The 114,886-nt window shown below is 70.1% G+C and carries 99 protein-coding genes and 5 pseudogenes (1 of these 104 running past the window's edge); 41 read left to right on the top strand and 63 right to left on the bottom strand.

Annotated features, from left to right (window positions below):
• Window positions 1-61: 61 nt before the first annotated feature.
• Window positions 62-496 carry a hypothetical protein gene (locus NUT86_RS36875; RefSeq protein WP_274739738.1) on the top strand — a complete coding sequence of 145 codons (435 nt, stop codon included), beginning with the start codon at window positions 62-64 and terminating at the stop codon, window positions 494-496.
• A 37-nt stretch (window positions 497-533) separates the two neighbouring features.
• On the opposite strand, the gene ligD is transcribed toward NUT86_RS36875, so the two are convergent.
• The gene (ligD, locus tag NUT86_RS36870; RefSeq protein WP_274739736.1) at window positions 534-1,481 is read right to left on the bottom strand and encodes a non-homologous end-joining DNA ligase; all 948 of its coding nucleotides are present in this window, start codon (window positions 1,479-1,481) and stop codon (window positions 534-536) included.
• A 30-nt stretch (window positions 1,482-1,511) separates the two neighbouring features.
• On the opposite strand from ligD, the gene ku reads away from it, so the two are divergent.
• Window positions 1,512-2,642, top strand: a complete 1,131-nt coding sequence (gene ku, locus NUT86_RS36865; protein ID WP_274739734.1) for a non-homologous end joining protein Ku — start codon at window positions 1,512-1,514, stop codon at window positions 2,640-2,642.
• Window positions 2,643-2,689: 47 nt separating this feature from the next.
• Window positions 2,690-3,064 carry an RNA-binding S4 domain-containing protein gene (locus NUT86_RS36860; protein ID WP_018092436.1) on the top strand — a complete coding sequence of 125 codons (375 nt, stop codon included), beginning with the start codon at window positions 2,690-2,692 and terminating at the stop codon, window positions 3,062-3,064.
• Window positions 3,065-3,125: 61 nt separating this feature from the next.
• Here NUT86_RS36860 and NUT86_RS36855 read toward each other — a convergent pair whose 3' ends face one another.
• A complete protein-coding gene (locus NUT86_RS36855; RefSeq protein WP_018092435.1) occupies window positions 3,126-3,554 on the bottom strand; it encodes a YchJ family protein in 429 nt (142 codons plus the stop codon).
• 196 nt (window positions 3,555-3,750) lie between these two features.
• Here NUT86_RS36855 and NUT86_RS36850 point away from each other — a divergent pair, with 196 nt between their 5' ends.
• Entirely contained in the window at window positions 3,751-3,945 is a 195-nt protein-coding gene (locus NUT86_RS36850) for a hypothetical protein (protein WP_018092434.1), read from the top strand.
• Window positions 3,946-4,100: 155 nt separating this feature from the next.
• Window positions 4,101-5,948, top strand: a complete 1,848-nt coding sequence (locus NUT86_RS36845) for a hypothetical protein (RefSeq protein WP_274739730.1) — start codon at window positions 4,101-4,103, stop codon at window positions 5,946-5,948.
• Window positions 5,949-6,026: 78 nt separating this feature from the next.
• Here the strand turns inward: NUT86_RS36845 and NUT86_RS36840 are convergent, their stop codons facing one another.
• Entirely contained in the window at window positions 6,027-7,532 is a 1,506-nt protein-coding gene (locus NUT86_RS36840) for an SCO1417 family MocR-like transcription factor (protein ID WP_018092432.1), read from the bottom strand.
• A 107-nt stretch (window positions 7,533-7,639) separates the two neighbouring features.
• On the opposite strand from NUT86_RS36840, the gene yczE reads away from it, so the two are divergent.
• The 3 genes from yczE to NUT86_RS36825 all read left to right on the top strand — a co-directional run bounded on the left by yczE (window position 7,640) and on the right by NUT86_RS36825 (window position 9,945).
• A complete protein-coding gene (yczE, locus tag NUT86_RS36835; RefSeq protein ID WP_078518785.1) occupies window positions 7,640-8,317 on the top strand; it encodes a membrane protein YczE in 678 nt (225 codons plus the stop codon).
• Window positions 8,314-9,114: a glycerophosphodiester phosphodiesterase family protein gene (locus NUT86_RS36830; protein WP_274739727.1), complete on the top strand. Its 801-nt coding sequence runs from the start codon at window positions 8,314-8,316 to the stop codon at window positions 9,112-9,114. Before yczE ends, NUT86_RS36830 begins: the two co-directional genes overlap by 4 nt.
• 453 nt (window positions 9,115-9,567) lie before the next feature.
• Complete coding sequence (locus NUT86_RS36825) at window positions 9,568-9,945, top strand: RNA polymerase-binding protein RbpA (RefSeq protein WP_026170122.1); 378 nt, start codon at window positions 9,568-9,570, stop codon at window positions 9,943-9,945.
• Between the two features lie 106 nt (window positions 9,946-10,051).
• On the opposite strand, the gene fxsA is transcribed toward NUT86_RS36825, so the two are convergent.
• From fxsA to NUT86_RS36800, 5 genes are all read right to left on the bottom strand, one after another.
• Window positions 10,052-10,666 (bottom strand): FxsA family membrane protein, encoded by a 615-nt coding sequence (fxsA, locus tag NUT86_RS36820; protein ID WP_274739719.1) that lies wholly within the window; start codon window positions 10,664-10,666, stop codon window positions 10,052-10,054.
• An 87-nt stretch (window positions 10,667-10,753) separates the two neighbouring features.
• Window positions 10,754-11,509: a polyprenol monophosphomannose synthase gene (locus NUT86_RS36815; protein ID WP_018092427.1), complete on the bottom strand. Its 756-nt coding sequence runs from the start codon at window positions 11,507-11,509 to the stop codon at window positions 10,754-10,756.
• Window positions 11,506-13,227, bottom strand: coding sequence for an apolipoprotein N-acyltransferase (gene lnt, locus NUT86_RS36810; RefSeq protein ID WP_202466395.1), 1,722 nt, complete (start codon window positions 13,225-13,227; stop codon window positions 11,506-11,508). Before lnt ends, NUT86_RS36815 begins: the two co-directional genes overlap by 4 nt.
• 485 nt (window positions 13,228-13,712) lie before the next feature.
• Window positions 13,713-15,377, bottom strand: a complete 1,665-nt coding sequence (locus NUT86_RS36805; protein WP_266450769.1) for an amidohydrolase — start codon at window positions 15,375-15,377, stop codon at window positions 13,713-13,715.
• A 56-nt stretch (window positions 15,378-15,433) separates the two neighbouring features.
• Window positions 15,434-15,874: an Lrp/AsnC family transcriptional regulator gene (locus tag NUT86_RS36800; protein ID WP_026170119.1), complete on the bottom strand. Its 441-nt coding sequence runs from the start codon at window positions 15,872-15,874 to the stop codon at window positions 15,434-15,436.
• 209 nt (window positions 15,875-16,083) lie between these two features.
• Here NUT86_RS36800 and NUT86_RS36795 point away from each other — a divergent pair, with 209 nt between their 5' ends.
• Entirely contained in the window at window positions 16,084-16,509 is a 426-nt protein-coding gene (locus NUT86_RS36795; protein WP_266450764.1) for a hypothetical protein, read from the top strand.
• 48 nt (window positions 16,510-16,557) lie between these two features.
• Here NUT86_RS36795 and NUT86_RS36790 read toward each other — a convergent pair whose 3' ends face one another.
• Window positions 16,558-17,703: a phosphotransferase family protein gene (locus NUT86_RS36790; protein ID WP_274739709.1), complete on the bottom strand. Its 1,146-nt coding sequence runs from the start codon at window positions 17,701-17,703 to the stop codon at window positions 16,558-16,560.
• Window positions 17,700-18,833, bottom strand: a complete 1,134-nt coding sequence (locus NUT86_RS36785; protein WP_274739708.1) for a hypothetical protein — start codon at window positions 18,831-18,833, stop codon at window positions 17,700-17,702. The genes NUT86_RS36790 and NUT86_RS36785 overlap by 4 nt, the downstream gene beginning before the upstream one ends.
• 335 nt (window positions 18,834-19,168) lie before the next feature.
• On the opposite strand from NUT86_RS36785, the gene NUT86_RS36780 reads away from it, so the two are divergent.
• On the top strand, window positions 19,169-19,915 hold the full coding sequence (locus NUT86_RS36780) for a pyridoxal-phosphate dependent enzyme (RefSeq protein ID WP_274739706.1): 747 nt from the start codon (window positions 19,169-19,171) through the stop codon (window positions 19,913-19,915).
• Window positions 19,916-19,980: 65 nt separating this feature from the next.
• On the opposite strand, the gene NUT86_RS36775 is transcribed toward NUT86_RS36780, so the two are convergent.
• A complete protein-coding gene (locus NUT86_RS36775) occupies window positions 19,981-21,153 on the bottom strand; it encodes an acyl-CoA dehydrogenase family protein (protein ID WP_159484559.1) in 1,173 nt (390 codons plus the stop codon).
• 409 nt (window positions 21,154-21,562) lie between these two features.
• Between NUT86_RS36775 and NUT86_RS36770 the strand changes: the two genes are divergently transcribed.
• The 4 genes and pseudogenes from NUT86_RS36770 to NUT86_RS36755 all read left to right on the top strand — a co-directional run.
• Window positions 21,563-22,831 carry a glycoside hydrolase family 18 protein gene (locus NUT86_RS36770; protein ID WP_274739704.1) on the top strand — a complete coding sequence of 423 codons (1,269 nt, stop codon included), beginning with the start codon at window positions 21,563-21,565 and terminating at the stop codon, window positions 22,829-22,831.
• A 227-nt stretch (window positions 22,832-23,058) separates the two neighbouring features.
• Window positions 23,059-24,381, top strand: coding sequence for a GAF domain-containing protein (locus NUT86_RS36765; protein WP_159484563.1), 1,323 nt, complete (start codon window positions 23,059-23,061; stop codon window positions 24,379-24,381).
• A gap of 66 nt (window positions 24,382-24,447) precedes the next feature.
• Window positions 24,448-25,971 (top strand): aldehyde dehydrogenase, encoded by a 1,524-nt coding sequence (adh, locus tag NUT86_RS36760; RefSeq protein ID WP_159484565.1) that lies wholly within the window; start codon window positions 24,448-24,450, stop codon window positions 25,969-25,971.
• Window positions 25,972-26,194: 223 nt separating this feature from the next.
• A pseudogene (locus NUT86_RS36755) lies at window positions 26,195-27,081 on the top strand (IS701 family transposase); the annotation flags it as partial.
• A gap of 155 nt (window positions 27,082-27,236) precedes the next feature.
• On the opposite strand, the gene NUT86_RS36750 reads toward NUT86_RS36755, so the two are convergent.
• A complete protein-coding gene (locus NUT86_RS36750) occupies window positions 27,237-28,826 on the bottom strand; it encodes an IPT/TIG domain-containing protein (RefSeq protein WP_274739702.1) in 1,590 nt (529 codons plus the stop codon).
• A gap of 380 nt (window positions 28,827-29,206) precedes the next feature.
• On the opposite strand from NUT86_RS36750, the pseudogene NUT86_RS36745 reads away from it, so the two are divergent.
• Window positions 29,207-29,764 (top strand): annotated as a pseudogene (locus tag NUT86_RS36745) (acetyl-CoA acetyltransferase); the annotation flags it as partial.
• Between the two features lie 124 nt (window positions 29,765-29,888).
• Here NUT86_RS36745 and NUT86_RS36740 read toward each other — a convergent pair.
• Window positions 29,889-30,413 carry a 2'-5' RNA ligase family protein gene (locus NUT86_RS36740; protein WP_018088770.1) on the bottom strand — a complete coding sequence of 175 codons (525 nt, stop codon included), beginning with the start codon at window positions 30,411-30,413 and terminating at the stop codon, window positions 29,889-29,891.
• A 268-nt stretch (window positions 30,414-30,681) separates the two neighbouring features.
• Between NUT86_RS36740 and NUT86_RS36735 the strand changes: the two are divergent.
• Window positions 30,682-31,009 (top strand): annotated as a pseudogene (locus tag NUT86_RS36735) (DUF1062 domain-containing protein); the annotation flags it as partial.
• Between the two features lie 138 nt (window positions 31,010-31,147).
• Complete coding sequence (locus NUT86_RS36730; protein ID WP_274732567.1) at window positions 31,148-32,101, top strand: IS481 family transposase; 954 nt, start codon at window positions 31,148-31,150, stop codon at window positions 32,099-32,101.
• On the opposite strand, the gene NUT86_RS36725 is transcribed toward NUT86_RS36730, so the two are convergent.
• On the bottom strand, window positions 32,073-32,807 hold the full coding sequence (locus tag NUT86_RS36725) for a recombinase family protein (protein ID WP_274739700.1): 735 nt from the start codon (window positions 32,805-32,807) through the stop codon (window positions 32,073-32,075). The two genes, NUT86_RS36730 and NUT86_RS36725, sit on opposite strands and share 29 nt — an antisense overlap.
• A 42-nt stretch (window positions 32,808-32,849) precedes the next feature.
• On the opposite strand from NUT86_RS36725, the gene NUT86_RS36720 reads away from it, so the two are divergent.
• Entirely contained in the window at window positions 32,850-33,059 is a 210-nt protein-coding gene (locus NUT86_RS36720; RefSeq protein WP_067378516.1) for a DUF6243 family protein, read from the top strand.
• Between the two features lie 96 nt (window positions 33,060-33,155).
• Here NUT86_RS36720 and NUT86_RS36715 read toward each other — a convergent pair whose 3' ends face one another.
• Window positions 33,156-33,332, bottom strand: coding sequence for a hypothetical protein (locus NUT86_RS36715; protein WP_274739696.1), 177 nt, complete (start codon window positions 33,330-33,332; stop codon window positions 33,156-33,158).
• 443 nt (window positions 33,333-33,775) lie between these two features.
• Between NUT86_RS36715 and NUT86_RS36710 the strand changes: the two genes are divergently transcribed.
• Window positions 33,776-34,090: a hypothetical protein gene (locus NUT86_RS36710; RefSeq protein ID WP_274739694.1), complete on the top strand. Its 315-nt coding sequence runs from the start codon at window positions 33,776-33,778 to the stop codon at window positions 34,088-34,090.
• A 922-nt stretch (window positions 34,091-35,012) separates the two neighbouring features.
• On the opposite strand, the gene leuE is transcribed toward NUT86_RS36710, so the two are convergent.
• Both leuE and NUT86_RS36700 read right to left on the bottom strand, forming a co-directional pair.
• A complete protein-coding gene (gene leuE, locus NUT86_RS36705) occupies window positions 35,013-35,669 on the bottom strand; it encodes a leucine efflux protein LeuE (protein WP_018088765.1) in 657 nt (218 codons plus the stop codon).
• 60 nt (window positions 35,670-35,729) lie between these two features.
• A complete protein-coding gene (locus NUT86_RS36700; protein ID WP_159484575.1) occupies window positions 35,730-37,223 on the bottom strand; it encodes a B12-binding domain-containing radical SAM protein in 1,494 nt (497 codons plus the stop codon).
• Between the two features lie 272 nt (window positions 37,224-37,495).
• On the opposite strand from NUT86_RS36700, the pseudogene NUT86_RS36690 reads away from it, so the two are divergent.
• Window positions 37,496-38,025, top strand: a pseudogene (locus NUT86_RS36690) (IS5 family transposase); the annotation flags it as partial.
• Window positions 38,026-38,258: 233 nt separating this feature from the next.
• Here NUT86_RS36690 and NUT86_RS36685 read toward each other — a convergent pair.
• The 14 genes from NUT86_RS36685 to NUT86_RS36620 all read right to left on the bottom strand — a co-directional run bounded on the left by NUT86_RS36685 (window position 38,259) and on the right by NUT86_RS36620 (window position 49,227).
• The gene (locus NUT86_RS36685; RefSeq protein WP_274739692.1) at window positions 38,259-38,690 is read right to left on the bottom strand and encodes a cytidine deaminase; all 432 of its coding nucleotides are present in this window, start codon (window positions 38,688-38,690) and stop codon (window positions 38,259-38,261) included.
• Window positions 38,687-38,893, bottom strand: a complete 207-nt coding sequence (locus NUT86_RS36680; protein WP_274739690.1) for a Trm112 family protein — start codon at window positions 38,891-38,893, stop codon at window positions 38,687-38,689. Before NUT86_RS36680 ends, NUT86_RS36685 begins: the two co-directional genes overlap by 4 nt.
• Before the next feature lie 49 nt (window positions 38,894-38,942).
• Window positions 38,943-39,866, bottom strand: a complete 924-nt coding sequence (locus NUT86_RS36675; RefSeq protein WP_274739689.1) for an LLM class flavin-dependent oxidoreductase — start codon at window positions 39,864-39,866, stop codon at window positions 38,943-38,945.
• Window positions 39,859-40,908 carry a carbohydrate kinase family protein gene (locus NUT86_RS36670; protein ID WP_274739688.1) on the bottom strand — a complete coding sequence of 350 codons (1,050 nt, stop codon included), beginning with the start codon at window positions 40,906-40,908 and terminating at the stop codon, window positions 39,859-39,861. The genes NUT86_RS36675 and NUT86_RS36670 overlap by 8 nt, the downstream gene beginning before the upstream one ends.
• A complete protein-coding gene (locus tag NUT86_RS36665) occupies window positions 40,899-41,486 on the bottom strand; it encodes a Maf family protein (protein WP_274739686.1) in 588 nt (195 codons plus the stop codon). The genes NUT86_RS36670 and NUT86_RS36665 overlap by 10 nt, the downstream gene beginning before the upstream one ends.
• A gap of 27 nt (window positions 41,487-41,513) precedes the next feature.
• Window positions 41,514-42,188, bottom strand: a complete 675-nt coding sequence (locus NUT86_RS36660) for a class I SAM-dependent methyltransferase (RefSeq protein WP_274739684.1) — start codon at window positions 42,186-42,188, stop codon at window positions 41,514-41,516.
• A gap of 25 nt (window positions 42,189-42,213) precedes the next feature.
• Window positions 42,214-44,070, bottom strand: coding sequence for an adenosylcobalamin-dependent ribonucleoside-diphosphate reductase (locus NUT86_RS36655; protein WP_274739682.1), 1,857 nt, complete (start codon window positions 44,068-44,070; stop codon window positions 42,214-42,216).
• Window positions 44,071-44,147: 77 nt separating this feature from the next.
• Window positions 44,148-44,693, bottom strand: coding sequence for a GTP cyclohydrolase I (gene folE / locus NUT86_RS36650; RefSeq protein ID WP_274739680.1), 546 nt, complete (start codon window positions 44,691-44,693; stop codon window positions 44,148-44,150).
• 46 nt (window positions 44,694-44,739) lie between these two features.
• A complete protein-coding gene (locus tag NUT86_RS36645; RefSeq protein ID WP_274739678.1) occupies window positions 44,740-45,132 on the bottom strand; it encodes an NUDIX hydrolase in 393 nt (130 codons plus the stop codon).
• Window positions 45,129-46,205, bottom strand: coding sequence for a hypothetical protein (locus NUT86_RS36640; RefSeq protein WP_274739676.1), 1,077 nt, complete (start codon window positions 46,203-46,205; stop codon window positions 45,129-45,131). Before NUT86_RS36640 ends, NUT86_RS36645 begins: the two co-directional genes overlap by 4 nt.
• A gap of 10 nt (window positions 46,206-46,215) precedes the next feature.
• A complete protein-coding gene (locus tag NUT86_RS36635; RefSeq protein WP_274739674.1) occupies window positions 46,216-46,800 on the bottom strand; it encodes a thiamine pyrophosphate-dependent enzyme in 585 nt (194 codons plus the stop codon).
• Entirely contained in the window at window positions 46,797-47,306 is a 510-nt protein-coding gene (locus tag NUT86_RS36630) for a thiamine pyrophosphate-binding protein (protein WP_274739672.1), read from the bottom strand. The genes NUT86_RS36635 and NUT86_RS36630 overlap by 4 nt, the downstream gene beginning before the upstream one ends.
• Before the next feature lie 5 nt (window positions 47,307-47,311).
• Window positions 47,312-47,617, bottom strand: a complete 306-nt coding sequence (locus NUT86_RS36625) for a hypothetical protein (protein ID WP_274739670.1) — start codon at window positions 47,615-47,617, stop codon at window positions 47,312-47,314.
• Window positions 47,618-48,381: 764 nt separating this feature from the next.
• Window positions 48,382-49,227: an HAD family hydrolase gene (locus NUT86_RS36620; RefSeq protein WP_274739668.1), complete on the bottom strand. Its 846-nt coding sequence runs from the start codon at window positions 49,225-49,227 to the stop codon at window positions 48,382-48,384.
• Between the two features lie 316 nt (window positions 49,228-49,543).
• Between NUT86_RS36620 and NUT86_RS36615 the strand changes: the two are divergent.
• Window positions 49,544-49,845 (top strand): annotated as a pseudogene (locus NUT86_RS36615) (P-type ATPase); the annotation flags it as partial.
• Between the two features lie 759 nt (window positions 49,846-50,604).
• Here the strand turns inward: NUT86_RS36615 and NUT86_RS36610 are convergent.
• Window positions 50,605-53,883: a DEAD/DEAH box helicase gene (locus tag NUT86_RS36610; RefSeq protein ID WP_274739666.1), complete on the bottom strand. Its 3,279-nt coding sequence runs from the start codon at window positions 53,881-53,883 to the stop codon at window positions 50,605-50,607.
• A gap of 163 nt (window positions 53,884-54,046) precedes the next feature.
• On the opposite strand from NUT86_RS36610, the gene NUT86_RS36605 reads away from it, so the two are divergent.
• Both NUT86_RS36605 and NUT86_RS36600 read left to right on the top strand, forming a co-directional pair.
• Window positions 54,047-54,535 (top strand): hypothetical protein, encoded by a 489-nt coding sequence (locus tag NUT86_RS36605; protein ID WP_159484579.1) that lies wholly within the window; start codon window positions 54,047-54,049, stop codon window positions 54,533-54,535.
• Window positions 54,532-57,663: an ATP-binding protein gene (locus NUT86_RS36600; protein ID WP_274739663.1), complete on the top strand. Its 3,132-nt coding sequence runs from the start codon at window positions 54,532-54,534 to the stop codon at window positions 57,661-57,663. The genes NUT86_RS36605 and NUT86_RS36600 overlap by 4 nt, the downstream gene beginning before the upstream one ends.
• Window positions 57,664-57,908: 245 nt before the next feature.
• On the opposite strand, the gene NUT86_RS36595 is transcribed toward NUT86_RS36600, so the two are convergent.
• From NUT86_RS36595 to NUT86_RS36585, 3 genes are all read right to left on the bottom strand, one after another.
• Window positions 57,909-58,613, bottom strand: coding sequence for a DUF4232 domain-containing protein (locus NUT86_RS36595; RefSeq protein ID WP_159484583.1), 705 nt, complete (start codon window positions 58,611-58,613; stop codon window positions 57,909-57,911).
• Between the two features lie 308 nt (window positions 58,614-58,921).
• Complete coding sequence (locus NUT86_RS36590) at window positions 58,922-59,743, bottom strand: S1 family peptidase (protein WP_274739661.1); 822 nt, start codon at window positions 59,741-59,743, stop codon at window positions 58,922-58,924.
• A gap of 427 nt (window positions 59,744-60,170) precedes the next feature.
• A complete protein-coding gene (locus NUT86_RS36585; RefSeq protein ID WP_266450250.1) occupies window positions 60,171-60,821 on the bottom strand; it encodes a TMEM175 family protein in 651 nt (216 codons plus the stop codon).
• 576 nt (window positions 60,822-61,397) lie between these two features.
• On the opposite strand from NUT86_RS36585, the gene folE (NUT86_RS36580) reads away from it, so the two are divergent.
• The 3 genes from folE (NUT86_RS36580) (at window position 61,398) to NUT86_RS36570 (ending at window position 64,208) form a co-directional block, all read left to right on the top strand.
• Window positions 61,398-61,931 (top strand): GTP cyclohydrolase I, encoded by a 534-nt coding sequence (gene folE, locus NUT86_RS36580; RefSeq protein WP_018088757.1) that lies wholly within the window; start codon window positions 61,398-61,400, stop codon window positions 61,929-61,931.
• 128 nt (window positions 61,932-62,059) lie between these two features.
• Window positions 62,060-63,364, top strand: a complete 1,305-nt coding sequence (locus NUT86_RS36575; RefSeq protein ID WP_274739659.1) for an MFS transporter — start codon at window positions 62,060-62,062, stop codon at window positions 63,362-63,364.
• A gap of 73 nt (window positions 63,365-63,437) precedes the next feature.
• Complete coding sequence (locus NUT86_RS36570) at window positions 63,438-64,208, top strand: NUDIX hydrolase (protein WP_274739657.1); 771 nt, start codon at window positions 63,438-63,440, stop codon at window positions 64,206-64,208.
• Window positions 64,209-64,319: 111 nt separating this feature from the next.
• Here the strand turns inward: NUT86_RS36570 and NUT86_RS36565 are convergent, their stop codons facing one another.
• Window positions 64,320-65,777, bottom strand: coding sequence for an amidase (locus NUT86_RS36565; RefSeq protein ID WP_274739655.1), 1,458 nt, complete (start codon window positions 65,775-65,777; stop codon window positions 64,320-64,322).
• Window positions 65,778-65,907: 130 nt separating this feature from the next.
• On the opposite strand from NUT86_RS36565, the gene NUT86_RS36560 reads away from it, so the two are divergent.
• A complete protein-coding gene (locus NUT86_RS36560) occupies window positions 65,908-66,510 on the top strand; it encodes a TetR/AcrR family transcriptional regulator (RefSeq protein WP_159484593.1) in 603 nt (200 codons plus the stop codon).
• Window positions 66,511-66,768: 258 nt separating this feature from the next.
• Complete coding sequence (locus NUT86_RS36555) at window positions 66,769-67,527, top strand: DUF2470 domain-containing protein (protein ID WP_274739652.1); 759 nt, start codon at window positions 66,769-66,771, stop codon at window positions 67,525-67,527.
• Window positions 67,528-67,556: 29 nt separating this feature from the next.
• Here NUT86_RS36555 and NUT86_RS36550 read toward each other — a convergent pair whose 3' ends face one another.
• Window positions 67,557-68,687 (bottom strand): hypothetical protein, encoded by a 1,131-nt coding sequence (locus NUT86_RS36550; RefSeq protein WP_274739650.1) that lies wholly within the window; start codon window positions 68,685-68,687, stop codon window positions 67,557-67,559.
• Between the two features lie 498 nt (window positions 68,688-69,185).
• Complete coding sequence (locus NUT86_RS36545) at window positions 69,186-70,139, bottom strand: helix-turn-helix domain-containing protein (protein ID WP_274739648.1); 954 nt, start codon at window positions 70,137-70,139, stop codon at window positions 69,186-69,188.
• A gap of 71 nt (window positions 70,140-70,210) precedes the next feature.
• On the opposite strand from NUT86_RS36545, the gene NUT86_RS36540 reads away from it, so the two are divergent.
• Window positions 70,211-70,543 carry a cupin domain-containing protein gene (locus NUT86_RS36540; protein WP_266450266.1) on the top strand — a complete coding sequence of 111 codons (333 nt, stop codon included), beginning with the start codon at window positions 70,211-70,213 and terminating at the stop codon, window positions 70,541-70,543.
• A gap of 7 nt (window positions 70,544-70,550) precedes the next feature.
• Here NUT86_RS36540 and NUT86_RS36535 read toward each other — a convergent pair whose 3' ends face one another.
• Entirely contained in the window at window positions 70,551-71,267 is a 717-nt protein-coding gene (locus NUT86_RS36535) for an SDR family NAD(P)-dependent oxidoreductase (RefSeq protein WP_274739645.1), read from the bottom strand.
• A gap of 149 nt (window positions 71,268-71,416) precedes the next feature.
• Between NUT86_RS36535 and NUT86_RS36530 the strand changes: the two genes are divergently transcribed.
• The 3 genes from NUT86_RS36530 to NUT86_RS36520 all read left to right on the top strand — a co-directional run bounded on the left by NUT86_RS36530 (window position 71,417) and on the right by NUT86_RS36520 (window position 74,291).
• Window positions 71,417-71,857: a winged helix-turn-helix transcriptional regulator gene (locus NUT86_RS36530; protein ID WP_381281979.1), complete on the top strand. Its 441-nt coding sequence runs from the start codon at window positions 71,417-71,419 to the stop codon at window positions 71,855-71,857.
• Window positions 71,858-72,120: 263 nt separating this feature from the next.
• Entirely contained in the window at window positions 72,121-73,068 is a 948-nt protein-coding gene (locus NUT86_RS36525) for a DMT family transporter (protein WP_159484601.1), read from the top strand.
• Between the two features lie 164 nt (window positions 73,069-73,232).
• Window positions 73,233-74,291: an RICIN domain-containing protein gene (locus NUT86_RS36520; protein WP_159484602.1), complete on the top strand. Its 1,059-nt coding sequence runs from the start codon at window positions 73,233-73,235 to the stop codon at window positions 74,289-74,291.
• Between the two features lie 74 nt (window positions 74,292-74,365).
• On the opposite strand, the gene NUT86_RS36515 is transcribed toward NUT86_RS36520, so the two are convergent.
• The 10 genes from NUT86_RS36515 to NUT86_RS36470 form a co-directional block, all read right to left on the bottom strand.
• The gene (locus tag NUT86_RS36515; protein ID WP_274739642.1) at window positions 74,366-75,040 is read right to left on the bottom strand and encodes a DUF5825 family protein; all 675 of its coding nucleotides are present in this window, start codon (window positions 75,038-75,040) and stop codon (window positions 74,366-74,368) included.
• A 49-nt stretch (window positions 75,041-75,089) separates the two neighbouring features.
• Window positions 75,090-77,024 (bottom strand): RiPP maturation radical SAM C-methyltransferase, encoded by a 1,935-nt coding sequence (locus tag NUT86_RS36510; protein ID WP_274739640.1) that lies wholly within the window; start codon window positions 77,022-77,024, stop codon window positions 75,090-75,092.
• A gap of 262 nt (window positions 77,025-77,286) precedes the next feature.
• On the bottom strand, window positions 77,287-79,137 hold the full coding sequence (locus tag NUT86_RS36505) for a S9 family peptidase (protein ID WP_274739638.1): 1,851 nt from the start codon (window positions 79,135-79,137) through the stop codon (window positions 77,287-77,289).
• Window positions 79,134-80,405 (bottom strand): MFS transporter, encoded by a 1,272-nt coding sequence (locus NUT86_RS36500; RefSeq protein ID WP_274739637.1) that lies wholly within the window; start codon window positions 80,403-80,405, stop codon window positions 79,134-79,136. Before NUT86_RS36500 ends, NUT86_RS36505 begins: the two co-directional genes overlap by 4 nt.
• A gap of 469 nt (window positions 80,406-80,874) precedes the next feature.
• A complete protein-coding gene (locus NUT86_RS36495; RefSeq protein ID WP_018088738.1) occupies window positions 80,875-81,252 on the bottom strand; it encodes a DUF2267 domain-containing protein in 378 nt (125 codons plus the stop codon).
• A 248-nt stretch (window positions 81,253-81,500) separates the two neighbouring features.
• Entirely contained in the window at window positions 81,501-82,706 is a 1,206-nt protein-coding gene (locus NUT86_RS36490; protein ID WP_401849889.1) for a Rieske 2Fe-2S domain-containing protein, read from the bottom strand.
• A 334-nt stretch (window positions 82,707-83,040) separates the two neighbouring features.
• Window positions 83,041-84,246 (bottom strand): cytochrome P450 family protein, encoded by a 1,206-nt coding sequence (locus tag NUT86_RS36485; RefSeq protein ID WP_026169476.1) that lies wholly within the window; start codon window positions 84,244-84,246, stop codon window positions 83,041-83,043.
• 210 nt (window positions 84,247-84,456) lie between these two features.
• A complete protein-coding gene (locus NUT86_RS36480) occupies window positions 84,457-84,618 on the bottom strand; it encodes a hypothetical protein (RefSeq protein WP_018088735.1) in 162 nt (53 codons plus the stop codon).
• Window positions 84,619-84,723: 105 nt separating this feature from the next.
• Window positions 84,724-85,416, bottom strand: a complete 693-nt coding sequence (locus tag NUT86_RS36475; protein ID WP_109894909.1) for a hypothetical protein — start codon at window positions 85,414-85,416, stop codon at window positions 84,724-84,726.
• Complete coding sequence (locus NUT86_RS36470) at window positions 85,413-85,991, bottom strand: RNA polymerase sigma factor (RefSeq protein ID WP_266450276.1); 579 nt, start codon at window positions 85,989-85,991, stop codon at window positions 85,413-85,415. Before NUT86_RS36470 ends, NUT86_RS36475 begins: the two co-directional genes overlap by 4 nt.
• Window positions 85,992-86,102: 111 nt before the next feature.
• On the opposite strand from NUT86_RS36470, the gene NUT86_RS36465 reads away from it, so the two are divergent.
• Window positions 86,103-86,231, top strand: coding sequence for a hypothetical protein (locus NUT86_RS36465; RefSeq protein WP_274739634.1), 129 nt, complete (start codon window positions 86,103-86,105; stop codon window positions 86,229-86,231).
• A 609-nt stretch (window positions 86,232-86,840) separates the two neighbouring features.
• Here NUT86_RS36465 and NUT86_RS36460 read toward each other — a convergent pair.
• Entirely contained in the window at window positions 86,841-87,956 is a 1,116-nt protein-coding gene (locus tag NUT86_RS36460) for an IPT/TIG domain-containing protein (RefSeq protein ID WP_274739633.1), read from the bottom strand.
• Window positions 87,957-88,358: 402 nt separating this feature from the next.
• A complete protein-coding gene (locus tag NUT86_RS36455; protein WP_018088730.1) occupies window positions 88,359-88,841 on the bottom strand; it encodes a hypothetical protein in 483 nt (160 codons plus the stop codon).
• A gap of 592 nt (window positions 88,842-89,433) precedes the next feature.
• Here NUT86_RS36455 and NUT86_RS36450 point away from each other — a divergent pair.
• The 5 genes from NUT86_RS36450 to NUT86_RS36430 all read left to right on the top strand — a co-directional run bounded on the left by NUT86_RS36450 (window position 89,434) and on the right by NUT86_RS36430 (window position 97,812).
• The gene (locus NUT86_RS36450; protein ID WP_274739632.1) at window positions 89,434-90,906 is read left to right on the top strand and encodes a Dyp-type peroxidase; all 1,473 of its coding nucleotides are present in this window, start codon (window positions 89,434-89,436) and stop codon (window positions 90,904-90,906) included.
• Between the two features lie 6 nt (window positions 90,907-90,912).
• Window positions 90,913-93,042 carry a flavin monoamine oxidase family protein gene (locus NUT86_RS36445; RefSeq protein WP_274739631.1) on the top strand — a complete coding sequence of 710 codons (2,130 nt, stop codon included), beginning with the start codon at window positions 90,913-90,915 and terminating at the stop codon, window positions 93,040-93,042.
• Complete coding sequence (locus NUT86_RS36440) at window positions 93,039-94,925, top strand: alpha-keto acid decarboxylase family protein (RefSeq protein ID WP_148590221.1); 1,887 nt, start codon at window positions 93,039-93,041, stop codon at window positions 94,923-94,925. Before NUT86_RS36445 ends, NUT86_RS36440 begins: the two co-directional genes overlap by 4 nt.
• On the top strand, window positions 94,922-96,583 hold the full coding sequence (locus NUT86_RS36435; protein WP_159484612.1) for a flavin monoamine oxidase family protein: 1,662 nt from the start codon (window positions 94,922-94,924) through the stop codon (window positions 96,581-96,583). The genes NUT86_RS36440 and NUT86_RS36435 overlap by 4 nt, the downstream gene beginning before the upstream one ends.
• 212 nt (window positions 96,584-96,795) lie before the next feature.
• Window positions 96,796-97,812, top strand: a complete 1,017-nt coding sequence (locus NUT86_RS36430) for a DUF5954 family protein (RefSeq protein WP_274739629.1) — start codon at window positions 96,796-96,798, stop codon at window positions 97,810-97,812.
• A gap of 111 nt (window positions 97,813-97,923) precedes the next feature.
• Here NUT86_RS36430 and NUT86_RS36425 read toward each other — a convergent pair whose 3' ends face one another.
• A complete protein-coding gene (locus NUT86_RS36425; protein WP_274739627.1) occupies window positions 97,924-98,079 on the bottom strand; it encodes a hypothetical protein in 156 nt (51 codons plus the stop codon).
• A 39-nt stretch (window positions 98,080-98,118) separates the two neighbouring features.
• Here NUT86_RS36425 and NUT86_RS36420 point away from each other — a divergent pair, with 39 nt between their 5' ends.
• Window positions 98,119-98,253, top strand: a complete 135-nt coding sequence (locus tag NUT86_RS36420; RefSeq protein ID WP_381281997.1) for a hypothetical protein — start codon at window positions 98,119-98,121, stop codon at window positions 98,251-98,253.
• 68 nt (window positions 98,254-98,321) lie between these two features.
• Here the strand turns inward: NUT86_RS36420 and NUT86_RS36415 are convergent, their stop codons facing one another.
• The 8 genes from NUT86_RS36415 to NUT86_RS36380 all read right to left on the bottom strand — a co-directional run bounded on the left by NUT86_RS36415 (window position 98,322) and on the right by NUT86_RS36380 (window position 110,351).
• Complete coding sequence (locus NUT86_RS36415) at window positions 98,322-99,635, bottom strand: sensor histidine kinase (protein ID WP_266450287.1); 1,314 nt, start codon at window positions 99,633-99,635, stop codon at window positions 98,322-98,324.
• The gene (locus NUT86_RS36410; RefSeq protein WP_093639324.1) at window positions 99,632-100,273 is read right to left on the bottom strand and encodes a hypothetical protein; all 642 of its coding nucleotides are present in this window, start codon (window positions 100,271-100,273) and stop codon (window positions 99,632-99,634) included. The genes NUT86_RS36415 and NUT86_RS36410 overlap by 4 nt, the downstream gene beginning before the upstream one ends.
• A 212-nt stretch (window positions 100,274-100,485) precedes the next feature.
• The gene (locus NUT86_RS36405; RefSeq protein ID WP_274739624.1) at window positions 100,486-103,191 is read right to left on the bottom strand and encodes a caspase, EACC1-associated type; all 2,706 of its coding nucleotides are present in this window, start codon (window positions 103,189-103,191) and stop codon (window positions 100,486-100,488) included.
• Between the two features lie 444 nt (window positions 103,192-103,635).
• Window positions 103,636-105,357 (bottom strand): acyl-CoA dehydrogenase family protein, encoded by a 1,722-nt coding sequence (locus NUT86_RS36400; RefSeq protein WP_274739622.1) that lies wholly within the window; start codon window positions 105,355-105,357, stop codon window positions 103,636-103,638.
• Between the two features lie 106 nt (window positions 105,358-105,463).
• The gene (locus NUT86_RS36395) at window positions 105,464-106,021 is read right to left on the bottom strand and encodes a PadR family transcriptional regulator (protein ID WP_018088718.1); all 558 of its coding nucleotides are present in this window, start codon (window positions 106,019-106,021) and stop codon (window positions 105,464-105,466) included.
• 125 nt (window positions 106,022-106,146) lie between these two features.
• Window positions 106,147-106,677 carry a DinB family protein gene (locus NUT86_RS36390; RefSeq protein ID WP_018088717.1) on the bottom strand — a complete coding sequence of 177 codons (531 nt, stop codon included), beginning with the start codon at window positions 106,675-106,677 and terminating at the stop codon, window positions 106,147-106,149.
• A 175-nt stretch (window positions 106,678-106,852) separates the two neighbouring features.
• Window positions 106,853-107,305 (bottom strand): SRPBCC domain-containing protein, encoded by a 453-nt coding sequence (locus NUT86_RS36385; RefSeq protein WP_274739619.1) that lies wholly within the window; start codon window positions 107,303-107,305, stop codon window positions 106,853-106,855.
• 124 nt (window positions 107,306-107,429) lie between these two features.
• Window positions 107,430-110,351 (bottom strand): helix-turn-helix transcriptional regulator, encoded by a 2,922-nt coding sequence (locus tag NUT86_RS36380; protein WP_274739617.1) that lies wholly within the window; start codon window positions 110,349-110,351, stop codon window positions 107,430-107,432.
• 391 nt (window positions 110,352-110,742) lie between these two features.
• Between NUT86_RS36380 and NUT86_RS36375 the strand changes: the two genes are divergently transcribed.
• Window positions 110,743-111,171: a DUF779 domain-containing protein gene (locus tag NUT86_RS36375; protein WP_018088714.1), complete on the top strand. Its 429-nt coding sequence runs from the start codon at window positions 110,743-110,745 to the stop codon at window positions 111,169-111,171.
• Between the two features lie 208 nt (window positions 111,172-111,379).
• Here NUT86_RS36375 and NUT86_RS36370 read toward each other — a convergent pair whose 3' ends face one another.
• From NUT86_RS36370 to NUT86_RS36360, 3 genes are all read right to left on the bottom strand, one after another.
• Window positions 111,380-112,327 carry a hypothetical protein gene (locus NUT86_RS36370; RefSeq protein ID WP_018088713.1) on the bottom strand — a complete coding sequence of 316 codons (948 nt, stop codon included), beginning with the start codon at window positions 112,325-112,327 and terminating at the stop codon, window positions 111,380-111,382.
• 183 nt (window positions 112,328-112,510) lie between these two features.
• Window positions 112,511-113,029, bottom strand: a complete 519-nt coding sequence (locus NUT86_RS36365; protein ID WP_274739615.1) for a lytic polysaccharide monooxygenase auxiliary activity family 9 protein — start codon at window positions 113,027-113,029, stop codon at window positions 112,511-112,513.
• A 370-nt stretch (window positions 113,030-113,399) separates the two neighbouring features.
• The gene (locus tag NUT86_RS36360) at window positions 113,400-114,422 is read right to left on the bottom strand and encodes a LacI family DNA-binding transcriptional regulator (RefSeq protein WP_274739613.1); all 1,023 of its coding nucleotides are present in this window, start codon (window positions 114,420-114,422) and stop codon (window positions 113,400-113,402) included.
• A 346-nt stretch (window positions 114,423-114,768) separates the two neighbouring features.
• Between NUT86_RS36360 and uriH the strand changes: the two genes are divergently transcribed.
• Window positions 114,769-114,886 carry the 5' portion of a uridine-preferring nucleoside hydrolase UriH gene (gene uriH / locus NUT86_RS36355; protein ID WP_274739611.1) on the top strand. 830 nt of this gene lie beyond the right edge of the window, so 118 of the gene's 948 nt are visible here — the first part of the coding sequence; it begins with the start codon at window positions 114,769-114,771; its stop codon lies off the right edge, out of view.

Here is a 114,886-nt window from a genome sequence, read left to right as displayed (position 1 = left end):
ATTGACAACCTCATTCACCGAACCCCTTGGACCCTTCGGACCGTGAGTTGTGGAGGCCCCCATGTCGCACTACCGCCCCACTCCCCCGCCCTACGGCGTGACGCCGGAGTATGTGCTCGCTCCCCCGCGCCCCGAGGAACGCCTCGGCGCGCCCAGGGAACCTCAGGCGCCGCCGCCCACGCCCGCGTACCGCACGGACCATGTGCTGCCTCCGCCGCGCCCGGAGGACCGGCTGCACTTCGGCCCGCCGCATCCGCAGGACCGGCCGTTCATGCCCCCGCGCCCCGAGGAGCAGCGGCAGGGGCCGGTGGCCATGCCCGATCGCCGGCGGCTGGATCTCCAGGCCGCGCTGACCGCGGCCGGGGTCGCCCCGACGGACGGGGATCTCGCCGCCCTGGCGGAGATCACGGCCCTGGGCGACACCACGGTCGGTGCCGTCATCAACTGGCTCGGGACCGCCGCACGCGCGTCATGGCCGCGGCCGCACGCGGTGTGACACGCGGTATGACACGCGGTGTGAGTGGCCCGCCGGCCTAAGCCGGACCCCGGGCGGACCCCGGCCGAGGGGGTGCCGCCGATGCGCGGGAGGGCGACGCGGCGGGCAGCGGGCGAGCCCGCTCCGGGTCGAGGAGCGGGGCCAGCAGGTCCCCGTGGAGTTCGCAGCGCGGTGCGATCTCGTCGAAGAGAAAGGTGAGTTGCTGCGGGTCGGTGCAGTCGGCGATCTCGTCCCAGGTGACCGGGGCCGAGACGGTGGGGGCGGCACGGGCCCGCAGGGTGTAGGCGACCGCGGTGGTCTTGGCGGCGGCGTTCTGCGAGAAGTCGATGAAGACCTTGCCGGGCCGCAGCGCCTTGGTCATCTTGTGCACGACCAGGTCCGGGAGGGCCGCCGCGGCCTCGACGGCGAGGCTCCTGGCGTAGGCGGTGGTCCGCTCGGACGGGGTGGGCTCGACGGGCACGATGAGGTGCAGGCCCTTGGAGCCGCTGGTCTTGGCATAGGCATCGAGGCCGTCGGCCGCCAGCCGGCCGTGCAGCCACTGTGCCGCGGCGCAGCACTCCACGATGGTGGCCGGGGCGCCGGGATCGAGGTCGAAGACGAGCCGGTCGGCGACGCCCGGCGCCTGCCGTGTCCACTGCGGGGTGTGCAGCTCGACGACCAGGTTCGCGGCCCAGACGAGCGAGGGCAGGTCCTGCAGCAGGACCTGCCGGGTGGGCCCCGACGTCGAATGGGGGACCTCGCAGGTCTTCACCCAAGAGGGCGTGCCGGGCGGCACGTTCTTGGTGAAGAAGCGCTGGCCGTCCGGCCCGTCGGGGTAGCGCAGGAAGGAGAGCGGCCGGTCGTGGAGGTGGGCCAGCAGCGGGCCTGCGGTGGTGGTGCAGTAGTGCAGCACCTCGCCCTTGGTGGTGCCGGTCTCGGGATAGAGGACCTTGTCCAGGTTGGTCAGCGAGAGGTGCCGCCCCTCCACGACGGTCATCGGCGACATACGATGAGAATCCCACACAAGGGATGAAATATGCGTTCTATATGGAATGGGTCCATATCGTTCGGTCTGGTCACCATCCCCGTGAAGACCTACAGCGCCACCGACCGCACCTCGTCGGTGTCTTTCGTGCGCATCCACGAGAAGGACGGCGCACAGATCCAGTACCGGAAGATCTGTGAACTGGACGGCGAGGAAGTCCCGAACGAGGAAGTCGGCAAGGGCTATCAGGCGCCGGGCGACGACGCCATCGTGCCGATCACCGACGAGGACCTGTCCCGGCTGCCGATGCCGACCGCCAAGACGCTGTCGATCCTGTCGTTCGTCGACCCCGACCAGATCGACCCGCTCCAGATGGACAATGCCTACTACCTGGGGCCCAACGGGGCGGCCGCCACCAAGCCGTACGCGCTGCTGCGGGAGGCCCTGGAGGACCACCGGAAGGTCGCGCTCGGCAAGGTGGCGATGCGGGGGCGGGAGTCACTGGCGATGCTGCGGGCGCACAACGGGGCGATCGTGATGCATACGCTGCTGTGGCCCGATCAGCTCCGGCCCGTCACCGGTGTGGCCCCCGACGAGGTCGAGCTCCGCGAGAACGAGCTGACGCTGGCCGAGACCCTGATGGACTCCCTGGGCGAGCTGGATCCCGCGGAGCTCCACGACGACTACCGCGAGGCCGTCGAGGAACTGGTCGCCGCCAAGCTGGAGGGCGAGCCGGTCGCCCCCGCGGCGTCGGGCACCTCCGGCGCCCAGGTCATCGATCTCACGGCGGCGCTGGAGAAGAGTGTGCGCGCGGCCCGGGGCGGCCGGGAGGCCGGTACGGAGGCGGAGCCGGCGTCCGTGACGCCCATACGGGGGCGGAAGGCGGCGAAGAAGGGCGAGGCGGAGCAGGGCGCCGCCAAGAAGAGCGGTGCGGCCGGCAAGAAGGCAACGGCGAAGAAGACCGCCCCGGCCACCGCGAAGAAGGCGCCCGCGAAGAAGACGGCGGCCGCCCCGAAGACCGCCGGCGGTCGGGCGAAGGGCACATCGACGGCCAAGAAGACCGCGGCCGCCGGCACTTCCAAGAAGACCGCGTCGAAGAGCACCGCCAAGACGAGCACTGCCAAGAAGAGCACCGCCAAGAAGACCGCGGCCAGGAAAACGAGCAAGAGGTCGTCCGCGTAGGGCCGTCGGGCCCCCTCGGCGGCGGGCGTCCGTTCTAGAGTCTTGGTATGGCTTCAGACGAGGGGACCACCCGCATCGACAGCTGGATCTGGTCCGTACGGCTCACCAAGACCCGTTCGCTGGCCGCGGCGGCCTGCCGCGCGGGGCACGTACGGGTCAACGGTGAGCGGGTGAAGCCGGCCCATGGCGTGCGCAACGGTGACGAGGTGCGGCTGCGGCATGCGGGCCGGGAGCGGATCGTGGTCGTCTCACGGCTGGTGCGCAAGCGGGTGGGCGCGGCCGTCGCCGCGGAGTGCTTCATCGACAACAGCCCGCCGGCCCCGCCGCGCGAGGAAATCCCGGTGATCGGGCATCGCGACCGCGGCACCGGGCGCCCCACCAAGCGCGATCGCCGCGAGATCGACCAGCTGCGCGGACTGTGAACCGGACCGGCCCCGCGCACCACGGGGGCCGGTCCCGGGGCGGGCCCGCGACAGATGAGTCCTATGCCGACGGCAGCGCGTCGAGGTAGAGCCACTGGCCGCCTTCGCGGACGAAGCGGCTGTGCTCGTACTGGCTGTCCGCATGGCCGTGCAGGCTGTAGTGGGCGCGGAATTCCACGGTTCCTTCGGTGTGGAAGGCACTGCCGCCGGTCGTGCCGAGGATGTCCAGGCCGGTCCACCGCTGTGCCGCTTCGAGGTCGAGGCCGGCCGGGCGGGTCGTCGGGTGCCAGGTGCGCAGCAGATATCCGGTGTCACCGACGGCGAAGGCGCTGTAGCGCGAGCGCATCAGGCGCTCCGCGGTCGGGGCCGTGGCGCGCCCCTCATGGAAGGCGGCACAGCAGTCGCGGTAGGTCTCGGCGCGTCCGCAGGGGCACGGCGAGGCGGGGGTGACAGCGGCGGGGCGGCGGGACTTGTTCTTCTGCTTCGACACCCCACGATTGTGCCGGGTCGGCGGGAGCGGGACGCGACACGCCGAGCACACCCGGACCCGGCACGCCCTGGAGCTGCACCCATTTGGGGAATTTCACTGACAAATCACCCATTTGCAGCTTTTGGTGGCTTGATACGTGCTGTGAGGCTGGAAGAACTCATGGTGTCCGTCCCCACCACCCAGGAGAGAACCCCCCATGATTCTGTCCATTTCCGGCGTCGTCCTTCTCGGTGTCATCGTCTTCCTCTTCTTCCGGAAAGACGGCCTGAAGTTGTCCCACGCTCTGGTCTCCGCGCTCTTCGGGTTCTACCTCGCCAGCTCCGCCATCGCGCCCAGCATCAAGGCCGGCGGGGCGAGCCTGGCCAGCCTCCTCGGGGGGATCAAGATCTAGGGGCCGGCCGCAGTCCGCTTCCGGCGCACCACCACGGGTCCCGCCCGAACGGGCCGCACCGGCTCCCGTCCGGGCGCGGCTCCGTGTGCGGCGCGCTCCCCGGCCCGTAGCGCAGGCCGATCCCCTCGCCCACCGCACGAGCAACAGGAGAAGACGTGGCCCGGCGCCCCCTGCCCCGCATCCTGACCCACAGCGCACCGCTCGCCCGTATGGCACACAGCGCCCCGCTCACCCGTAGCCGCGAATTCGCGCGCAGCGCCGCCGACAGCGCCTCCGATGTGTTCCATCCGCTGATCACCATCGGCCGGGGGCTGCGCCGGCTGGGCGCGGCCGGCCGGGGACGCTGGGCCGGGACGCCCAAGGAGCAGCGCGGTCCGCTGGCCTTCTTCGTGGGCGCGTGTCTGCTGGTGGTGTGGCTGGTGCCGTACGGGCCGCTGCTCGCCCTGATCGGGGTCATGGGCGCGGGGGCCTGGGCGGGGCGGGAGCGTACGCCCGTGGTGACCGGCCCCAGCGAGGCCGAGACCGAGCGGCTGCGGGCGCTCTACGAGGCGCTGGTCCCCTACCTCTCCGCCGAGGGCGACCCCAGCCCGCTGTATGCGCACGGCGGTGACTGGGAGCGGGCCTTCGTCGAGTACGCCTTCGACGACAGCGGGCGGCTGGAGCGACTGCAGCTGAAGTACCCGGCGTACTTCACCGACGGTGAGGACCGGTCCCGGGTCCGCATCGAGCAGGTGCTGTACGCCAAGGCGGGCCGCGGCCGGGAGTACCACTTCGCCTGGGACGAGCTGGCCAATCAGCTCACCCTGACCGTGCTGGACGCGCTGCCGACGGATATCGCCGCCCAGCGCTTCGTCACCTCGCCCGGCGAGACGGTGCTCGGGTTCACCGACCCGGACTCCGTGCAGCGGACCCTGCCGGTCACCGGCGAGGAGGAGACCCGGGACGCCCCGCCGGTGGTCTGGCGTACCGGGCAGCGCTCCACCGAACCGCATCTGCTCGTCCTGGGGCAGCCGGGGACCGGCGCCACGACGCTGCTGCGCTCGATCGCGCTGCAGGCGCTGCAGCACGGCGATGTGCTGGTCATCGACGGCAGTGGGACCGGTGAGTACGGATGTCTGGCCGGGCGCCGCGGTGTGCTGGGGGTGGAGAGCGGGCTGGCGGGGGCGCTGGCGAGGCTGGAGTGGGCGTCGCACGAGACCGAGCGGCGGCTGATCGAGGGGAACCGGGCGCGGCAGGAAGGCGGGGCGGCGCCGGACGACACCCGGCGGCCGCTGTGGGTCATCGCGGACCGTCCGACGGCGCTGTCCCATATCGCGGTCGCGGAGGGCCTGGACGATCCGCAGCGGTGGCTGCAGGTGCCGCTGCGGCACGGCCGGGCCGCTCATGTCACGGTCGTCGTGGCCGACCAGTTCGAGACCGCCGAGTTGCTGAGCGATCCGGTACGGGCGCACACCAAGGCGCGGGTGGTGCTCGGCCCCGCCACGGCGGAAGAGGTACGGGCGGTGCTCGGAGCGCCGCCGCACACCACACCGCCGGCGATGGTGCCGCCGGGGCGCGGCTATGCGCGGCTGGGGAGCGCACCCGTACTGCGGCTCCAGGTGCCGGCCACGCCCGACCCGCTCGACGACGCCACCGGACAGGCACACCGGGAGGCCGTCACGGCGCTGCTGCCGGAGCGTACGGTCCCGGCCGACGGGGCGGGGCCCGCCGAGCCGGTGACCGGCGACAAGCCGCTGGATACCGGCAAGCCGGTGCCCCGCGGCACATCGGTGGACGTGGGCAAGTCGGTGGACGTCGGCAAACCGGTGGACGTCGGCACGTCCGCGCGCGCCGCCGGGGCGGAGCCGGAGGACGGGCCCGCGGCGGCCGGTGCGGCACCGAATGCCGAGGAGACCGGGTCCGCCGCCGAACCGGTGGGCGCGAGCGCGCGGGTGCGGACCGACAAGGGCGGCGAACCCCGGGTGGTCAAGGGGTCGGTGGAGGCCGTTCGCGCGGAGGGATGAGGCGCATCCGCCCGCTGAACGCCGACCGGTCCCCGATGTCCGCTCCGCCCGGCCCGCGAAACGCGTCCTGACGGCCGGTCAGGCCACGAAGGTGTGCCGCAGCTCCGCCTCCACCGGCGCGCCCGTCGCCACCAGTCGCGCGGCACCGGCCAGCCGGACCGCGGCCTCGTCGGCGACGGCACCGTTGACCGTGAACGGCAGCCGTACGAAGCCCTCGAAGGCGCCGTCGACACCGAATCGCGGACCGGAGGGCACCCGCACCCCGAGCCGCTCCCCCGCCTCGGCGATCCGGGAGCCGGAGAGTCCGCCCGTCCGTGCCCAGAGGGTGAGCCCGCCGCGGGGCACGCTGAACTCCCAGTCGGGAAGGTGCCGGTGCAGCGCCCCGACGATCGCGTCGCGATTCTCGCGGGCCTGCTCGCGGCGGATGCCGATGGCCTTCTCCCAGCCGCCGCTCTCCAGGAGCGAGGCGATGGCGAGCTGTTCCAGGACCGGTGAGCCCAGGTCGGAGTAGGCGCGGGCGGCGACCAGGCTGCGGATGATGTCGGGGGCGGCACGCACCCAGCCGATCCGCATCCCGGCCCAGAACGCCTTGCTCGCCGAGCCGACGGTGATCACCGCGCTGCCGGCCGGGTCGAACGCGCAGACCGGGCGGGGCGGTTCGGCGTCCTCGTCCAGCCGGAGCTCGGTCATGGTCTCGTCGACGACGAGCAGGGTGCCGGCCGAACGGGCCGCGTCGACGAGGCGGCGGCGCTGGTCCTCGGTGGCGAGGGTGCCGGTGGGGTTGTGGAAGTCGGCAACGACATAGGCCATACGGGGGGCGGCATCGCGCATCACCTGGCGCCAGGCGGGAATGTCCCAGCCGGCCAGCTTGTCCCCGAGGGCGACCGGGACGAGCCGGGCACCGGCGTCCCGCATCAGCTGCAGGATGTTGGCGTACGAGGGCGAATCGACGGCCACACGCTCGCCGGGGCCGGTACAGAGCCGGCAGATCGCGGCGACGGCACCCATCGCGCCGGTGGTCACCATGATCTGTTCGGGCATGGTGGGGATACCGCGGGCGGTGTAGCGGTCCGCGAGGGCCTGCCGCAGGACGGGCAGGCCGGCCGGGTAGTCGCCGTGGGTGTGGGAGTAGAGCGGAAGGTCGGCCATGGCACCCTGGACGGCGCGGGTGAGCCAGGGTTCGGGGGCCGGGAGGGCGGCGCAGCCGAGGTCGATCATGGAGCCGGCGGCTTCCGGGGGCAGCGGTTCCAGACCGCGGGTGGGAAGCGGATTGCCGGCCGGGACGGCGGTCCAACTGCCCGAGCCGCGCCGGGACTCCAGGAATCCTTCGGCGCGCAGCGCTTCGTAGGCGGCGGCGACGGTGGTGCGGCTGACGCCGAAGGCCGCGGCCAGTTCGCGCTCGGCCGGCAGGCGGGCGGCGACGGGTATCCGGCCTTCCAGCACGAGGAGGCGCACACCGTCGGCGAGGCTGCGATAGGCGGGCAACCGGCGGCCGCCGACCGCGAGTTGGGCGTCGCGCGGGTCCTGCGACCGGAGCAGCCGGGCGAGTTGGGGCGCACCGACCGCTGAAGTCCACTGAGCCATGAAGATCAGTCCACCTTCCCCGAATTGGCTCTACTTCCCGAGCCCGGACACGCCACATGGTGTCACGCATCGGTCCAATCCTGCCAGGAGGGGGAATAGTCGTGTCCATGACCAGTGAATCCGGCCCACGGAGGCGTCTGCCGGTGCGCCGGCTGGTTCAGCTCTACACGGGGCTGACGCTCTACGGCGTCAGTATGGGGCTGATGCTGCGGGCCGAGCTGGGGCTGGAGCCATGGAGCGTGCTCAACCAGGGCATATCCCGCCATACGGGGCTGTCGATCGGCACGGTCACCATCGTGTCCGGCGCGCTGATCCTGCTGCTGTGGATCCCGCTGCGCCAGCGCCCCGGCCTGGGCACGGTGTCCAATGTGGTGGTCCTCGGGCTGGTGATGGACGCGACCCTGGCCTGGATGCCGGAGCTGGACTCACTGGGCGCCCGTATTCCGCTGCTCGCGGGCGCCGTCCTCCTGAACGGCGCCGCGACCGGTCTGTACATAGCCGCCGATTTCGGTCCGGGGCCACGCGACGGGCTGATGACCGGGCTGCACCGGCGGACCGGGCGCCCGGTGCGGCTGGTGCGGACCTGCATCGAGGTGACGGTGCTCGCGGCGGGCTTTGCGCTCGGCGGGTCCGTCGGCGTCGGCACGGTGGTCTATGCGCTGGCCATCGGCCCCCTGGCGCAGTTCTTCCTCCGCCGCTTCGCGATCAAGGACGCCCCCGCGAAACCGTCCCCGGTGGTGGCCCGCGGAGGGGCTTCACCTGAGCGCGCAATACTGCCGGAGTGACCTCAGCGATACGCATCCGCCACGCCTATCTCGACCACCCCGGGCCGCTCCCCTTCGCCCACCGGGGCGGGGACGCGGAGGGCCTGGAGAACACCGCCGCCGCCTTCCGCCGAGCCGTCGGCCTCGGCTACCGCTATCTGGAGACCGATGTGCACGCCACATCGGACGGGCAGCTCGTCGCCTTCCACGACGCGACGCTCGACCGCGTCACCGACACCCGCGGCGCGATCGGGCAGCTCCCCTGGCGGGCGGTGCGCCGGGCCCGGGTCGGCGGCCGGGAGCCGCTGCCGCTGTTCGAGGAGCTGCTGGAGGAGTTCCCCGAGGCGCGCTGGAACGTCGACCTCAAGGCCGACGCCGCACTGCCGCCCCTACTGGACCTGCTGCGCCGCACACGCGCCTGGGACCGGGTGTGCGTCGGTTCGTTCTCGGAGGCCCGGGTGGCGCGGGCCCAGCGGCTGGCCGGCCGGCGGATGGCGAGCTCGCTCGGCACCCGTGGCGTGGCCGGGCTGCGGCTGCGTTCGTACGGCCGCGGAGTGCTGCCGCTCGACCGGCTGCTGGGTGCGGCGGTGCGGCGCAGCGCGGTCTGCGTCCAGGTCCCCGAGCGGCAGTCCGGCCTCCCGGTCGTCGATCCGCTGTTCCTGCGCGCCGCGCATGCGCTGGGCATGCAGGTCCATGTCTGGACGGTCAATGACGCGGAGCGGATGACCGCCCTCTTGGATCTCGGCGTGGACGGCATCATGACCGACGACATCGAGACGCTGCGGGCGGTGCTGACCGAGCGGGGGTGCTGGGCCTGAGCTACCTGTGGACCGTGGCCCGTCCGCCGCTGTGAACGGGGATCGTGTCCCTGGTGGCGTTCTTCGCGGTCGGTTTCGTCCTGCCGGCGAGGGTCCGGTGGGGCGGGCGATCGCGGCGGCCGGAAATCCTGGACCTGACCGGATTTAGTCTCCGGGGGCGCGGGGCGGTAGTGTACGCCTTTGGCTCACCAGGCGGACCGTTACTGCGCGCTCAAGCATGGAAGGCGCTGGGTGACATCTGCTGCCAGATGTGACAAACCGGGCGCCGGTGGGTACAACAAGGGGCGGCACGAAGGAAGGCAGCGGCGCACAGCGCCTCCGTCAAGGGCGGTGGTGGGCGACGGGTGGGCTCATGTCCCGAATTCGGGAATCTTCACCGCCGACCGGACGTTGACCGGATGACGACGACAGCGACACCTGTCCTGTGGGCGACAAGCCCGGGAGGCACGATTCATGAGTGAGCGAGCTCTCCGCGGCACGCGACTCGTGGTGACCAGCTACGAGACCGACCGCGGCATCGACCTGGCCCCGCGCCAGGCGGTGGAGTACGCATGCCAGAACGGACATCGATTCGAGATGCCGTTCTCGGTTGAGGCCGAGATTCCGCCGGAGTGGGAGTGCAAGGTATGCGGTGCACCCTCTCTTCTGGTGGATGGCGACGGCCCCGAGGAGAAGAAGGGTAAGCCCGCGCGTACGCACTGGGACATGCTCATGGAGCGGCGCACCCGCGAGGAGCTCGAGGAGGTGCTGGCCGAACGGCTGGCCGTCCTGCGCTCCGGCACCATGAACATTGCCGTGCATCCGCGCGACAGCAACCGCAAGTCCGCCTGACAACGGACCTGCGACAAGCAGCACGCAAGGGCCGGGGCCACTGCATTGCGCAGTGGCCCCGGCCCTTGCCGCATCCGCGGCCCCTCCGCCCGGCCGCCGGGCGCGCTCAGCCGGTGAGCGGCGGATCCTGGCGGCGCGGGGACGGGGGCTCGTCGTCGCGGATGACCTGGCCCTGGACGACCTTGCCGTCCGGCCGGTGCATCCGGGCCTGCTGGAACGCGTCACCGAACGAGCCCGGCGCGTAGCCCGACCGCCGGGACAGCAGCTTCTCGGCGCGGCGCCGGATCAGCTTTCCGGTCGGCGGGAAGAGGCAGAGCAGCCCCAGTGCGTCGGACACCAGCCCCGGCAGCATCAGCAGCAGCCCGCCGGCCATCGGGAGCGTATTGCCGCTGCCCGACGTCCCACTGCCCGACGTCCCGTTGCCGGATCTTCCGTTGCCGGACGGGGAGTTGCCGGGCGCCGCCGGGCCGCCGGCGGTCTGAAGGCTCTCGGTGAGGTTCCGCCAGGCGCGACGGCCGGCCCGCTTGGTCACATAACCGCCGACGATCACTCCGCCGACCAGCAGAAGCAGGACCGTCAGACCGTTGGTGGCACCGGCCACGACGGTCAGCAGCCAGATCTCCAGCACCATCCAGGCGGCGATGCCCAAGGGCACGAACCTACGGGCGCGCGAGCGCTGGGGCGGGCGGGGACTCGGCGATGGCGTGGCTCCGAACGACATGCCTCAAGTGTGCCTGGCCCGTCGGGCCGCCTTTCCCAAGGGTCGCCGGATTGATCAACTCCCGGCCACCGGGCCCCCGGGCCGGGGTCAGCGGCCGCGGATCTTGTCCACCCGTGAGCCGACACCCCAGGCCGTGACGCGCCACAGCGCCTCCACGACGATGTCCCGGCTCATCTTGCTGTCGCCGTACTCGCGCTCGACGAAGGTGATCGGGACCTCGACGACGTGATAGCCGGCCTGCACGGCGCGGCGGGCGAGGTCGACCTGGAAGCAGTAGCCCTGGGAGGCGACGTCGTCCAGGCCCAGCCCCTTGAGTGCCTCCGCGCGAAAGGCCCGGTAGCCGCCGGTGAGGTCGCGCAGCGGCAGATCCAGCGCCAGCCGGGAGTAGGTGCTGCCGCCGCGGGAGATGAGCTGGCGGTACTTGGGCCAGTTGACGGTACGGCCGCCGGGCACCCAGCGCGATCCGAGGACGAGATCGGCGCCCTTGAGGGCGGTGAGCAGCCGGGGCAGCTCCTCGGGCTGGTGCGAGCCGTCGGCGTCCATCTCGACCAGCACGCCGTAGCCGTTGTCGATGCCCCACCGGAAGCCGGCGAGATAGGCGGCGCCGAGGCCTTCCTTGCCCTTGCGGTGCAGGACATGGACCTGCTCGTCGTCGGCGGCCAGTTCGTCGGCCAGCTTGCCGGTGCCGTCAGGACTGTTGTCGTCCGCGACCAGGACATGTGCCTCCGGGACGGCGGACCGCACCCGCGAGACGATCGGCTTGATGTTCTCCGCCTCGTTGTACGTCGGAATGATCACCAACGTGGTGCCGAGCGGACCGTACTGCCGCTGACCGTCTGTCACTGCTGCCCCTTCTCGTCCTTCGTACGCCCACGCCGGCCGATGACTGCCGCGGCGGCGCAGGACAGAAGGCCCACGATAGCGAGCGCCCACTCAGGAGCGGCACCGACGCGGTCGGCGAGCGTCGTTTCGTCCCGCAGCGGAATCCGCGCGGAGACCACGCCCTGCGTGAACTCGGGGATCCGGTGGGTGACCGTGCCGTCGGGGGCGACCACCGCGCTGATTCCGCTGGTGGCGGCGGTGACCACGGCGCGGCCGTGTTCGACGGCGCGCAGCTTCGACATCGCCAGCTGCTGCTCGGGCTGGCCGGTGCGGCCGTAGGTGGCGTTGTTGGTCTGGATGACCAGGGCGCGGGCACCGGCGTCGACGGTGTCGTGGACGATCTCGTCGTAGGCGACCTCGAAGCAGATGACGTCGCCGAGCCGGGCGGGGCCGACCTTGAGCACGCCGGTGTGGTCACCGGGGTAGAAGTTGCGGGGCACCCGCTCGAAGCGCGTGATGATCTTGCTGAGCTGCTCCCGGAACGGCACGTACTCGCCGAACGGCACCGGGTGCTGCTTGGTGTAGGAGGCTCCCGGCCCCTTCTTCGGATCCCAGACGATGCCCTCGTTGAAGACATAGCCCTTCTTGGTGGGGTGGTCGACCAGGGCCCCGACGAGGACGGGCACGTTGATGGCCTTCACGGCCTCGTCGATCCGGTCGTACGCCTCCCGGTACTTGTACGGATCGAGGTCGGAGGAGTTCTCCGGCCAGATCACCAGGTCCGGCTTCTTGGCCCGGCCGGCCTTGACGTCCGCGGCGAGCTTCTCGGTGGCGGTGGCGTGGTTGTCGGTGATCATCATGGGGCGGCCCAGGAAGTCCATGCCGGGTGACTGGACGTTGCCCTGGACGACAGCGATGTCGACGGTGTCGTCGGCCTTCGTGGGAACGGGCACCAGCGCGCCGGCCAGGGTGACCGCGGCGGCGAGCCCGAACGTCTCCAGCGCCGGGACGGCCCGGCGCAGCGACCCGTTCTTGCGCAGCCCCCAGAGGGTGGCGGCGCAAGCGGCGAGCAGCGCCCCGGCCAGCGCGACGGCGAAGGTCACCAACGGGGCGCCGCCGAGCGCGGCGAGCGGGGTGAGCGGCGATCCGGTGTTCGCGAACGCCAGCCGGCCCCACGGGAAGCCGCCGAGCGGCAGCCGGTCGCGGGCCCACTCCTCGGCGACCCACAGACAGGCCGTCCACACCGGCCAGGCCGGCAGCCGGGAGGTGACGGCGAGCGCAGCGCCCAGCAGCGCCAGGAAGAACGCCTCGGCGATCGAGAGGCCCACCACCGCGTCCCAGCCGACGACATGCAGCCACTTCAGCAGGATCAGGAAGAACGGCAACCCGAACACGAAGCCCGTCCAGGCTCCCTGGCGGGCGGTCCGGCCACGGGTCAGCAGCGACAGCGCGGCGACGGACACCAGGGACAGCGGCCACAGGTCGTACGGCGGGAAGGCGAGTCCGAGCGCGAGGCCGGCGACGACCGCGAGGCCGCTGCGCGGCGCCTCACGGCGGGCCAGTGCGGCCAGACGCCGGGCGCGTCCGGGGCGGGCGGGCGCGGCGGCGGAGGCCGTCCCGGCGGGTGGCACCGGGCCGTCGGGCGTGGTGCCGCTGACGGCTTCTTCGGTGGTGTCGGAGCCCGATGGCACGGTCACGAGCCTTCCTGCAGGTCGAGCGGTAGTGAGCTGACCGTACATCGGGAGGCCGGGATTGCGGATGCGGGGTGCACAAAAGGTAAAGAGGCAGCGCCGGGAGCGTGCGCGCGGGATCATGTGCGGTGCGGATAGGGGCCCGGCGCCCTTCGGGCCGACCTGGGACCCGCTGGCTGCGGGTCGACCGAAAGCCGTTGTCTACTGAGCGTCCGGGCCCCACCCGGGTCGCACCCGCCGACCAGCCGAAACCTTCCGTCGCCCCGTGCCGCGGGTCCTGGACCTGGCTCCCAGTGGCGGTGTGCCCCAGTGGCGCACCGCCCCATGGCCCAGCTGCGTTCGACGACTGCGCGGAGATCTACCGGTCGGACGTCCTGTGGTGGACTCGGCCGAACCTACCGGCCGCCGACCGCCTGCTGTCAACAGGTGCTCCGCCTGCGTCGTTTTCGCGTCGCCCCAGGTCAGCCGCGAGCGCCCGCAGGTGGGCCAAGGAGCAGCAAGCACGGTCCGCGCCGGCACGTGCCCGCGTGATGTCACTCGTTCGGCGGCCCGAAGACCGTTCGCCCGCCGACGACCGTACGCAGGCATACCGGGAGGTCGTTGCCGGGGGTGAGATCGGGCAGGCCGGGGGTGCCGGAGCGGGGGTCGGTGGACCAGCGCTCCACCCTCTCGTCGGGCGCCTGGACGAGCAGCTCGCCGGTGCGCCAGACCGCGTAATCGGCGGGGGCGCCGGGCACCAGGACGCCCGCGTCGTCCCGGCCGATGGCGCGCCAGCCGCCGCGGGTGTGGGCGGTGAACGCGGCGCGGGCCGAGATGCCGTGGGCGCGGGTGCGGTGGAAGACGGCGGCCCGCACGGTGCCCCAGGGGTCGAGCGGGGTGACCGGGCTGTCGGAGCCGAGGGCGAGCGGGACCCCGGCCTTGAGCAGCGCGGCGTACGGGTTGAGGGTGCGGGCCCGGTCGACGCCGAGACGGGCGGCGTACATGCCGTCCTCGCCGCCCCACGCCGCGTCGAAGGCGGGCTGGACGGAGGCGGTCAGGGCCAGGTCGGCGAAGCCGGCGATGGTGTGGTCGGTGAGCATCTCGGCATGCTCGACGCGGTGGCGGGCGGCCCGGATACGGGCGAGGCCGAGGCGCTCGGCGGCGGCCCGTACCCCGTCGACGACGCCGGTCAGGGCCGCGTCGCCGATGGCGTGGAAGCCGGCCTGGAGTCCGGCCTCGGTGCAGGCGGCGACATGGGCGGCGACGGCCTCGGCGTCGAGGTGCGCGGTGCCGGTGTGGCCGGCGTCCACGTAGGGGGCGTGCAGATGGGCGGTGTGCGATCCGAGCGAGCCGTCGACGAAGAGATCGCCCGCGGCGCCGATGGCCCCGAGTTCGCGGATCCGCTGCGCGTCCTTTGCGGACGCGACCAGTTCGGCCCAGTAGCCGACGACGCGCGGGCCGTTCCCCTCCCGGGCCAGCGCGAGCAGCGCCGTGAAGTCGTCCTCACCGGAGATGTCCGGGCCCGCGCACTCGTGGACGCTGCCGATGCCGAGCGAGGCGGCGCGGGCGAGCGCGGCGGACTGGGCCTCGGCGCGCTGGGCGGGGGTGACGGTGGCGTACGCGGCCTGGCGCACCGCATGGTGGGCGTCACCGGTCAGCGGCGCGTCCGCCCGGAACCCGGCCAGCTCGCGCACCCCGGGGACCAGATCGAGCAGCGCCGTCGTCACGACCGCGGAGTGCACATCGACGCGGGTGAGGTAGAGCGGGCGGCCGCCGGTGGCCGCGTCCAGTTCCGCGCGGGACGGCGGGCGGCCCTCCGGCCAGGCGCTGGCGTCCCAGCCGTGTCCGAGCAGAATCCGGTCCGCCTCCCGCGCGGCCGCATAGCCTCGGATCCGGGCGAGGGCATCGGACAGGGTGGCCGCACCGGACAGATCGAGTCCGGTGAGCGCGAGCCCCGTCGCGGTGGTGTGCACATGTGCGTCCGTGAACGCCGGGGTGACGAGCGCACCGTCCAGCGGGACGACCTCGTCCACACCTTCGGCGAAGGAGTCGGCCGCGCCCTCCTCCCCGACCCAGGCGATGCGGTCGCCCTCGACGACCATGGCGGTGGCGAAGGGGTCCGCGGGGCTGTGCACCTCACCGCCGCGCAGCAGGACCGTACGGGGACGGGCCGGGCCGGAGGGGTGCTGTCGGACCGGATCGGGGGTGCGCTCGCTCATACCGGACAGTTTGACCCCTGTGCGCGGACGGGCCGCGCGCGGGGGGCGATCACCGGTCAGATGCGTGGCGGACGGGCCTCGTAGGGGGTGGAGAGCACGACCGTGGTGCGGGTCGAGACACCGGCGAGGGTTCTTATGCGGGTGAGCAGATGCTCCAGCTCCAAGGGGGTGGCGACCCGGACCTTGAGGATGTAGTTCTCGTCGCCCGCGACGCTGTGGCAGGCCTCCAGCTCGGGGACCTCGGCCAGGCGGTCGGCGATGTCGTCCGGTGCGCTGGGGTCGAAGGGTTTGACCGAGATGAAGGCGGTGAGCGGCAGGCCCACCGCTTCGGGGTCCACGATGGCGGCATAGCCCCGGATGACACCGCGCTGCTCCAGACGGCGCACCCGCTGGTGCACCGCCGAGGTGGACAGGCCGGTGGCCTTGCCCAGGTCGGTGTAGCTCATCCGCCCGTCCTTGACGAGCAGATCCACGATTTGTCGGTCCAACTCCTCCACGCTCTCAACCTACTGTGCGCGGGCGCGTATGCGCACCGCGCGCCGGATCGTGGACCCCCTTGCGCCGGGCCATGTGACCAATGCCACACGCGTGATCCGGTGTCGGTGGGGTGCCGGCGATTATGCGTGCGGCATGAAGGGAATTGCTGCTGGTGGCCGGGACCGCCCGTCACAGGAAGTCAGCGGTACGACTGGCCCACCCGAGGGGGATGGACATCATGCGACGCCTTGAGCAGGACTCCGCTGCCGCGAACATCGACGCCCAGGAGGGCGACAGTTCCGGCCTCTCCGGCGACGACGGTGCGTACGACTCTTTCGACACCTATGAGATCTACCGAGTGACCTGCCCCGACTGCCTGCAGCCGATCGCGCTGCTGGCGGACGAGGACACGCTCCCGGAGCACGCCCTGTGCGCCTCGCCGTGGAACCCGTTCGGGCTGACGGTGTGCCAGGGCTCCGGCCGGGCGGCGGCCGAGGCACCGGAGACCGAGGACACACTGGACGCCCAGGAGCAGGACGCCGCGGTGCTGCTGACGCTTCCGGAGAGCCTGGACTGGCGCCGTCAGCCGTTCTCGCACATCGGCGGACCCGGCACCCAGCCGGTCCGGGTGCCGAGGATGCGTCCGGGCGTCTGAGAGCCCGTAGGGCCTTTCCGGCCCGCAGAGCCTTCCGGGGGGCCGCGCTCACCAGTAGCGGCCCTCGATCATCGCCTCCAGCGCGTCCCGGTGGAGGATCAGCGCATCGGCGTCGGCCGGGACCGGTATCTCGCCGAAGTGGACCTGGCGGTAGGCCACTCGCAGCATCACGATGGCGTGCCGCAGGGCCGCGTAGAGGGTGTGGAAGTCCATGTCGCGGGGCGGGTGCCCGGTGAGCGCGGCATAGCGGCTCTCGACGCGGTCGCGGCTCAGGAAGTCGGGCAGTCCCGGTTTGCCGCCGGACTCGGTGAGGTCCTGGAAGAAGCGGTGGAGAAAGACCATCCAGCCCAGGTCGAGTTCGCGGGGGCCGAGGGCGGCCATCTCCCAGTCGAGGACGGCGGCAGGTTCGAACCCGTCGTAGACGATATTGCCGATCCGGGCGTCACCCCAGGTCAGAACGGTCTCGCCGGGGTCCGACGGCCAGCGGTCGGCCAGCCGGGCGAAGCCACGCTCGATGAGCGGGGAGCGCGGACGGCCGTCAATGACCCAGGAGTAGTAGGCACGTTGGGCCTCGACATGACGGTGCAGCGCGCCACCGGTGCCGGGAGTGGCCAGGAAGTCGGCCGCGGCGGGCGGGACTTGGCCGTGCAGCCGGGCGAGGACCGAGACGCTGGCGGCTTCCAGGTGGTCGCGCTGGGCGTCGGTGGCGTCGTGCAGCCAATTCCCCTCGTACGTATAGGGCATGACGTCCGGTGGGACGCGGCCGTCGGCGCGGGCCATGACGAAGAACGGCGCGCCGAGGTGTGCCGGGTCCTCCTCCAGCCAGAGGGTGCGGGGCACCGGGAGGTCGGTGTGGTCGGCGACCAGGCGCATGGTGCGGTACTGCCGGGCCATGTCGTAGCGCGGGAAGACGGTGTACGCGGCGGGGTCGGCGGCGAGGCGTAGTGCGCAGGACGGCACCGGCGGTTCGGGGTGTTCGATGTCGAAGAGCAGCGTCTCGCTGGACATGCCGTTGGAGTCCGGGACGGTCGCGGCGACGGCGCGGGCGCCGGGCAGCCGGGTGCCGAGCCAGGCGGTGAGCCGGCGGGTGAGGGCTTCGGGGTCGCGGGTGGTGGTGCGGGGGCGCCGCCCTGCGGGCGCTCCCCCGGGGTGGTTTCCGTCGGGGCCCGCGGCGGGCGGCGGATGCGGTGTCATCGGCCGGCCTCCCGCGCGACGGAGTCATACCCGGTGAAGCCGCTGGGGTCGTGCCGGCCGAAGCTTCCGTGCTCGAAGATGCCGTAGCCGGTGCGGCCTTCGAGGGTGAAGCGGGCGGCGTGGTCGGTGACCCCGTATGCGGCGAGCGGATGTGCCGCCGGGTCGGTGAGGTCGTAACTGCGGCGGTCGGTCCAGCCTCGGCCCCGCCAGGTGCCGTGCTGCCAGTCGTCGGCGGGAGGGTAGCCGGCCCCGAGGGCGAGGGGCGAGGAGGTGAGGATCTCCGCGGTGAGTTCCAGGGGCTCGCGGCCGGGGCCGGTGAGGTGGATGACGGCGCGTTCGGGGTGGCGGGTGCCGGGGCGGTAGCCGATGTCCGTGTGCGGCCAGCCGAGTTGGACCTCGCGGGCGTCGTCGTGGACCACGAGGGCCTCGTTGAGGGTGCGATGGCCGTCGGCGTCCTCCTGGACGATGACCATCACAAAGCGGTCGTCGAAGCGCACCGGGCACCAGACCCAGTGGAAGCCCTCGGGCCGCAGCTCCTCCGCGGCCCGTCCGCCGTCCTCACCGGGTATCGGGCGGACGCCCCAGCTGCGGTCGCGGGTGCCGGTCCACTCCCCCGCCGTGACGGCGAGCTCCTGGCCGGCGACGCGGATGCTGCCGGTGCAGGTGCCCGCCTGGACGAACCGCCGGCCTTCCAGCATCAGCCGGTCGCCGCGGTACTGGGTGTGGTGCGGCTCCCAGGTGGCGGGAAACGCCGCGTGCCAGGTCAGGTCGTAGGCCAGGCCGTCCGGGTCGGCGGGGTCCGCGGCACAGGTCAGCCGCAGCCGGGCGAGCGGCTCCTCGACGGTGATGGTGAGCGGGCCGACGGTGAGCGCGAGGCGGTCGTCGGTGAGCGCGTCGGAGGCCCGTACGGCATACAGCCGTTCGCCGAGGCGGAGGGTGGCATAGGCGTCGATGACGCCGGTGTTGGGGTAGACACCGAGGCCGGCGATCAGCAGGGCGCGGCCGGAGTGGTCCATGACGTGGAAGATGCACCGGTCGTAGGCGTTGCGGTCGCCGGTGGCGACATACCGCAGGGACAGCGGGACCTGGTGGATCGGGTACTCGTCGAGCGCGATCGGGCGGTCGGGCACGGTCTCCTCCTGGGCGCGCGGACGGCAGGGCGTCACCTCGGACACGACGCCCGCGAACGGGAGTTGACGGTACGTCAGCTCTGAACGGACGGCCAGACCCGGAATGGGAAGTAGGGGACAGCAGCGCACTTCGCCTATTACCGTCACCTGGTCGACTCGCCACTGATCCCTGGAGCCACGGTGACCTCACGATCTCTGCGCTGTCTGCGCTGCGCCCGCCCCTCGGAGGGTCTCGACGGCTGCCGGACCTGCGCCGCGGAGAGCATCGGCGCCATTGCGATGCCGCCGCTCGCGGATCTGGCCGGCGTGGACCTCAGCAGCTATCCCGGCGGTCCGTGGGGCTGCCGGCGGCCCTGCCGGTGTCCGGTCCGCCGGTCACGCTGGGCGAGGGCAACACCCCGGTCGTCCGGCTGCGGAACGGCCCGGACCGAGCAGGGGCGAACGCGGCGATGGCGCGGGCGGTCGAGCAGCCCGGCCGGTACCCGCTGACCAGCTACTCCTCCCCCTCGCCGGGCGGGAATCCTCCCCCGAGCTCTCAACCCCGTTCGAGCAGGGGGGATCCCCATGCCAACGAGGGGTACAAGCCGGTCGCCTACGAGCTGGCGCGGGACTTTTCCAGGCGGCAGCTCGACATGGTGGTGGTGCCCACCAGCCGGGCGGATCTGCTGGCCGGAATCGGCCGCGGCTTCCGGGAGTTGGCGGCCGCCGGGCTGATCGGCCGGGAGCCCCGGCTGGTGGCCGCGGAAACGGCCGCCGCGGCACCGTTCACCGCCGCGCTGCGCCACCCGGACCGCGCGGACCAGGAGCGTACGCGGGTGACGGGCGGGCCGACGGTGGCCTTCTCCCTCGGCGAGGAGCGGCCGTGCCGGCAGGGGCTCGACGCGCTGTGGCGCGGCAGAGGCACGGCGGTCGCGGTGGACGACGAGGCGATCATGGCCGGACACCGGAGGCCGGCGGCGGGCCTGCTCCTGGAGCCGTCGTCCGCCGTCGCGTCCGCCGTGGTGCGGGCACAGGCCCGTACCTCCGGCGGGCTGGTGGTCGCGATCGGGACGGCGACGGGGCTCAAGGGGCTGGTGGGCTGACACCGGGCCCCGGCCGGGCGGGAAGCCGCGGGGTGGGCGGGGGCGTCCCGCCCACCCCGACGCGCTCAGCGCTGCTCGGGGCCCGCGAGATGGCGGGCGATGACCATCCGCTGGATCTGGTTGGTGCCCTCGACGATCTGCAGGACCTTGGCCTCGCGCATGAAGCGTTCGGCCGGGAAGTCGAGGGTGTAGCCGTAGCCGCCGAGGAGCTGGACGGCGTCGGTGGTCACCCGCATCGCGGTGTCGGTGCAGAACAGCTTGGCCATCGCCGCTTCCTTGGAGAACGGCAGACCGGCGTCGCGCAGCCGGGCGGCGGTGAGGTAGAGCGCGCGGCCCGCCTCGATCTGGGTCGCCATGTCGGCGAGCATGAAGCGCAGGCCCTGGAAGTCGGCGATGGGGCGGCCGAATTGCTGTCGTTCGGCGGTGTACGCGAGCGCCTCGTCCAGCGCCGCCTGGGCGACGCCGATGGCACAGGCCGCGATGCCCAGACGCCCGGAGTCCAGCGCGGACAGGGCGATGGCGAAGCCCTGCCCCTCGTCCCCGAGGCGGCGCGAGTCGGGGATACGGACGGCGTCGAAGTGCAGCTGGGCGGTCGGGGAGCCCTTCATGCCCATCTTGCGCTCGGGCGCCGCGGCACTCAGCCCCTCGGCGTCACCGGGCACCAGGAAGGCGGTGATGCCATGGGCGCCGCTGCCGCCGGTGCGGGCCAGCACGGTATAGAAATCGGCCACGCCACCGTGGGTGGTCCAGGCCTTGGTGCCCTCCAGCGTCCAGACGTCGCCCTCCCGGGTGGCCCGGGTGGTCAGGGAGGCGGCGTCGGAGCCCGAGGAGGGCTCGGAGAGGCAGTACGCACCCAGCAGTCCGCCGCCGAGCATGTCCGGAAGGTGTTCGGCGCGCTGCTCCTTGCTGCCGTATCCGGCGAGCGCATGACAGGCGAGGGTGTGCACGCTGACGCCGAGGCCGACGGTGAGCCGGGCGGCGGCGAGCTCCTCCAGGACCTGGAGGTACACCTCGTACGGCTGGCCGCCACCGCCGAATTCCTCGTCATAGGGCAGCGACAGCAGTCCGGCTTCCGACAGCAGGGTGAAGGTCGCGCGCGGGAAGTGCCCGGCGTCCTCCTCCTCGGCGGCCGTTGGCCGGATCTCGCGCTCGGCGAGCTCGCGTACGAGCGTCAACAGGTCACGGGCTTCTTCGGTGGGCAGCCTGCGGTCCACCGGCCGGGGGCCGTACTCGGTCATGGCGGCGCTCTCCTCCCTGTCGGGCGCTGCGGCGACACGCGCGGGGTGGGCGGCGGCGCCGGTTTCCGTAGTGCCAGGCCGATGATCGCGTTCCGGGTCTCGGAAGGCGATGACCTGCGACTGTGGCGCTAGGAGTATGCCCGATCGGAGGCTCCGCGTCACGGGTTGATCATCACGGGCTGCGGAGATCCGGCCCGCGCGTACCGACCGGCCGGGAAATTGGTCCGAACCATTGACTCACTGGTCTAGTCCTTCTACCTTCTCCTTCAACGTTCAACGCGTTCATGCCAATTCGGAACGCAGGTCAGGATCTCCCCCCAGGGGGTGTCCGCGGCGCCCCCGTCATCCGCCCGGAGAACGGGCCGTCCGGGAGTGTGCGGGCACCCCCACCCCCCTCCGAGGAGACGACATGCTCAGACCGCACCGGATGCGCTCACCGCGCAGAGTGCTCGCCGCCGTCACCGCGCTGTGTACGGCGGCGCTGGCCGGCACCCTGCTCGCCGGACCGGCCTCCGCCGGCCCCGCGAACGCCCCCACCGCACCGCGCGCCGCGGCCCCGGCAGCCACCGCCGCGGGCGGCAAGGTCGTCGGATACTTCACCAACTGGGGCGTCTACGACCGCAATTACCACGTCAAGAACATCGAGACGTCGGGCTCGGCGGCCAAGCTGACGCACATCAACTACGCCTTCGGCAACGTCCAGGGGGGCAAGTGCGCCATCGGCGACTCCTACGCCGACTACGACAAGGCGTACACCGCCGACCAGAGCGTCGACGGCACGGCGGACACCTGGGACAACGGCGCGCTGCGCGGCAACTTCAACCAGCTCAGAAAGCTCAAGAAGCTGCATCCGAACCTCAAGGTGATCTGGTCGTTCGGCGGCTGGACCTGGTCGGGCGGCTTCGGCGAGGCCGCCAAGAACCCGGCCGCCTTCGCGCAGTCCTGCTACGACCTGGTCGAGGACAAGCGCTGGGCGGATGTCTTCGACGGAATCGACATCGACTGGGAGTACCCCAACGCCTGCGGTCTGACCTGCGACACCAGCGGCAGGGACGCCTTCACCGACGTGCTGAAGGCGCTGCGGTCGAAGTTCGGCCAGAGCAATCTGGTGACCGCGGCGATCACCGCGGACGCCTCGGCCGGCGGCAAGATCGACGCTGCCGACTACGCGGGCGCGGCCCAGTACGTCGACTGGTACAACCCGATGACCTACGACTACTTCGGCGCCTGGGACGCCAAGGGCCCGACGGCCCCGCACTCCCCGCTGACGTCGTACAGCGGCATCCCGAAGGCCGGCTTCAACAGCACCGACACCCTCGCCAAGCTCAAGGGTCTCGGCGTTCCGGCGAGCAAACTGCTGCTGGGCATCGGCTTCTACGGCCGCGGCTGGTCGGGCGTCACCCAGGACGCACCGGGCGGTACGGCGACCGGCGCGGCACCGGGCAAGTACGAGGCCGGGATCGACGACTACAAGGTGCTCAAGAGCCGTTGCCCGGCCACCGGCAAGGTGGGCGGCACCGCCTACGCCAAGTGCGGCGACCAGTGGTGGAGCTATGACACCCCGGAGACCATCGGCACGAAGATGGCCTTCAAGGACGCACAGGGGCTGGGCGGCACGTTCTTCTGGGAGCTGAGCGGCGACACCACCAACGGTGAGCTGATCAAGGCGATCAAGTAGCGGCAGCGGGCTCGGAGCCGGGCGGGCGGGAGGCAGCGGCCTCCCGCCCGCTCTCCGTCCAGCGGCACCGCGTGATGCCTCCCCCACGGGCGGCCGGGGCGGCGCCGGAGCGCGGCGGCGCGCGCTCCTCCACCGCGCCCCCGAACGCCCCCGCGGGGTTTACGGCCCCGCCCCGTACGAGCACCATCGGCCGTACGGGAGCAGGAGCCGCACCGGAGAGGTGACACGTGGTCAACCCTTGGCTGGCGATGGAGACCGGAGCCGATCCGGTGGAGCGCACCCGCACGGTGCGCAGGGCGCATGCGGCGTTCCTGGCCGACGGGACCGTCGCGCCGCCGGTGCGTCAGGTCGTCGCCGATTCCTGGCGCCGTTCCGCCGAGGCCCACGCGGCGGCGGACGGCGCCGCGCCCATCGAGCTGGACGAGGCCACGCTGAGCGCCTACCGGGACGGGCATCCGCTGGCCCGCGCCATGCCGGTCTTCCGGGAGCTGCTGGGCAGCTTCGCGCAGGACGGCGCGCATCTGCTGGCCGTCTGCGATCCGCAGGGCAGGCTGCTGTGGGTGGAGGGGCACCGCGGGGTGCGGCGCAGTGCCGAGCGGATGAACTTCGTCGTCGGTGCCCGCTGGGACGAACGGCACGCCGGCACCAATGCCCCGGGCACCGCCCTCGCCGCCGACCACGCCGTACAGATCTTCGCCACCGAGCACTACAACCGGCAGGTGCAGCGCTGGAGCTGTGCCGCCGCCCCGCTGCACGATCCACGGACCGGCCGGCTGCTGGGCGCGGTGGACCTCACCGGCGGGGACCATGTGGCGAGTCCGCACAGCCTGGCCCTGGTGCAGGCCACCGCCCGTGCCGCGCAGGCCCATCTCGCATCGGGCGTACCGGAGTTGGGCGTCTGCCTGTCGGCGCTCGGCCGGGACGAGGCGCTGCTGGTCATGGACGGGGAGCGGCTGCGGCTCGGGCGCCGGCACAGCGAGATCATGATGCTGCTGGCCCGGCACCCCGAGGGACTGACGGGCGATCAGCTCTCGGTGCTGCTGTACGGCGAGCGCGAGATGCGCCCGGTGACGCTGCGGGCCGAGCTGTCCCGGCTGCGGCAGCTGGTGGGCGCGCTGCTGCATTCCCGTCCGTACCGGCTGAGCAGGCCCGTCGAGACCGATCTGGACGCGGTCGAGGAGGCCCTGGCGGCCGGCGAGGTGCGCTCCGCGCTGAACGCCTACCGGGGTCCGCTGCTGCCGTTGTCGGAGGCGCCCGGTGTGCAGCGGCTGCGCGGCGCGCTGGCGGACGCGATGCGGTCCGCGCTGCTCGGCGCCCGCGATCCAGGCCTGCTGCGCGAGTGGTCACGCACCTCCTGGGGCGAGGACGACCTGGAGATCTGGGAGGCGCTGGTGGACGCCCTGCCGGAGCGCTCCCCGGCCCGCAGCGCACCGATGGCCACCGCGCACCGGCTGCGCGCGGCGTACGGCCTGACCAGCGGTGACCTTGGTGCGGTGGGCGCACCGGCCGCCGCGCGCGTCGCAACGTTCGCGCAACCTCCCCGGCTCTAGCCTGCGCTCAACGCCCGTCACACGGGGTGGCGGGCACCGCGCCGAGAGCGATTGGGAGGCCGCACCATGGCCCGTTACGCCAGCCCGGGTTCCGCCGATGCCGTGATGAGCTATCTGCCCCGCTACGACCACTGGATCGGCGGCGAGTACGTGGCGCCCGCGTTGGGCCGGTACTTCGAGAACCCGACCCCGGTCAACGGAGCGCCGTTCACCGAGGTCGCCCGCGGCACCGCCGAGGACGTCGAGCGCGCCCTGGACGCGGCCCACGCTGCCGCCCCCGGCTGGGCCCGCACCTCCGCCGCCGAACGCGCCGGCGTCCTCAACAAGATCGCCGACCGGATGGAGCAGAATCTGGAGGCGCTGGCGGTCGCGGAGAGCTGGGAGAACGGCAAGCCCGTACGGGAGACGCTGGCGGCCGACATCCCGCTCGCCATCGACCACTTCCGCTACTTCGCGGGCGCCATCCGCGCCCAGGAGGGCTCGCTGTCGGAGATCGACGAGGACACCGTCGCGTACCACTTCCACGAGCCGCTCGGCGTGGTCGCCCAGATCATCCCCTGGAACTTCCCCATCCTGATGGCGACCTGGAAGCTCGCCCCGGCCCTGGCCGCCGGCAACGCGGTGGTCCTGAAGCCGGCCGAACAGACCCCCGCCTCGGTGCACTTCTGGATGAGCCTGATCGCTGACCTGCTGCCGCCCGGCGTGGTCAACATCGTCAACGGCTTCGGCGCCGAGGCCGGCAAGCCGCTGGCGTCCAGCCCCCGGGTCGCCAAGGTCGCCTTCACCGGCGAGACCACCACCGGCCGCCTGATCATGCAGTACGCGTCCGAGCACCTGCGCCCGGTGACCCTGGAACTGGGCGGCAAAAGCCCCAACATCTTCTTCGACGATGTCTCGTCCGCCGCGGACGACTTCCACGACAAGGCGCTGGAAGGCTTCACCATGTTCGCCCTCAACCAGGGCGAGGTGTGCACCTGTCCGTCCCGGGCGCTGATCCAGCGCGGGCACTACCAGGACTTCCTGGAGGCCGGTGTGGCACGCACGGAGAAGATCGTCCAGGGGCACCCGCTGGACACCGACACCATGATCGGCGCCCAGGCCTCCAACGACCAGCTGGAGAAGATCCTCTCCTACCTGGACATCGGCCAGAAGGAAGGCGCCCGCATCCTGACCGGCGGCTCACGCGCCGAACTGGGCGGCGAGTTGGAGGGCGGCTACTACGTCCGCCCGACGATCTTCGAGGGCAACAACGACATGCGCGTCTTCCAGGAGGAGATCTTCGGCCCCGTGGTGGCCGTGGCACCGTTCAGCGACTTCGACGACGCCATCGGCATCGCCAATGACACGCTCTACGGCCTGGGCGCGGGCGTCTGGACCAGGGACGGCTCCACCGCCTACCGCGCAGGCCGCGCCATCCAGGCCGGACGCGTATGGACCAACTGCTACCACGCCTACCCGGCCCACGCGGCCTTCGGCGGCTACAAGCAGTCCGGAATCGGCAGGGAGACCCACAAGATGATGCTGGATCACTACCAGCAGACGAAGAACCTGCTGGTGTCGTACTCCCCGAAGAAGCTCGGGTTCTTCTAGACGCCAAAATGGGGCGCCTGACCAGGGCAGATGCCCGGCAGGCGCCCTTGTCGGGATACGCCTGGGCCACGAGACGAAATTCGGCCTTACTCCCGATTCCTCCCACCGCTACCCCACGCCTGACCAGTTGTTTCCGGGGCATTTCCGGGCCAGGTGCGCCCTCAGGCAGCCGCCCGCGCATCCTCGCACTCGTCCCACCGCTGCATGGAGTCCTCGATCAGAACTGGACGCTGTGCACGAGCGGTTCGTGCATCGGTCTTCCAGGACGGAGCCGCGGGAGTCGGCGCTTGCCTACACGCGGGGATCGATCTCTCCGCTGGAGCGCAACGACTGGACACTGGCCGAACAGGCCGGTCACTCCGCTCCGGACCCTATCCATCGACTGCTGAACCGGATCGAGTGGGAAGCCGATGAGGTCCGCGACGATGTGCGCGACCTTGTCGTCGAGAACCTCGGCGACCCCGAGGCCCTCTCATCGTGGACGACACCGGCTTCCTGAAGAAGGGGAGCCGTTCGGCAGGGATGCAGCGGCAGTACTCCGGGACCGCGGGACGCACGGAGAACTGCCAGGTCGGCGTCTTCCTCGCCTGTGCAGCCGGCGGCGGCTGGACACTGATCGACCGCCGTTGTATCTGCCCACCTCCTGGACGGACGACCGAGAGAGGTGCCGCCAGGCCGGTATCGACGACACGGTCGGCTTCGAGACCAAGGTCGTCATCGCCAAGAAGATGCGCCGTGCGATCGCGGACAAGATCCCGTTCCGGCGACCTGCCACGGCAGAAGTGGGAACGCCACTCGTGCGGGAACGGCGCCCATGGGCTGCGGGTCTTCGACTGGGCGCGTGTCGAAGTCCGTCCCTGGCACCGCAGGACCGCCGACACCGGGTTGTTGCCCGTCGCAGTGTCAGCCGGCCCGAGGAGATCTCTTACTACATCGCCTACTGCCCAGCCGGTGCCACCTTGGATGAGTTGATCCATATCGCCGGCAGCCAGCTGGCCGTCGAAGCATGCTTCCAGACGGCGAAGCAGGAGTGCGGCCTGGACGACTACCAAGTCCGCCGCTACCCAGGCTGGCACCCTGGCCATGACTGCCCACCCTTGTCTGACCGTCAGTCAGAGAGTTCTCATGTCCGGGCCGGCATCGCGAGGTCGGCACGGCTCGGGCGCTCAGGGCCCGATGCCGGGCAACCGAGCGCCCGGCCGACCGGGATCTCGCTGCTCCGGCCCGGCTGCGGCGCCCGCCCGGACGCGGCGGGCGCGGGTGGGTCAGACGCCGGGTGGGGAGACGTAGGTGAACGATCCCGATGAACTGCCGCCGGGGGTGGTGACGGTGACGTCGAAGGTGCCCTCGGTGGCGCTGGGCGGCGACACGGCGGTCACGGTGGTGTCGGAGATGACCGCGAAGGGCGCCGGCGTGCCGTTGAAGGTGACCTGTTCGGTGTAATTCAGGCCGGTGCCGGTGATCGTCACCCCGGTGCCGCCGGTGGTCGGTCCCGCGCTGGGGCTGACGTCCGTGATGGTGGCCTGGTCGACGTAGGTGTAGAACGGGCCGTCGGCGCTCCCGCCGCTGGTGATCACGGTGACGACGACGGCGCCCGGGGCCGGGGCATGGGCGGCTCTGACGGTGACCTGGGTGTTGGAGACACTCTGGATGACGGCTCGGGTGGTGCCGAAGTACACGTCGATCGCTCCGGCGAGGTTGCGGCCGGTGATGACGATCTCCTGGTCGCTGCCCGAGACGGGGCCGGCGTCGGGGCTGATGCCGGTGAGGGCGGGCGCCGGCATGTAGTAGAAGGACCCGAGGGTGCCGGTGCCGCCCGCGGTGGTGACCGTCACGGGGACGACACCGGCGCCGGCGGGGGAGGTGACGGTCACCGATGTCGCCGTATTGGCGGTGATCACGGCCTGGGCGGTGCCGAAGTGCACGGCGGTGGCGTTGGCCAGGTGGTGACCGGTCAGTGTCACAGTGGTTCCGCCTGCCATGAGCCCCTGGTCGGGGATCACGGTCGTCGCCATGACTTCGACGGTGCCGGCATCGACGTTGCCCACATAGGCGCGTGTCCCATCGGGGAAGACGGCGATGCCGGTGGGGCCGTCTCCCGCGCTGATGTTCTCGACGACGGTGCGGGTGGCGGTGTCGATCACACTCACCGTGTCCGGTCCGGAATTCGGCACGTACAGATGCGCGCCGTCGGGGCTCAGCGCCGGGAAGCGAGGCTGGGCGCTGACGCCGATGTTGTCGATGGTGGTGTTCGTGGCGGTGTCGATCACGCTCACCGTGGAGCTGCCGGCGTTCGTGACGTAGACGCGGGCCCCGTCGGAGCTGACCGCCAGCAGGATGGGGACGTCGCCGGCGAGGATCGTGGCGACGACGGTGTCGGTGGCGGTGTCGATCGCGCTGACGGAACCCGAGAAACTCGCCACATAGGCGCGGGTCCCGTCAGGGGTGACAATCACGCCGGTCGGCCCGGTCCCGACGGTCACGGTGCCGGTGACGGTGTTGGTGGCGGTGTCGATCACACTCACCGAATCGGTGGTCTGCCGCGTCACATAGACGCGCGTCCCGTCCGGGGTGACCGCCGCCATCGTCGCCCCGGCCCCTACGGGGATGTCCGTGACGAGGGTATTCGAGGCGAGGTCGAACACGCTGACCAGACCGTCGTCGAAGACGGCCACATAGGCGCGGGTCCCGTCGGGACTGATCGCCACGTCGGTGGGACCGGCCCCCGTAGCGATGGTGTCGATCACAGTGTTCGTGGCGGTGTCGATCACGCTCACCGTGTTCGAGCCCCGGTTGGCCACATAGACGCGGGCCCCGTCCGGGGTGAGGGTAATCCCCTCCGGGGTGTCCCCCACGGGAATAACAGCGCCTGCGGCAAACGCGGCATTCAATGCGGCGTAGGGTGCCCGGGCATGCCGCGAAGATGGTGACGCTAAGGCGAACATGACACTCCCCAAAGAAGGCGGGACGATCTTTGTCCCGCGCATGGAAATGTCTGCTCCGCCGCATGGGCAAACAGCGAGCAGTCAACCGGCCGCGAATCCGGCCAGCGAAATACACACGCAAACGGAGAATAACCTCCCGGGGAAAGTATTTAAAGGTCGCACGATATCTCGGATAATCACTTTAAGACGCAGGGCGGGCAGGCCCGGCCGCGACCCATCGGGCGGACGGGGCTGCCGCCTGGCACTTCGCGTCCTGCCCGCCGCATCAAACCTGATGCGCCGTCAGATTCATGATCTCAGGGACCACTTACGGGAATCGCAAGGTCGCCGTCGCCGGAGTCGCCCTGTCCGATTGCGGACGCGTGGACCAGGCCACCCCGTACGCCCTGCACGCCCAGGCCGCCCGCCGGGCACTCGCCGACAGCGGGCTGGACCGGTCGGTGATCGACGGCTTCGCCTCGGCCGGTCTGGGCACCCTCGCACCCGTCGAGGTCGCCGAATATCTGGGCCTGCACCCCACCTGGGTCGACTCGACCGCGGTCGGCGGCGCCACCTGGGAAGTGCTCGCCGCGCACGCCGCCGACGCGATCGCCGCCGGCCATGCCAACGCCGTACTCCTCGTCTACGGCTCCACCGCCCGCGCCGACATCAAGGCCAAGCGCCGCACCTCGAACCTCTCCTTCGGCACCCGTGGCCCACTCCAGTTCGAGGTCCCCTACGGGCACACCCTGATCGCCAAATACGCCATGGCCGCCCGCCGCCATATGCACCAATACGGCACCACCCTGGAACAGTTGGCCCAGGTCGCGGTCCAGGCACGCGCCAACGCGGCGGGCCGGCCGCCTGCCACCCGGGGATGCGGGGCTGTTCCTGCTGGTCGAGGCGGTACGCCAGCCCCGCGGCGAGGCCGGCCCCGGACCGCCAGGTCCGGAAGACCGACGGCGCGCTGCCCCGGCAAACACCGTTGCAGTACTAGCACTCCTGCGGTCGGCGGACCTCACCCGTGCCCAGTGTGATCACGGCCCGCGGCCGCATGGGCCCCTCGCCGCGTCGGGAGAGCAGGACCACCTCCTCGACCACCGCCGACAGCGCGCCGAGCCGGACGGCACACTCAGCGGCCAGGCGCATCGGGTCCTGGGTGCGGCCGAGGGACAGATGCGGGGTGAAGCGGCCGGCGCGCCCGTGGCAGAGCGGGAACCGCAGTCCCAGCTCCCGGTGGAGACGTGCCCACGGCGCCGGGTCCGCCGCAGCCGGATCGAGCCACAACGTCGCGTGGTGCCGGTGCCGGAAGTACCGCACTCCGGCCAGGCGCGCCGTGAACGCCGTGCTCTGCGCCACCCCGGCGGAGAGCAGCGGCACGGCCCGCGCAAACGCTTCCTCCGGCACGAAGCCGAACAGCAGGTTCACGTGCGGCGGCCACCGCCGTACCTGCGGATCGTGCTCCCAGCGGATGTCCTGAATCACCGGCCAGAGCTTCCGCGGCGGCAGCCACGCCACTGCCGTCCGGGCCGTTGGTGCCACTTCGAGCGCATCTGCCGGCTCGGCCCCGCCGAAATCCGGATTCCCGTTCACATGGCCATGGTCCCAAAACGGGCTCGGAAAACCGCCCAGAGCTTCTCCGAAGGGCCACGCGCCGAGGTATGGCCTGATACTCGGCACCGCCCACCTGTCGTCTCCGCCCCGTCCTGAGGGTCACGGCACACTCTGCCGACCGCTTTCTCACCCGACCCATCGGACACGCCCTAACTGCCGCCCCCGCTGAAACCACGCACACCACAAGCTCCTCGACGCCTGGCTCCTCGTGCTCTGCACCGCTTGCGGAGACACGGCAAAGCTCACGGTCCTGGAGCGGATGAATGTGCGCTCCGTACGACCTGAGCTGCTGGACCGGATGCATGACAACACCTGGCCTGGCAGCCGAGTTGCTCCAGGATCCGGTCGTGCGGCGCCGTCATCGCATCGCCCCCGACTGGGACAACGCCTGGCGCCTCGACACCGGCGGATCGGATCACCTGGACCGCGAGGTGATCGACGTCTCGGTCCGCTTCGCGGCGCGGATCCCTGTCCGGCCGGTGCGACTGATCGCTGAAGGAGATCCGCCGGACAGGCCCTAGCTGTGCTGTCCCGGCACGTTGGTGACGGGCGACATTCCTTCACGGTGCTTGAACGAGGTGAGGGCCTTCTGGCTCGGTGGGGATTGCGACATCTACCGCCGAGTGCAGGAGGCCCTCATGTCCCACCGTAACGCCCCGCTGACGCCGACCGGCAGGCTGCGTCTGGCCCGGTGCGTCGTGGATGACGGCTGGCCGTTGCGCCGTGCCGCGGAACGGTTCCAGGTCAGCCACACGACAGCTGCACGCTGGGCCGGCCGCTACCAACTGCATGGTCACGCGGGGATGGAGGACCGCTCCAGCAGTCCTCACCATCAGCCTCGCCGCGCGTCTGCAGCGGTGGAGGAGAAGGTCGTCAGGTTGCGCCGCGAGCACCGGATCGGCCCGCTGCGACTGGCCGCTCGCGCAGGCGTCGCCGCTTCCACCGCCCACCGGATTCTCAAACGCCACGGCCTGCCGCCCCTGGCCGCGCTGGACCGGGCCACCGGCCAGCCCGTGCGCCGCTACGAGCGGTCCCGGCCAGGCGAATTGATCCACGTCGACGTCAAAAAACTCGGCCGCATTCCCGACGGCGGCGGCCACAAAGTCCTCGGCCGGGCAGCCGGACGCAAGAACCGCAACGGAGCCGGGCTCGCCTACCTGCACACCGCCCTGGACGACCACTCCCGTCTCGCCTACACCGAAGACCTGCCCGACGAGAAGGCGGCCACCTGCGCGGGCTTCCTCACCCGCGCGGCGGCCTGGTTCGCCGCCCGCGGCGTCACCGTCGAACGCGTGCTCACCGACAACGCCTGGGCCTACACCAAGAACACCTGGCGCCGGACCTGCCGCGACCTGGGCATCCAACCGCGCTGGACGCGTCCCTGGCGGCCCCAGACCAACGGCAAGGTCGAGCGCTTCCACCGCACCCTGCTCGACGAATGGGCCTACCACCGGCCCTACACCTCACACGCCGAACGGCAGGCAGCGTTTCCCGACTGGCTGGACTGGTACAACTACCACCGACCCCACACCGGAATCAGCGGCCACACCCCAGCCAGCCGCGTCACCAACCTCCCCGGACAACACACCTAGCGCGCTCCCCGGGGAAATCCTCGTGGCCGCTGCCCCACAGGCCCCGAACCCAGTGCACCGCGTGGCTCTTCAATAACGATCGGCCCGTGCTGACCGGGCCTCGAAGACGTTGAGCGGCCAGGTCGAAGACAGTGTCCTTGACCTGGCCGCCCAGGTCACAGCCCTGCTTGATCGGCGAGCTTGAGATAACCGCCAGCGCGGCGAAGACGTGGAAGACCAGGCGCCCGCCGGGGGTGGTGGTGTCGAGGGCTTCGTGCAGGCTCTGAAAGCCGATCTCTCGTCTCCAAAGCCCGCCGACGATGGAGATCAGGTCCTGGATCGTGCGACCGAGCCTGTCCAGGGCCGGGACGACGAGGGTGTCCCCGGGGCGCAGGTGGTCCAGCGCGGCCCACAGCTCCTCGCGCTCCGCGTTCTTGCCGGACTTCTTGCCGGACTTCTTGCCGGCGAAGGTCCGCGCACATCCGGCAGCCTCCAGGGCAGCGATCATCTGATCGAGCAGCTGGCCCTTGGTGGATACCCGGGCGTATCCGATCCGGGCGCCGGCTGCGGACGCGAGGAGTGCCGCCAGGGGCGGCGAAAAACTTGGTGTGCGGGGCCGGCGGAACCGGGTAATGTCTTTGTCATGTTCTTCCAGACGCCGATTTACGAGTGAGAGCGTGATGGGCCCCTGCTGACGTCCTTCGACGTCGCCGCGCCCGTCCCCCACCGATGAATCCGTAGATCACTTCACACCATTCCGGGAGAACCCGTGAGCAAGAACATCAACAACCCCGTGGGCATGGGCGGCGGCCAGCGCAAGAAGCTGTCCCGCGCCGAACGGCAGAACAACGGTCCGCACCGCAACCTCGACCGCCAGGGTGCAGCCGCCCAGAAGGCGGAGCTGGTGCGCAAGATGCGCGAGAAGGCAGGCGCAGCTGAGGGCGCCGGGCAGGCGGGCGACGACACCGCACAGAGCTGACGCACCGCCGCAGCAGGGCGGCACCGCACGGGGCAGGGCCCGGACCGCGACGCGCGGTCCGGGCTCTGCTGCTGTACCGGGCGCGGCCGGTCCCGCTCAGCTCTCGGCCGAGCCGAAGGAACGGCCGCGGTGGTTCTCCATCACCTCGCGACCCATCACGGCCAACCCGAACTGCAGCACCAGCAGGCCATGCCGACCGCCCTCGGACAATGCCCTGGCTATCGCCCGGAACGACGCGCAACTCCACCTCTGGCACATCACCACCGGACGCATGGTGTCGCTCCCCCTCCTCACTTCCTGCCGCTCCGTGTCGCTCCTCCACGGATACAGACTCATCACCACTCACCCTGAGGGGCCCTACGCCCTGAAGCTGGACGTCAACAGTCTTTGGGAATGACGGTCTCGCGAGCCCCTCTCGAAGCCAGATCGTTTGAGACGAGTCAGAGGTCTTTCTGAATTCGGCGCCGGCGCCGGATAGGGCGTTGTACAGCGATGGGCGGTCGGAGCATCAGTGGGTCCGATGCTCGGACCGCCCATCGCCATGTGGTTGGCGTCCGGGGTGTGGTTTCGCTCCCAGTGGCGGGCGCGGATCCAGCCTGTTCGGGAGGCGAGCCAGTCAGCGAGGACGTTCAGGCCGGTCGCCAGGACGCACGCACCACCCGGCCCGAACTCGGCCGGAGGTGCCGGTTTCCGCACAGGGCGTGCAGAGTGTGGAGGTGCGCGGCCCGTTGCTCGACCCACCCAGGGGTGTGGCCGACTCGCGGTTCCTGACGCTCGGGCTCGGTGAGGGCATGAGCGGTAAGGGCCTGGCTGTAGGTGCCGTGGTGGCCGCCGAGGATCTGTCCGACCTGGTGGGCGATCGACCGGAGCGGACGCCCATGTGCGGGGTAGCCGAGCTGGACCAGGAGCGCCGGGGTGGTGAGGTGCGAGACCCTCTCGTCGCCCCACCCGGCGGCGATGACGCGTCGCTGACCGGCGGTGAGGTAGGAGTCCCACAGGCGACCAGCGACACCGCCGTGTCGATCAGGTGACACACCACCGGATAAGGGGCGCCCGTGTCCTCCAAGCCACTTCATTTACCCCAAGTCGATAATCAACAGGTGGACGCATCACTGTAGTTCTCCGATCAGATGTGGGGTGAATGTGCACCATCTCCGCGAACGCGGAGCGGACTGGGACGGCTCCTGGCTCACCCCCGGAACCCGCGGGACACCTCCGCGCAGGAAGAGGTCGTGGGGGTCCTCTCCACGCAAGCGGAGGTGGACCGTCGATCATCTCGCCCGGCGGGGCGCCGGGGCCATGCTCTCCGCGCGAGCGAGGGTGAGTTCTGTGCCGGTGGTGTGCCGGACGGAGGCGCTGCTGTAGATGCGGGCGGGGACTGGTGCGTCTTCGGGGCCAGGGCGTGCAGGGTCACCCTGCGGCGGCCAGTTACCTCGAGCTCGGGCTGTCAGCGCGTCACGGTCCAATACGATCCGGAAGCCCCCGACCGGTTCGCAATCGAAGGTGGGACACGAATGTGCCCCACCTGCTGCTCACCACGCTCGGGGCTGCGTTCACAGTGGGCACGGTGACAGCACTTATCGTGCGGTTACTCGCCTTCTGACTCTGATCACCTGGCGCAGGTGCACACCGCGCGGGGCCGAGTGGTGGAGACGGACGTTGAAGCGGTTGATACTGATCTTCGAAACCGCGCTTTGGAAGGCAGAGAAGTTCGGTAGGCACTCATACGCCGGGAAGCTACCCACCCCACCACTGCGACGGGGGGCGGAACGGGCCATCCGACTCCGGGCCCGGCTGACGGGCACGGGGCCCGCCGGCCGGGGCTCCACTGTCACCGTGGCGCCCCGAGCTGGGCAGGCGGGCCACTTCATAAGTTGGCCCGCGCCACGCCGCTGACGAGCTGACCCAGGACGTCCAGGATCCCCTCCCCCACCGGGATATAGGGCGTCACGCTCAGTTGCTCGTTGTGGCCAGCTTCGCCGCGAATCCGAGGAACAGCGCTCCCGCCCCCGTCGTGAGGCCCGCTGACAGCTTCCGGCGGCGGCGGAACTGCGTGGCGAGGTAGGTACCGCCGAATATCAACATGGTCACGTACGCGATGCTGATGACTTGGTAGACGAGTGCGAGCAGCGCAAAGGACAGCGCCGGGTGTGCGTACTGGGGATCGACGAACTGCACGAAGAACGAGATGAAGAACAAGATCGCCTTCGGGTTCAGAACGGTGATCACCAATGAGCGCCGGAACAACCTTCCGCCTGTCGACGGGTCAGGGGCGGCAGCGGCCTCCTCCGCGGACTTCTCGTTGTGACGTCGCCACATCGTCCACGCCGCCCGGATCATGCCCACCGCGATCCAGGTCAGGTAGCCAGCGCCGGCGTATTTCACGATGGCGAACAGTAGTTCGTTGGTCTGCAGCAGCGAGGCGAGACCGCCAGCCGTCGCCACCATGAGCAGGCTTTCGCCCAGGAACACCCCCGTCGCGGCGCGATAGCCGGCTCTGACACCCAGCCGTGCGGCGACTGACAGTGTGAACAGGGAGCTCGGCCCCGGCAGCACAATGATCAGCAGCGCGCCCAGGGCATAGGTCAGCAGATTCTCCACTCCCAGCATTCCGACACCCTCCTCTATGCCGTTGAGGACCGGCGGCCCGCCGGCCCCCAGGCAACACGGCTATCCGACGTTGTTTCCCGTGCGCACGTTGTGCGCGCTCACCATCTCATCGACCTCGCCGATGCGTTCCAGGGCGCACTGCTCACTGATGTGGGTGAAGTTGTCCGCCCAGAAAGCGCCCAACTCGTCGATGTCGAGCAAGTCCTGATCACCGAACCTGGCGAACATCTCCTCCCGGTCGTCCCGTGTCACGGTGATCCCTAGAGCTGCCAGGTAGCTCTCGATCTCTGAGCTGCTTTTGAAGAAGTTTGGCCGCTCATAGTCGACCAGCAGATCCCATGCCGGACTGTTCGGCAACGGAATGAACCGCGAGAATTCAACCGAGGAGAGCTCCACCTCGCCCAGCATCTGCCGGATCCCGGCGATGGTGCGGTCCAACGTCTCCGGCCGCTCTCCCGGAGCGCCGGCGATGTACGAGGCGTGAACCGATATGCCCGCCTTGTTCAGCATGCGGATGGCTTCGAGATTGGTTTCGCCGGTGGTCTTGTTTTTCCGCTGCGCCTCAAGCATTTCGGGGTCGGCGGCGTCCAGCCCAATGTTGGCACGCGTGACGCCGAGCCGACGGAGCTTGTCGACGTTGTTGCGCTTGGTCAGCCCGAGGGCGCGCGCATAGACCATGACCTGCAATTCGCCGTCGTCGATACGGCGCTTCAGGTGCGGCGGGGTGGCGTCGATGAGGGCGTCCACATAGCGGGGACTGGCGGTGAAGCTGTCGTAGACCTCGAAGAACAGGTTGATTCCATGCTCGCGGTTGTACTGGTCGATCGCCTTCCAGAACCCGCGGGGGTCACCCGTGTTGACGGTCAGGTCCGCGATGGAGCAGTAGGTGCAGCGCTTGTAGCCGTTCTCGCAGCCGCGGGCGTTGTTCACCGTCACCGGTCGCACCTGGTGGCCGTGGAGATGCCCGAACTGCGTGCGGTAATTGTCTGCGTAGGTGTCCAGCACGTCCTCGATGAAGGACAGGTCCGGAATCGTGTTGCGTAGCGAGAGTGCGTACTTCGGTGCTGGATTGATGTGGAGTCGGCCGTTGTGCCGGTAGGCGAGCGAGGACACGTCCGACATGCTTGTGCCGTCGAGTAGAGCACGGACCAGCTCCACGAACGGGATCTCGCCGCCGTCGTTGGCTATCACGTAGTCGATCTGGGGCCTGTTGCGAAGGATCATCTCGGGAAAGAAGATTGCATGGTCGTCGCCGAGAACCACCTTGGCCCCGCAAGCCTTGGCCGTCTCGGCTATGTTCAGGGCCTCGGAGTAGGTCGGTGTCAGCGCGCTGATACCGACGAGGTCGGGGGCGAAGGCCCGAACGGCCTGCTGCACGGTCTGGGTGTTGCTGATACCGCCGTCGACGACCCGGATGTCGACACGGTCACCCAGTGCTTCTCGCGTCGCCGTCGCGAGCTGGATGATCCCTATGTGCGGGTAGCAGGCATAGTTCGAGGCGTTCCTGTTTTCGGTGGGGTTGGGGGCGTTCGCGAGCAGCACCTTCAACGTCATTCCATCACCTGGCACAGGGAGAGCGAAGCGGACGGCTGACAGCAGCGCGCCCGTACGGACGGATCATGAACGCTCGCACGCGGAATATACGTGTACCAGGCATTAATCAGCCAGGTGGGGGCTGAAAGCGGATCCCTCGATTCCATTCAGCCAAATGAAAACGATCAAGACGCTTGAGCGAGGGACCTGCACGCCCGGCACTGAACCATCGAAGGCCGGGCCCGTGGACTGCTCCACACGGCCCTCACGCCCTGACGCCCCCGGTCCGCTCCGCACAAGCGGAGGTGGACTGGCTGGTCGCGATCGGCTCGACGATGGTGCGGGCCCACCAGCACACGGCCGCCAAAGGGGGCTCGAAGACCGCGGACTCGGACGCTCCCGCGGCGGGCTGACCAGCAAGATCCACCTCGCCTGCGATGGACACGGCAGGCCCCTGGCCTTCCTGGTCACCGCCGGCACCCGCAACGACCGCACCCAGTCCGAAGCCGTCATCCGCATCCCACGGCCGGGACCGGGCAGACCTCGGACCCGGCCCGAACACGTCGTCGCGGACAAGGGCTACTCCGCCCGCACCTTCCGCGCCTACCTCCGCAGGCGTGGGATCAGAGCAACCATCCCCGAACGCTCCGACCAGCTCGCCGGCCGCAGACGGCGTCGTGAACAGCCCTGCGGTTTCGACAAGGCCGCCTACCGGCGCCGCAACGTCGTCGAACGCTGCTTCAGAGCACGCAGCTCGGAACCTGGCAGGCCGGTCCGGATATCAAACAGCTCACCGTCGCGAGCCGCTGTCATCAACTTGGCGCGCCGGCTGATTGGCGTTAGGGGATCCTCGGCAAAACCATGTCGGTTGATCACGGTGCCGACCGTGCCCGCCTCGGCAGCGATGCCGGACGCCGTGCTACTCGCTCCGCTCCCTCTGCTCACTCGAGAAACGCTGGAGCTTCCGTACCGCATGCGGCCGACGCAGGGCGGGGAAGGCTCCCGCTACTTGGGCAACGCGCGCCTCTGCGTCAGCCTGTGCCCCAGAGGGTGGCGTCAGTTGTCGGCCTGCAGGTGGGCCGGGCCAAATGCCTCGGGCAGCAGTTGGCTCATCGCGCGGATGCCTTCGGGGGTGTGGACGAGCAGCTCCGGGCCGCCGAATTCGTAGAGCAGTTGCCGGCATCGTCCGCACGGGACCAGGACATTCCCGTCGCCGTCGACACAGGTGAAGTGGGTCAGGACGCCGCCTACCAGTCTGAGGCTGGATACCAGCCCGCACTCTGCGCAGAGCCCTAGTCCGTAGGAGGCATTCTCCACGTTGCACCCTGTGACGATGTGGCCGCGGTCGGTCCGTGCCGCGGCACCTACTGGGTAGTTGGAGTAGGGGGCATAGGCATGTGCCATTGCAGACCGGGCTGCGCTTCGCAGTTCTTCCCAGACTCGCGTGTCATCGGTAGATCGTGCCGCGGCGTCGGGGGCGGCCGTCATGCGTGGTCCTTGTGCCGGCGGTCCAGGCGGACGGCTTCCCTTGGCTGCCGGGCCATCTCGGGAATGAGGACGGGGATTTGATCGCGTACCTCGAAGATACGGGCGCATTGGTCGCAGGTGAGCTGTTGTGAGTGCGCTGTGTAGTTCAGCGCTGCGTGGTCGAAGGGGCAGGCCATGATTGACAGGAGGTCGGGGTCCAGCATGTGTACCTCTTTGCGGTGGGCGGACAGGGGTGCGTGAAGAAGGCTGACTTCATGGGCTGAGTCGAGGTGGACCGAGGCGGATGCGTTCTCGCGTCTGGTCGAGGGAGCCGCGGAAACCGTGCAGGTTTTCGAACCACCAGGTCACGCCGAGGTCTGCGTAGGCGGCGACTCGTTCTTGGTCGGCGTCTCCGCCGTCTCCGTTGGTGTAGCCCCCCAGGGCGAAGTCGTAGGGGGTGGTAGCGGTGCGGTGTTCTTGCACGTACGAGACGATGTCGCCGTAGGTCTGTGGGGGGATCATGGTCGGTGTCCACCTCTTGCGGCGTTCGAGAGACAGACGTCCTGGCAGGACTCCGTCCCAGCGGGCCGCGCGGCGGAAGGGGCGGCGGTTGGGCCAGTATCCGGCCACCCAGATGGGAATTCGGGGGCGTTGTACCGGCTCCGGCAGGAAGGTGCACTCTGCGATCTGGAAGTGCTGCCCTTTGTAACGGAATGGCCGACCGGACCAGAGACCGACAATGATGTCCAGCGCCTCGTCGAGTTTGTCAGCTCGGACGCGTTCATCGCCGTCTTCGCCGAAGTCTTCGAACTCCGAGTCGCGGGGATAGCCCAATCCCACGCCCAGGATGAAGCGTCCGTCGGACAGGTGGTCTAGGGTGACCGCCTCCTTGGCTACCTTCCAGGGTCGGCGGCGGGCCAGCGGAGTGACCATGGTGCCGAACCTGATCCTTTGCGTCGCCGTGGCCACGGCGGCGAGGCTGATCCAGGGGTCCACCACCGGCCGGTCGAAGCCCCTCATGAACAGCAGGTGGTCCCACAGGAAGAAGCCGTCCCAGCCGGCGTCCTCGGCCTCGCGTGCCAGCGCAGCCAGGAGCTTGGGGGCTGCGTAGTCGCCGTGCGGGGGCACAGAGATCCCGTATTTGAGCCGGGAGGCGGGCAAGGCGCCAGGCGGTGGGCTGGCAGAGGTATCACGCATGCGGTCCTCCTCGGTGGGGCAATATTGCGCGGGCGGAGCTCGGCGCGGCGGGATGTGGTGCCGTCGGGCTCAGCGTGCGGGGTCGTGCGCCAATGGTGGAGACAGCTGCGGCTCCAAGCGCCGCTGCTTGGCGCAGCGTCGTGCGCGGGTCGCTTCCTGCAGTGAAGCCGGTCAATAGGCCTGCGGCGAAGGCGTCGCCTGCTCCGGTGGAATCGATGGCTACGGCCGGGTGGGCGGGGACGTCGATGTCTGGTCCGTCGCGGCGGGCCCACAGGGCGCCATGGCTGCCGCGCTTCACGACGACGTGGGTGGCAGTGGCGGTGAGGCCACGGGCGGCGAGTTCGTCGTTGGTGCTGCCAGTGAGGGCACAGGCTTCCTCAGCGTTGGCGATCAGTACGTCGATGCCCCGCATCCACTCACGACACCGCGCGGGACCGGCTTGGTGGAGCAGCCCGGCGGAAGCCGCGTCGATGCTTATGCTGAGGCGGCGTTCGCGGGCGACAGTCAGCGCGCGTAGGCCGGCAGGGCGGGATTCGGTGTCCAGCAGGACATAGGCTGACAGGTGTATGTGTCCCGTGTCGGGTCGTGTGGCCAGCGCCGTATCAATGTCGCGAGGCGTGAGACGGACGTTGGCGCCGCGTTGGGACATCATGGTCCGGTTGTGCGCATCTGCGATCACCACGACGCTGCCCGTTGCGGCGCCATGGCAGCGACGCGCGGCGCAGTCCACTCCTGATTCGCTCAGTTCGGTGATCCTGGCGTGTCCTTCGGGGTCGTCACCGACGCTGGTTACCAGAGTGACCGGTGCGCTCTGCCAGGCCAGCCATGCGGCGGTGTTCGCTGCCTGTCCTCCGGGCGAGATGCGGATCCTGGCCTCGTTGTCGTCTCCCTGGGTGACGTCACCGTGCGGAAGGACGATGACGTCGGTGGTCACGTGTCCGATGACGACGATGCGGACGCGTGGGTCCACGGAGGGAGCGGCAGGGAGCGGCGCGGGGTGTTGCGAGGCATTGCGGCCCGTACCGGTGGCATTTAGGCCCATAGGCGGGTCACATTCCATCCGAGTTGGTGGAGCAGACGCCGTACGAGCGGCAGTGATATGCCTTGCAGGTTGCCTGGGTCGCCTTCGACGTTGTCGACGAACCATCCACCCTTATGGGAGATCTTGAACGCGCCGGCTACAGCGAGGGGTTCCCCCGTGGCGATGTAGTCGGTGATCTCGGCCTGCGTGGGGGTACCGAAGGTAACGATGGTGGAGCACAGGCCGGTGACCGTGCGTTGTGTGGCGGCATCGATGAGGCAATGTCCCGTGTGGAAGGTTCCTTTGCGGCCGCTCATGTGCTGCCAGAGTTCTATGGCGGGCTGGGGGCGTCCGGGTTTCCCGTGAGCGATGCCGTCCAGTTCGAGGAGCGAGTCACATCCGATCACGACGCCTTGCTTCACTTGGAGGCTGACCGTCTTCGCTTTTGCCTCTGCCAGGCGCACCACGAGGTCATGTGGCGCTTCTCCGGGTAGGGCTGTTTCGTCGGCACCGCTCACGATGACGGTGGGTTCAATGCCTGCTCGTCGCAGTAGGTCCAGTCGCGAGGGCGATCCGGATGCGAGCACGACCTCGGTCATTGGTTCGCTTCCTTCGCTGTCAGATCTTCAGGACGCCTGCCACAGTCCTGCTGCCAGGTGGCGCAGATAGGTGTTGTGGGAGCGGGTGTCCTCGAACACGAAGTCGTCCGACGCCTGCAGGGTGAAGGACGGACTGAAGAGGTCGCAGAGTTCGTGGAGTTGGTAGACCCGTTGACGTAGTTCGGTCACCGGGTCGTAGGTGAGCGAGCGGGCATCGGCGCTCTGGTTGACCAGCGGCTGGTAGTAGCCGTCGTCGGGGGTCATGAAGTACACATAGAGCAGGCCCTGGGGGCACAGGACGCGGCGGATCTCCTGGCTGAGGAAGCGTAGTTGGGCGTTCTCGACGACGTTCTCCACGCTGGTGAAGGCCGAGACGATGCTGAAGGTGTTGGTCTTGTACGGAAGTTTTGCTGCCATGGATCCTTGGACGAGGCGGAGGCTTGGGCCGTCCTCGCGTGCGGCTGCCTTTGCCAGGGGACGGTGCGCGAAGTCCATTCCGTAGTAGTCCAGGCCGGTTTCTTTCAGCACGGTGGCGTTTCGGCCTCCGCCGCATCCGAGGTCGAGCAGGCGTGGCGGCCCTTCGACTTCGGCGATCCGGGGCAGGCACTGCCGGAAGAACTGTGTGCCGTGTGAGGGCTTGGTGTTGGTGGATGACGATATGGCCTTGTTGATGTATTCGCGTTCCCACAGTTGCTGGCTCATGCCTGTCCTCTGCTCTTGATCCGGGTCATTCGCACACTTGGCATGCGCCGTCCAAGCCGACGCAGTCAGCTTCCGCGGGTTGTGCTGCAGGCTGGTTGGTCGCGGTCGTCCAGGCGATGGCCTGCTCGTTCTTAGAGGTGTCGCGGTAGACGGTGATGCCTTTGCAGCCCAGCTCCCATGCCTGTTGATACAGGGAAGCGACGTGCTGGGGTGTAGCGTCGGCGGGGAGGTTGACGGTCTTGGTGACCGCGTTGTCGACGTGCCGCTGGAACGCTGCCTGCATGCGCACGTGCCACTCGGGCGCGATTTCGTGCGCCGTCTTGAACACGGCCTGCAGGTCGGCCGGGATGTGTGCCAGGCCGGCCAGGCTGCCGTCGTTCTGTGCGATCTGCTCGAGAAGTCCGTCGGCGGGGATTCCGCGGTGTTCGAGTTCTGCGAGCAGGGTCTGGTTGACGGAGTGGATTCGCCGGTTCCCGAACACCTGTTGTGAGTAGGTCATCCCGAAGAAGGGCTCGATGCTGAATGCGGTGTCGAAGATGACGGCATTGTTGCCGCTGGGGGGAAGGGCAAGGACGGCTATGTTGCGGGGCTGCTGATCGCTGTCCTTCCAGTTCGTATGAACGATGTTCGGGAAGGGGCCTCGCTCGTGGCCCAGGGCGTACGACGCTGTCTGGGCTGCGTCACGGATGACGGAGGCCAGCAGCTCAGCGCAGTTAAGGGCCTCGGGAGAGTCGTAGGGAATGCCTGAGGCGGCCAGACAGTCCGCCCAGCCGGTGACGCCCAGTCCCACGCGTCGGTTCGCGGATACGGCCTCCCGGATGTTCTCTACGGGGAACCAGGACACCGAGATCGCGTTGTCTATCATGCGGACACCAGCCGCGACGACGTGACGCAGGCGCTCCTCGTCGAAAAGGTACGGGGTTTTGCGTTCGTGAGCAGGGAGCAGCAGCTTCGGCAGATTCAGGTATCCCAGGTTGCATGCCTCGTAGGGGTACAGGCCGATCTCGCCGCAGGGGTTGGTCGCTGTGATCTCTCCCAGGGCGTCACGCAGGGGGTTGTCATCGTTCATGCGGTCGAGGAAGAGAAGACCGGGATCGCCCGTCTCGCAGGCGAGTCGGCATGCCGTGCCGAAGAGTTCGGCGGCCGGTATCTTGCGGACGGCTTCGCCCGTGCGGGGGTTGATCAGGGGCCAGTCGGCTTGGGCTGCGACGGCGTGCATGAAGGCGTCGGAGATGCCGAGCGAGATGTTGGTCATATTCAGGGAGCCGTCGATCTTTTTGGCTTCGATGAACTGCAGGACATCGGGGTGGTCGATGTTGAGGACGGCCATGTTTCCGCTCTCGTAGCGGCCGCGCTGGCGGAAGAGTTTCGTGGCGCCGTCGAACATCTTGAGCAGGGCGACGGGGCCGGCGGCGAGTCCCGCCGTGCCGCGAACGGCGTCTCCCTTGGGGCGGATGCGGGAGTAGTTATAGCCGCATCCACCGCCCAGGCCTTTGACCACGGACGAGTCGGTGAAGGTCTGCAGGATGCTGGCCTGGGAGTCTTCCAGCGGGAAGACGAAACAGTTCGCCAGTTGCGGTCGGGCCGAGCCAGCATTGGCGAGCGTCCTGCTGCCGGGGTGGAACTCCAGTCGTGCCATGACCTCGTAGAAGGCCGACTCCCATGGTTGTGTGTCGTCTGGCTCCTCCACGGCGGCCAGCGCCTTGGCGATGCGCCGGAAGAACGCTTCGGGGGTTTCGGTGACCTCGCCGTGCTGGTCTGCTGTGAGATACCGCTCTCGGAGCAGCAGGTGTGCGTTGCCGGTGAGGTTGACGCGGTCGGTGCGGGTGGCTGTCAGAGCGGTGCGCACCGATGCGAAGAGAGTGGCGATCTGGCCTGGCATGCGGACGACCTCCCGGTCGATGGGTGACAGGCGCGCAGGGCCTTGGCGGCTCCTGTGCGCCTGTCACCGGGATCGGTTCAGAGCCGGCGCAGGGCTTGCGTCTCGCTGGCCTGGAGGAGCTGGACATCTCCTGCTGTGTAGGAGGTGTCGGTGATGACGGTCTGGTCGGAGGGGCCGCGGCTGCACATGCACATGTGACGTCCAGATGCCGAGGCTTGGGCCGCGCGGGCGCCGCCGCTTGTCACGATCTCTGTGGCGATGTCTTTGACCAGATGTTCCTGGATCTGGAATCGCCGGCTGAACGCCTGAACCAGACGAGGGAACTTGCCGAGACCTAGGATGCGGTCGCCGGGGATATAGACGATGTCGACGGCGCCGAAGAACGGCAGGAAGTGGTGGGCGCAGATCGAGTAGTAGTTGATGTCTCGGATGCGGACCGCGCCGGTGTACTCGCCTTCGACCGTGCAGGTCGTCTTGAGGATCTTGGAAGGGTCCGCCTCGTAGCCGCTGAGCAGTTCGCGGTAGGCGCGGACGATGCGTGGTTCGCTTTCGGGAGACTGGTACCAGTCCAGTGCCCGTTTGTCTGTGGTGACGTTCTGTTCGATCCACTCGGCGATGGTCATCTATTCCTCCGTTGCGGCGCAGGCGCCTGGGCGCAGCCGATGTTGGTTAGCGGAGATGTCCTTGACTGTGCAGCTGGGCGAAGATGATCTGGTCGACGGCGGAGGTTTGGTCACGGTCTGCGTAGGTCAACCAGATCATTTCTGCGATCTCTGAGGCGGGGCTGAGGTCCCCGAGGTAGTCGCATTCGTAGCAGCGCATCCTGACCTCCACGCCTTCAGGTAGCGCGTCCGCCTGGGCGTGGAACTCCCCTACGTAGCGGGCGGTTTCAGGCTGGAGGTCGACGGACAGTTCTTCCTTGATCTCGCGGATCAGAGTGTCGAGGTCGCCCTCGCCCTGTTCCCGTTTCCCCCCAGGGAGGTAGTAGCGCGACCTGCCCTTGGAGCGGGTCGACAGGATGTGTCCGTCCTCGATTCGGATCCACGCGATTTTGTCGATCATGTGCGGGTGCCTGTGTGTCCCTTCGCTACCAGATGGTCACGGGCGTACTCGTCGGTCGTGAGGTCGTCGGCGAAGGCGATGGCCTTCTGGCCCAGGCGGTGAATGGCGGCAGCCTCGTCGTGGGAGATCTGGGTGGACCAGGGGACCGTGGTCTTCCACTGTTCGAGCGGCTTTCGGTAGGTCTCCAGGCCGGCGGTGCGGGTGGCGACTTCAGCCAGGGGGAGCTTGCGGTCGGTCACCGAGGCCCACCAGGCGGACCTTTCCGCGGTGTGGTCAGCGGGGGTGAAGGCGCGTACGCCGCCGTCGTAGATGGCACAGCGCTCGAAGAGGCTTCCTGGGGTGCTGAGGCGGTGGTGCTCGTATTCGGGTGCTGCGGCTGCGGGGGCTCGCAAAAGGTCAAAGGGGAAGTGCGGGAAGGACGGCGGAGCCTCGGGGCTGGGCAGGTCGTAGAGGGCTTCCAACGCCACCACGGTCAGGGATGGTTGGCTTTGTACGTAGGTGCTGGCTATCGCGGGCGTGGCGGCCAGTGCTGCCAGTACGCGCTGCACACCGAGCCGTGAGCCGATGGTGAAGACCAGGATGGATTGCAGCGGCCTGCCGCGCTTTGCCGCTCGCTCCACTGCTTCCGTCAGGACGCGGGCGAGGGTACTGCCGGTACCGATGATGTCGCCGACCACCAGCACACTGGCATCTGCGAGTTCCCATCGGTCGTAGGTCAGCTCGATCGGTCCGTCCGGGGGGCGTTCGGTGCCGACGAAGCTAACCGCGGGGTCGGCCTGCAAGACGTTGCCCAACGCATCTTCGATCCCGAAGCTGAGCCCTCCGCGGAGCACATTGAGTGTCGCGAACTGGTCAGCGGGGGTAGTCGAGAGATCTGACGTGTCGGTGGCGGTCAGCGCGTGCAACGCCTGCGCCACGGCGTTCCGGGAGTGGCGCCGGTAAGGGGTGCCGCAGAGGGTGGGGTCCGTGAGCAGTGCCCGCGACGACGGTGTCGAGCAGATCAGGGTGCGTGCTGGTCCGGTGGTCGCATATTCGTACACGCTGCTGCCGTTGACGCTCATGATGCGTTTCACGCCTGTCCCCTCACGATTTGAGTGCTGGTCGACGCGGCGGCCTGCCGCGCTGGGCGGCGATGAGCCGCTCGATGGCGTACGACGACTCGATGCCGTCGTAGGTCTTGGCCGAATCGAGGGGTGCGGCGTCGTTGACCACCTGGGCCACAACAACGGTGCCCGGACGCGGGATCGGGTCGGGGATGTCGCAGGAGCTGCGCACGGTGATCGCGGCGAGGCCCACTGCGGCAAAGAGGTGCTGCCAGTCCAGGGGGCAGTGACGGCTCGGCATGCCTCCGGCGGATTCGTAAATCCCGTTGTCGACGATAGCCAGCGTGTGGTTGTCAAGGGTCGGCAGCCTGCTGCCCAGAGCTGTAAGGACGGAGAGATTCATGAGGAAGCTGCCGTCTGTGTCCACGGCGAGGACCGGCCGCGGTTTCATGGCGATGGCCATACCCGTCGCGAGGGCGGACACGTCACCCATCGTGTCGGTGAACAAGGTTCGCTCCGGAGCGAGTTGAAAGAGTTCGTCACTGGTGCGCCCCAGGGAGGACACGACGACGCAGTCGGGATCTAGCCGGCCGAGAAGCGCCTGCAGAAACTCGGATGTTCTCATGCGGCACTCCGCAACTGCTGCAGGAAAGACTGATTGGCGATCAGGGCTACTGACCGCTGGCCGGTGTCGGCTGTGGCGTATGCCTGACGAAGCAGCGTGCCGAAGTGCTCCAGCGAGTGGATCTCCTGAGACAGCACGGGAAGCATGCGCAGGTGCGTGTGCATGGTCTCCTCGTGCGGGAGGCCCCACCAGTTCCTTTCGCCGAAGGCCCCACGGCGGGCCAATATCCAGACGGAGTGCAGACGATGACTTATCGTCAGGCGTGCCAGCGTCTCGCATGCGCGACGCAGCCCCGAGTTCTCCATGAGGACCAGGCTGCGCGCTCCGGCGAGGCGGGCGCCCGCCGCCAGGCCGACCGCGGTGGCCTCGTCGCACGCCGGCTGGTAGTCGATCTCTGATCGCTGAGCGGCCAGTGTGTGCAAGGGCGCCAGCAGCGAATCGGGTACGCCGCTGATGAAGTCCACACCGGCCTGGAGCAGTGATTCATAGGCGTCGCCTGCCGACATGCGGATCAGTGTCCGGTCGACACGAGCTCGACGATGATGTTGGAGTAGTGCGTGGTGCCGACGTTCTTCAACAGATGTGCGGGGCCCACCTGGTGGTAGACGGCATCTCCTACCTGATCGTTGCTGGGATGAACCGTGGAGTCGACGTCTATCGTCTCGGTCTGTCCACCGGCGACGACGACGTAGACGTAGTCGCAGGGGTGCTGGTGGATCTCTGTCTGCTCCCCCGGGGCCAGATCGAGTGTCCAGACGCGGACCCGCTCGTCTTGATGGACCAGCTGGGTTCCGACCTGCACGATTTCATCTGACATCAAATACGACCTCTCCATGACGGCACGGGCGGTGAAGGAGGTGAGAGCCGGCGTCGGGATCGATGGGCCCGACGGGAACGACCTTGGCGGCGGTGCGGCAACGACGTGCCTGAGGCACAGCCGCGGGGCAATTCCCAACCAGCGCTCTCCATGGAAGGCCCCCACGGCGCAGTGGACAAGACCACATGGCAGGTCGGCTGAATCTCTCTTGGACGGCCAGCCCAGAGAAGGACAAAGGGCCCATTTCACCTCTCCTTGTGTGCGTCACTCTGCCAAGTTGCGCTACGTCGCACGTGTAACTGCAAAAACGCAGGGAGCGGCCCAGTCTGTGGCTCCTGTTCATCACCGCGAGCGCAGCCGTGAGCAGGGCGCCGCAATGGTCCGCACGCGGCGAGATGATCCGCCTCTCGCGGGCTGCGCCGACCATATCCCCTGATGAAAGCCAGTCCCGGTGAGGCCCGGGCCCCGATGACCCCCGTGTGCAGGGGCCCGGGCAGAACGCGAAGCTGGACGCCCGGTCCGTGTCCGACGGAATCAGCCAGCCGTGCGAGGGCGATTGACTCTCTTACGTACGGAACATATTTTCCTGCGCACCTCTCTGCTCAGACGTCCGCGACTGCGTGACCGGAGGCTTGTGCTGCCCTGAACCGGGCTGGCCCTTCACCGCCCTTCGCGTACCAAGGCGGTGCGGCCTGCGCGCCTGGGGTGGGGGAAATGGCGGCTGCTCTTAGCCACAACAGCGCCCGTCGGTCCCGCGAAACGGATCAGACGCCGAACCACTTCTCGATCTCTGCCGCCGCCCCGTCCTCGTTGACGGTTAGGGTCGTGGCGTCGGCGATCTGCTTGAGGTGCGCCGGAGCGTGCCCCATGGCCACGCCGCGCCCCGCCCAGGCGAGCATCTCGGCATCATTGTGGCCGTCACCGATGGCCAGCGCCATTCGGCGATCCGAACCCAGCATCGAGGTCACCTTCTCCAAGCCGGAGGCCTTGGTCACCCCCAGCGGTCCCAGGTCGAGCCATGCCTCAAAGCCCACTGCGTAGCTGGCTCCACGGATGCGGAGCCTTTGCATCAGGGTTCGAAAGTCCTCACTCGTCTGGCTCGGGTCCCGGACGACGGCCCGGATGACCGGCTCCGAGCACAGACCGTCTAGAGGAGCGACGATCTGCGGGCCGAGAAGCTTCTCCTCGGGGAACTGATGCGTGACCAAGTAACCGGTGCCCGCGATCTCTACGGCGACCCGAGCAGCCGGAACATGCTGCAGCAGTGCGTCCAGCGCCGGCCGGGCGTTGAATGCCTCCTGCGCAAGGATCTCGCCAGTGGGCATCCTCGCCACCACTGCTCCGTTGCTGCATACCGCCAGCCCCTCGCGAAGGCCCGTGCTGCGGAAGAGTTCCATGACCTCGAAGGACGCCCTGCCCGTGGCGAGCACGACGTGGCAACCGGCGTCGGACGCCCGCACGAGCGCCGCACGAACGCGATCCGTGATCTCGCAGCCGGGCTCGACGAGTGTGCCGTCGATGTCCAGGACGAGCATCTCAGGCTGCCAGCGGGGCCCGGGAATCCCCACATGATGGTCTCCGTTGTCCGGGCTCAGGTTGCTGCGATCCATAACTCGACACCGCTCCCTTGGGCTGCATGGTCAGTGACAGGGTCCATGAGCATCCGTCGTGCGGGAGCGGGTCCGCAAGGTCCGAGGCCCTTCGCCGAACACTGCGGGCCATCTTCCGGGCCTGCCCTGTGTTGCGGATGTCGCGGCCTTGCTTGTGGAGCTTCTCCTCAACAAACAGAACAGCTTGGCAACGACTACGTAGTGCTTTTCGACGAGACAGACGGATGCTCGGCCGTGCAGAGCACAGTCCGGCGCGAGCAGGTCGGAGAGCACTGAACGTCGATGGCCGTTCGTCGAACCGGAAAAGATTCAGGCGAACTTCGTACTGGTCGAGGCGGGCGAGGCGATCCCGGCGGACGGCGATGTGATCGACAGGTCGCCGCGGTCGACGAATCGGCAGTCACCGGTGAATCCGCACCCGTCATCCGAGAATCCGGCGGCGACCGCTCCGGGGTCACCGCCGGCACCACCGTGCTGTCCGACCGCCTCGTCGTACGCGTCACCTCCCGCCCCGGACAGTCCTTCCTGGACCGGATGATCGCGCTGGTCGAGGGCGCGACCCGGCAGCGGACCCCCAACGAGACCGCGCTGCACATCCTGCTCGCCGCGCTCACCATCCCTGCCCGCTGCTCCCGCCGAGGCGGGAGCCATGGAGCGGGCCGCCATCGCCTGGCTCCGCCCGCTCCGCGTAGCCGACCAAGCGTCCCGCCGACTCCCCACGCGACATCCGGCCCGTCCGTCTGCAAGGCTCGGCATAGGTGACGGCTGTCTTGCCGGGCACCGGGATCCGAATGAGATAGGCCGGTGTCGCGAAAAGACGGCCCACTGGGCCCGCCCTCGAACGCAGGAATCCCCGCCGGCAAACCGACGGGGATTCCTCACCTCTCACGCGGTATCACACGCGTCTCACCAACAGCATTGACGCTCCTGGGCCACAAGGGCCTGACCTGCGCCTACGCTCCTGACCTGGACCATCTAGACCACACAAGACGCGATCTGCAACCTGCGCCAGGTGCGACCGTCAGCTCGGAGCGGGTGGCTACGGCCAATCCAACAGAGCCGCAGCCCCAAGGTCTGCATCAGTCAAGATCCGGACCATTCCCGGGCCAGCAGGCCCGGCAAGATCCCCACGGCTGCCATATTCGCAGGTCAGCGAGCTGCTTGCGCTGTACCACCAGACAAAGAACCTGCTGGTGAGCTACTCGGCGAAGAAGCTGGGGTTCTTCTAGAGCCTCAACTCGGTTGGCTGGAGGGAGCTTCGCCCCGCCAGGCAACCCGGGCTCGCAGCCACTGTCCTCGATCACACCTCGCCGACCACCTGGCCAGCACCTGACCTCACCAACCCATCCCGAACGGCTGCCCCGACCGGGACGGCTCTCAGACCAAGCCGCTGTACGCGGCCAACCAGCCCGTGGCCAAGTGGTCGCCCCGGGTGAAGACGACCGCGCCACGGTGGCCACCCTCCGGGTTGTCCGGTGCCGGGCGCGGGTAAGGGAGTTCGACCGCGGCGGGCTCGACCGGGTGAAGCTCCACCGACGTGCCGTCCCACAGCCGTACGGTCGCGCCACGTGGGCAGCCCCGGACCAGGACACCGTCCGGGCCCGGGGTCAGGAGCGCGCCCGTCGTGCGTTCCGCGAGGAGTTGCCGGTAGCGCTGGGCGGGCAGGGCGCAGCCGTTGGGTGGTGTGGTGCCCGGCCAGTCGGGGGCGCCTATGCCTCGCTTGCGGGCGGCACGCCACATCTGCGGCACGAGCCGGGCGGCGAGCGGCGCGGTGGCCATCTGCTCGCAGATCCACAACAGGCGCCCGGCGCCGCGGCGCGGCCCGAGGTCCCGCCAGCGGATCCGGGCGGCCAGGTCGGCGGCGACGACGGCGGCCCAGGGGTGCACGGTGCCGAGCGGGCCCTGCGCGCCGAGCCATGCCAGGTAACGCTGGGACTCCTCGTAGATCCCGGTGAGGCTCTCGGAGGGAATGCCGAGGACGTACGGGGAGCGGCTGCGGAACACCTTGGGGCTGTGGGCGACCAGGAGCAGCGCTGCCCGCGCCAGGTCCCCGGCGGCCACCGGTTCGTCTGCCGGCCGCGCCGGGGCGCCGCCCGCCTCCGGGTCCGGGGGGTCCAGGTGGCCGCCGTTGCGCAGCACCCGCAGCAGCACGGCGCGGGCCCGGTCGGTGAACTGCGCCTGTTCCAGGTTCGGCAGATGCGTGGCGAGCAGGGCGGTGAGCACCTGCTCGGCCGTGTCCGGGTCCTGGGGCACGGGGGCGGCGCGCAGCGCGTCGGACAACTCGTCGGCGAGGTCGGTGGCGAGCATGAAACGGCTGGTGAGGGTGCCGAGCTCGGTGGCGACGAGCGTGTCGTCGTGCTCAAGGCCGGGGCTGCGGCGCAGGTAGCGGGCCTCGGTGAGGAAGTCGACGGCGTCGTACAGCGGGTCGAAGCTCTCGTTGCCCTGGTGGGAGGAGAGGGTGCGGGTCCACCAGTTCTCGGCCTCGCGGAGCGTGCGCACGCGGCCCTGCACCGCCTCGGCCAGCAGGTGGTCGGGCAGGCGTTCGCGGATGCGGGAGCGCACGGTGTAGCCGGCGGCCAGACGGGCCTGCCACTCGGGCCGGTCGGTGCCGTCGGTGAGGAGGAAGGCCCAGCCCTCGCGCTCCCCGGCGCCGACGCGCCCGGCGCGGCCGAACATCTGCTGGACCATGGAGACTTCGACTCGGTCCAGGCCGATCTCGGTGTCACGTACGACGACGGCGCGGGCGGGCAGGTTGACCCCGGCCGCCACGGTGGACGTCGCCACCAGGGCGTTCGCCTCGCGGTTCCGGAACGCCTGTTCGGCCTCGCGCTTGTAGGGCCAGTCCCGGTAGTGGATGCGTACGCCCGCCAGCGAGCAGAGCCGCTCGACGGCCTCCGGGTCGTCCTTGTCGACGCCCTTGGTGCGGGCCCCGCGCTCCTCGGCGAGGGCGAGCGCGGTCATCCGCACACCGCGCTTGCTGCCGCAGAACACCAGGGCGCTGCCGCCCTCGTCGGCGATGGTGCGGACCTGGCGGACGGCGGCGCGGGTGCGGGCCGCGGCGCGGGCGCCCCGGTCGCTGTTGGTGGACGCGGCGGGGACGGGTATCTGCCAGATCAGCCGGGTGGGCCGCCACGTGCTGCGCACAAGGCGGGCGCCGAGCCAGTCGGCGACCTCGTCGGCATTGGCGACCGTCGCGGACAGGCCGACGACGCGCACCTGCCCGGTGTCCTCGCCGACGCGAGCGAGCAGGGCCTCCAGGACGGGGCCGCGGCCAGGGTCGCCGAGCAGGTGGACCTCGTCGACGACGAGGCAGCCGACGTCGGCGAGGGCGTCGCGCAGCGAGCCAGTGCGGCAGATGGCCTCGAACTTCTCGGTGGTGGCGACCCAGATGTCGGCCTTGCGGATCAGCTCGGCGTCGACGGCGTACTCGCCGGTGAGGCGCACCACGCTCAGTCCGTTGCTGCGCCACAGGTCGAGTTCATGGTCGAGTTCGTCGGTCAGGGAGCGCTGCGGCACGAGCCAGGCGGCCTTGCGGCCCTGTGCGTTGGCCTTGAGGGCGGCGACCATGCCGACCGGGGTCTTGCCCGCGCCGGTCGGGGCGACAACCAGGACGTTGCCGTCGTTCTCGAGGATCGCCGGGACGGCGTCGGCCTGCGCCGGGTTGAACGTCGGGTACTTCAGGAACCGCGACCAGCCCGGCGGCACCAGGTCGGCCACCGGGACGTAGGCGTCGTCGGCGTCCTCGGGCAGCTCCTCCAGTGCGTCCCACTGCAGCGCGAACGCGTCACGGGCGGCATGGGCGCCGGGACCCGCGACCGGGGCCGCCGGCAGCGGCCCGGAGCGGACGGGCCACGCGACGAGGTCGGTTCGGTACCCCGAGTCGCTGACGGTGCCGACAACTTCTGACTCCTGCCAGTGCCGTGCACAGCGGTACGGAATGTCCTCGTCGGCCAGGTACGCGCGCAGGGCGTCGAATTCCGGGCCGTCCGGCATGATGACGCGGATGTCCTCGGCCGCGTCGACGGCCTCGAAGGATGGCCGCCAGTGTGGGTCGGTCACCTTGCACCAGTACAGGAGCCGCAGTTCCGGATCGGCCGGCAGCGGCAGATCGACGGGCCAACTGGGCCCGGGGGAAGCTAAGTTGGAGGCAATGATGCGCGCGGGGCCGGGAGCAGGCCGGAGTGTCGCGCCCGAGGAGGCATGGATCGGTCTGATGGTCAGGCCGCCCGGCTCATCACCCGTGGGGCACGGGCCGAGCAACATCTCCCAGGCATCGTCGGCATCGCGGCCGGGATTCGGCTTCGCGGCGGGAGCGGGCGTAGAGGCCTTTGCCCAGCCGCTGTGGCCCATGAGTTTGTCGTACGTCTTCACGCCGAGATCCGCGAGGGCGTAGGCAGCGGGGCAACTCGGGCAGACGACGGCGACGTAGCGGTAGACGCGCCCCTGGGACTCGTACGGCCTGCGCAGAGAGTGCAGTTCGCCACCGCAGGCGGGGCAGCCGCGCGGGACCTTCTCCTCGTAACTCCAGCCCGGCTCCTCGAATCGGGCCGGCAGCGGGTCGGTCAGGCGGACCCCCCATCGCGTGCGGACCAGGTCCGGTACGGATTCCCCCGACGCGGCCACTCCATCCTGCTTTCCCCCACCAGCCGTGCGCATGACCCAACTCTGACATAGGCGCCACCATGGAGCGAGTGACCGCTCACACGTGGTGAGGACGTCAGCGCAACCCCCGGATTCCGGCACGATGTTCTACGGTCTTCGGTGCGGAGCGCGGCGCACGGAGTGCGCGACGTCAACGGTGCCCGCAGAGGGAGGAATTGTGCTCGACGAACTCGTGACGGCCGGCGGTACGGCAGTGGTCGGAGCCATGGCCACCGACTCCTGGATGCTCGCCCGCACCCGCGTGGCGGAGCTGTTCCGGCGCCGCGGCGGCGAGGAACGGCAGCAGGCGATCGAGGGCCAACTCGACAGCAACGCCCGGCTCGTGGCGGAGGCCGAGGACGGCGACCAGGTGCGGCAGACGCTCCTTCCCCTGTGGCAGCTCGAGCTGCGCTCGCTGCTGCGGCGCGACCCGGCCGCGGCCGAGGAGCTGCGGGCCCTGATCGAGGAGGTCAGGCCCGCCGGGAACAGCGAGTCGAAGTGGGTGCAGGACGTCGTCGTACGGGACAACGCGAAGGCGTTCCTGGTGCAGGGCGGAAACATCGTCAACCACCACCACAGCCCCGAGTCAGCGCCGGCTCGTTCCGCCGAACCGGCGCAGAGGGAAGGAAGGGTCGAGGGTGAAGGTACCGCCGGGGCCGCTCGGTGACAGGAGCTGACGAGGGCACCCGGCAAGGCCGTCGGGTCGCCACCGGCGGCGGTGGCGCACCGCTGCCCGGCCCGGCCGCGGAGGCGGCCGTCCAGCAGACGATCCGTGTGGAGAGCGGCTTCGGGTACGGCGTCGTGGGCGCCGACCTGCACGTCTTCCCGGATCGTGGGCCCGTCTACCTGCTCGGCGAGCACCGGAGTGCGGCCCCCGCGCCGGACGACACCTGGCTGCTTCACCAGCCCAGCCGGATGCTCAACGCCCGCTACCGGCTGGTCGACTTCACCGGCCGGGAGCGGGAGCGCGCCGAGCTCGCCGCCTGGCGGGACGCCCCCGGGCCGCGGCTCTCGGCGACATGGCTGCACGGCCCCGGCGGGCACGGAAAGAGCCGCCTCGCCGACGAGTTCGCCGCCGAGAGCGCCGCCGCGGGCTGGAAGGTCGTCACCGCCACGCACGGCCCGGGCGCCGTCCTGGACCCGGGCCGGAAGAGCGGCGCGGACCTGCGGCCCGACGGGGCTCGTGGCATGCTCCTCGTCGTCGACTACGCGGACCGCTGGCCTGTCTCGCACCTCACCTGGCTGTTCAGCAACCGGCTGCTCACCAGCTCCCTGCCGACCCGGCTGCTGCTGCTCGCCCGCTCGTCCACCGCCTGGCCCGCCGTGCGCTCCGCCCTGGAAGACGTCATGGCCGACACGCGGGACCAGGAGCTGGCCCCGCTGGGCACCCCCGGCGGCGACCCGCGGGCCCGGTCGGCCATGTTCGCCGCGGCCCGGGACTGCTTCGCCGCCCGGTACGGTGTGCCCGACCCGGCCGTGATCGCACAGCCGAAGGATCTGGAGCGTCCGGAGTTCGGGCTCGTCCTCGCAGTGCACATGGCCGCCCTGGTCGCCGTCGACGCCCACGTACGCGGCGAACAGGCCCCGGACGACCTGGCCGGCCTCTCCGCGTACCTCCTGAACCGGGAGCGACGACACTGGACCCGGCTGTGGGAGAACCGCCTGGAGGGACTGGACTTCAGCACCGCGCCGAGCGACATGAACCGCGTCGTGTTCACGGCCGCCCTCACCGGGGCCGTGTCACCGGGGGACGGCAGCGCTCTGCTCGCGGGGATCGGCCTGGAGCGGCCCCTGCGGCTGCTCACCGACCACGGCACTTGCTACCCGGCGGCGGAGCCGGGCGCCGTTCTCGAACCGCTCTACCCGGACCGGCTCGCCGAGGACTTCCTCGCCCTCAGCCTCGACGGGCACCGCGTGACCGGCTATCCCGCCGCCCCCTGGGCCGCACCGACAGCGCGCACGTTCAGCGCCCGCGCCCCGGACGGTGCGGTTCCGCCGTCGGTCACGCGCGGCCTGACGTTCCTGGCGGCCGCAGCGGCACCGGGGCGCTGGCCGCACATCGCCGGGCACCTGGAGCAGATCCTTCGGCAGGACCCGTCGGTGGCCGTCGCCGCGGGCAGCGCGGCCCTCACGGCGCTCGCCGAGACCACCCTTCCGGCCTCCGTCCTCGCCTCCGTGGAGACCTGCTTCCCGGAGTTCGGGCAGCCCGACCTGGACGCGGGCATCGCGACGTTCACTGCCCGGCTGGTCGCCGAACGCCTCCCCCACACCGCCGCCCCCGCCGAGCGCGGCCGCCTGCACCAGGGCCTCGGCTTCCGGCTCGGCCGGGCGGGGCGGGCACAAGAGGCGCTGGCCGCGGACGAGGAGGCGGTGCGCTGCTTCCGGAAGGCGGCGGCTGCCGGTACACACCCGGCTGGTTCTCCGTCTCCGTCTCCGTCCTCTTCCCTTGCCGCAGTCTCGTCCACATCGCCGTACATTTCCCCGACCGCGACCCTGGCGACCGCGCTGCTGCACTTGACCCAGCACGCCTTCGACGCCGACGCCCCCGACCGCGCCCTGCACGCGGCCGAGGAAGCGGCCGCGCTCTTCCAGGACCTGGCCGTGGCGGACCCAGCGGCCCACGAGCCCGGCCTTGCCCTGGCCCTCGCACAGGTGGGCCGGGGGCTGGCTGCGGCCGGATACCCGGACCGGGCCATGGCCCCCACGGAGCAAGCGGTCGGGATCTTCTGGCGTCTGACGGCGACCCAACCGGACCGGTACGAGACCGGCCTCGCGCTCGCCCTGAACAACCTCGGCATCTTCTCCTGGCAGCTGCGCCGCCTCTCGGACGCCGTGGCCGCGCAGGCGCGAGCCATCGAGTTCGCCCGGCGCGGCCTGGCGGCCGGCCCGCCCGCCGGGTCGCTGCTCGCCCGCGCGTTCGTACTCGACGAGTCCGAGCTGGCGCAGTGCCTGGGCAACCTGTCCTTCCTGCTGTGGGCGTCGCGGCGCAGGGAGGAGGCAGTCACCGCGCTGGAGGAGGCGGTCGCGACCGCCCGACGGCTGGCCGCGGTGGCGCCCGCCGCGCAGGAGCCCGTCCTGGCCGACCTCGCGTCGCGGCTCGCCACCTATCTGGGGAGGCTGCAACGGTGGCGGGAGGCCCTCACCCTGGCCGACGAGGCAGCTGGGATCACCGCACGGCTCGCGGCGGCCGACCCGGTCCGGTACGAGAGCGACCACGCGAAGGTCCTGCGCCAGTCGGCCCAGGCCCGGCTCGGCGCCGGGGGCAGCCTCGCCGCCGCGCGCCGGGACGCCGACATGTCCGTAGCGATCTACCGGCGCCTGGCGGCCGAGGACCACGCGGAGTACAGCCGGGCCCTCGAAGAGGCCGTGGAAACCCAGGAGTTGGTGCGGTCAGCGGGCAGCGGCGGCGCCATCGCCCCCAAGACACGCTGGACTTCGGAGGAGCACTGGGTGAACCTCCTGAACCAGGACGAGGTCTGGCAGGACGTTCAGGACCGCCGCCACCGACTGGACGAGATGCCCCCGTCCTACTGCGGCAACGTCCTGCGCTTCATCCGCAAACAGGCCGACCAGCTCATCGAGTTGCTCGCCGACGGACTCGACGTGACGCCGGAGGCCCTCGGCCTGACCGACCGCGACGACGCGGTGTCCTGGCTGGACCGCCAGCCCCTGATCGTCGCCCTGGCCCGGCGTGCCAGGGGCGAGTCGGCCCGGCCCGAAATCTGCCACTGCGGTTACCCGGTGGCCCCGGACTGGCACCACGAGCACTGCTATCCGGGAATCGTCGTGGACTGACCCGGACGACCCCAGTGGTGCGGTACGACGCCGAACAGACCGCTGGGGCCGTTCCCCCCTCCGGGCGCGGGCAGGAAGGTACGACAACACGCCCCTCCTGCCCGGCAGGCGACCACCCCCTGCCTCGGGCACCCGCAACGACTGCACTCAGGCCGAAGCCGTCATCGCCCGAATACCACGTGCCCCGCATGCGTAGAGCTGCTCGGCACCGCTACTTCAGCAGCGGGGCCGCACTGTGGGAGGCGTCAGTTGTCCGTTCCGTCGCCGGGGACGGCGTCGGCGGGGGCGGTGTGCCAGTTGGTGACGATGGGCTTGTCGACGGTGACGGAGCCGGTGGAGACGCTCGCCGGGTTCGGGTCGGACGTGCCGATGGCCGCGATGAGGAACGTGAACTCGACGCCGCCGTCGCCGTTGGTGGTCTTGGGGTTGATCCCGGCGTAGGCGGTCTTGGAGCCGCTGAGCGTGATGGCCGGGCCGACCGCCTGTTCTGCGTTCGTCGCCTCGATGCCCTTTGAGCCGAAGGAGACCGAGGGCAGCCCGCTGGGGATCGTGCAGGTGATGCCGGGCTTGGCGCGGGCGGACAACAGGATGTAGCCGCCCGCCTGAGTCTCGGAACGCGCCGAGAACTTCAGATCGTTGGCCCCACAGGCCTGCCCGTAACCCTTCTTGTCACCGGACGGGCCCGACTTGGAGCCCGACGAGGACGAACCGTCCTTCCCCGACGCGCCCCCGTCCGAAGACGAACCGGCCGCCTTGCCGCTGTCGGAGCTCTCCTGGGACGCACCGCTCGACGACTCCGCGGTGGCCTTGGCGGACGCCGCGGAGTCGCCGCCCGAGGCCGACCCGCTACCGCCATCCGAGCCGCAGGCGGTGACAGTCGCCGCGAGCGCTACACCGGCGGCCGCGGTGAGCGCGACACGTCGTATGCGGGCGGTGCAGGTGCGGTTCACGGATACTCCTCATTGCGTTCAGGGATCGAGGGGCCAGGCCGGAAAGACTTGCTGACCCCTCATCGGATGTCCCTATTCTCACCCATGCCGCTGCCGACCCTACGCGCGGGTAACTCCCCAACATGCTGGTCAGTCAGCGATGTTGGACTCAACAGGGTGCGAGGGGCCCGAGCCCAGCCGTGCGCGGTGCGCCCCGGCCGCACTGCGTCCCGTCACGGGATCAGGGCCCCCAGCACTACCTTCCGGCGCGGGCTGGGACAAGCGTCACCGTCAGTTCGCTCTCCCCGGGCCCCTGCGCGTCGTCCGGATCAGACGTGCCTGCCGATGGTCTTCCGGATCCAGCCCACGTAGGCGGGCACATTGCTGTAGAGGCCCGGCCCGCCCGCGCAGGCCTGGTCCGAGTCACCAGGGCCCGACGTGGTGCCCATGAGCTCCCACCGCCCGCCCTTGCCGCGCTGGATCTGGGGTCCTCCGGAGTCCCCGATGCACGCCATGGCTTCCGGTACCCGGCTGACCGTGCACAGCCGGGTCTCCCCCGCGTAGCCGGGGGAGCACTCGGTGTCGGCCCCCCTGCGGGCTCCGAGTTCCTGGAGCCGGTCCGCGAACACCGCCTTGGTGATATCGGTCGTGTCGACGACGGTGCCGAAGCCAAGGAGCCGGGTCGGGGTACCGGGCCGCCCGGGCCGGTCGGCGATACGGATGGGTTTCTCGGCGACCGGGCGGTCCAGGCGGATCAGCGCGACATCGTTCCGGTTGGGCCCCTCGCCCCCGCCCTGCTTGTAGCCGGGGTGGATCACGGTCCGCTCGATGGCGCGGACGGTGCCCCCGTACTTCCGCTGGTCGCTGCCGATGCGGACGATGCCGTCCGGTTTCACCAGCGTCGTATCGACGCAATGGGCCGCCGTCAGCACCCACTGCGGATCGATCAGTGACGCTCCGCAGACGCCGTCGTCCGTCACCTTCGGGACCGACTGCGGGATCGATGCCATGAACGGGTAACGCTCCGTGGAATCCTTCCCCTTGACGATCGCTCCGGCGCTGCCGGTCGTCATGATGGTGCACATCGCACCGGCCAGGGCGACGGTGGTGACAAGCGCCGCACGGCGGTGCCTGGACTTCACGCTGAACACAGGGGTTCCTTTCCCTCGGGTGTACGGAATGCCGCGGTCACCTCGGGCACGGAGTGCCGGCGCTCACTCCACTTGGACAGTGACGTTGAGCGAACACGACGGGGCTGATGAGAACCATCGGCCATGGAGGATGCTCCCTCCCTGTGCACCCTGCAGGGTGCCTCGGACATCGGACCCGTTCAGCCTGTGCGTTCACGATTCACTGATCCATCCGGGCAGCGGGTCCATGCACGGTAGGGGTATCCCCCGGCTCTCACCGCCTTCGGCCGGTTCGTCACCGAACGGACTCTGCACCGCCCCTGGAGGGGCCGGTCACTGCCACCCAGTACCTGGAAGGCCGGCCGACTGCCCACATGATCGCGATGCGGGCGATCCACATGACGACGACAACAACAACCAGCTCAGGCAAGGCATCCTGACCGGAGTGCTAGGCGCTGAACCGCTGTGCGGACGCGCGCAGACGCTTGCCCCGCTTGCCCGTTACCGTTCTGACCGGGATCAGCACCGCCCACCACAGCTTCGCGCCGGTGGGTGAGACGAAGGCGAGCGGTACGGCGGCCGCGAAGACCAGCACCGTTGACGCAAGGTCGGCAACGTCGTTGCGCACGATGGGGTCGGGCAATGCCGCGCTCCCCAGCCATGGGCGCTTCCAGAGCACAAGCGTCAGCGCGAGCTGCGTGGCTCCCATGACCGCGACGGCGCCGGAGTAGATGGCCACGGACTGCGGCAGGTCCCCGTACTCGGCCAGCAGCGTGGTGGGAAAGGGCATCAGGGCGACCAGTCCCAGACTCAGCAGCACGAGCCTGATGACCGTCCCGTCCACGTCCCTCACGTACTGGAAGAGCTGGTAGTGGCCCCGCCAGAACGCCGCGATGACCAGCAAGCTGAGGGCGTACGCCCACACTTTGGGCATCACGTCCCTCAGTGCCTGCGCGAATCCGTCGGAGTCCAGACCGTCGGGCAACGAGATGTCCAGCGCCAGCAGGGTCATGGCGATGGCGAACACCCCGTCGGACAACGCGAGGAGCCGGACTGCGCTGCCTTCGTCGTCCCGTACTCTCCGGCCACCGTTCACCACGCCACCCTAGGATCATCTGCGTCGGAATACGGCGATTTACCCCTTGCACGTGTTGAGCCGGCCACCGGACTTCGTGGGCCGCAGAGCGGCATGTTGGCGGGGCTCGGCATGCGGGTGCGTGGCCGGTCCGGGGATTTTTTCTCCACGCCCTTCCTGAATTCGGAATTAGGTACTTCCGCGCTCGCCGTGCAGTGGGTCGTGGCCCCCTACCTCTGTGTTCGGTAGGCGACGCCGAGTTCCGGACCATTCACGGAACCACGCTCCGCCTACGGTGGGGCGCATCGCCGCGCATCGCACGAGGTGACGAGTGAGCAGGTGTGCAACGGCGTGCCCAGAAGGTACTTTTCGCTTCCCATTCGCGCGCCGCATTCCCACCATCTACTCAGTTCAAGCACCAGGAGAAACGTTAATTCTCCATGCGGATTTGCATACTTGGCTATTGACGCATCACCTGCCCATTGGTCTGAACGGGTATCGGCCAATGGAGGTACGTTCTCAATTAACGCGAACGGGTGGATAGTGAAAAGCCTCCACCGGGTTTCGGAGCCCTTGGTGCGAGCGGAATGGAGGCCGCAGGTGACCATTGAAGAATGGCTCAAGACCAATGTAACCACCGACACGAGAGCGCTCGGATGGTATAGCGGCCCGGAGTGCGAGGATCGCATCGTCCGGGCCTATCGCGAGCTGCTGAGTGGCTATGAGATCGACACCTCGAAGATCCTCAAGACCACTTGTGTGGTGGACGGCGAGCACGCCGGCGTGGTGCGTGTCCAGGAGAACAACTTCTTCTCGATCTGCGCCCACCACTTCCTGCCTTTCTTCGGGAAGGTCAACATCTCCTATGTGCCCGGGGACCGCATCCTCGGACTCGGGAAATTCCCTCGTCTGGTGCAAGCGTTCAGCCGGCGCTTCCAGATCCAGGAGTACCTCGTCAAGGACATCGCTGAAGAAATCATGTCCTCCGGCGGCGCAAAAGCCGTGCGAGTCACCTCCCGCAGCCGCCACCTCTGCATGTGCAGCCGTGGTCCATCCGACCAGACGGTGATCACCGACACGTCTTATGTGGCAGGAAATCAGGAGTTGATGGCCAAGTTCGGCCTGGACGACTGATCCGGACTCGCGTGGCGGGAGGTGCTCATTGATACACCCCCCCCCCCCGCGACCCCCGGCCATCCGTCGTCCCGTTCCTCAACGGCCGACTGCGCGGGACAACGCGCCGGCCACTACAAGGAGAACCCGTGCACGACAGGAAGAGAGGCAGTCAGCGCCGCGCCTTGACGTCGCCCTGGAAGTACGCGCTGGCGACATGGCTCGCCGGTGTGCTGGCGGCGATCGGTCTGGGTGCCGTCTCACCTGCGGGTCCCGCCCTGCGTTCGTCACTGGGCCTGTCGGGCGGTGCGCTCGCGTGGGCCACGTCGAGTATCACGGCTGTGAGCGCCGTCCTCGGCATCCCGGCGGGGTGGTGGGTCCGCCGCTTCGGTGCCCAACGAGCCTTGCCCTGGGGCCTCTTGGTGATGGCGGTGGCAGCCGCCGTCAGCGCGACCGCAGGCTCCTGGGGACTGCTGCTGGGGTCACGTATCGCTGAAGGAGTCGGCTACCTGCTGGTGTTCGTGGCGGGTCCGGTCGTTCTCACCGGCATGACGCAGGGCGCCGTCCGATCGGCAGCGCTCGCTTTGTGGGGCACCTGCGTCCCGACGGGGCTCGCCATCGCCGCGGCCACGGGCGGTGCCCTGGCCTCCTGGTGGACATGGCACCAATGGCTGGCCCTCACCGCGCTCGGTCCGCTGATCATGGCCGGAGTGCTCACGACCGTCCTGCCTCGGCTGCCGAGGACGGCGGTCCCGTGCGCTCACCGCGAAGCCGGCACCTGGAACGGGGCGCTGAGGCTCGGCGTGGCGTACGGAAGCCTGTCGCTGGTCGGCGTCGCCGTGGTGATGGTGCTTCCGCCGTTTCTCACCGAGCACCGGCAGGCCACGCCGGCGGTGACCGGGACCGTCGTGGCGGTCGTCTGCCTGGGGAGCGCGGTCGGCGGGCTCGTCGCCAGTTGGCTGCTGCGGCGCGGCGCGGCCCTCGCCTCACTGGTCCCGCTGGGCGCATTGATGCCGGTGGCCTGCCTCCCCGCTTTCTCGGCCGAACTCCCCCTCGTGATCAGCGGCGGAGCGGCCACGCTTGTTCTTGTCGTCGACGGACTGCTCATCTCCGCTGTCTTCGCTGCCGTCCCCGCCTCGGTGAGCCGTCCTGAGCATCTCGATGTCGCCAATGGCATCCTCAACCAGCTCGGCGGTGTGGGGATTCTGATGGGGCCACCGGTCTTCGGGCTGGTCATCGCTGCCGCGGGGTGGGGCGCCGTCGCCGCCGCGACCCTGGTCTTCGGCGGACTGGGCGCGGTCCTGTTGCTGACGACCGCGCGCACTTCCGGGACCGGTTCACCATCCGGTGTGTCCCGGTCGCCCGACGCGCAGGATGGTGTGGGTATGAGGGAAGGGCCGGAACCCATAGGGAAGGCGGCGGACGCCAGCAATCCCGACTCCAGGCGTCCCTGACCGAGCCGTGGAAATGTGGCGTTCCCGACTGCTGTACGGGCTGACGGCAGACCCTCACCTCGGAAAGGGCAGGATGAAACTCGACTTCCTTCTGTTGCGGGACAGCACCTTTGGCGAGTACTGCCTGTACTGCCATGCCGAGACGGTCACCTGGATCGTCGTGGACGGAAGAAAACGCTGCACCTGCAGTTCGTGCGGCCGCGAGGCGGAAAGAGCCGTTGTCATCGACCCCCGCATCTGCTGGTGGACCGATTCGGACGGCGAGTACTGGCATGAGAGTGCCGGTGTATTCGTGCGTGACCGGCGTGCGAGGTTTCTCTTCTTCCAGCGAACCGCCTTTCCTTACTCTTTGACCGTCCCCGCGGGTCACGTCGAGCGCGGGGAGGAACCCAAGTGCGCGGCCGCGCGGGAGCTTTGGGAGGAAGTGGGAATCCGCGACGCGCACGGGGGCCTCCGGCTCGTGGCGGACGAGCATTTGAAGGGAGACGTGTGCAGAAGGGGCTCCGACGCGCATCGTTGGCATGCCTATCTGCTGGAGGTCGATGAGCACCGGGAAGCGGGAGCCCAGGGGGAGGTGACCGTGAATGAGGAAGGGGAGGCACCTGTCTGGCTCACTCTCGACGAGGCACGCTCCCGTCAGACGACGTTCGCGGTGGAACGCATCATGGATCTGCACTCCGGGAAACTCCTCCCCGGCGGTACGCGTACGCCCACCGGTCCTCGTGCTCCCGGCGTTCCTCGTGCTCCCGGCGGCCTGCGTACTCCCGCCGACCCTCGTACTCCCGGCGACCTGCGTAATCCCGGCGAGACGTGGCAGGACCCTTCGGACGGTTCTCGGGCGTGACGTCTTCCTCGTAGGCCACCGCCGATGGTGCGCGGGACCTGGCCTCGCGTGGCCTCTCGTGGCCTCACCTGGCCGCCCATGGCCCCACGCTGCCGGTGTCAGGCTCCCCGATCAGTGGGAACCGGCCCAGATGGCCGGGGTGCGGTGGGACCAGGGGGCGGCCTGTTCGAGCTGGGCGGCAAGGCGGAAGAGGGTGTCTTCGCGGCCGTAGTCGGCGGCGAACTGCAGACCGATGGGCAGTCCGGTGGCAGGGTCGGCAGCCAGCGGTACGGACATGGCGGGGGTTCCGGCGACGTTGAAGCCGGCGGTGAAGGGGGAGCGGTCGAAGATCCGGTCGAGCCAGCCGAGGCCGTCGAGGTCCTCGACGCCTTCGGCGTAGACGCCCAGGCGCGGTGGCAGCTCGGGAAGGGTGGGGGTGAGCAGCACGTCGTACCGGTGGAAGTGGCGGCCGACGCTGCGGGCGACGGTGTTGCGTACGCCGAGCGCGCTGACGAAGTCGGCGCCGGAGACCTGGCGGCCCCAGGCGTAGCCGGCGAGTATCTCGGACTGGACGGTGGACGGATCGATGGGCCGGTCCGACGCGGCGGCCAGGGCATCGAGCCAGGGGACCAGATTGGCCGTCCAGAGCCGTGCGTTGGCCAGGACGAACTGCTCCCAGCTCACCCCGAGGTCGAGCGTGGCCTCCTCCACATGGTGGCCGAGCGAGGCGACGAGTTCCGCGGTGCGGGACACGGCGTCGGCCACCGGACCCACGGTGCGGCGCCGGCCTCCGCCCTGGACGATGACGCCGATGCGAAGGCTGCCCGGGGCGCGGGTGATCTCCTCGGCATAGGGACGTTCCGGCTCCGCGGCGAAGTACGGGTCACCGCTCTCCGGGCCCCGGATCTGGTCGAGCAGCGCCGCGCTGTCGCGCACCGTGCGGCTGACGCCGCCCTGGACGGCCAGGCCGTTGAAGATCTCTTCGACATCGGGGCCCATGGACACCCGGCCACGGGTGGGCTTCAGCCCGAACAGGCCCGTGCTGGCGGCCGGGATGCGGATCGAGCCCGCCGCGTCCGTGCCGTGCGCGAGCGGGACGATGCCGGCCGCGACAGCAGCCGCTGAACCGCCGCTGGAGCCGCCCGGCGAGCGGTCGAGGTCCCAGGGGTTGCGGGTCGGCCCGTACAGGACGGCCTCGGTGGTGATGCCGTAGGCGAACTCCGGGGTCGTGGTGCGGCCAATGGTCGCCAGCCCGCCCGCGCGGAAGCGCCGCATCAGGTTCGAGTCCGCCGGCGCGACATTGCCCTGGGCGAGTCGGCTGCCCAGCTCCACCCGCTTGCCGGCCATGGCCACGCCCAGGTCCTTGAGCAGGAAGGGCACGCCGGCCAATGGCGCCCCTCCTGCGGACGCCTCACCCACGCCCTCCGCAGTCTCGGCGGGCCAGGTCTCCACGACCGCGTTGATCAGCGGGTTGACGGCGGCGACCGCCTCCAGCGCGGCCGCCTCCAGCTCGGCGCCGGTCACCTCGCCACGGGCGACCAACTCGGCCAGCCCGACGGCGTCATACGTCACGTACTCCGACAGCTTCATGAGAACTCCCCTATGGCACGACGTACCGATCAGTCTCATACGATACCGATCGGTATCGTATGAGACTGATCGGTACCGTAGCATGGGGTGGCGCAGCCGAAATGGCCTGGAGTAACACGGAGGATCGGACATGACAGACGCGGTGCGGCCGGGCCGCGCGGGCCGGGTGGCCAAGCTGCCGCCCCGCGAGCGCATCCTCGACGCGGCCGAGGAGCTGTTCCACTCCGAGGGGATCAGAGGGGTCGGCGTCCAGGCCATCGCGGAGAAGGCCGGGACCACCAAGGCCGCGCTGTATCGGCATTTCGACACCAAGGACGCGCTGGCGGCGCAGTGGCTGCTGATCGTCGCGGCCGACTACACCTCCGCGTTCGACAAGATCGAGGAACGGTGGCCGGACGATCCCCGGGCACAGATCCAGGGCCTGGCCGCCTTCATCGCCGACTCCCTGTCGGAGATCTCGCACCGCGGATGCCCCTTCATCAACTCCCTTGCCGAGCTGCCCGATCGCTCCCACCCGGCGCGCCAGGTGATCGAAGCGCACAAGGCGCAGCAACTCCGCCGGCTGACCGCCATGTGCACCGCAGCCGGCCTCACCGATCCCGAGGGAGCCGCAGCGGAGATCACCTTCGCTCTGGAGGGGGCCCAGGTCAGCGCGCAGAACGGAAGCGTGGACCACGTCGGCGAGCGACTCATCGCCTTTGTCGAGGCCGTGATGGGCTGGCACGGAGCCTGAGGGGCAGTTGACGGGTTCGCCGTTGCGGTTAGCGGACCCGCGCCGTCCTGCCGAAGGCCGGCCGCCGGCCGGTTGTGCCCGACCCCGGCCCCGGCCCCGACCCCGACCCCGGCCCGACGAGAACCGGACATCCGTTTCCCAGGTCGGCCAACTGCCGGCCGACCGCCCCCGCACGCCACACCCGCCCCCGTACGGATGCGACCCGCACGCCCCGCACCAGGCTGGTAAGGTAAGCCTTACCTTACTCCAGGAGCCTGTATGCGTATCTTCGGTGGTGCGAACCAGCAGCCGACCAGCGCCGAACGAGTCCGGACGATCCTGGCCTCGGCACACTCGATGACGATGGTGGCCGATGGCCACAGCACAGAGGTGTCCCGCGGAAACGGGCCGGGACCGACGCAGCGCATCCACTTGCACCCGTCCCCGGTGGATGCCGGCCTCACCGGCGCGGCCCGGGCAGGCGAGCGGGTGCCCACCACGCTGGAGTTCACGGATGTCGCTCCTCTCCCCGTACGGGACCGGGTACGCGCACGCGTGACCGTGATCGGGTGGCTGACCTCACGGGACAAGGCGGCCTCGCCGGACGGCGATTGCATGGAATTCGCCACGGCGGTGCTCGAAACGGGAACGTGCAAGTCCAGCATCGGCCTCGACGACTTGATGGCCGCTCCTGCAGACCCCTTGGCCACCTGTGAAGCGGATGTGCTCACCCACCTGGTAGAGGAGCACAGCCACTACATTCCCCTCCTGCTGCGACTGGTGGAACCGCGATTCCTGCAACTCATGGAACGTGTGGTGCCCCTGGCCATCGATCGCTACGGAATCGTCCTCCGCCTGGAGTACGCGCTCGGCCACCGCGATGTACGCCTGCCCTTTCACAAGACGCTCAGTGACGCCGGTCAATTCAGCCCGCAGATCCAGGCGCTGCTCACCACCGCCCGGCGCTGCTCACACCAAAGACGGCTGCTCAGCGGGGAACGGGAGCCGGGCGAGAACGCGATATCGCGGCGCAGCTGAACAGGCGGCACCCGGCACTCGCCGGGGCGTCAGGGCCGGTACGCCTGCCGCAGGGCGCAGGCCCAGACGACGGCACGGGGAGTCAATGCGGCGTCGGCCGCGGAGCCACCGACGCGCTGGTCGTCGCTGACGGCGTACGCCTGGGAGGCGCCCGCCGGGGAGAGCCGGGGCAGCGCCAGCAGGGGGCCGGTGCCCGGCCAGATCTGGGCCTGCTCCGGGGGCGCCGTCTCCGGCGGGAACGGCCCGACCATGTGACTGTCCGAAGCGGTGCCCACACTCACGTTGGTGGTGGGGCTGATGGCCTCGAAGGTGCCGCTGGTGCGCTCCCCGAGCAGTCCCGGTTCGCTCTCGTTCTTGTACGGCGGAAGCCACTGGGTGGGAGTCAGGGTGTCCAGCCGGGTGTAGTCGTGGGTGCCCACGATCCGTCCGGCGCGGTCGATGTCCCGCGGGTACCAGAAGTCGTAGGGCACTCCCGCGGGCCAGAACCGCTGGAGGGGTACGGCCGCGGCGCCGCTCCGGGCGGGCCAGAACAGCCCCGCCGACCACGACTCCTCGTCCTTGACGGCCTCGCCGGAACCAGCGATCTGCCCGGCGTTGTTGAGGGCGGTCACCGAGGTGAGCGAGTACCCGGCCGGTGGTACGAGCCGACGAACTATCCGGGCGCCGTCCCATTCGAGACCGATGAGGGCTCCGCTCTTGACCGCGTCGCCGACGATCAGACCCCGGTCGTTGACGTCCGCCGCGTGTGCCCCTTCCGGCAGCAGGGTCACCGCGCGGGCCCCGATACGGAAGCTGAAGGCGGCGGTACGGCCCGCGCTGTGCAGCGACCCGACCATCAGCCCCTTCGCGTTGACGGCCGCGACCTCACCGCCGGTGAATCCGGCGGGCAGCGGTACGCGGTGTACCCGTGTGCCGGTCCAGTACACGGGCACGCCGCGCGATGCCCCCACCGCCAGGTCTCGCGGGCCAAGTCCCTTGACCTGACTGCCTCCTGAGCCGGGCAGGGAGGCCAGGACCTGGAGGGCCGGACGGCAGTCCGCGGGCTTGCCGGCGCCGTCGGCGGGCCGGGCCGGCGAGGCCGGTGCCGGGCTCGCCGTCAGCAGGGGGGTGAGGAACGCGGTCGCGACCACCGCCACGGCGGCACGGATATGTCTTCGCATCGTGGTCTCCGTTTCCGAAACGCGGGAAGGGTCCCGCCAATACTGGAATGAGCCGGTGAACGCCGGGACGGACGGAAGGACCCGACAATGCCGGAGTGGAGCACTTCGGTCGGTGTACTCACGGGAGATACGGCAGCGGATCACCACATGGCGCGGCTGCCGCCCGGAGGCGTCGCCCTTCCCGCACCACCACCCTGGGTCCAGGTCGCGTGCGGACTGGTGACGTGCCGAGGACTCCCCCAACTTCCCTGAATGTCCGGTGACTTTCCCACGCTTTGTTGGGGAAGTTCCGCGGACCGGCCCCTTTCCTACCGCACCCGTGTCCGTTCGGGACGGCTCCGCCGCCCAATGGCCGGAAGTCGTCCGGGAGTGTCCGGGTCCGTTTCCGGTGCATGCATGAGGTGCCCCGGAGCCGACTGCGAGCGGCGGTACGGACAAGGAGAGCGAGGAGAGCGAGGACTGCGAGCTAAGGAAATCGGCTCCGCCGCCTCGGCTCCACTACAGCGTTTCGCCGAAGGCCCGCCGATACGCACCGGGCGTGGTGCCGAGGGCCGCTCGGAAGCGGCGCCGCAGGTTGACGGCCGAGGCGAGTCCTACGCGGGTGGCGATGGCTTCCACCGGAAGGTCGGTCTCTTCCAGGAGGACCCGTGCCGCGTCGAGGCGTTGGCGGAGCAACCACTGTCCCGGGCTGGTGCCGAGCTGTTCGGTGAACCGCCGGGCGAGGGTTCGGTTCGACAGTCCGGCGCGTTCGGCGAGGCGGTCCAGGGTCAGTCGGGTGCCGAGCTGCGAGGTGGCCCACTCCAGCAGTGGTGCCAATGACTCGTCGGCCCTGGCGGGGGCGGGCTGTGTGGCGTACTGGAGTTGGCTGCCCTCCCTGTGTGGCGGCAGCACCATGTGCCGGGCAATCTGGGCGGCGTATGCCGCGCCGTGGTCGGAGCGTACGAGGTGCAGGCACAGGTCGATGCCCGCCCCGCTTCCGGCGCTGGTCGCCACGTCGCCGTGGTCCACGTACAGCACGTCCAGGTCCACCTGCACCTCGGGAAAGGCGGCGGCGAGTTGTGCGGTGCGGCCCCAATGGGTGGTGGCGCGGCGGCCGTCGAGCAGTCCGGCCCGGGCGAGGACGAATGCCCCCGTGCAGATGGCGACGATCCTCGCCCCGCGCCGGTGGGCGGCCCGCAGCGCCTCCAGGACGGTCGGCGGCACCGGGCTGCCGGGCGGGTGCCAGCCCGGGACGATCACGGTGTCCGCTTCCTCCAGGGCCGGCAGACCCGCGTCGACGAGCATCGCGTAGCCGAAGGTGGTCCGCAGGGGCCCGGGGCGCTCGGCGCAGATCAGGAAGTCGTAGTGGACCGGCAGGTCTTGCCGGGCGGTGCCGAAGACCTCGGCGGCGCAGGCGAGTTCGAAGGGGGACTGGGGCGGGTTGAGAAGGGCCACCACCCGATGTCGGTTCATGGCAGGAAGATACCCATGGATGTCTATCTGGACTCTCGGCCCGGGAGGCCGGCCCGGGTCACCGTGGTTCCATGAGTGAAACCACTGAAACGGTCCCGCTGAAGACGGCCGTCCAGGTCGATGAGGTCGCACCGGTCGAGGTCGTCCCCGGGATCGTGCGCCGCCGACTGCCGAGGACCGCATACGCCGGTGGCTGGCTGATCGACTTCGCCCCCGGAACCGAGTGGCCGGAGGTCGACGTGCACGCCACCGAAGAGCGCTACTACGTGCTGAGCGGTGAGGTGATCGAGGGCGAGGAACGCCACGGGCCCGGTACGTACGTGGTCTTCGCACCGGGCAGCCGCCACCGGCCCCGCACCGAGACGGGAGCACGGATGCTCGGGATCACCGTGCTCCCCCGCTGACCCGCCCTCAGACTCCGGCCGGAGTGCCGTGCCCACCGGTCCGGGTGACGAGGGAGCGGAAGGCGTCCAGGTCGCCGATGACCTCTTCGATGCGGTTCCGCTGCTGGTACATGCTGTAGTAGCGGGCACCGATGGCGTCAGGGTCGGCCTCGCCGCCGCCGGGGGTGATCCCGGAAGCGATGGTCACCGTCCCCACGTGGATGCCCTGTGGCTTGAGTTCAGCGTGCAGGGTGTGTGCCCAGTTCCGCAGCCCGGCCATGGCCATACCCACGTTGGCCAGGAAGGGGGCGGGGATCGTCGAGGAAACACCGGTGGTCAGCAGTAGGGTGCCGTCGCCTCGGGCCAGCATCTGCGGCAGCACATGGCCCACGGCGGTCACCGCGCCCAGCACATGCAGCTCGAACTGCGCGGTGACGGAGTCGACCGTGGTCCGTGCGGCGTGGGTGATCGGCCCGGTCGGGCTGGGGCTGTATTCGAGCACGTCGATCGGCCCCAGCGTGTCCCCCGCCGCGGCGAGGGCTGTGGTGAGCGCGTCGCGATCGCGGATATCGGCTGGAAACGCGGCGGCCGTGATACCCAGGTCGGCCAGCTCACCCACCAGGGTGTGCAGCTTGCTCTCGGTACGGGCGATCAGCCCGACCCGAAAGCCCTGGAGGCCGAATGCGCGGGCCACCCCCATCCCCAGCCCCGGCCCGGCACCGACCACAACGAGCGTCTTGGACACGCGGATTCCTTCCGATCACAGCGATCGGACCGGTGTTACCGCGACCCGCCGCCGACCACTTACTGTCTGTGCGTGGCCCCATGATTTGTTACGGGAAAGGCCGCAACAAGACGGCACATTCATGTCGGTGACGCACACGGAGGTAACCATTGGCGCCCCACAGGAACACCTCCCCGGACCCGCAGCACCACCACTCCACACCGCCCCCGACAACCCGCGGCGACCACGAGTCCGACGAGGAGGCATGCCGGGAGGTGCTCCAGATCCTCGGGCTGGTCGGCAGCAAGTGGAGCATCCTGATCGTCGGGCAACTCCGCGACCGCACCATGCGCTTCGGCGAACTGCACCGCGCCGTCAAGGGCATCTCCCAGCGCATGCTCACCTTGACACTGCGGCAACTCGAACGCGACGGCCTGCTGACCCGCACCGTCCACCCGAGCGTTCCCCCACGTGTGGACTACGCCCTCACCGCACTCGGCGCGACACTGCTGGACTCCGTCGTCGCTCTCGGAGAATGGGCCTCCGCACACCGCCACGAGATCAGCAACAATCGGCACCGCTACGACGCCACGCACCCCACACGGACCTGAACGGGCGCGTTGGTTCATGCTGCCGAGCAGTTCCGGCGCTCGGCCGGCCCCTCACCGCTGGTTGTGCGCAGCCCGCCGGAGCCAATGAGACCGGCAAGGAGCAGCTGGTCGGTCCACCCCACGGGCTCACTTACTCGCTTGTCACCAGGCACCGGCTCTTACAAGCTGGCGGCTCATGTGCGTGCGCAGGGCGTATGCAAAGAGCTCGGGAGGGTGCAGGAGTGAGCCAGGGAACACAGGCAGGGGATGGCGACGCCAGGTCCGTGAGCAGGGCGGATGGCCGGGCGCTCGCCGCGGCCTCCGTCACCGTGGTGCTGTGGGCGTCGTCGTTCATCGCGATCCGCAGCTCCGCCGCGGATTTCGGGCCGGGCGCACTCGCCCTGGGCAGGCTGACGGTGGCGTCCGTCGTGTTGAGCGTCCTCCTGCTGGTCCGGCGCGGTGGATTCCCGCCCCGCGAGGCCTGGCCCGGCATCATCGCCTCAGGAGTCCTGTGGTTCGGCGCATACATGGTCGCCTTGAACTGGGGCGAGAAGCTCGTGGACGCGGGAACGGCTTCCCTGGTCGTCAACGTCGGGCCGATCCTGATGGCGCTCCTGGGCGGATGGCTGCTCAAGGAGGGCTTCCCGCCCCGGCTGATGGCGGGCATGGCCGTGTCGTTCGCCGGGGCCGTGGTGGTCGGGCTGTCCATGTCCGGCGGCGGGAAGTCGTCTCTCCTCGGCGTGCTGCTGTGCCTGTTCGCGGCGCTGGCGTACGCGGTGGGTGTGGTGCTGCAGAAGCCGACGCTGAAGCACGCCACTCCGATGCAGGTGACCACGTTCGGTGCGCTCGCCGGAACGGTGGCCTGTCTGCCGTTCGCCGGACAGTTGGTGTCGCAGGTGAGCCGGGCCCCGGTGTCGGCGACGTTGCAGATGGTGTACCTGGGCGTCTTCCCGACGGCCCTGGCGTTCACCACGTGGGCCTACGCGGTGTCCCGTACGACCGTCGGCAAGATGGGTACCACGACCTACGCGGTGCCCGTGCTCGTGGTCCTCATGTCGTGGCTGTTCCTCGGCGAGGTGCCCGGCTGGCTGACACTCCTCGGTGGCCTCCTGTGCCTGTCCGGGGTAGCGGTGTCGCGGATGCGGGGGAAGGCGCGGGCGCAGGTCCCGGACGACGCGCGTGGGAACCGCGCGGCGGCCCAGCCCGACGTCTCGGCGGAGTCTGCGCGGTAGGCGGCGGACGCGGCACTGCCGGGATCGCGAGCGAGGGCCGCGGGCCGGGGCGGCTCTCAGCGCGTGCGGCGGAGTACTGCCGCAGGATCACCGGGAGCGATAGCGTGCGGAACGAGGTGGAACACCCCACCAACACTCCGATCAGATAAGGGGGTTGTTCTGGTATGAAACCGCCCAGACGCAGCGGCTTACGCAGAACATTCGCCGTCCTCATCACCGCGCTCGCCGTCACCCTCGGCCTGTCCGCCCAGGCCGGCACGGCCCGTGCCGATGACGGTTCGGGCCTGAGCGGCCTGACTTTCACGTCCGTCAACAACGGCCGGAACCTGGACGTACAGAACGGCAACACCGGTGACGGTGTCTTCATCGTCACCAACTCCGCGCCGGGCCACCACCAGAAGTGGAGCGCCAACGCGCAGCCCGACGGGTCGTTCACCCTCGTCAACGACGCCACCGGCAAGTGCATCGAAGCCGGCCACCCGCTCAAGCAGCGGTCCTGTTCCGGAGCGTCCGGCCTGCGCTGGTACTTCCAGCCCGTGAACGGCACCAGCGACACCTACCTGATCCGTAACGCCGGCGACAACAAGTGCATCGACGTCGTCCTGGGCGCCCAGTACGACGACGCGTGGACACAGGCCTACGGCTGCAACGCCAGCAAGGCGCAGCAGTGGAAGATCCCCTCGTCGGCGACCGGCGCCGCGTTCAAGGCTGCGGTGGCCTATGCGTCGAAGCGCTGCCAGAAGGACGCAGCGACCTGCTCGTGGACGAAGGGGACGCAGGCCCCGGCCGAGCCGCTGCCCAAGCAGTGCATCTCCCCTGTTTGGTACAACGGCACCGAGACGCCGGTGCCGTGGACGTTCACGCTGAACACCTCCAGCGGCTGGTCGAGTCAGCTCGGGGTGTCCTTCACCTCGACCCTCGGCACGGGTATGGCGAGCCCGGTGCAGACCAGCGTCAGCCTCACCCTCTCCGGCCAGGTCACCTACGACCTGCGGACGGATCTCGGCAACAGCCTGACGATCAACGTGCCGTCGCGTCACTACGGATGGGTGGCACTGTCGGAGCTGGCGACGAAGGTGACCGGTGAGTGGACCTTCGATGCGAACGGCTTCCCGTGGAAGGCGAAGGACACGGTCACCGTTCCGCTGCGGTCCGATGACCAGGGCCGGTCCAGCATCTATCTGGCGCAGACCAGCCCGGACTTCACGACGTGTAACAGCTGAGTCAGAAGGTGGGCCCGCACGGGGTCGTGGGTCGTGCGGGCCCACCTGTGGAGCGCACCACTCCCCCGCGGGCATCAGATGGCCATTGCCTCCTGGGTCCACCGGTTCACCCGGTACGGGAGCCACCACAGCAGGGGTCCGGTGCGGGAGACCAGGCGCTCCTCCAGGAAGTCGGCGGCGATGGCCTTCGGGACGGACCGTAGTGGTGTTCCGTAGGAGAGTTGGGTGATCGCCTGCTGGTATTCGGGCTCCTCTGCGGTGAAGCGGCGCAGTTCGCCCCAGCGGCGGTCGCGGATCTGGACGAAGCCGGGGCCCTGGCGCCACAGGCACTTGCAGAGGTAGTGCTCGTTGCGCCACTGGGCGAGCGCGGCCACGGGGTCGGCGGGGCCGGTGAGGGTCCGGGGCGGCTGGAGGTGGCTGAGGTCGCGCCAGCCGTCGTCGGGCTCCGGGGGCAGCCGCAGCTGCCACTGCACCAGCACGGCACGGGCCGTCAGATCGCGGATCAGACACAGCCGCCGGACGGCGTGGGCGGCCTCGGCCGGGTCGTCGACCGCGGTCAGGTCGATCTCGCCGGTGAACTCCACCCGGCGTGCCCCGAGTTCCCACAGCTCGGCGGCCTGATCGTGCGGCGGGGCAGTCAGGTCGACGGCGCCCAGGCTCATGCCCGGCAGAGTGCAGGCGTCCTCGTCGTAGTCCCGCCAGGCGTGGAGGGTCAGTGGCCGGGAGGCGGGGGCGGCGGTGCTGGTCATGGGTTTCTCCTGCGGGGCACGGTTGTCCTGCTGCGGGCCGGTCGGTGTCTCAGACGTGGGCGACGAGGGCGTGGGCGGCGTCGTCGGGCTCTTCCTGCGGGGCGGTCGCGGCGTGGGTGTGGCGCATGAAGTCGAGTCGCAGCAGGTCCTCGTTGACGGCGGCCGGTGCCAGATGGACGTACTGGCCGCCGTCGGTGAAGACCAGTCCGAGGGTCACCCAGTGCTGGAGGAGGGCATGGACGGCGACCTCGTCGACGGGGTGTTCGGGCAGGCGGGCGGTGAGCTTGCGGGTCAGCGCGGCGGGGGCGTGCGGCTGGTCGAGGAGCCGGAAGGCCGCGATCTCGGTGGGCGCGGTCAGTTCCATGGCGCCCCAGTTGAAGGCGCGCCGGCGGCTGACGAGCACGATGCGGTCGCCGAGGTCCGCATGGGTGAGCCTGCTGTCCGCGTGGTGCTTCTTCCAGGCGCCGAGGGCGCCGTTGAGCGCGGTGACGGTGGGCTCGGTGATGCCGCGCTCAGGTGCCTCGAAGACATAAGCCATGTCAAGGAGTTCGGACTCGGGCAGGTCGTAGGTGAAGCGGTAGTGCTCCTCGGGGCGCAGACCGGTGAAGCCGAGCTCGGGCCGGTTGAAGTACGGGCTGAAGCGTTCGATGGCGATGCGGGCGGACAGGTCGACCGGCGGATCGAGGTGTTCCAGGGCCGGTATCTGGGCGATGACGGGCTCGTAGTCGGCGGCGCTCTCGCCGGGGAAGCCGTGGAGGTAGTTCCAGGATACGGAGAGCCCGGTCTCGGCCCCGTCCCGGAGCATGCGGACGTTCTGGCAGCCGCTCACGCCCTTGTCCATCAGGTCGAGCACCCGGCTGTTGAGGCTCTCGATGCCCGGCTGGACGTAGATCATTCCGGCCTCGGCCAGGGTGCGCAGCTGGGTACGGCGCATGTTCGCCTTGATCTCGATGTGCATCCGCAGGTCGTAGCCGCTGTCGATGATGCGGGGCAGGACGGTGGTGAGGTAGCCCATGTCGAGGATGTTGTCGACGAGGTACATGTCCAGCACCCGGTGCCGGCGGGCCAGCTCCATGATCTCTTCGTAGAAGGTGTCGGGGCTCTTGCTGCGGAACTGCATGAAGGAGCCGTTGAGACCGCAGAAGGTGCAGTGGTGCTTCTCCCCCCACCAGCAGCCGCGGGCCCCCTCGACGACGAGCTTGGGCTCCACCCAGTTGCGGGCGACGGAGGACGCCAGCCGCTCGAAGTACCCGCTGTAGTCGGGCGGCAGGATGGTGGCGGGCGGCAGCGGGCGGGTGCTCATCGGGTTCGCGACGCTCTTGCCGTCGGCGCCCCAATGGCACAGCCCGGGGACGGCGGACAGGTCGCCGCCCTCGTCGAGAGCGGTGAGCAGCTGGGGGAAGGCGGCTTCTCCCTCGCCGCGGACCACGAAGTCCAGGAACGGGAAGTTGCGGTGGGTGGCGGCGCCCTGCTCGGCGTCGCAGTTGGCGCCGCCCATGACGGTTTTGATGTGCGGGGCGAGGCGTTTGACGTACTTGACGGCGGCGAGCGCGGCGGTGTTCTGCTGGAAGGTGGAGGTGAAGCCGACGACGTCGGGCCCGGCCGCGACGATCCGCTCGGCGATCTCCTGCACGAACTCCGGTACCACGCGGTGCAGTTCCTTGGACATCCGCAGCCGTTCGTCACGCAGCTTGCCGCGCATCGAGACGCTGAACTCCGGTACCCGCCACTCGGGATCGTCGTACAGGGCGGAGGAGAACACCCAGTCGCCGCATCCCATGAAGTACGAGGAGAGCGCGTAGAACTGGTAGTCGTCCGCGGTGAAGGCGGTCCGCCGGGTGATCCAGTCGGTGAACTCCAGGTTCGCGTGCAGGACATCGGCCCGCCCGGAGGTGCGCTCGTCGACGCTTCGTCTCAGGATGCCGAGGGCGAGGGACGGCAGGTCGATCGGGGACCAGGGCATATTGACCAGCAGGACGCGCATGGCGGCTCCTCGTACGGCGGGTGGGGTGGGAGGTGGCCGGGCGGCCGGCCGGTGACGTGCGCGGGTCCGGCCGGCCCGGTGTGCAACCGGGCCGGCCGGGGAGGGTCAGTCCTCCTCGTTGTCCTCGGCGTTACGGAACGGGACGGTCACCGTGATGCCGATGCCCGGCCTGCGGTTCTCCTCGTCACCCGCGAGCGGGTCGTTGTGGATGATGTCCTTCTGCATGGCTGCTGCTCCTCTTCTGCCGGTTGCGGAACGGATCTCACGATCCGGGGGTACCGGACGGGCCGGTGCCTCCGGAGACCCCGTCCCTCGATGGACGGGGGGTTCGGTGGGCCGCGGGGGCGCGGCGCAGATGCTGGTCCAGAAAGCCCATGGCGCGGCGCAGCACGGCCACGTGGTGGGCACCGGTGTAGCCGTCGTGGCCGGTCTCCAGCCACATCGACTCGTGTGCCGCACCGGCCTGCCGCAGCGCGTCGAGGTAGCTCCGTACCTGGCCGGGCGGGCATTTGGCGTCGAGCGTGGCGGCGATCACCAGCAGGGGGGCCCGGACCTCGGCGGCGTAGTGGAGGGGTGAGCTCCGGGCGTAGCGCTCGGGCACCGCGTCGGGCGTGCCGCCGAACAGCCGCTCGTCCAGGGCCCGCAGCGCGGGGGTGCCGGTGCGGTACGCCGCCGCGCAGTCGGCGACCGGTTTGACGGCGACGCCCGCCTGCCAGAGGTCCGGCCGGGTGCCGAGCGCCAGCAGGGCCAGGTAGCCGCCCCAGGAGGTGCCCCACAGGCCGATCGCGTCCGCCCGGGCCAGCCCGCGGCGGAGCAGATCGGCACGGACCGCGACGAGGTCGGCGACCTGGGTGAGCCCGACTCCCGCGCCGTACGCGGTGCGCCAGCGGGGGCCGTAACCGGTGGAGCCGCGGTAGTTGACCCGGGCCACCGCGAACCCGGAGGCGACCAGGGAGTGCACCTCCGGGTCGTAGGCGTCACGGTCGTGGTCGGCGGGGCCGCCGTGCACCAGGAACACCAGCGGTGGCCGCCGGCCGGTCGTCGGGTCCGGGGTGCTGAGCAGGGTGTGCACGGGGCCGTCCGGGCCGGGGGTCCACAGTTCGCGGTGCCGCCCGGGCGTGGGGGCGGGCAGGGTGGCGAGCTCCGGGAGCCGGGTGCCGGCGGTGGAGCGCATCCGGGGCGGGGTGGCGGTGTCGGTCCAGAGGTAGTGCACCTCGCCGCCCGGGTGCGGGGCGGCGTCGAGCAGGGTGCCGGGCGGGGAGGGCACCGGGGTCAGCGTGCGCCGGTCGAGGTCGGCCGCGGCGAGGGTGGAACGGCCGTGGCGGTCCTGGCGGATGAGGACCCGGCGCCCCGCGGGGTACCAGCGCGCGGTGATCTCGGTGTCGAAGCGGCACCAGTCCTGGGGCAGCAGCCCGCTGCCGGGCCGCCACGTCGCGAGCCGGTAGTGGTCGTGGTGTTCCTGGACCAGCAGCAGCTCGGTGCCTGCCGGGGACGGCGCGAAGCCGAGCGCCCACAGCCGGCCGTGGTGTCCGGAGAGCTGGTCGAGCACCGCCCCGGAGCAGGTCAGGAGGGTGACCGCCCGGTCGGAGCCGGCCGCCCCGGACAGGGCCAGCAGCCCTCCCGAGGGTGAGATGCCCGCCAGCCGCGCCTGCCCGTCGACGGTCCACACCTGCCGGGCCGGACCTCCCGGCCTCCCGAGGTGGACGGTCATCCCGCGGCCGTCGCCGAGTCCGATGGCCACGGTCCCGGCGTCGCTCACGGCGAGGCCGTGCGGGAAGCCCGGCGGCAGGCCGGTCAGGCCCGGCTGCCGGGCACCGCCCTCGAAGTCCTGGAAGTACCACAGCCCGAGGCCGCTGCGGTCCTCCGCGAACCACCACACCCGGGCCTCGGCGTCGAGTGCGCAGTGCAGGGTGCCGTGCGGACTGTCGGTGACCTGGCGTGCGGTGCCGGTGGCGGCGTTCCAGGTGAAGATCTCGCAGCGGCCGTCGGCGTCCGCGGCCAGCGCCATCCGCGCGGGGTCGCGCGGGCAGACCTCGGGGAGCGCCGGGTGGTAGACCCGGAAGCCGGTACCGGAAGGCGGCAGGGCGGCGGGGTGTGCCGCAGTCATGCTCATACGGGCTCCGTAGCGGCGTGGCGGGTGCGGGCCGGTGCCGCACAGGTCGTGTAGAGCGCGAGCCCGGCCAGCAGCGTGGCGCAGCCCACGAGGGTGGCGGCGGCCCCGGCCCGGTCGGCCGACAGCCCGGCCAGGGCGGGCGCCACTGCCGCGGCCGCGCCCGACACGGTGGCCAGTACGGTGCCGGTGCGGGCCTGGAGTCCGGGCGGGATGACCTGGATGATCCGGGCCTGCAGCGCCACGGTGGCGGCCGGCGTCAGCAGACACAGCAGGCCGAACAGCAGGCCGAAGTGCCAGGCGTCGCGGGCCGTCGCCAGGGCCGCGGCCGGCGGCACCATCAGCCAGGAGACCGTCACCAGAACGCGGCCCGTGGGGCGCCGGCCGGCGATCCGGGGTGCGGCGAGCGCACCGGCCAGGCCGGCCGCCCCGGCGAGCGCGAGGACCAGACCCAGCGGCGCCGCGCCCCGGCCGTCGTTCTGAAGAGCGAAAACCGTCGTGTAATACAGCGCGACGAGCAGGGCGTTGACGGCCGAGATCCACACGAGCGCCAGCCGCAGGAAGGGGTCGCGGCGGATCAGCGCCAGTCCCGCTCCGGCTTCGGCGGTCCGGGCCCGCAGACCGCGGTGCACCGTGCCGGCCGGCGGACGCTGCGCAGGGGGCGGGACGAGGGGGGAACGCATGGCGGCGATACAGCCGGCCGCGACGGCGTACGAGAGGGCGTCCGCCAGGAAGGGCAGCCAGCGTTCGGCGTGGAAGAGCAGCCCGCCCAGTGCGGGACCGAGGACGAGTGCGCCCCGCTCCCCCGCCTGTAATCGGGACAGCACGCGCCGGTGCTGCGCGGGCGGGCACACCAGGGCGACGGTCCCGAGCTCCGCCGCCTCGTAGCAGGAGGTCGCGCAGCGCTCGACGAGCACCGCGGCGATGAGCACGGCCAGCGGGACCGGGCCCGCGGCGACGGCGACGGTGACGCCGGCCATCGCGGCGGCGGAGACCAGTGCGGAGCCCACCATCAGGTGCTTGCGCGCCCCGCGGTCGGCGGGGACGGCGGCGAACGGGCCGAGCAGGAGCGTGGCGGCCGCGGAGAGTCCGGCGAGGGCGCCGACCTCGGCGGGGGACCGGCCGAGGGTCAGCAGCAACAGCGGCAGGACGAGCCCGGACGTCTGGCTGCCCAGGGCGTCACAGGTGCCCGCCCACCAGAACAGCCGGAGGTCGCGGCGGACGTGGGGCAGCGGAGCGGCCGGTGCCACCGCCGGGGCGGACCCGGTCATCAGGCACGGTCCGGGGCCGGTCTCGCGGTGCCGGGGCGGGCGTCGTCGTGCGCCGGGCGGGCCGGGTGGCCGTACGTCAGACCGTCCGCCGGGCCGTACGTCGGGCCGTTCGCCGTCGCGTCCCGGGAGGAGACGCGCGATAAGTCGTAGGGTGCGCCGCCTGCCGGGGATGCCGCTGACCGTTCCATGCGAAGCCACCTCACACATGTGGGCAGACCGTGAAGATCGCCTCACCAATAGGTCAACTTGCGGAGGAAATATGCCCGAATCGTGCCGGAGCTTAGCCAGACAGTGACGTGGGCCACAAGATGTGCGCGCAGAACACCTTCGAGCGGTTCGTTCGGACGGGCCGTCGCCCCCGCGACCAGCACTCCGCCGCCCTCACCTCTTCGCGTCAGCCGCGGTGAGCAGGCCGTAGAGATCGCCGGACGAGCAGGCCCGTCAGGGAATGGCCGTCAGGGAAGGGCCGTCAGGGCGTGGTCTCCACCAGCTCTGCGTACTCCTTGCCGAGCTGCGACATGGCGTGCCCGAACTCCTTGCGGGAGATGGCCTCTTGCAGCGTGCTGAGGACCGCCCGTACACCGCGGTCGGCTTCCGGCCCGGACAGACCGGTGCGCCGACGCACTCTGCGGATCGACTCATCCGGCCCGAAGATCACCATCTCTCCCCGCCCCTGCTGGAGCGAGACACGCAGCGGCTCGGGAAGTTCGAGGGCCAGATCGCGGACTTCGCCGCCGCTCAGCCGCAGCGCCAGCGTCTCAAGGGTGGCGCGGGTGAGATCGGCCGCTTCCTGTCGTGAGAGCCCCGCGCGATCCGCCACTGCCTGGAAGAACTCCTTGACGTCCATGCGAGCCTCCACAACGGAATCGAGGGATGAACGAGGGAGGCAGCCTCACTCACCACCTTGCCACGATCCCCCGCCCACCGTCGGCCCACGCTCGACCCGCCACCCGCTGCACGGTCGCGGCAACCGAAAGTCACCAGGTCACGGGCGGTTCGCGGGCGCGCCCGCCGGAAGGCGTCCGACCTGGAGTGAGGACGGGTCAAGCGCCTTCCGCGCGAGCCGGAACCCTCCCCTCATGTCGCACCAGCCGGTCAGCCCGGCTGGTGCGAGGCGGTGTCCGATGGTGTGCCGGCCCGCGGTGCGCCGTCGCAGAACGCGGCGGCGCCGCAGAGGGCGGATTCGGGGCGGATGGGGACGCCGTTGGTCCGCAATACGTCACGGACATCGAGGATCAGCGGGAAGACCTCATGGTTCCAGTCCTCGCCCTGCTCGTCCCAGGCCCGCTGCTCGGCCTCGACCGCCATCCGGTCCTCGGCGAACACCCGCTCCGTGAAGCGCCGGATGAGCGGCCAGGCGAGATTCAGGGCTCCCGGGATCGGCGGCTTCGCAATCATGAGCAGGCCATAGGCATGATGGGTGCGCTGCTCGGCATCCTTCGGTACGTAGGCCGCCCAGAGGGAGAATGCCGGGAGCTCGGAGTTCTCGGGAACCGCTTGGAGGGTCTGATAGGGGTACTCGGTGCGGACGGTGATGACGTCGGGTGAATTGCCTCCGCCGAAGCCCTCGCCGGACAGCAGACCGGCGCCGCGGTCCTTCTTTCCACCGGCATGAACGAACAGATACCGGGCCTCCACGAATTCCGGACCCGTTTCGTATCCGAGGAGCTTGGGCTGGATCTTGCCGAGGACGCCGCGGTGCAGGAACTGGTGGTTCATGTCCAGCAGATTCTCGTGCATGAACGAGTAGTGGCAGTGCACCGTGCGCGAAAACACCATGGTCTTGTGCTTGGCCGAATCATATTCCGGCAGCTCGGGCAGCGGGGTCGTATCCGCCTTCTCCGGGTCACCCGGGAAGACGAACACCAGGCCGTACCGTTCGCGGACCGGATAGGAGCGCACACCGCGCGGCGGCCGGTCGACCCCCTTGGGCAGATACGGGATCTGCGAGATCCGGCCGTTCCCGCGGTAGGCCCAGGCGTGGTAGCAGCAGCGCAGCGTCTCGCCCTCGACGACGCCCATGCTCAGCGGTACCTGGCGGTGGGCGCACCTGTCCTCCAAGGCGAAGACCGTGCCGCTCGCGCCGCGATAGAGCACAATCCGCTCCCCCGCGAATACGGCGGCGAAGGTCTTGTTCTTCGGCACGCTTCCGGACACCGCGACCGGGTACCAGAAATTCGGATGGATTCCGGTGCGCCGAAGGTCGGCCGTCGGTCCGGCACGGTGTTCACGCATATGGTCCGGGCCACCGGCCGCCACGGCCGCAATGGACCCGTCCCATGCGGGCTGAGCCTTGGTCATACATTTCTCCCTCGCACGCAGGCCAGTGATATGGAACGGGGAAAACGTCGGGATTCCGGCAGGCAGCGCGCCGGATCCGTTCTCCGCGATCACCTTGTGCGTTTCCCCCGGGACGGCGGCAATCAGACTCGCCCCGGAGGGTGACTAGGCCGTTTGCGTGCGGCGAGAGTTACGTACGGCGTGCCGGGGCGGAGACGCGGGCTGCCCCGGCGCCGTGACTCCCCGGTGGCGCAACGGAGCCCGGCAAGCCCGCGCTGTCAGGCCAGGGCTCTCCGTTCGTCCGGCGCGTCGGACCGGTGCGGCGCGCGGCACCGTCGAGGGGCCGGGCAGGGCGTCACGACCAGCGGACCGGGAGCTGCCGCGGGCCGCGGAGCAATGCGCCCAGCCGCCAGCGCAGGTCGGCCGGGTGGGCGTCCAACTCCAGCTTCGGGCAGCGTTCCAGGAGGGTGCGCACCGCGATCCGGGCCTCCAGGCGTGCGAGCGGGGCACCGAGGCAGAAGTGGATGCCATGGCCGAAGGCCACATGGCCGCGGGCGGCGCGGGTGATGTCGAAGCGGTCGGGATCGTCGAAGCGGAGGGGGTCGCGTCCCGCGTCGGCGATCACGGGGAGCACGACCTCGCCACCGCCGGGGACGACCGTGCCCGCTATCTCGGTCGGCTCGATGGTGAAACGGAAGGTGGAGGTCTCCAGCGGCCCGTCGTAGCGCAGCATCTCCTCGACCGCGCCGTCGATCAGCGACAGATCGGCGCGCAGCGCGGCGAGTTGGTCCGGGTGGGTGAGCAGCGCCAGGACACCGTTGGCGATGAGATTGCCGGTGGTCTCGTAGCCGGCGATCAGCAATAACTGGGCCATGCCGAGGAGTTCCTCATGGCTGAGCCGGTCGCCGTCCTCGTCGCTCACCGCGATCAGGTCACTCAGCAGGTCGTCGCCGGGGCGGGCGCGCTTGGTCTCCACCAGCCGGTCGAGATAGCCGGTCATGGCCGCCAGCGCTTCCCTGGTCTGCGGTGTGGGGGCGCCGACCATCAGGATGTCGGTCCAGGTACGGAAGGTGTCCCGCTCCAGGAAGGGCACTCCCAACAGCTCGCAGATGACGGTGATCGGGAGCGGGAAGGCCAGCGCCTCGACGAGATCGGCACGGCCGTCGGGGGCGGCGAGCATCGCCTCCAGGAGCTCATCGGTCAGCTCCTGGACGCGCGGCGCGAGGGACGCCACCCGGCGCGCGGTGAAGGCACGGGCCACCAGCCCGCGCAGCCGGGTGTGCTGCGGCGCATTGGAGCGGAGCATCGACACACCGCTGGACACCGGCTGCATCGGCTGCGCGGACGAGGCGTGCCGCCACTCCTTCGACAGCCGGGGGTCGCTGAGCGCCGCGCGTACCTCGTCGTAGCCGACGACCAGCCAGACGGCCGTGCCCTCGGGGAGCCGTACGCGATGCACCGGGCCTCGCTCGCGCAGCCGCGCGTACACCTCATAGGGGTCGCGGACGAAGTCCTCCCCCATTGCCGCCAGATCCACTGTCCCCACCGGTTCGGTTGTCATCCGGCCTCCTGTCCGTCATGACGCTGCCTCGGGACGACTGGGTACGGGCAAACCCTCCCCGGCGGTGGGGCCACTAACCGCGGCCCGGGGCGAAATGCCGGGCGCCACGGCCGAGTTCGGGAGGTCCGGCGACGCGCGTGCGCCGGAACTGCCGCTGCCGCCGTCCCCTTCGAGTCGGCGGCAGGAGGCAGCCCCCAGGGCCGGGCCCGGCTACCGCTGGGTCAGGTACAGCAGGAGCGCGGAGATGGCGGCCCCGGTCATGCCCTCGATGGCATGGGCGGCAGTGAAGCGGGCGTACTTCCTGAGCCGGTGGCGTCGTGGCTCCTCGGGAACACGCGGCGGGGATTGCCGGTCCTCCGCATGATCCTTCATGGGCTGCTCCTCGATGGGTGGTGGGTGGTACGTGGCGGCCCGGCCGTTCGGCGGTGGCTCATCGCCGGGCTTCCGGGGTGGAGCCGGGCTGCCTGCGCGGCCCGTTCAGCACCCCGCACACCCCGCGGACAGGGGGGCCTGCGGCTCGGCGAACTGCTGCAGCTCGGGCCCGGAGCGCGCCAGCAGCCAACCGGGGTCCGGGAGCGGGGCTCCGGGGGCCGGGTTGGGCAGATGCCGGCGGGGTGAGTAGCCCAGGGCGGTGGCGATGGTGCGCCACAGGCGCGCGTCGATGAGGTTGTCGTCGGCCGCGTGGTGGATGGCCAGGCAGTGCGCGGAGAGCTGGTCTTCGGCGCCGGCGGCGAACCGCCACCAGAAGACCGCAGCCTCGTGCCGGTTGATGGAGTAGAGCAGGCACGCGAAGGTCCGGGCGCCGGCCGCGTCGTAGTCCCGGGCGAACTTCTCCAGACGCCCCAGGTGCCCCCCGCGCAGCACCGACTCGCACAGCGTGTGCAGATGCCGCCGCAACTCCTCGGGGCCTGCCGTGGAGCTGGGAACGGGCCTGGGCCGTGGCCGCCGGGGCAGCGGCCGGGCACGGCCGGGACGCGCCGGGGCCGGGGCGCGGTCGTGCCGCCCTTCGGGAACCGGCCGTACCGGGGGTGTCTGCCGCTCGGCCTCGGCGATCCGCTCGGCCTCGGCGATCCGCTCGGCCAGTCGGCGGGTGAAGGCGTCAGGATCGTGGTCGGCCAGTACGCTACCCACCTCATCGGCTTCGGCCTGCAGAATGTCTTCGATGGTCACGACGGTTCTCCTTCCTGCTCGTTCCGGAGATAGGAGGCCGCGAGTTCCTTGGCGAGCTGGCGGCCGCGGGAGTAGTAGGTGCGCGCCGTGCCCGGGGTGATGCCGAGGGTCTCGGCGATCTCCTCGTAGCTCAGCTGCGCCACGCGGAGCCGGACGCAGTCCGCCTGCACCGGCTCCCGCCGGGCCAGTTCGTCCATGGCGCGGTCAAGGGCGTCGAAGGTGCCGAGGTGCAGGATCTGGTCGACGCAGGACTGCTGGCGCCCGGCTTCGGCGGCCGCGGCCCGTTCGCGGCGGGTCACGCGGTTGCGCGAGCGGATGTAGTCCTTGATGGCGTCACTCAGGATGCGCAGGCCCAGGGCCCGGTAGTTGCTGTGCGCCAGGAACTCGTCCCACTTCGCATGGATCTTCATCCCGGCTATCTGGACCACGTCCTCGGCGTCCTGACGATTGCGCAGCAGCTGCATCGCATAGCCGAGGTAGCCGTGCTGCACCTCCTTGAAGAAGGCGGTGAAGTCGACCCGGAGTCCGTCCATCGGGTCGGGGCGCAGCTGTTGTCCGTCTCCGTAGTCGCTCACCGGGCAGCCATCCCTCGGCCTACCACGGGCGGGCGGACGACACCGGGGTGGATCTGCCCGGGGAGGTCCCGTTCGGCACCGCGCCGGCTGTCAGGGTCAGGGTCGTACAACGTGCTGCAGACCGACGGGCCGCAGGTCCGCGAGGCGGTGTGGGTGCTCTCGCGCGCACGGGCGCGGAGCACAGCCGGGGTCGTCCTGGCCGCGCCGCCCATGGCTGGCGTGCCCCAGGGCCACTGGTGATCCACTGCCTCTCCTTTCGATGTTCGCGGTGGACTCGCCAGCGTCCGGATGACGCCGGCGAAGACCGCTCTCTTGCCCCTAGACCGCTCGCGAAGCCGGGATTGTTAATCGGATCCGTGGACCAAAAATGACCATCCGCAGTCACCTGCTCACGTTGAGCTTCTGACCTGCGACGTTGAGGGATTGCGGGGCGGGAGAGTGGCGCGGATCACACCCTTGTGCGGGTGGGAGGGGCAGGGGCGTCGCCCGCCGATCGCCCGCTTGTCGCTCGTTGCGGGCTTCACCGCCCGGTGCGTGCGGGGCGCTTAGTCGCGGAGCGCACGGCTCCTGACGCCCCGTCAACATGCGTAAGGGCCTCCTGGCATCGGCGCGGATAGCGTCATCCACACCGAGCCAGAAGGCCCTCACCGCGCCGTAGCGCCACCCTGGGCGGGTCACCCGTCACCCACACGCCGGGACGACACACCCAGGTCGCGGCCGCCAGGGACGGGAGGGGGCGATCCCTGGCGGGCGGGGCGCGGGCGCGGTGGCACTGCTCGCCGGGTCACCGCGGAAGCGGACCGTCCCCGGCCGTCGCTGCTCCGCGGGCGCCGGCGGAGCGGCGTCCGCTCACACGTAGGTGTATCCGCCGGCGACGACCGTGCTGCCGCCCGGCGTGGTGACCACCACGGGGACGTTGCCGAGCGGGCCCGCCGGGGTGAAGCCGACCAGCGCCGTACCCGACGCATTGACCGAAACCCCCGTCGCCGCAACCCCGTTGAACGTGACCGACGCCCCGCTCAGATTGCTCCCCGTCACCACGAACGCCGTACCACCCGCCGCACTGCCCGACGACGGCGACAGCAACGTCACCACCGGCAGGGGCGGCGGCGTGTAGGTGTACCCGCCGGCGACGACCGTGCTGCCGCCCGGCGTGGTGACCACGACCGGGACATTGCCGAGCGGGCCCGCCGGGGTGAAGCCGACCAGCGCCGTACCCGACGCATTGACCGAAACCCCCGTCGCCGCAACCCCGTTGAACGTGACCGACGCCCCGCTCAGATTGCTCCCCGTCACCACGAACGCCGTACCACCCGCCGCACTGCCCGACGACGGCGACAGCAACGTCACCACGGGCGGGGGTGCCGTGTAGGTGAATCCGCCGGCGACGACCGTGCTGCCGGCCGGGGTGGTGACCACGACCGGGACATTGCCCGCGGGGCCGGGCGGCGTGGTGCCGGTGAGCACCGTGCCCGTGGCGTTGATGGACACTCCGGAGGCCGGGACACCGTTGAAGGTGACCGTCCCGCCGGTGAGGTTGGTTCCGATGATGGCGAACGCGGTGCCGCCGGTGGTGGGCCCGCTGGTGGGGACGAGCACGGTGACCGTCGGACCGGTCGGCGGGGTCACGGTGTAGGTGTAGCTCACCGCGTTGGAAAGGCCCCTCGGTGTGGTGGCGATGACCTGGACGGTGCCCACGGCGTGTGCCGGTGCGATGACGGTGACCGAGTTGCCGGAGGGGTCCTGGGCGACGATGGTGGCGGGGACACCGCCGAAGGTGACCTGGTTCGTGCCCAGCAGGCCCGACCCGGTGAGCAGGACGGTGTTGCCTCCGGAGGTCGGCCCCGAGGACGGAATGGCGTCGTAGAGTCTCGGATATCTGGGCCAGTCTCCCCCGCCCCCGTCCCCGCCGGGCCAGGCGCCCGGGGTCTGCGGATTTCCTTGCTGCTGTATGACTTCGGACATGTCTTCTCCCTGGGCAGCCGCCACTCCACCGCCGTTTCACGAGTCCATTCGTGAACGGGTCCGTGCGGAGCGGAAGTTGCCGCCGTCGAATGTCGGGTGCCTGCGACGGTAGGGTTCCCGGCGGGTCGGAAGAAGGCGTGTACGTGACAGCAATGATGCGTTCGGCGATCAAAATGACAATACGTAGATGAGCGTCACTCCCGTGCCATGGCCCGGCGTACGCCGGTATTCCCTCGTCCCTTTTTCCGCGCCGTGGGGGCGGGCGGCAGGCGTACGGGGAGTGCGGCTGCCGCAGGTGCGTACCGATAGCGGCCGGCTGAGGTGATGCGACGGGCCCGGGGACGGATAGCACTCGTCCCCGGGCCCGCTGCTCTTCGATCCCCTGGCTGAGGGGAGGTCCGCTTACAGGTGGTAGATGGTCGCGGGCCAGTTGGCCTTCCAATTTCCGTCGCCGAACTGGAGGTTGACGGAACACCTGCCGATGTTGCCGTCACAGTTCAGGCTGTTCGCGGGAACGGGAGCCGCAAGCCGTGCGCCGTCGGCGGACCGGAACGCCTGGTGGAAGATGTTCGCGGACCAGCTCGCCCGCCAGTACCCGTCGCCGAATTGCAGGTTGGCAATGCACTTTCCGGTGTCACCGTCGCAATTGAGAGCGGTCACCGGAACCGGGGCGCGATAGGCGGACCGGGGTGTCTGATGGAAGATGTTCGCCCCCCAGCTGGCCTTCCAATTGTTGTCACCGAAGCGGAGGTTGGCCGTGCACTGGTAGGTGTCGCCATCGCAGTTGAGCGCCGTCACCGGAACCGGAGCGGCGGTGGCCGGACCCGCCAGCCCGATGGCCAGAGCCCCCAGAGCAGCGCATGTGCCGACGATGGTGCGTCGCATAGCCGTTTCCTTCCGTCGTGGGCGCGCGGCGCGCCCGACCACGGAGAAGGATCTGCTGAATTCCCGTCGCTCCGAGCCCGCACCTCACGGCCTTCAACAGAAGGTGTGAATGCCCGCACCCACGCCCGAAGCGGGCGCGGCACTGTCGGTCGGTACGGGTGGTGAACAGCGCAAACGTAGTGATCCAGGGGGCGCGAAGAGGGCGCACTTACGGTCTCCCCGGCTATGTGTGGCCCATACCCCAGGCACGGTCCGGCTGCCCCCGGCAACCTCGGCGGACCGGCGCTTCCGTGCGGAGCGTCTGTGGGCATGAGGACGCCGCCCAGGCGGGTAGGTTCTCCGATTCGCGGTGGCGGCGCCGGGGCGAATCTCACCGATACGGGTGGCCCTCTGCTCCGGTTGGCGTCGGTACTTCTGCGAGGTGGCAGGTTCGGTGCTGGGCTGGCGGCACAAGCCGTACACCGGCTGGCTTTGGTGTGCCCTTGCGCCCCTTCCCCATCGACCTCCACCCCTGCGTGCCGGGAGCCGGCCTCGCCTGCGTGCGAAATCGCCGATGCCCCCGGAGCACCCGCAGCCGCCCTGAAGGAGAGAAGTGACCACTACCTCGTTGCGTCCGACCGGCGCCCCGGAAATTGAACAGCTTCCGGAACCGCCGCTGCGCAGATCCATGGAAATCCAGGGAAACATCCTTGCCGGTTTCAACAAAGACTATATGGCGTTCCGCTATGTGCGCTTCCCCGATGGTGCGAGCGGCCGTGGCTGGCTTTCCGTCATGCTGAACACCGTCTCGGTGACCGCTACGGTCGAGGACTTCAATGAGGAGTTCTCCCTTTCCCGCCGGGCCTATGGCCAGGACCCGGCCCTCGTCACGACCTGGGTCGGGGTCTCCTTGACGTTCCAGGGCCTGCTCCAGGTCGCCCGGGAACCCGAAAAGGTGAAGCAGGACCTGACGCCTTTCGAATCGTTTGTGAAAGGCGCGGACGGTCGGGCGGCGGACCTCGGTGACGACGGTACGAGCGCACCGGAGCACTGGTATTTCGGCGCGGACCGGAAAGGCGTACACGCCGTGCTGATCGTCGCCGCGGACACGGAGGAGGCGCTCAACGAAAAGCTCCGGAATATCGCGGCCGCGGATTCGGCGCACGGGGTGGACCTGGTCCATCAGGACGACGGCCGCACCCTGACCGGAGATCTGCGCGGGCACGAGCACTTCGGGTACAAGGACGCCATTTCCCAGCCGGGGGTCAAGGACTTCCACCGCGAGGACCGGGAGAACCCCGGTGTCCGGGACAACCGCCCGGGGTCCACCCTGGTCGAGCCCGGCGAGTTCGTCTTCGGCTACAAGAGTGAGAGCGGAGAACCGCCCGAGGCCCCCACGTGGCTGGACAACGGTTCTCTGCAGGTGGTGCGCCGTCTGCGGCAGGACGTCCCCGGCTGGAACGACGCCGTGGAGCGCGAGGCGCCCAAGTTCCGGCCGCACGGTATCTCCGCCGAACTGCTGGGCGCGTGTCTGGTCGGCCGCAAGAAGGACGGCACGCCGCTCGCGCAGGGCGAGAACCCGGTGATCGGGGTCGGTCCGGAGCGCAACGACTTCACCTACGAGAACGACGGCCAGGGGAAGCAGACCCCGTGCGCGGCGCACATCCGCAGGTCGCATCCCCGTCATTTCGAGCCCACCCAGCGGCACCGCGTCATGCGCCGCGGCATTCCGTACGGGCCCGCGTACACGGGCCGCAACGCGGACGCGGACCGTGGCCTGATGTTCGTGTGCTACGGCACCTCGCTGGAGCGGCAGTTCGAGTTCCTGCAGCGGGCCTGGTCGAACAACCCCAACTTCCTGCCCGGAGAGAGCGGTGCGCCCAACGGCATCGACAAGGTGACCGGCACCATCCGGCAGGGCGGTTCCGGCAGCCCGGACGCCCATATCGTGCTGGAAGACGGCCAGGAGGGCACCGTCTCGATGGACCGGTTCGTGCAGACCACCGGTGCGGTGTACGCCTTCACCCCCTCCATCAGCACTCTGCGGCGGCTCGCCGCGCACGAGTCCCTGCACGAGAAGGGCTGAGCCGCCATGAGCGACATCCGTCATGAGCACCGCGGTGAGCACACCGGAGCCGAGCGCGCCAGCGAGAAGACCTACCAGCAGCTCGCCCGCGAACTCCTGCTGGTCGGCCCCGAGCCGGCCAACGAGGACCTCAAGCTGCGCTACCTCGACGTACTGATCGACAAGGGGCTGGAGCGCCCCGCCGCACCCAAGCGCATCCTGATCGTCGGAGCGGGCATCGCCGGACTGGTGGCCGGCGATCTGCTGACCCGTGCCGGCCACGATGTGACGATCCTGGAGGCCAACGCCAACCGGGTCGGCGGCCGCATCAAGACCTTCCACGCCAAGAAGGGTGAGCCGCCGCCGTTCACCGACCCCGCGCAGTACGCGGAGGCCGGAGCGATGCGCCTGCCCAGCTTCCACCCGCTGACCCTGGCGCTGATCGACAAGCTCGGCCTGAAGCGGCGGCTGTTCTTCAACGTCGACATCGACCCGTCGACCGGCAACCAGACCGCCCCCGTTCCGCCGGTGGTCTACAAGTCGTTCAAGGACGGCAAGATCTGGACGAACGGCGACCCCAGCCCCGAGTTCCGGGAGCCGGACAAGCGCAACCACACCTGGATCCGCACCAACCGCGCCCAGGTGCGCCGCGCCCACTACGCCAAGGACCCGTCGCAGATCAACGAGGGCTTCCACCTCACCGGCTGCGAATCGCGGCTGACCGTGTCCGAGATGGTCAACCAGGCACTGGAGCCGGTGCGCGACTACTACTCCGTGCTGCAGAGCGACGGGAAGCGCGTCAACAAGCCCTTCAAGGAGTGGCTGGACGGCTGGGCCGGGGTCGTCCGCGACTTCGACAGCTTCTCCATGGGCCGCTTCCTGCGCGAGTACGCCGGGTTCAGCGATGAGGCCATCGAGGCGGTCGGCACGATCGAGAACATGACCTCGCGGCTGCACCTCGCCTTCTTCCACAGCTTCCTGGGCCGCAGCGACATCGACCCCACCGCCACCTACTGGGAGATCGAGGGCGGCAGCCGGAAGCTCCCGGAGGCGCTCGCCAAGGATCTGCGGGACCAGATCGTGATGGGCCAGCGGATGGTCCGGCTGGAGTACTACGACCCGGGCCGCGACGGCCATCACGGCGGACTCGCCGGACCGGGCGGCCCCGCCGTCGCCATCCAGACCGTGCCCGAGGGCGATCCGTCCGGAGAGGTCGAGACCTGGACCGGGGACCTGGCGATCGTCACCATCCCGTTCTCCAGCCTGCGGTTCACCGCGGTGACCCCGCCGTTCTCGTACAAGAAGCGCCGGGCCGTCATCGAGACCCACTACGACCAGGCGACCAAGGTGCTCCTGGAGTTCTCGCGCCGCTGGTGGGAGTTCACCGAGGAGGACTGGAAGCGGGAGCTCGACGCCGTCGCACCGGGTCTGTACGACTACTACCAGCAGCGGGGCGAGGACGACGCCGAGGCCGCGCTGGCCGTTCCGCAGAGTCTGCGGGACCTGCCCACGGGGCTGCTCGGCGCCCATCCGAGCGTGGACGAGAAGCGCATCAGCCCGCAGCAGGTGGAGTACTACCGCAACTCCCCGCTGAGCGGCGGCGTACGGCCGGCCACCCATGCCTTTGGCGGCGGTTCCACCACCGACAACCCCAACCGTTTCATGTACTACCCCTCGCACCCCGTCCCCGGCAGTCAGGGCGGCGTGGTGCTGGCGGGCTACTCCTGGTCGGACGACGCCGCGCGCTGGGACTCCTTCGAGGAGGCCGAGCGCTACAGCTACGCCCTGCTCAACCTCCAGTCGGTGCACGGCCGCCGGATCGAGGTCTTCTACACCGGGGCCGGCCAGACCCAGAGCTGGCTGCGCGACCCGTACGCCTGCGGTGAGGCCGCCGTCTACACCCCGCATCAGATGACCAGCTTCCACCTCGATGTGGTGCGGCCCGAGGGGCCGGTCCACTTCGCCGGTGAGCATGTGTCGCTCAAGCACGCCTGGATCGAGGGCGCGGTGGAGACGGCCGTACGCGCCGCCATCGCCGTCAACGAGGCTCCCGCGGCGGACGAGAGCGCCTTCGGCGGCCGGGCCGCGGCCCCCCGCGAGCGCCGGTCCGTCACCGGATCGTCGGACCGGCCGCGCGAGGGGGTGCTGACGTCATGACCACCTCCTCGACGTGCACCGTGGCCGAGTATCTGGCCCGCAGGCTGGAACAGCTCGGCATCACCCATCTGTTCGGCGTTCCGGGCGACCACCTGGGCCCGTTCCTGTCGACCCTGCACGAGAAGACCAAGGTGCGCTGGGTGGGCACCCCCACCGAGGGCGGCGCGGGCCAGGCCGCGGACGGCTATGCCCGGGTGACGTCCGCCGACGCGGAGATCGCGCTCGGCGAGCAGGGCATCGGCGCGGTCGCGGTCACCTACAGCGTGGGCGCGTTCAACCTGCTCAACGCGATCGGCGGCGCCTTCGCCGAGTATGTACCGCTGATCGCGATCAACGCCGCTCCGTCGTACGAGCAGTGGCTCAACCAGCAGGCGATCGGCCTGCTCACCTCGCACATGTCGCAGCGGCCGGAGAGCAACCTGGAGGTCTACCGCCAGGTGACCGTGGACGCCCAGGCCCTCTCCAACCCCGGTCTGGCCCCCACCCAGATCGACAGCGCGATCACCGCGTGCCTCTCCCACCGCCGGCCGGTCTATCTGGAGGTCATGGATGACCTCTGGGGGGCGCAGTGCCCCGCACCGCAGGGCCGGCTGACGCGGCGCGAGCGGCCCGTCACCGTGAAGAACGAGCGCATGCTCGACCGCGCGGTCACGGCGTGTGTGGAACTGGTCCGGCGCTACGGCAATCCGATCCTGTGGGCCGGCGAGGAGATCGACCGCTTCCGGCTGTCCGACGAGTTCGAGAAGCTGGTGCGGGAGACCCGTATCCCGTTCTGCACCACCATCGGCGCCAAGTCCGTGGTGTCCGAGTACACCCCGGGCTTCTCCGGTGTCTACAACGGCAAGGCCAGCCATCCGGAGGTCGCCGAGGTCTTCAACAACGCGGGCTGCCGCATCGGGCTGGGCTCGTGGGCGACCTCGAAGAACCTGGGCGGCGAGCGGTCGATCGGTGACGACTGGGCGGTCGCCGCCCACGACGGGGTGCATGTCGGCGCCTCGTACTTCCCCGATGTACAGCTCGCCCGGTTCCTCCCCGCGCTGCGGGAGCGCCTGGTGGCCGAGTTCGGGGACGGCGCCTTCGCCGCGGACTACTTCGCCCGCGCGCACGAGGACGGCCTCCAGGTCGCCGACAGCACCGCCGCCCATCTGGCCTCCCAGACCGGCGGACCGTACCCGGAGACCGTGACGTACGACAGCTTCTTCCGGCACATCAACGCCTTCCTCGAAGAGCAGACCAGCGAGCCGCCGGGCGCGCGCAGCAACCCGTTCACCGTGGTGTGCGACGCCGCGTTCGCGCTGATCGGCTCGATGAATCTGCGGATGGCCGAGCGCGCCTCGTACGTGGCGCAGAACAGCTGGCTGTCCATCGGCTACTCGGTCGGCGCGGCCACCGGGGTGGCGCTCGGCCGGAGCCATGCGGGAAAGCGCCCGATGGTCTTCGTCGGCGACGGCTCGTTCCAGGAGACCTGCCAGGAGATGTCCACCCATGTGCGGCACGGTCTGCGCCCGGTGGTGTTCGTCCTGGACAACGAGGCGTTCTACGGCATCGAGCAGATGCTCGTCCACCCCTGCTACTACCAGGACGGCACACCGCGCTCCGACGGCGCCGACTTCTACAACGAGCTGCACCCCTGGCGGTACGAGAAGCTCGCGGACGTCTTCGGCTCCGCCAAGCACCCGATGCACGGCTTCGCGGTCCGCCGGCACGACGAACTCACCGATCTGCTGAAGCGGATCGCCGAGCCCAGTGACGCGGTCAATCAGGGCCCGGTCGTGGTGCGGGTGCAGCTGGACCGGCACGACTATCCCGAGGCACTCAAGTACAAGGTCGCCGAGAACTGTCCGCCGTCCGGCGGCGCACCGTCGGAAGGGAAAGTGGGATGACCAGCCCGAACGAACAGCGGTCCGCGGCAAGCGCCACCCTCGACGACTCCGCGGAGGCGCTCCGGCACGCCATGAGCGGTCTGTCCGGGCCGGAGGCCACCGGCTGGACCGGCGCCGTACGGCCCGTCGGAAGCCCGGGTGAGGGCAGGAAGGTGCTGATCCTGGGCGCCGGTGTCGCGGGTCTGACGGCCGCGTACGAACTGAGCATGCTCGGCTACCGGGTCACCGTCCTGGAAGCGCAGGAACGCGTCGGCGGGCGCAACCGCACCGCGCGCAAGGGGGACAAGCTCTACGAGCTCGATGAGCACGGCGTCGTCACCCCGACGCACACCTGCGCCTTCGACGACGGCCTGTACCTCAACCTCGGGCCCGGCCGTATCCCGTACCACCACCGCCGGGTGCTCACGTACTGCCGGGACTTCGGTGTGGCCCTGGAGCCGTACATCATGGAGACCACGGCGAACCGGGTCCGCCCGCCGCACGCCGAGGTGACCTGGCCCAACCGGCGGGTGGCGAACGACACCCGCGGCCACCTCGCGGCCAAGCTCGCCGAGACACTGGTCAGCAGGGACGCCTTCACCGGTGAACTGCGCGATCTGCTGCGGGTGTTCGGCGCGCTCGACGCGAACGGCAAGTACCGTGGCTCCACCCGCTCGGGTTATCTGGACCGGCCCGAGATCGAGGAGTGGCCGGTATCGGCCCCGCCGCTGTCCTTCGAGGAGCTGGTGAACTCCGGCTTCTGGAAGGCCCGTTTCTACCAGCCGGTCGACTATCTGTGGCAGGCCACGATGTTCCAGCCGGTCGGCGGCATGGACCACATCGTCAAGGCACTGGCACGGGAGGCCAAACGGGCCGGCGCGACGTTCGTGCTGGGCGCCGAGGTCCGGGAGATCGAGATCGATCCGCGCGGCCTCGGGGTCACCGTCAGGTACCGCAAGGGCGATGACGAGTTCCACGACGACGCCCGTTACTGCGTCAGCAACATCCCGGCCCCGGTGCTCCGCAAGGTCAAGCTGACCCGCTTCTCGGACCCCTTCGAGCAGGCGATCCGCCTCGTGGAATTCGAGAAGACCTGCAAGGTCGGCTGGCAGGCGAACCGCCGCTTCTGGGAGGGCGACCTCGGCGCCTGGGACGACACCGAGGGGATCTACGGAGGCATCAGCTGGACCGGTCACAACATCACCCAGATGTGGTATCCGTCCAACGACTACTTCTCCGACAAGGGGACCCTGACCGGCGCCTACAACTTCGATGGCGCGGCCGACACCCTCGGGAAGCTCACCCCGGAGAAGCGTCTGCGGCTGGCACGCGAAGGCGCCATCCAGCTGCATCCGGAATTCAAGGACAGAAAGCTCGTCCCCGACGAGAAGGGCGTCTCCATCGCCTGGCACAAGGTGCCCTACCAGCTGGGTGGATGGGCTGCGTGGAAACCGCAGGTGGAAAGCCACAAGAAGGCCTACAAGCAACTCCTCCAGCCCGAGGGCACCGACGCGTTCTTCGTCACCGGCGACCAGATCTCGCCGCTGCCCGGCTGGCAGGAGGGCGCGATGATGTCGGCCCACTACGTCATCCAGCAGATCCTGGGCATCATGCCCCTGAGCGCACCGGAGGAGGTCGCCGTACCCGACTCGGTCGCACTGACGCAGGGTCTGTTCTGAGCATGCGCAAGGCTCTGACGGTCCCGAGGGACTGAGGGGCGGGCTCGGCCGGCGGTTGGATGCCGGCCGAGCCCGCCGTTCCATGATCGCGGGCTCCCTGCGGAGACCTCTCGATGCGCAACGTCCGTCAGTTTTGAACCCTCAACGCACCACGGTCTGATCACTTACCGCCTTCGGGCCGGGGCCCGCCGCCCAGACCCAACAATGTGCGCATGGCTGACGACTGGAAGCGACAGATCGACCGGCTCCACGAGGGCTTGGTACGCCGCGACGATCCGACGGAATGGGTGACCGAGGCCGATGCCGTGGACGCCTCCTACCGCTATCCGCATCTCGCACTGCGCGGCCCGGTCTTCGGGCTCGCCGCGCAGGATCCGCAAACCGGCGCGGAGTGGCGGCTGTTGAGGCCCGCAACCAGTGGTATGCCCCAAGAGGCCAGGGACAGCTTGAACTCACTGCTGTGGTTCAAGGCCAAGGACGACACCGACGACCGCGCCGTCCGGCGCGAACTGCTGGCTGCCGTGGCGGTGCTCGAACGCGAGCCGGTCGATGAGATGACGGTCCTCGGTGTGCGCTACCGGGTGGTGCGCGGGGACGAGTTCGCCCGCAGCGGCGAGCGCGGTCTGGAGCCGCCGCGGCCGACCGACCCGGAACCGGCCGACCGTTCTTGGGACGGCCGGCAGGAGACACCCTCACCGGACCTGGGCTTCGCCCTTACCCCCGGCAAGGAGGACGGCGTCATGGCGGGTGCCATGAAGCTGGCACTCCAGGGGTTCTCCTACTCCGGCTCCAGGTTCCCCGCTGAGGTACGCCGGGACTCCGAGCGGGCGCTCACCTCGCATCCGGACATCGTGCTGCTTCCCGTCGGCTTCGGGGTGGTGGAACGCCGCGGCCGCGGGTGGCGGCCGCACGGCGCCCTCATGCCGACGCCCCATGACGCGCGGCGGCTGCTGTTCGACGGGATGGCCGAATTCTGGCCCCTGCTCCACGAGTTCAGCGACCGTGAACGCACCCGCCACGCGCGGGCCGCCGAGACATTCAAGGCCGCCGGCCGCGCGGACGAAGCGCGCGTCGGCGACACCCTGTACCGGATCTGCCGCATCGAGCGGATGCTCAGGTCAGGCCCCGACGGCCCGGAACCGCCCCGTCCCTCGGACCTGGATGACGAGGGCCCGACGAAGATCCACCCGACGATGGACGAGGACGGCACCATCCGCTACGACGACTGAACGAGCGCCGGGAGGGACGAGCGACTGCGCACGGCGGGCGGCCCTCCGCGGGTCGCCGTCAGCCTGCCCCGGGAGAAACACCGGGAGAGGTGGCAGGGCAGGGGCACCGGCTCACCAGGAGGGCCGGATCGGGCCGTTCGGTGCGATCCGGGCCAGGTCGGCGGCGAGGGCACCGAAGCGCTCCGCGCCGAGCGTCGCCTGCCACGGGGCGACGGCTGTGCGGGCCGCCTTGTCGGCGGCCCGCGTCGGCCGGACGCGCTTCCCCATCGACGGCGAGATCGCCGAACTCGCCCCGGCGATGCGGCGGTGGCCCCCGCCGGCGCCGCACTCGCCGTGGCCAATCCCGCCGACGAGCCGGCACGGATGTGGGTCACCACCCGTACCGGCCTGACCGCCGAGCTGGCGGACGGCAGCAGCCTGGCGCCGCCGTGGGCCAACTAGGGCCTCTCGTTCGGATCAGGCAGCTCGTGGTGGCGGCCCGGGCCCACTCCGGTCGTCGGCGCACCGGGTCAGGAGTCGCCCTCCCCCGCCGGCTGCTGAGGCCGGCGTTCCGGGGCCGGTGCGGGGAGGGAGAGTTCGGCGACGGCTCCGCCGTCCGGGGCGTTCGAGAAGCGCAGGGTGGCGCCGAGGACCCGGGCCTGGCCCACGGCGATGGTCAGCCCGAGGCCGTGGCCGGTCTTCTTGCCGCTTCCGGAGTGGCTGCTGAAGCGCTGGGGGCCGTGGTCGAGGAGCCGGGCGGGGTAGCCGTCCCCGTGGTCCCGGACCGTGAGGGTCAGACCGTCGACGGTCAGGACCACCGGCGGGCGGCCGTGCTTGTGGGCGTTGGAGACGAGGTTCCCCAGCACCCGCTGGAGCCTGCGCTGGTCGGTCTCCACCCGGGCATCCCGCTCGATACGCACCTCGGCCGCCAGCCCGGTGGCCAGCACCGCCCGCTCGGCCAGCGGCCCCAGCTGATGCACGTCGATGTCGGCCTGCTCCACCTCCGCGTCAAGACGGGAGATCTCCAGCAGGTCCTCGGTCAGCCGGCTCATGGTCCGGATACGGTCCTGCACCATCTCCGTCGGACGGCCGGACGGCAGCAGTTCGGCCGCCACCCGCAGTCCGGTCAGCGGGGTGCGCAGCTCATGCGCCACATCGGCGGTGAAGCGCTGCTCGCTGTGCAGCTTGGCCTGGAGCGCGGCGGCCATCGCATCGAGTGCGGCGGCCACCGCGGCGGCCTCGTCCTGGGCGTGGTCGGGACGCGAGACCCGGGGATCGTCCACCCGGGCGTCGAGATCGCCGGTGCTGATCCTGCGGGCCACCTGGGCCGTGTGGTGCAGCCGACGGGTGATGCGGGAGACGGCGAACAGCCCGACGAGGAGGGTGAGGCAGATCGCGAACGCCGAGGAGCCGATGATGGACCGGTCCAGCCCGCGGAGCGCGGCGGCCCGCTGGGTGTAGTCGAGATGGACGGCGAGCGCCTTGCCGTCGGCGGGGGTGACGGCCCACATCGCCGGGCGGCCACGGTGGTCGGCGAGCTGGGTGCCGCGCTCACCCCGCCGTGCCATGGCGCGGAGCGAGGCGGGGAGGTCGGCGGGATTCACCGCGGCGTTGCGGCCGAGGGGCTCCCCGGCGACATACGCCGCCGCGACTGTGTCCAGTTCGGCCAGAGCCGCACCGCGGGCCTGGTCCTCGGTCTGCCGGCCGACCAGGACGTGCACCAGGACGCCGACCACCGTGGCGAGGACGCAGCACATGACGATGACGAAGACGGCGAACTTCCAGTAGAGCGTCGCCGTCCAGGCGGGCAGGCGCAGCCGCGCACGAGTCCGGCCGGCGCTCATGGCGTCCGCTTCGGGGTGGGGGTGGCCGGGTCCGCCTGGTCGAACTCCATGGCCCGCAGTGCCATGGTCCGCGTCCGGGCGTCCCACGCGTACACCGTGCGGGTGGCGTAGCCGGGTGTGCCGGTGGGCTCCCGCAGGATCAGATCGCCGTTCGCGATCTCGACCGACAGCGGCGTCGCACCGGCGTCCATGATCCGGGTCACCACCCCGTGGTGGAGCTTGAAGACCCACAGCGCCAGGGATGCGTCCGGCGCCTCGATGCCGACGATCAATTCGGCCTTCCCGTCGCCGGTCAGGTCCTGGTACTGCGGTTTCCGTACCGGACAGCGCGCCGGTTCGTCGGCGCAGGCATCGATCTTTCTCGTGGTGGCGGAGTCGAACTGCGGCCCGCCGCCGAGGGCGGACCCCGCGGCCACCTGCGCCTTGACGACGGTGAGCAGCGGCGCCTTGCGGATGTCCCCGGACGGCACCCGGGGCACCCCGGGAACGGCGGCGGGCAGGTTCTCGCCCGTCCCCGGCTCGGGTTGCGGCGCGGGCTTGCGATCCGGCCACAGCCGCACCGGGGCGGAGGCGGCCGAGGTACGGCCGGCGCTCAGCGGCTCCCCGCTCCCCGCACAGCCGCCCAACAGTGCCACCATGCCCGCTACCGCAAGCGCCAACGACGTCATCCGTACCGGCCCCGGGGGATACGGGGAAGGCAAGGAACGGAGAAGAAGCACATCTCTTCCAGTCGTGGTGCGGGCTGAGCCTGTCCGGATCATAATGCTCGCCGCGCTCCACCGCGCAGCCCGGGATATCCGCAATGCCCGGACAAGAGGCATCACGTGGCTTATCCGCGAAGCGTGCGGGGTCAGGTGCCGCTGACACCCAGCCGCGCATAGTCGTAAGCGCCGTAGGCGGGGGAAACGTGGACATCGGTCAACCGCGGGCTGCGCCAGCTGACGTACTTCTCGTAAACGAACGGCAGGTAGTAGGCGTTGTCCGCGACCTTGTGGTTGATCTGCTCGTAGGCCTCACCGGCCTTGTCCGGGTCGGGTTCGGCGATGGCCTCGGCGAGGAGCTTGTCGATGGCCGGGGAGTCGACCCCGGCAAGGTTGTAGCTGCCGCTCGGCGGCTGCAACCGGCTGTCGACGAGCGGGCGCCAGAAGGCCTGTCCGGTGGGGAAGTCGGCGCCCCAGCCCGCGATGACGATGCCGTAGCCCCGCCGCTTCACCTCGGCCGGCACACCGACGATGTCGGACGACCGTGCCCCGTCGAACTGCTCGACCTCCGCCTTGATCCCGACCTTGGCCAGCGCGCTCTGCAGCGCTTCGGCGGCGTAAACCTCCGGCGGCCGGTCGTTGCGCACCGCGATCCTGGTCGAGAAGCCGTCCGGCCGGCCGCACGCCTTCAGCTCATCCCTCGCCTTGGCCACGTTCGGCTTGCCGCCGTTCTTGAGCACACCGTACGGATCGAACGTGGGGTCGGCGCCCTTGATGCCCGGCGGAAGCAGATTCGGCGCGAGGTCCCCGCCTGTAACGCGGCCGCCCAGCGCGGTCTGCAGACTGCGGCGATCGGCGGCATGGATGACCGCCCTGCGGCAGTGGATGTTGCCCATCGGTTTGACGGCCTGCGGAAATCCCGCGTAGCGGACGAAGCCGGACCGCGGGGTGTCCAGGTTCTTGTTGCGGTCGCTGTCCGACAGCATCGCGGTTCTGCCGAGCGGGCCCAGCTTGTAGGGGGACAGCGCCAGGTCGTGGCTGCCCTTGAGCAGGGCGGCGTCCACGGAGCCCTGGTTGTTGGTGATGGTGACGCTGATCTTGTCCGGGAGGGCCTTACGGATCGGGTCGGACGACGGCTGCCAGTGGGGGTTGCGCACCAGCTCCAGCGATTTGCCGGGGCTGTAGGACCGGAACTTGTACGGCCCGCTGGAGAACGGTCTGAGACCGTATTGGGCCTTGGTGTCCTGGCTCCGTTTCACCGGTGAGGCGGCCACCATGGCCAGCATCTGCTCGAAGTCACCGTTGGCCCGGGGCAGCTTGAAGACGATGGTCCGGGGATTGGGCGTCTCGATCGCTTTCAAGCCCGTGGGGGACGTGTCCTTGTACGGGCCCCGGTAGGTTCCGTCCGGGTCGAGCGCCTGCTGTAGGTAGGACGGTCCACCGGAGATGACGTCCGGTGCCCAGAGCCGCTCGATGCCGTACTTGATGTCCTTGGAGGTGACGGGCGACCCGTCCTCCCAGGTGGCCCCCTTGCTCAGCGTGTAGGTGTAGGTCCGGCCGTGGTTGCTGATCCTGGCCTTGGTCGTGGCCAGATCAGGTGTGAGTTCGACGCCCTTCGACTCCGGGTCGTAGGTCACCAGTTGACGGGCGTAGTAGCGGGCGAAGTTCCATACGAAGCCGTAGTAGCCGCGCTGCGGGTCCCAGGAGTCGGCATCGGCGGCGTTGATGAACTTCAGCGTGCCGCCCTTTTTGCCCCCTGGCTTGAGGACATGGCCGACAGCTGCGTTGTACGTGGCTTCGGTGACGCCGCCCTTGGACTTGCCGTCGGATTCCCGGTGGGACCCGTTCAGCAGAGCGAGGGTGGTGGACACGCCCGCGACCAGGAGCGCCGCCGACACCACCGCGAGGGTCCTGGTCCGGACGGAGGCCGAACGTCCGCCGTGCCGCTGCCCGTCGGTGCGGGCAGCTTCCGGCGTCGCGTGCTGTCGGGGTGCGGTGGCCTGCGGTTGCTCCTTGCCGCGCGTGTCGGGGGTGCGGTCCGGGGAAGGGGCCGGGGGCTTCGGGGCCGGCCGAGGCTTCGGGGCCGGCCGGGACGGCGGCTGCGGGCGGTGGGTGGGGTGGGCACGGTTCCGGGCCAGGGCGATCAGCCCGCCGGTGTTGCGGTTGCCCTGCTGGGGCAGCGGCCGGGACTTGGCCGCCAGAGTGACGTAGAGGTGCCGGTACAGGGTCTGCATGTCCAGCAGGGACGGGCCGTCGACGATCCCCTCGGTCAGCGCGGTGATCAATTCGCCGGTGAACGCGGTGAATTCCTCGCCGGGCGGGGACAGCGCCTTACGGGTCTTCGCGGAGGCCGCCATCAGGGACGTGCCGTCGATCAGTGCGTGGTCGACCACCTGGGTGGTGCCGCTCATACCGCCCGTCAGGGCCCGCCCGCTGTAACAGCAGTCCAGAATCACCACCTTGTGCCGGGCGCCGATCCGCGGGTCCAGGATCGCCCGGCGCACCCACTCGAAGGGCAACGCGCTGTACAGCCGTTCCTGGTCCGAGCCGGGCAGCGCCAGGTACAGCTCGTCGCTGTGCGGGTCGATGAGCCCATGCCCGGCGTAGTAGACGACCAAGGTGTCGGTGGCGCGCAGGGCGACGCTGTTGAGGGTGTCGAGTACGTCCTGGGCGCTCGACGGCTGGGGCAGTGCGACGCAGTGCGTCGGCGGTAATCCCCACAATTCCGGGTCGGTGAACGCCCGGGTGAGCCCGGCCAGATTGCGCTCGACGGCAGGTAAGGCCGCCAGGCTCTCGTAATCATGGGCACCGATGAGCAGGGCCTGCGAGGCCGCGGGGTCAGGGAGGATCGTCACGGCGACTGCCGATCCGTTCGCTCTCCGCCGGCCCCGTCCGCCGTCGGCCGCGGCCGGTGCGAGGCCGCCACGATCCGGGGGACCGCGTGCGGTGGGCAGGAAACCGCGGTGTGCCGTGCCGGAACCGTGCCCCGCGCCGGCCGTCGGGACAAGGACGCCGAGGACCGGCCGTCGCGCTCCCCGTTGATCTCCCCGTCGACGACGATCTCGGCCTGCACGCTTGCGTACCCCTCCCCCGGGCCTGCACCCGCTGCGCGAACCAGGAGTACCGATACTAGCCATCTGTGCCTGGGGATGTCCGGGGAGTCAGGGGTGATCGGCCGGCGCGGAGGGACGGCCGGCGCTCGCGCGGCGGCACCGCGGCGCGGCAGGCTCAGCCGATCTGCGCGGAGGTGGCTGAGCCTGCCGCCGGCCCGGAGTGCGGGCGGCCGGGTTGCGACGTGGCTACGGGGCCATCTCGTACGCCCCGGCCAGTGCCTCCACCCGCTGCCAGACGCGCTTCGAGCGGGCGTCGTCGATGACCGGGCGGCGGACCGCGCCCAGCGCCCAGCTCTGCTGCTCCGCGGTGGCGGAGTCCTTGCCGTGCAGTTCGACGGCGTGCGCGGAGAAGTCCCGGACCAGGACGGCGAACAGCTCGTCGAGCACGTCCGCGTCGAGGCCGGTCAGCTGCGCCTGCTCCAGGATCAGCTGGCCGTGGACGACCAGCGCGAACAGCTGGCCGATGGCGAGCAGCAGGTCGAGGTCCCGGCTCTGCTCCTCGTCGGGGGCGGCGGTGGTGACGAACTCGCAGAGGGCATCGGCCTGTTCGCGGAAGCGGGCGACGTTCGGCACCTCGGCGAAGGCGTCGTAGGCGGTGCGCCAGTCGTGGAAGCGTACGGCGCCCAGACCGCGCGCCGGGCCCTGCTGGAAGAGGAACGCGTCGTCGGCCGCGTCGAGGCGGGTCGGCACGGGCGCGTACTCGGCCGGGTTCAGCAGGTGGTTGCCCATGAACTTGAGGATCAGGGCGAGGTTGACGTGGACCGTGCCCTCCAGCTTCGGCAGGCCGCGGATCTCCGTGGCGGCCTGGGCGAAGTAGGTGTCCTTCTCGAAGCCCTTGGCGGCGATCACGTCCCACATCAGGTCGATGACCTTCTCGCCCTCGGTGGTCACCTTCATCTTCGTCATCGGGTTGAAGAGGAGGTAACGGCGGTCCTCGGGGCCCGCGGAGCGGAAGTAGTCGACGGCGCGGTCGCTGAACAGCTTCATTCCGACGAGGCGGACGTAGGCGTCGGTCAGCTCACGGCGGACGTGCGGGAAGGCGGTGACGGGGCGGCCGTAGAGGATGCGGTTCTGCGCATGGGTGACGGCCTCGTACATCGCGTGCTCACAGATGCCGATCGCACCGGTGCAGAGGTTGAACTTGCCGACGTTGACGGTGTTGAGGGCGGCGTCGAAGGCGGCGCGGCCGGTGTGCAGGATGTCGCCGGCGGTGACCGGGTAGTCCTCGAGGCGGAACTCGCTGACGTACTTCGAGGAGTCGACGACGTTCTTCACCAGGTGGTAGGCCGGGTGGCGGCTGTCGGCGGCGAAGAAGACATAGCCGTCGGGGCCCTCGATGTCGGTGCGGCGGCCGAAGACGGAGACGAGTCCGGCGGCGTTGCCGTTGCCGATGTAGTACTTGGATCCGCTGGCGCGGAAGCCGCCGTCACCGTCGGGCTCCAGGAGCATGTCGGTGGAGTAGATGTCGGCGCCGTGGGCCTTCTCGGAGAGTCCGAAGGCGAACACCTCGCCCTGGGAGAGGAGTTCGGCCGCGCGGCTGCGGACGGCGGCGTTGTCGCTCTGCCAGACCGGGCCGAGGCCGAGAATGGTGACCTGCCAGGCGTACCAGTAGTCGAGCCCGTAGAAGCCGAAGATCTCGTTGAGAGCGGCTATCCGGGCGGTGTCCCAGCGCTTGTCCTGGTTCCCTTCGGCGGCGGAGGCCGGGGTGAGGAAGGTCGCGAACAGCCCTTCCTTGGTGGAGAACTCAAGGAAGTCCGACAGCCAGGCGCGGGAGCGGTAGTCCTCGATCAGCTTGCGCTTGCCGCGCTCCTCGAACCAGTCGACGGTGGCGCGCAGCAGCCGGCGGGTCTCGGGGTCGAAGTGCGCCGGGTCGTAGGTGCGGGGGTTGAACAGCAGCGGGTCGGCCATGGATGGTCGCCTTTCCGGCTCAGGGTTGCGGTTTACGGGATGGTGGACGGGAAGCGCGCGCCCGAACGCGGGGGCGTGGCAGGTGAGTTGCTCACCCGGCGCCCGTTCAGTGCTCGGGGCGGAGTCGGTGGAGGGTGGCGAGTACGTCGTCGAGCCAGGCGAGCGTCATCCGCTCATAGGCGATGCCGCCGCGCAGCACGACGTGCTGGAGTTCCTGGCCCGCGTCGGGCGTCGCGGGGGCCTCGGGGCCGGTGAAGTCACGCCGCTCCCCCGCCAGATAGTGGGCGAGGCGGTCGGTGTGGATCTGATGGTGCCGCTCGACCTCATGAATCAGCGCGGCGGGATCGTCGAAGGCCGCACCGCGGATCTTCACGGCGAGGTCGTGCCGGACGCTCTCGGGTTCGATCGGCTCGTGCAGCCACGCGGAGAGCGCGGCCCGGCCGAGAGCGGCGACGGAGTACTCCTTCTTGTCCGGCCGGGCCTGCTGCGGCACCTCGCGGACGTCGACCCAGCCGTCGCTCTCCATGCGCTTGAGGACGCGGTAGATCTGCTGGTGGGTGGCGGTCCAGAAGTATCCGATGGACCGCTCGAACCGCCGGGCCAGCTCATAGCCGGAGCCCGGCTTCTCCAGCAGGGAGACGAGGATCGCGTGGTCGAGCGCCATACCCCGATCCTTCTATGCAACTCGTTGCATAGACAAGAGGCCCCGGCGGGGTGAGACACGGCTCACCCGGGCGGAGCAGGGCGGGGACGGCGGGGGGGGGCGTCGTGAGGCCTCGGGACGCGTCCTTACTCCCCGACGGCTCCATCGGCCAGCTCACGTGCGATGTCGAGGTGCCCCACGTGCCGGGCGTACTCCTGGAGCAGATGAAAGAGGATCCAGATCAGGGTGGGGCGGTCCTCGTCGGCCGGGACCTTTCCGCCGAGACTGGCGGCCTGGTCCTCCAGTCGGGCCGCGGCGACGATGGCACGGGACCGCGCGCACTGCTCCTGGAAGAACTCCTTGACGTCCGCGAACGTTTCCCCTGGTTCAACGTGCCACGGCCCTGAACGGTTCTTGAATTCGGCCCATGGTTCTTCGATGTGTTCCCCCTTGAACCCCCATTGCATCCAGCGCAATTCCACACAGGCCAGGTGCTTGAACAATCCCAGCGGCGACCATCCGGTGGGAATCCGGCTGTTCCTCAGCTCCGCGTCGGACATTCCCTCCAACTTGCGCAGCACCGTTTCCCGGTAGAAGTCGAGGTAGCCGGTCAGAAGGTCATAGGGGCTGGTGAGAGTCACCGGAGGCTCTGCGGCGGGTTCGATCTTGTAAACCATGGTGAGGACCTTAAGGAGGAGGGGGTGACGTGTCCAGTGGGTCGGCCCGTCTTTTCTGCTCGATGAAATCGGACGGGGCGGGGCGCATTCTTGCGGCGCCGATAAGGATCAAAGCGCGGGGAGGGTCTCTTCGTCAGCCACGGTGATCATCGGTGGTTCATCGTGGTCGTATCGGTCATGGAGCGGTCGTCCGGGGCGTGGACCGGTCCTCGACACGAACCTTGAGAGCCTCGTTGAGCAGCCGGAAGTTGTCCGTCGTCGCGTCAATGGTTTTGCCGAGCAGCGGGATGAGCAGCCCGGAGAATTGTTCGCTCTGGGTGACACGGGTGACACCGTCTTTTTGGCTCAGCACGAAGCGGTGCTCGCCGTCGAAGACACCCGGCAGAAGGAAACGTCCGAGCCAGCGTAATTCGATTCCTGGATCGGCGATCAGCACACGCGGCCGGAACGTCATGGGCCGGCCCTGGGCCGGGAACATCCGCAGGGTGAGGGTCTGGCCGGTCCGGGCCTCGCCGGAGGCCTCACGGATGAAAGGGTTCCACTCGGGGTAGTGCCGGAAATCGGTCAGGGCCTCCCACACCTCAAGGGGAGATGCCGCGATATCGATGGTGGTGGTGATCTCGCGCATGTGCTGTCTCCTTGTTGTCGTGTATCGCGCCGTCGGCATGGTCTGTGTCCACACCGCTGCCCTGCAGGCTCTCAGTGCAGAGGACGGGGTGTGCCACAGTCTGGACCGCCGTCCCGGACCGCGCTCAGGAGTCCGCCGGTTCGCTCCCCCCGCGGCACCTGTCCGTAGTGGCCATCGCCGCCGCCAGCTGCGGGCGGCCGGTGATCCCGAGTTTGCGGTAGGCGCCGGTGAGGTGGGTTTCCACGGTCCGCAGCGAGACGACGAGCAGTTCGGCGATCTGCTTGTTGCTGAAGCCCTGAGCCGCCAGTGTGCAGACGCGCTCCTCCCCTGCGGTCAGCCCGCGGATTCCCTGGCTCCCGGATCGGGCGACGCGCCCGCCGGCGAGGTGCAGCCGCTCCTCCAGCCGAGCGGCGAGCGCCGTGGCGCCACACCCGACGGCGAGGTCCAGGCCGTCGCGCAGGGCCCCGCGGGCGCCGCGCTTGTCGTCCCGGCGCAGCAGGGCGACGCCGAAGTCATGGCAGGCGCGGGCGAGTTCGAGGCGTGCGGGGGTGGTTCTGAGGACGGTCACGGCCTCGGCCAGCATGTCGAGTCCGCGGAGGCCGTCCGTCACGGTTCCCGTCGCCCGCAGTGCCACCCCGAGGGCCCGTGGGATCCGGCAGCGCCGGGCGAGGTCCAGCTCCTGTTCGGCCAGCGCACGGGCCGCCCCGGGGTCCCCCAGGGCGAGATGGACGGCGACCGCGCGGGAGCGCCACGGGGACATCGCGGGACTGACCGTCCCCAGGGCCTCGCAGTGGTGACCGGACTCGCGGAGCAGGGACAGCCCCGTCCGCAGCTCGCCCTGGGCGATCCGCAGTGCGGCCAGGCTCATGAGGAACCGGGGCCGTTCCCATGCCACTTCCGTCTGCCCGGCCACGGCATGAGTGGCCGCAATACGCTCGGCGGCCTCGACCCGGCCCTGGGCGAGCAGCGCGTCGATCCTGATGGTGTCCACGGTCAGGGCGTACGGCAGCCTCCCGGTCGGGGAGGCATGGTCCGCGGCGTCCTGAGCCGCGCCGAGGGCCTCGGCGATGTTCCCGCGGCGCAGCGCCAGTACGGCTCGGTAGACGGTCAGGGAGGAGACCAGCAGTTCCATGCCCCGGCCCGAGATCTCCCGGGTCAGATGGCGGTTGAGCCGGTCGGCCGTATCGAGTTCGTCGAGGTACAGCAGCGTCTGGGCGACGAAGTAGTGCAGCGGGAACAGGTCGTGGGAGAACGCCGGCAGGTTGACGGACGCACGCTCGATCAGAGCGGCGACGTACGGGGCGGGCAGGGCCGCCCGCAGGGCGTGGAAGGCGCGGATGGCGAGCAGTTGGCGCTCCCCCGCGGTGCGGTCGGCCAGGTCGTCGTCGGCGCCGGGGGACGGTGCCGGGGCCGGGCCGGTGACGGACGGCCGCTCGAACTCCATCCAGGAGCGCAGGGCACTCATCCGCAGCGCCAGTTCGCGGTCGGCGGCCCCGGGGCCCGGCGTGGGCCGTTCGCTTAATGCCGCGATCTTCCGGTCCACGCTCGACAGGTCCGTACGGGATCCCCGGGAGAGGAGCAGGGAGTAGGCCAGCACGCCCAGGGCGTCACTGCGGGCCGACTCGTCGGTCAGTCCTTCGAGCGCGCCGGTGACGCAGGAGATGGCCAGCGCGGCATCGTAATGGCTGGCCGCGGTGCCCAGTTCCAGGAGCACCCGGGCGCGCTCGGACTCGTCCAGCGGCTGGTGCAACGCGGAGCGCAGATAGGTCACCGCGGTCTCCGGCGCGCCGCGGCGCAGGGCCTCCGTGGCCGCCCGGCGCAGGGCCGGCAGGACCCAGGAGCCGTGGACGGGGCCGGCCGCCAGCAGATGGGCCGCGACCTCCTCGTCGGGGCGTCCGCTCAGACAGGACACCTGGGCCGCCCGCGCGTGGCCGACGCCGAGTTCCTCGGGCGACAGTGTGGCCAGCACGGTGTCGCGGACGACGGGGTGGGTGAAGCGGGGGTTGCCGTCCGCCCGCAGCAGGCCGAGCGACCGCAGTTCCTCAGCCGCGGACTGCACCACGGCCCGCCCGGTTCCGCAGTACGCGGCGAGCAGCTCCGGTGGCTTGCGGTCGCCCAGGAAGGCCAGCGCCCGTGCCAGCGCCACGACCTCGTCGGACGCCTGGCAGAGCCGGTGCGAGATCTCCCCGCCGAGCGTGGACAGGGTGACGGTGGGGATCCGGTCCCGGAATTCCGTCGTCGGCTTCACCCCGCTGCGCTGTGCCTGGTGGAGCAGGGCACGGACGAACAGCGGATGCCCGCCGGTGGCGGCGTGGCAGGCGGCGCAGAAGGCCTCGTCGGGCTCCTCCGCGCCCCATAGCGTCCGCACCAGCTGTCCCACACCGTCCACGTCGAGCGGCTCCACGACGAGGGTGTGGCAGTTCGCGGGCCGGACGAGCTCGGCGCACAGCGGATCGAGCCTCCGGCCCTCGGCACTGCGGGTGGTCACGGCGATCAGCACCGGGAGGCTGTCACTGTCCGCCCGCCCGACGAAGTGGACCAGCCAGCGCAGCGACGGCTGATCGATCCACTGCAGGGCGTCCACCGCCAGCAGCAGGGGCTGCCGGCGGGACAGCCGGGAGACCAGTGCGTCCAGTTCCCGCAGCGTCGCTGCCGTCACATTGGCGGCCTCCGGCGGCGGATCCGGGACCGCGGCATCGTCCAGTGCCCGCAGCGTGGCCGCCGCGGACCCTTCCAGAAGGCGTGCCCGGTCGGTGTCGGAGACCGCCGCCAGCAGCGGCTTGAACAGCTGCCGGACGGCGCCGAAGGCGAATTCGCGCTCCAGGGGGTGGCAGCGGGCCCGCAGCACCCGGAACTGCGCGTTCCGGTCCCACCAGGTGCTCAGCAAGGCTGATTTGCCGATTCCGGCCGACCCTTCGAGCTGGACGACTCGAGGACCGCCGGACAAGACGTCGGCAGCCACGGCGTCCATGGCAGCGAGTTCGCGTTCGCGCCCCACCAACGGCCAGTCGTCACCGCACGCATCGCGGGAATGTGCGAACGTCACCAGTTGCTCAACTCTCATCGTTCTCGTCTGGCTTTCGAGACGTCCCGATGACCACCGCGGTTGCCTGGGCCGCCCGCCCAGATGTGCGCCCCCGGCCCGCGCCGCGCGGGCCGCCGCCGCGCGACCGGCGCGCGGACCGGCGCTTGCCCTCGCGTCCCGTTGCCGCATGCAACCATGGCGCAACCTTGCGGGGAGTTAACTGGATCGCCGTCTCGGAGGCGGCTCGGTGGGCACGGTCCGGGCGGGTCCCGGGCGGCCCGCCCGTCCTGCGGAACCACCTCCGTTTCCGCCGGTCAGGAGCGGAATGGCCAGGAGAGGAAGAGCACATGTACCCACCGGGGACCAAGAACCTGCCGGTCAGCCGCTCCGCGAAGAAGCCGGGCCGCTTCTGATGGGCGGCGGCGACGGGTGGGAGACGGCCGCTCCGGAGACCGCGTCCCCGGAGGGCGTGGCGCGTATCGCGCTCACCGCGGCGGCGACCGAACTGCTGCGTCTGCTGCGGGAGCAGCACGGCCCGCTGATGTTCCACCAGTCCGGCGGCTGCTGCGACGGCAGCGCCCCCATGTGCTACCCGGCAGGGGACTTCCGTACGGGATCGTCGGATGTGCTGCTGGCCCGGCTGGACGTGGAGGGCGTACGGGAGCCGGTGGGCTTCTGGATGTCGGCGGACCAGTTCCAGCGCTGGCAGCACACGCATCTGACGGTGGACGTCGTACCGGGGCGGGGCAGTGGATTCTCGCTGGAGGCGCCGGAGGGGGTGCGCTTCCTGATCCGCTCGCGGCTGTTCACCGAGGAGGAACGCGCGGGTCTCGGCGGCTGAAGCGGCGCGAGCAGGCGGCTGAGCTGCCGGGAGGACGCGGAAGGACGCCGGAACGACATCGGGAGACAACAGAGTGAGGCCCCACGCACGGGGGAGAGCGTGGGGCCTCACTATGGAAAACGGGTGGGCGGCGGTTCAGGTTCCCTCGCGGGCGGAATTTCGCAAGAAATCTTGTGCGGGCGGGCACAATTCCGGTCCGCCGCGCCGTTCAGGCCTCGCCCTGCACCAGCCGTTCCAGCATCTCCTGGAAGTCCGCGTCCGCCACCACGCGCAGCCCGTCACCGTCCGGCTCGCTCAGCGGGGTCATCACGCCCCGGCGCCACCAGAACACCCTGGGGCTGATGGCGCCCGCCGCGTCCTCGTGGCCGGCCGCCGCGAACTGCGCCATGGCCTGCAGCGCCGGGATGACCTGGGCGTCGTGGATACGGTGGAACGCCAGCTGGTGCCGGAACGGCAGGGCGACCAGCGCGCCGTCCGGTGTGAGCTCGGTGCCCATGAGCCGCTGCACCAGCTCGTCCAGTACCAGCACCCGGCTCGCGGTGAAGAACGAGTCCCCGAGCAGCACCTCGAACGCCGAGCCGTCGCCGCGCCGCACCGTTTCGTGCCCTTCGACCGGCAGCGCCCGCAGATTGTTCATCGCCCGGATCCGCAGCTCGGCCACGTCCCCGAGATCGGTCAGGGAGTCCTCACTGAGCATCTGCACCGCCTCGGGCAGATCGAGGGCGAGCACTTCCCGCAGCCCCGGCGCCGGCGCGCGGCCGTAGCGGAAGGAATCCGAGGCGGGCAGCGTCTCCTGGGCGACCACACGGGGGTACAGACAGGCCCGGATCTCGTCCTCGCTGAGGATCTCCAGCGGCTGCGGGCCGTCCATCGTACGGAGCACCTTGCCGACGTGATCCCTGATCAGCGCGGGCCAGCTGCGCTCACCGCGCCGGTCGCGGTGGCACACCGCGGCGAGGTTGCCGAGGCCGAACTGCCGGCCCGCGGAGTCGGTGACCACTCCCGCGTACGCAGTGACTTCGAGCCCCTTTTCCGCGAAGGCCTGCCGGACCTGTGATCTGAAGACACCGCCCTCGCGCTCGGAGAAGAAGCTGAACTCCCCGTCACGTGCCAGGTCGCGGGAATCCCGCTTCGGTCCTCGGCGGAACAGGCCCATCTCTTCCTCCCGGCAGCGGCCACGAACAACGGCCATGAATGGGCCGATCGTAACGGGTGCGTGGGCGGCCCCGTCGCCCTGTTTGCCGCCGCTCACGGAGGTGACCGGCGCGGGGAGACGGGGCGGCGGGGACGGAAGGGATGAAGGGGGATGAGGGAGGGTCGAGAGGGGACGGGGCAGCCCTCAGCCGCCGATCGTGACGTCGATACAGGCGTAGAAGGCATTCGCGGTGTCGGCGATGTTCCAGACCGCGAGGATCTTCTGCTTGCCGGTGATGCCGCCGAAGTTGACGGTGTGCGAGACCGTCGCCGGCGGCTGCGCACCGCCGTCGTTGAACTCGGCGACCTTCTTCCCGCCGACGAAGTACTGCCAGGTGCTGGTGGAATGACGGGCGGTCAGGCGCCAGTTGAAGGTCTGGGAGCTGCCGACCGGGGTGACCTTCCAGCCCTTGCTGTCGTCGTCGAGTTCGGCGAACCGGCTGTTACCGCCGCTACAGCTGGTCAGCCCCTTGGGGCCCTCGACGCTCTGCGGCTCCCACTTGATCGGACCGCAGTCGATGGCGCCCGCGGCACACTGCGCCTGCCGGCTGGGCGGCGAGGACACATAGCCGTGTGCGCTCGCCGGGCCGACCGGCAGGGTGACGACGAGCAGCGGGGCGATTCCGGCACCGAGGGCAAGGGCGAGTTTTCTCTTCTTGTGCATGTCAACCCTTTCGCGGAGGGGGGGAGAGCGAGGCCGTCACGCGAAAACAGGGGGACCCGACGCCGCCGCGGCGCCGTACGTCCGCCTGGGGGAAGCCTCGTTGAGGGGGGTGGATGACGCGAGGGTGCACACCGATTGGTCTAGACTTTACTCGCTGACCGCGTACGGTCAAGAGGTGCGAGGCATTGGCATGGCATTCCCGCGACGGGCGTGAGCAGTGCGGCAGCCGTGCGCGCACCTGAGCCTTGGGGACCTCAACTCCCCTAATTCACGCCATTATTGACGCTCCATCAGGATCTCGGAGGAACGGGAACAGCCGTCCGCTCGCAGCTGCCGCGATGCGCCGCTCCGGGCGCGGGCGCCCGGTGAGTCAGTGAGCCGAGGGGGCGCCGACGACGGGCGCGCTGGAGGCCCGTACGACCAGCTGCGGTGCGAGGCGGACCGTGCGCCGTGGTCCGGGCGCTCCGGCGGACGGCCGGTGGGTCAGCAGGCGGGCGGCCTCGGCGGCCAGTTCGCCGACCGGCTGGCGGACGGTGGTCAGTGCCGGGTCGGCGAGACCGGCGAGCGGGATGTCGTCAAAGCCGGTGACGGCGACCTCGCCCGGTACGTCCGCACCGAGCTGCCGCAGACGTTGCAGCGCACCGGCGGCAATGAGGTCGTTGGCGCAGATCAGGGCGTCCGGCCGGGACGGCCAGATGCGGTCGACGGCGGCGCGTCCCCACTCCACCGAGAAGTCGCCGAGTTCGATGCGCCCGGGGGCCGTGGGGTCCAGCGCCGCGACTCCCGCCTCGTACGCCGCGCGCCGCTCGACCGCCGCCGACGCGGTCCCGGCGGCACCCACGAAGCAGGGGCGGCGGCGGCCGGTGGCGGCCAGATGATCGAGTACGAGGGCCATACCGGCCGCGTTGTCGACGGCGACGGAGTCCGCGACGCCGGGGCCGCAGCCGCGGTCGAGCAGCACCAGCGGCACCTGCGCGGCCGCACTCGCCACCGCCTCCCGGCTGTGCCGCTCATCGACGGGTATCAGCAGCAGCGCATCGACCTGCCGCCCCAGGAACGCGCTGATCCGGGCCGCCTCCGTCGCCGGGTCGTCATCGCAGTCGGCGAGCAGCACGGCCCGCCCCTCGGCGTGCAGCGCATGCTCCAGCTCCCGGACGAGGGAGGGGAAGAACGGGTTGGTGATCTGCGGCAGGACGAGACCGACGGTCCCGGTGGAGCGGCTGCGCAGGGCGCGGGCCACCTGGTTGGGCCGGTAGCCCAGCCGCTCGGCCGCCTCACGTACGGTGCGGGCGGTCTCGACGCCGACCGGACGGGTGCCGGCCAGTACGCGGGAGACCGTGGCAATGGAGCAGCCCGACGCCAGCGCGACGTCCTTCAGCGTGACTTCGGCCACCGTCTCCCGGCTCCCTTCGCTCGGTCCGCCCGAACCGGAGGGAGCATACGCCCCCTTGCGGGCCTGGCAAACGTTGTCCCGTGAGAGGTGGATCTCTCCGTCACACAGGTCGCCCTTCGTCCCGATAACGCCCGGTAGGCGAGAGATTGAACCGTTGACAACCGGCAGGTCCATGGGTCAAGTTTCCGGAGAACGTTTTCCCATGCTGCTCGCTCGTCGCTGACTCCCCGCCCGGGCTCGCCATGGGTGACCGCCGGGCGCGCGGTGCGCCGGAGCCCATACCGGCCTGCACCCACCACCGCTTCCGCTCCACATTTCCGAGCAGCAGAGCAAAGGGGCTCTTCCGTTGGCCAGAAAGATCATCCTCGACTGCGACCCGGGGCATGACGATGCGATCGCCATGCTCCTGGCACATGGCAACCCCAATGTCGAGCTGGTCGCCGTGACGACCGTGGTCGGGAACC

Origin of the sequence: Streptomyces sp. G7(2002) (assembly GCF_028870195.1) — a bacterium.
GTDB classification, from domain to species: domain Bacteria; phylum Actinomycetota; class Actinomycetes; order Streptomycetales; family Streptomycetaceae; genus Streptomyces; species Streptomyces nigrescens.
This window is presented reverse-complemented; position numbering and strand designations above follow the sequence as displayed.

Bases quoted from the DNA above. Each gene is read 5' to 3' on its own strand.
- NUT86_RS36490 (WP_401849889.1), bottom strand. From the start codon at position 82,706: ATGACCAAGGCTCAGCCCGCATGGGACGGGTCCATTGCGGCCGTGGCG.
- adh (WP_159484565.1), top strand. From the start codon at position 24,448: ATGGCCCGTTACGCCAGCCCGGGTTCCGCCGATGCCGTGATGAGCTAT.
- NUT86_RS36775 (WP_159484559.1), bottom strand. From the start codon at position 21,153: ATGACCGAGTACGGCCCCCGGCCGGTGGACCGCAGGCTGCCCACCGAA.
- NUT86_RS36400 (WP_274739622.1), bottom strand. From the start codon at position 105,357: ATGGCCGACCCGCTGCTGTTCAACCCCCGCACCTACGACCCGGCGCAC.
- NUT86_RS36860 (WP_018092436.1), top strand. From the start codon at position 2,690: ATGGCTTCAGACGAGGGGACCACCCGCATCGACAGCTGGATCTGGTCC.
- ligD (WP_274739736.1), bottom strand. From the start codon at position 1,481: ATGTCGCCGATGACCGTCGTGGAGGGGCGGCACCTCTCGCTGACCAAC.
- NUT86_RS36635 (WP_274739674.1), bottom strand. From the start codon at position 46,800: ATGAGAACATCCGAGTTTCTGCAGGCGCTTCTCGGCCGGCTAGATCCC.
- NUT86_RS36660 (WP_274739684.1), bottom strand. From the start codon at position 42,188: ATGAGCCAGCAACTGTGGGAACGCGAATACATCAACAAGGCCATATCG.
- NUT86_RS36790 (WP_274739709.1), bottom strand. From the start codon at position 17,703: ATGACACCGCATCCGCCGCCCGCCGCGGGCCCCGACGGAAACCACCCC.
- folE (WP_274739680.1), bottom strand. From the start codon at position 44,693: ATGACCATCGCCGAGTGGATCGAACAGAACGTCACCACAGACAAACGG.
- NUT86_RS36430 (WP_274739629.1), top strand. From the start codon at position 96,796: ATGGCTGACGACTGGAAGCGACAGATCGACCGGCTCCACGAGGGCTTG.
- NUT86_RS36610 (WP_274739666.1), bottom strand. From the start codon at position 53,883: ATGCGCACGGCTGGTGGGGGAAAGCAGGATGGAGTGGCCGCGTCGGGG.
- NUT86_RS36675 (WP_274739689.1), bottom strand. From the start codon at position 39,866: ATGCGTGATACCTCTGCCAGCCCACCGCCTGGCGCCTTGCCCGCCTCC.
- NUT86_RS36540 (WP_266450266.1), top strand. From the start codon at position 70,211: ATGAGTGAAACCACTGAAACGGTCCCGCTGAAGACGGCCGTCCAGGTC.
- NUT86_RS36390 (WP_018088717.1), bottom strand. From the start codon at position 106,677: ATGGTTTACAAGATCGAACCCGCCGCAGAGCCTCCGGTGACTCTCACC.
- NUT86_RS36395 (WP_018088718.1), bottom strand. From the start codon at position 106,021: ATGGCGCTCGACCACGCGATCCTCGTCTCCCTGCTGGAGAAGCCGGGC.
- NUT86_RS36875 (WP_274739738.1), top strand. From the start codon at position 62: ATGTCGCACTACCGCCCCACTCCCCCGCCCTACGGCGTGACGCCGGAG.
- NUT86_RS36515 (WP_274739642.1), bottom strand. From the start codon at position 75,040: ATGACCAGCACCGCCGCCCCCGCCTCCCGGCCACTGACCCTCCACGCC.
- NUT86_RS36665 (WP_274739686.1), bottom strand. From the start codon at position 41,486: ATGACCGAGGTCGTGCTCGCATCCGGATCGCCCTCGCGACTGGACCTA.
- NUT86_RS36550 (WP_274739650.1), bottom strand. From the start codon at position 68,687: ATGCGAAGACATATCCGTGCCGCCGTGGCGGTGGTCGCGACCGCGTTC.
- NUT86_RS36410 (WP_093639324.1), bottom strand. From the start codon at position 100,273: ATGGTGGCACTGTTGGGCGGCTGTGCGGGGAGCGGGGAGCCGCTGAGC.
- NUT86_RS36560 (WP_159484593.1), top strand. From the start codon at position 65,908: ATGACAGACGCGGTGCGGCCGGGCCGCGCGGGCCGGGTGGCCAAGCTG.
- NUT86_RS36645 (WP_274739678.1), bottom strand. From the start codon at position 45,132: ATGATCGACAAAATCGCGTGGATCCGAATCGAGGACGGACACATCCTG.
- NUT86_RS36850 (WP_018092434.1), top strand. From the start codon at position 3,751: ATGATTCTGTCCATTTCCGGCGTCGTCCTTCTCGGTGTCATCGTCTTC.
- NUT86_RS36415 (WP_266450287.1), bottom strand. From the start codon at position 99,635: ATGAGCGCCGGCCGGACTCGTGCGCGGCTGCGCCTGCCCGCCTGGACG.
- NUT86_RS36795 (WP_266450764.1), top strand. From the start codon at position 16,084: ATGGACATCATGCGACGCCTTGAGCAGGACTCCGCTGCCGCGAACATC.
- NUT86_RS36505 (WP_274739638.1), bottom strand. From the start codon at position 79,137: ATGAGCATGACTGCGGCACACCCCGCCGCCCTGCCGCCTTCCGGTACC.
- NUT86_RS36480 (WP_018088735.1), bottom strand. From the start codon at position 84,618: ATGAAGGATCATGCGGAGGACCGGCAATCCCCGCCGCGTGTTCCCGAG.
- NUT86_RS36680 (WP_274739690.1), bottom strand. From the start codon at position 38,893: ATGCTGGACCCCGACCTCCTGTCAATCATGGCCTGCCCCTTCGACCAC.
- NUT86_RS36805 (WP_266450769.1), bottom strand. From the start codon at position 15,377: ATGAGCGAGCGCACCCCCGATCCGGTCCGACAGCACCCCTCCGGCCCG.
- NUT86_RS36555 (WP_274739652.1), top strand. From the start codon at position 66,769: ATGCGTATCTTCGGTGGTGCGAACCAGCAGCCGACCAGCGCCGAACGA.
- NUT86_RS36460 (WP_274739633.1), bottom strand. From the start codon at position 87,956: ATGTCCGAAGTCATACAGCAGCAAGGAAATCCGCAGACCCCGGGCGCC.
- NUT86_RS36440 (WP_148590221.1), top strand. From the start codon at position 93,039: ATGACCACCTCCTCGACGTGCACCGTGGCCGAGTATCTGGCCCGCAGG.
- NUT86_RS36630 (WP_274739672.1), bottom strand. From the start codon at position 47,306: ATGTCGGCAGGCGACGCCTATGAATCACTGCTCCAGGCCGGTGTGGAC.
- NUT86_RS36625 (WP_274739670.1), bottom strand. From the start codon at position 47,617: ATGTCAGATGAAATCGTGCAGGTCGGAACCCAGCTGGTCCATCAAGAC.
- NUT86_RS36770 (WP_274739704.1), top strand. From the start codon at position 21,563: ATGCTCAGACCGCACCGGATGCGCTCACCGCGCAGAGTGCTCGCCGCC.
- NUT86_RS36620 (WP_274739668.1), bottom strand. From the start codon at position 49,227: ATGGATCGCAGCAACCTGAGCCCGGACAACGGAGACCATCATGTGGGG.
- lnt (WP_202466395.1), bottom strand. From the start codon at position 13,227: ATGTACGGTCAGCTCACTACCGCTCGACCTGCAGGAAGGCTCGTGACC.
- NUT86_RS36425 (WP_274739627.1), bottom strand. From the start codon at position 98,079: ATGGGGAAGCGCGTCCGGCCGACGCGGGCCGCCGACAAGGCGGCCCGC.
- NUT86_RS36365 (WP_274739615.1), bottom strand. From the start codon at position 113,029: ATGCACAAGAAGAGAAAACTCGCCCTTGCCCTCGGTGCCGGAATCGCC.
- NUT86_RS36445 (WP_274739631.1), top strand. From the start codon at position 90,913: ATGAGCGACATCCGTCATGAGCACCGCGGTGAGCACACCGGAGCCGAG.
- NUT86_RS36715 (WP_274739696.1), bottom strand. From the start codon at position 33,332: ATGCGTCCGGTGGTGATGTGCCAGAGGTGGAGTTGCGCGTCGTTCCGG.
- NUT86_RS36385 (WP_274739619.1), bottom strand. From the start codon at position 107,305: ATGCGCGAGATCACCACCACCATCGATATCGCGGCATCTCCCCTTGAG.
- ku (WP_274739734.1), top strand. From the start codon at position 1,512: ATGCGTTCTATATGGAATGGGTCCATATCGTTCGGTCTGGTCACCATC.
- yczE (WP_078518785.1), top strand. From the start codon at position 7,640: ATGACCAGTGAATCCGGCCCACGGAGGCGTCTGCCGGTGCGCCGGCTG.
- NUT86_RS36655 (WP_274739682.1), bottom strand. From the start codon at position 44,070: ATGCCAGGCCAGATCGCCACTCTCTTCGCATCGGTGCGCACCGCTCTG.
- NUT86_RS36670 (WP_274739688.1), bottom strand. From the start codon at position 40,908: ATGGGCCTAAATGCCACCGGTACGGGCCGCAATGCCTCGCAACACCCC.
- NUT86_RS36825 (WP_026170122.1), top strand. From the start codon at position 9,568: ATGAGTGAGCGAGCTCTCCGCGGCACGCGACTCGTGGTGACCAGCTAC.
- NUT86_RS36500 (WP_274739637.1), bottom strand. From the start codon at position 80,405: ATGACCGGGTCCGCCCCGGCGGTGGCACCGGCCGCTCCGCTGCCCCAC.
- NUT86_RS36840 (WP_018092432.1), bottom strand. From the start codon at position 7,532: ATGGCTCAGTGGACTTCAGCGGTCGGTGCGCCCCAACTCGCCCGGCTG.
- NUT86_RS36370 (WP_018088713.1), bottom strand. From the start codon at position 112,327: ATGGGCCTGTTCCGCCGAGGACCGAAGCGGGATTCCCGCGACCTGGCA.
- fxsA (WP_274739719.1), bottom strand. From the start codon at position 10,666: ATGTCGTTCGGAGCCACGCCATCGCCGAGTCCCCGCCCGCCCCAGCGC.
- NUT86_RS36570 (WP_274739657.1), top strand. From the start codon at position 63,438: ATGAAACTCGACTTCCTTCTGTTGCGGGACAGCACCTTTGGCGAGTAC.
- NUT86_RS36700 (WP_159484575.1), bottom strand. From the start codon at position 37,223: ATGACGTTGAAGGTGCTGCTCGCGAACGCCCCCAACCCCACCGAAAAC.
- NUT86_RS36510 (WP_274739640.1), bottom strand. From the start codon at position 77,024: ATGCGCGTCCTGCTGGTCAATATGCCCTGGTCCCCGATCGACCTGCCG.
- NUT86_RS36730 (WP_274732567.1), top strand. From the start codon at position 31,148: ATGTCCCACCGTAACGCCCCGCTGACGCCGACCGGCAGGCTGCGTCTG.
- NUT86_RS36565 (WP_274739655.1), bottom strand. From the start codon at position 65,777: ATGAAGCTGTCGGAGTACGTGACGTATGACGCCGTCGGGCTGGCCGAG.
- NUT86_RS36685 (WP_274739692.1), bottom strand. From the start codon at position 38,690: ATGACGGCCGCCCCCGACGCCGCGGCACGATCTACCGATGACACGCGA.
- NUT86_RS36495 (WP_018088738.1), bottom strand. From the start codon at position 81,252: ATGGACGTCAAGGAGTTCTTCCAGGCAGTGGCGGATCGCGCGGGGCTC.
- leuE (WP_018088765.1), bottom strand. From the start codon at position 35,669: ATGCTGGGAGTGGAGAATCTGCTGACCTATGCCCTGGGCGCGCTGCTG.
- NUT86_RS36435 (WP_159484612.1), top strand. From the start codon at position 94,922: ATGACCAGCCCGAACGAACAGCGGTCCGCGGCAAGCGCCACCCTCGAC.
- NUT86_RS36545 (WP_274739648.1), bottom strand. From the start codon at position 70,139: ATGAACCGACATCGGGTGGTGGCCCTTCTCAACCCGCCCCAGTCCCCC.
- NUT86_RS36520 (WP_159484602.1), top strand. From the start codon at position 73,233: ATGAAACCGCCCAGACGCAGCGGCTTACGCAGAACATTCGCCGTCCTC.
- NUT86_RS36455 (WP_018088730.1), bottom strand. From the start codon at position 88,841: ATGCGACGCACCATCGTCGGCACATGCGCTGCTCTGGGGGCTCTGGCC.
- NUT86_RS36375 (WP_018088714.1), top strand. From the start codon at position 110,743: ATGGGCGGCGGCGACGGGTGGGAGACGGCCGCTCCGGAGACCGCGTCC.
- NUT86_RS36485 (WP_026169476.1), bottom strand. From the start codon at position 84,246: ATGACAACCGAACCGGTGGGGACAGTGGATCTGGCGGCAATGGGGGAG.